A 114,656-nucleotide genomic window follows, 5' to 3' on the forward strand; every position below is an offset into this window, starting at 1 on the left:
CCTTGACCGTTGTTCTTGTACATCCAGCGTGGGGTGCGCATTCCCGGGCAGTCGTCGAGCCTTGTAGGTCGAGCCGTCGCGAGGCGTCAGTGGCTGGCGGCAGTCGCGCCCATCTCGTTGACCTGACGGAAGCGTGCGAAGCGTTCCAGCGCGAAGGGGGCGATGAGGTCAGGGGTCTTGCCGCCGGAGGCGACCAGCTCGGCCATGGTCTTGCCGCAGATCGGCGTTGCCTTGAAGCCCCAGGTGCCCCAGCCGGCATCCAGGTAGTAATTCTCGACGGGGCTCTCGCCCATGATCGGGCTGTAGTCCGGCGTCATGTCGGTCGTGCCCGCCCATTGGCGCATCAGGCGGGCCTGGGACAGGAAGGGGAACATCTCCAGCGCCGCCGCGATCAGGCTTTCCTTGAGGTCCAGCGTCGAGCGGGTGTTGTAGAGCGGATAGGGGTCGGAGCCACCGCCGAACACCACCTCGCCACGGCTGGTCTGCTGCACGTAGCAGTGCATGGCCGAGGAGCTGACCAGCGGATCGAGAAACGGCTTGAACGGCTGGGTGACCATCGCCTGCAGCGGATAGCTGATGATGGGCATGGTGAAGCCGGCCTTGCTGGCGAGCACTGAGCTGTGCCCGGCCACCGCCTGCACCACGCAGCCGCACTGCACGGTGCCGCGATTGGTCTTCACCGCGCGGATCTTGCCGCCTTCGACCACGAGGTCCTGCACCTCGGTGAGCTGGTGGATCTCGACGCCGCGCTTGGCGGCCTCCTTCGCATAGCCCCAGGCGACGGCATCGTGCCGCGCGGTGGCGCCATCGATATGCCACAGGCCCGCCATGACCGGCAGGTGGCCGGGGTCCAGGTTCAGGCTCGGTACCAGCTCGCGGATCTGCTGGCGATCCAGCATCTCGGTGCGCCCACCGAAGTGGGTGTTGACCTCGGCCCGCTGGCGGAAGGCCCGCACAGTGGAGTCGGTATGCGCGAGGGTCAGTTGGCCGCGTTCCGAGTACATGATGTTGTAGTCGAACTCGTTGGACAGTCCCTGGAACATGCGCACCGATTCGCTGTAGAAGCGCACGCCTTCCGGCGTCAGGTAGTTGGAGCGAATCACCGCGGTGTTGCGCGCGGTGTTGCCACTGCCCAGGTAGGCCTTTTCCAGCACGGCGATATTGGTGATGCCGTGATACTTGGCCAGATAGTAGGCGGTGGCCAGGCCGTGCCCGCCGCCGCCGATGATGACCACGTCGTAGCGGGACTTCAGCTCCGTTGGCGGGGGGAGGTCGACTTCGGCCGGATACTCGGAGGACAGGCCGTACTTGAGCAGGGAAAAGGGCATCATTCACTCCCGGTACGCGCAGGCGTACCTCTAGTGGTTCAGGCCGACTGGCGACGCGCGGCAGTCAGGGTGTTGGCAAGCAGGCAGGCGATGGTCATCGGGCCGACGCCCCCGGGGACAGGCGTGATGGCGCCCGCGATCTTGCTGACCGCAGCGAAGTCCACATCCCCGACCAGTCGCGTGCGCGCCTTGCCGGTAGGGCTTTGCTCGGCGGACTGCGCGATGCGATTGATGCCCACATCGATGACCACGGCGCCGGGCTTGATCCAGTCAGCGCCGATCATGTTCGGGCGACCGACGGCAGCCACCACGATATCGGCCTGGCGGCAGAGTTCGGCGGGATTCTGGCTGCGTGAGTGCAGCTGGGTGACGCTGCAGTTGGCGGCCAGCAGCAGGCTGGCCATCGGCTTGCCGACGATGTTGGAGCGCCCGATGATCACCGCATGCAGCCCGGAGAGATCCCCACCGCGCTCGGCAAAGGTGTCACGCAGCAGGCGCATGCAGCCGGTGGGCGTGCAGGGCGCCAGGGCATCGGCGCCCTGGACCAGCGCCCCGACGTTCATGCGATGGAAGCCGTCGACGTCCTTGGCGGGGTCGATGGCCTCCAGCACCGCGTCTTCCTGGATATGGGCCGGCAGCGGCAGCTGGACGAGGATGCCATGCACATCAGCGTCGGCATTGAGTCTGGCGACCAGCGCCAGCAGCTCGGCCTCGCGGGTCTCGCTGGGCAGGATGTGCTCGAAGGACTGCATGCCACACTCGACGGTACGCTTGAGCTTGTTGCGCACATACACCTGACTTGCCGGGTCCTCGCCGACCAGCACGACGGCAAGCCCCGGTATCACGCCTTGCTGCGCGAGGCTTGCGACCTCTGCCGTGACTTCCTCCAGCAGTCGCGTCGAGGCGGCCTTGCCATCGATCACGGCGGCGGTGGGCTGTGCGAGTGTCTCGTCCGCGCTCGCGGTGGGTGTCGCTTGGGTATTCATGACTGCGCTTCCTCCCTTGGGTGACGGCCGATGATTCACACGTGGTCTGTCTTGAAGACTTGCTTTAAGACTTGTTTGACGCCTTGTTTGAAGACTTATTTGACGCCTTGTTTGAAGACTTATTTGACGCCTTACTTGAAAATCACGGTGCGATCATTGGCGAGGAAGACGCGGTGTTCGATGTGATAGCGCACGGCATTGGTCAGCGCCTGGGTCTCGGTATTGCGGCCGGCGGCGACCAGGTCATCCGGGGCGAAGTTGTGCTCGACCCGCTGTACGGCCTGATCGATGATCGGCCCTTCGTCGAGGTCTGCCGTGACGTAGTGGGCGGTGGCACCGATCAGCTTGACCCCGCGGGCGTGTGCCTGGTGGTAGGGCTTGGCGCCCTTGAAGCCCGGCAGGAAGGAGTGGTGGATGTTGATGGCGCGCCCGGCCAGCTTCTGGCACAGCTCATCGGAGAGAATCTGCATGTAGCGCGCCAGTACCACCAGTTGAGTGCCGGTTTCCTCGACGATGTCCATCAAGGCCGCTTCCTGGCGCGCCTTGGTGTCCTTGGTGATCGGCAGGTAGACGAAGCGGATGCCTTCGCGCTCGACCATCGGGCGCAGGTCCAGGTGGTTGGAGACGACCGCGGTGATCTGCATGTCCAGCTCACCCTTGCGATAGTGGTAGAGCAGATCATCCAGGCAATGGTCGAACTTGGAGACCATGATCAGCACCGGCATCTTGTCCTTGCCACCGTGGATCTGCCACTGCATCTCGAAGGGCGCCGCCACATCTTCAAAGGCCTGACGCATACGCTCGATATCGCCTTCGATGCCCGTGTTGAAACGGAAGCGTGCGCGCAGGAAGAACTGCCCCTTGTCCTCATCATCGTACTGCGCCAGCTCACTGATGTAGCACTCGTGAGTGGTCAGGAAGGTGGTGATGGCCGCCACGATGCCGGACGTCGCCGGGCAGCTGATGGTGAGGATGAAGTGATCGTCTGAGGTGCAGGTCGCGTGAGGCATTCTGGGCTCCGATGTCGGCAGAAAGGCATTTTTGTTGTGATATGAAGAACCTCATTCACTGACGTGGTTTCAATTCGGTTATTTCCTGTCAGTGACTTAATTTTCTTCTCAAGTAAATAACAATGTTTTTCTGGCGCTGGGTCAAGCCTGATCGACACGTCGACCGGTGTTAGCGTCCATGAAATGAAGACAATGATTCACTGATGAATCTTTACCGCTTTGGGGGATCGCGGAGCAGGGTAAAGCCATGAGGCGGGCGAGGGTGGGACAGGTGCCTGATGAGACACGCTCGTCTCGAGTTGGCTACAGCCTGCGAGCAACGTGAAAGGTATCGTCATATCCCAGTTGGGCAATTGCTGGCTGCAATATCAACACGTTAGTGTGCACTCATTGTATGCCTTGAGGTGTGACCTCTTGAGCCGGTATTCCTGCAAGACAATGAGGTAGACACGATGCGCACATTGACGATCGCGGCACTGATGATGGCCACGCTGCCAAGTCCCAGTACACCCAGCACAAGGACAGCGTCAGGACCTCTGCCCAATCCCACAAGGCGGCCGCTTCCGGGCAGGTGGCTGACAAGTCCTCTCACGTTGCCAGCAAGGCCCACGATGCCAAGTCCAAGGCGAGCAATGCCAAGTCCAAGGTGAGCGATGCCAGGTCCAAGGCGAGCAACAAGGCGAGCGATACCAATTCCCGCTACCAGAAGAAGAACTATGCAGACGTGCTCAAGAACGAGCGCCACTGATGGCATGACGCTTTTGCTCGGCACGGTTTGAGTCGGGCAGTTGCCCGCTGTTGACAAGACCCCCTGAAGCCTCCGGTTGCAGGGGGTCTTTGCATGCCGGGCACGCTCCTTGAGATCCGCGCCCGTCTGGCGCGGCAGGCGATGTGCCTCTGGTGTGCGTCAACAGACGCTGACGTCGCGTGTTTCATACGCTCGCCTCGACAAGATGCAAGCATTCGTCAAGCGAGCCTGACTGGCTTGCGAACATAAATATCAAGGAGTTAGTGTGCCACCACCCTGTCTCCCTGGACCCTGGTCTTCAGGTCAGGAAGGGGACAATTCGCGAGTAGAGAGGAGTAGGTACGATGCGCAGGATGACGATTGCAGCACTCATGGTAATGGGCATGGCTGGCTCCTCAGTGGCAATGGCAAATTCCTACACTGATGCGGCGAAGGACAGTGCCAAGTCCCAGTACACCACAGCCAAGGACAACGCCAGTTCCAAGGTGACTTCCCGGACTGACAGTGCCTCTTCCAAGGTCAGCTCTGCCAAGCACAAGGCAAGTGACAAGGCCAGCTCTGCCAAGACCAAGGCAAGTGACAAGGTCAGCTCTGCCAAGTCCACCAAGTCCAGCTACGAAGACAAGTTCAAGTGATCTGATCCCCCTGGATTCGGGGGAGTCATGTGACACCCAGCCCCCGTCAGCCTCAGGCTGACGGGGGCTTTTTCGTGGGGGGATCCCCAAGGCCGCGCAGGAGTCGTCTCTCGCCGAGAGGTGCGTTCTGCCCGGCACGTCATGAGGAGAATGGGCGAGCCGGACGGGCATTGACAGATCAGTGGTCCGAAAAGGACTCGACCAGATGCTGGGCGAAGGCCTGCACGCGGCGTGGCTGAGCGCGGGCGGGCGGGAACAGCAGCTGAAGCGGTGAGGGCGGAGCAGCGTGCTCCGGCAGCAGCTCCACGAGGCGACCCTCGCGCAAGTCGTCCGCCACGTCGACTTCCGATTTCAGGGCGATACCAAACCCTTCCAGACACCATTGGCGCACCAGTTCCCCATCATTGGCGATGCGATTGCCGCTGACGGTGACGATCTGCGGCACCTTGTGGTTGCCGAAGTGCCATTCATTGTCGAGGCTCTTGCCAAAGCGCATCACCAGACAGTTGTGGTGCTTGAGATCGGCCGGCGTCAGCGGTGCGGGGTGCTGCGCCAGATAGGCGGGAGAGGCACACAGCAGGCGACGTTTCTGGCCCAGATGCCGCACGCGCAGCGTGCTGTCCATGATGGTGCCGAAACGCAGCGCAAGATCGATCCCCTGACTGACGATATCGATGTAACTGTCCGACAGCAGCAGCTCTATCTCGATGGTGGGGTGCTGACGCTGAAATTCGGTGATGGCGCGTGACAGGGCGTTGCGACCCAGATCGCTCGGTGCGCTGATGCGAATTCGACCGGTGAGTGTCTGGGCACCCAGGCGGATGCGGGTCTCAAGCTCCGAGACACTGTCGAGCAGACCACGGGCTTCTTCCATCAGCGTGCGGCCCTCTTCGGTCAGGCTGATGGCACGTGTGGTGCGGTTGAGCAGCACCACCCCGTAGTGCGCCTCCAGTGAAGCCAGACGCTCCGATACCGTCGTCGGCGACAGTCCCGTCTCGCGCCCCGCGGCGGTCAGGCTGCCTTTCTCGACGATGGTCAGAAACAGCGCGATGTTGTCCAGTAGCATTGTGCGGTTTTTCCGAATTATCTTTGCGAAAAGGGGATGTTTATACGGATAAGGCTTGTGACTAGGATGATCACATCGCTTGAGCAACTCAAGCCTTCCTGAGACATCACGGAGTTCCTTCCATGTCCCAGTTGACCATCATCGCCAATATCCACGCCAAGCCGGACCAGATCGAGAAGGTCAAGGCGGCGCTTCTCAAGCTGGTGCCGATCACCCGCGCTGAAGAAGGCTGCCTCACTTACACCCTGCATCAGAACAACGAGAATCCGGCACATTTCACCTTTCACGAGAACTGGGTCTCGCGTGAGCTGTGGCAGCAGCACATGCAGGCACCGCATCTGGAAGAGTACGTGGCAGCGACAGAAGGCGCGGTCACTGAGTTCACCTTGCAAGAGATGACGGCTTTCGCCTGAGGTGTGGCCTTCGGGTGATAGGTGGTCCTGATATTCCACGCAGGCAATACAGGCTTGCTCGCCAGCTCATCGGCGCCGCGGCGCTCAAGGATCTCTCCCAGCTCTACATCGGCAATCCGCGTCTCAGTGAACTGGAAGATGAACTGCGCCGTCGCGCCTGATTCTTTGCGCCTGATTCGTCGCACCTGAATCTCTACAACCCCCGGGCGATGACTACGTCATCGTCCAGTCTCTCTACCTCATCTTCATCGATCCTGCCGGCCCGGCGCACAGCGCCAACCGGCGGGCAAGGAGTCCCCATGCCGTTTTTTCGCCTCAAGACTGCCATCTTCATCGCCTCGCTGGGCGTCAGCGCTGCCTCTGCCGTGCAGGCTGATGCCACAACGGCTGAAGCCTCCGCCGACAACCACCAGAGCGCCGCAGCCAGTGCCTGGAGCCACGCGACCCTCAGTACCTTTGCCGAGTATTCGGACACCCGCCCCGGCAACATCACCTTCACGCCGGAAGGCCGCTTGATCATGTCCCAGCAGCCACTCGATGCTCCGGCGCTGCGCGTGGTCGAGATCACTCAGGACGGCAAGCGTGTGCCATTCCCGACCCTGGATTGGGCCGATGGTCCGGAAGAGGGCGAGGTGGGCATCGCGTCAATCATCGGCGTACATTCCGACCGTCAGGGCGTGGTGTGGATGCTCGACATGGGCAGTCAGGACAGTGCGCCCAAGCTGGTGGGCTGGGATACCCGCAGTGATTCGCTCAAGAAGGTGATCCCGCTTGGGGGAGACAGCGTGCTGCCGATCTCCTTCCTGCAGGATTTCGTCATCGATGAAAGGCGCGGCAAGATCTATATCGCGGACATGACCTTCACTGCCCCCGCCTCCCACATGAAACCGGCCTTCGTGGTGGTGGATATCGCCAGTGGCAAGACGCGCCGTGTGCTGCAGAGCGATGAAAGGCTGATGCCGGTGGCGCATGACATGGTCATCAATGGGCGTCTGATGGCGGCCAAGGGCGATGGTGATGGCGAGGGAGAGCAGAGTGGCGGGCCGAAGCCCTGGTACCTGGGATTGAACGCCATCGCCTTCGACCCGGCAGATGACGTCGTCTATTTCGGTGGCGTGAATGGCAGTGATATCTATCGTCTGCCGGCGGCTGAGCTGGCCGATGACACCGCCACACAGGCGGAGCTGTCGCGCGCCATCACGCATTACGCCACCAAGCGTCCCAATGATGGCTTCATCTTCGATGCCAGTCGTGGCGGCATCATCGCCGGTGACGCGGAGCACAATGCACTGACCTTCTCATCGCCGGAGGGCATGTCGGTGATCGCCCAGGATGACGAGCGTCTGCGCTGGCCGGATGGCTTCGCCTTCGCGCCCGATGGCAGCCTCTACCTCACCACCAATCAGCTGAATGCTCACCCGGCGCTCAATCAGGGTGTCGATGGCAGCGACAAGCCTTACTACCTGCTCAAGCTGACACCCGCCAACTGACAGGCTCTGCTTGCGGCAGGCGAAGGGCTTGTCTGGCCAGTCCTTCGCCCTGTCTTGCCTGTCAGCGTATTTCCCCAACGCAGGACGTGTCTGATGACCGTCCTGCGTTGTCGTCTCTTGCCTCTCGCCTCTGTAGCCGACGACCCGCTGGCGTCTCCCTGGAGGCAACCCGCAAACTCGCTGCTCATTATCCGCTTTATCCGGATTAACTTTGCGGATATGGGTCGTTTTTACGCTCAGTCCATGGAGTTAGCATGGTGTCATCGCTTCACGGCAAAGCCATTTAGCGCTGCCGTGACTGACATGATCTCAGGAGAGACTTTGATGAAAGCCATTGGTTACTACGCTGCCGGTTCCATCGATCGTGATGATGCCCTGGTCGATATCGAATTGGACACACCGGTCGCCACCGGTCACGACCTGCTGGTCAAGGTTGCCGCTGTCTCGGTCAACCCGGTGGACTACAAGATCCGCGAAAGCCGCGAGCCGGCCGCAGGCGAAGCTGCCGTCATCGGGTGGGACGCCGTAGGGGAAGTCGTCGCCGTCGGTGACAAGGTCACTTCCTTCGCCGCAGGTGACAAGGTCTGGTATGCCGGCGATATCACCCGCGCCGGTACCAACAGCGAATTCCATCTGGTGGATGAGCGCATCGTCGGCCATGCGCCCAGGTCCGTTGAGGTCCATGAGGCGGCTGCGCTGCCGCTGACCACGCTGACCGGCTTCGAGATGCTCTTCGATCGCCTGCGTGTCACCGAGCCGGTACCCGGCGCTGCACGTGCCATCCTGATCATCGGCGGGGCCGGTGGCGTGGGCTCCATCACCATCCAGCTGCTGTGCGCACTGACGGATCTGACCATCATTGCCACCGCGTCACGTCCAGAAACCCAAGCGTGGGTCATGTCGCTGGGCGCGCATCACGTCATCGACCACAGCCAGCCGTTGCCGGCGCAGATCGAGGCATTGGGCATCGGTGCACCGGCCTTCGTGTTCTCGACCAATTTCTCCGAGCACTACGCACCGCAAGTGGCTGAGTTGATCGCGCCGCAGGGGCGTTTCGGCATGATCGATGATCCGCAGACCCTCGATGTGGTGCCGTTCAAGGGCAAGGCCGTGTCCATCCACTGGGAGCTGATGTTCACTCGCTCACTGTTCACTACCGCTGATATCGCGCGTCAGGGCGAGATCCTCACCAAGGTGGCGGGTCTGCTGGACACTGGCAAGATCACCTCCACGGCAACGGAGACCTTCGGCACCATCAATGCCGAAAATCTCAAGCGCGCACATGCCTTGCTGGAAAGCGGCAAGGCCAGGGGCAAGATCGTGCTTGAAGGCTTCTGATCGAACCCACTGCTGAGGCGGTGAAGTGAAAGGCGTGCGGCCGGGCAACCGGTCGCACGCCTGTGTCCGGGAGAGGGGCTGCCAATATCCTGGTCAGCGACGAGCGACGAGCGACGAGCGACGAGCGCCGGGCATCGCTGGCGCATGAAGGCGCGCAGGCCATCGTACACGGCAACCCTTGGCTCCCTGACCGCCTCACGGGGTGAGTCGAGACAGTGGCGGCAGTACGTTGCCGAGATCCCGGGGATCACCTCTCATCTGGGTCAGGTGGGCGATATCTGGCGTCAAGTGCTTGTCAGGCATATAAAAGATCGTTCCGATGAGAGTTATCCGACCGCACATTGCGCTGCTGACGCGTTATGCTGAGAGGGGAGAACAGGGGGCCTGACACATCGCTTCCCGGGACCACTCATGGTTGTCTGAGCCGGGCTCAGGGCGCCAGAGGCATACAGCCTGACGAGGAGACAAGACATGAACAGGTGGTCATTGACGGGGCTGACTCTGGCGTTGGCGTTGTTGGGTGCCTCGGTGGTGCAGGCCGAGGCCGCGGATGACGGCAAGAGTCATGAAGAGCAGCTCAAGAAGAAGCACGAAGCGCTAGAAGGGCAGGCCAAGGCTGAACGCGTTCAGGCCGAGCAGATGCATGAGCTGAAGCAGATTCAGAAACAACGCCAGGCTGCAGAAGCGCAGGCGGACAAGGCGGTTGCGGACAAGGCTGTCCCGACCAAGGCCGTTGCGGACAAGGCCGCCCCGGAGACTCCTCCGGCAGGAAAGTCCGATGCGAAGGCAGCGTCACCTGGGCCTCTGCTCAGACGTGGCGGTCAGTTGCCCGATGCCTTGGCGTCTGACAAGGCGCTCTGGGTGGAGGACTGGCAGCGACATCAGCTACCCGAACCTAGCGCAGGTCAGCGCTGGCTCCAGCTTCGCAGCGGATTCGTCCTGACGGATATTCAGAGCGGCACCATTGAAGAGATACTGCTTGGGCCGTGAACCGCACTTCTGACATGGCACCCGTAACAGGATCTCGTCGTGTTGCGTGGTACCTCTGTCGGTAAGTCGCGACATCTGTGGGTATCTTGGCGACAACTTCGGTCACATTTTCGGGAAACGTGAAGAAATCTGCGCAGACTTGCAGAGTGCAGCGTAAGTCATCAGAATTAGAGAACAGTGTTTTCTAATTCCCGGTGTTGAACGTGCCCGGGCATGACGAGGAGATCGAAGATGCGCAACCGCACCCTGACAGTCTGCAGCATGGTGATTGCCCTAATGAGCGCCTCCGTCGCGCAGGCGGCTCCTGATGATCGTGATGATCGTGGGCAAGGCCAGCATCAGCAGCAACGCAAGCACTCTCAAGGCAATCAGCAAGTTCAGAAGCACCAGGCCAAGCAGCAACATGCAGCGCAAGGACACGGTAAGGCCCGTGCGGGGCATCATTCCGCTGGGCCCCAGCACTGGAAGCGGGGCGACCACGTCTCGCGCGATTATTACGGCAACAAGCGTTACTGGGTAAGTGACTGGAAGGCACACCACCTGTCCCGGCCGCCGGAAGGGCATCGCTGGTTGAATGTGGATGGCCGCTACGTTCTGACGGCCGTCGCGACCGGTGTGATCACGGCGATCATTCTCAATCAGTGATGCCGCCTGGACTGACAGTCCACTGACCACGCCATGGCATCGCACAATGAAAACCGTGTCATCAGAACCGTGTCATGGAAAAGGGGCCTCCAGATGGAGGCCCCTTTTTTCGTCTTGCGGTCAGCCGGGACAGCATCATCAGGCCAGCAGTGTCTCCAGCGCCTGGGCGACGCGCAGCAGCGCCACATCCTGGCCCTGGGGGCGTGACAGCATCAGGCCCAGCGGTTCCTCGTTCTGTGGTGCCGGCGCGGGAATCGAGATCGAGCTGGCATCCAGATAGTTGAAGACGCTGGTGTTGCGCAGCGCACGCTTGTTGAGCTGGGTAAATAGCGCGCCATCCTGCTCCAGCAGGTCACGACGCGGGGCACGCATGGCCACGGTCGGCATCAGCACCGCATCGACATCCTGCACCTGCTGGGCGAAGCGTTGCTGGATGGCGGTGCGCGGCCACAGGCGCGCCAGATACTCGCTGGCCGTGATGTCACGCCCGCCATTCAGGCGTTCGGCGATCAGCGGATCATACTGATCTTCATGGGCAGCCAGCAGTTCGTGATGCACGGCGGCCGCTTCCGGAATGACCAGGCCGCCGCGCTGATTGATGGCGTAAGCGGCCTCGATGGCCTCGACCGGCGCACGCTGGAGGCGAACACCCAGCCCCTCGAGTCGTTCCAGCAGGGCGGCGAAGTCGGCGGCTACATCGGCGTCCACTTCACTGACCAGCTCGCTCTCCGGCACCAGCAGTGTCAGCGGGCGAGTGAGGGGCGTCGGGTCAGCAACCTCACCGCTCAGGACTTCCCACAGCGTGCGACAGCAGGCGACGCTGGGCGCGATGGGGCCGATACAGTCCAGGCTCGGTGACAGCGGAAAGGCGCCATCTCCCGGCACGCTGGCCTGTGACGGCTTGAAGCCCGTCAGCCCACAGAAGGCCGCCGGAATCCGCAGCGAGCCGCCGGTATCGCTGCCCAGGGTCGCCGCGGCCAGCCCGAAGGCGACGGAGGCCGCCCCGCCGGAGGTCGAACCGCCGGTGATGCGCTCGCCATCGAAGGGGTTGGGCGGCGTGCCGACGTGCGGGTTGAGGCCAAGGCCAGAAAACGCGAACTCGCTCATGCTGGTGCGACCGGCGTGCAGAATGCCGGCGGCTTTCAGGCGGCTCAGCGCCGGAGCGTCCTGGTCGGCTGGGTGACTCTCTGCCAGTGCGCGCGAGCCTGCCAGCGTCGTCATGCCGGCCTCATCGAAGAGATCCTTGATCGAGACAGGGACCCCTCCCAGCGGCAACGACGTCGCAGCCGCCTTGAGTTGCTGCTGGGCCGCTGCCTGCGCGCTCATGACCGCGTCATCGCGGCTGATGATGCTGTGGCTGGCGGTCTCGCCCAGGGCCTGATGGCGCTCGGCAAGCACCGTGGCAGTCTGCTCGGGACCGAAACTGCCTGCCTGATAGGCGGCCAGCAGCTGCGTCAACGTACGCTGGCGGGGCGAGCGCGCCCAGAATTCACGGGCGTTGTCCATCTTCACGCGCTCAGCGCTCATGCCTTCATCACTCATGCCACCACCTCAAGTTCTTCCACCTCGTAACGGTGCTCGATGCGACGACCCGTCTGCGGGTCGATCAGGCGCATGGTAAAGCTCGGGCTGGGGCGGATGCCACCGATCGCCGGCACGGTACCGCACAGCAGCACGCTATTGGGGGCCAGGCTGCCATCCTTGGCGATGGCGGCGGGCAGGCGCTCCATCAGAGTGGCGACCGGCAGCAGCTCGGCGAGGGTGCCCTGCTGGTAGCGCACGGTCTTGCCGGCGTCCTCGATCTCGCTCTCGATCTCGAGGCTGTCCCAGTGATCGATGACCTCACTAAGCTTCCAGGCGTGGCGGGCAATCGGCTTGGCGCACAGCTGCTTGGATTCGGCGACGCCGACGGCTTCGAGCTTGCGGTCGGTGTGATCCGAGGCAATCGTCACCCAAAGGGTGCCCTCGGCGTCGCTGACCAGACAGGTCTCGACCTCACCGGAGCCTTCGCCGCCGAGCATCGCGACCTGAGAGGCCTGGGTCAGGGTCTCGCGGCTCACGCGGTAGAACAGCGGAGTCTGGGAGGGCGGTGCCACACCCAGCAGCTTGAGCTCGTCGATATGGTGCTGCACGCCCGCCTGGTCGCGTCCGGCCCAGCCGGCAATCGCGACGCGCTGGATATCAAGGGTGAATTCGCCGTTGTCATGGGTAAAGGTCAGCATGGTTTATCGCTCCGTTATCGGGGTTGTCGTTGTTCTTTGAAAAATTCTTGAATGAACGGTGGGGCGCCAATGACACCTGCCGGCTTGCCAGCAGGTGCCAGGCTAGAGCAGGTTTACAGTGCCGAAGGCAGCCACAGCGCGATCTGCGGGAAGGCCACCAGCAGCGCTGCCATCACCAGCATCGCGCCCAGATACGGCAGGGTGCCGATGATGACGTCGGCGAAGGCTTCGCCACGCCGTGAGGCCTGCACGATGTAGAGATTCAAGCCGACTGGCGGGGTGATCAGCGCCAGCTCGACGAACAGGATCATCACGATGCCGAACCACACCTTGTCGTAACCGGCCGCGACGATCAGCGGGGTGACGATGGGAATGGTGATGACCATCAGCGACAGGGTCTCGATGAAGAAGCCGAGCACGATGAACAGCGCGATCACCGCCATCAGCAGCGCGAAGGGACCCAGGTCATAGGCTTCGAGCAGGCCGGTGACCTGCTGGACCATGCCGGAGGAGGCCAGCGCGAAGTTGAGGAAGGAGGCCGCCATGATGATGAACAGGATCATCGAGGTGGTCTTGACGGTGCCGTCCAGCGCGCGGCTGATCATCGACAGGTTCAGCGAGCGGTTGATGGCGGCGAGGCCCAGTGAGGCCAGCACGCCGATGGCGGCGGCTTCGGTGGGCGTCGCCCAGCCCAGATAGATGGAGCCGACGATGACGATGAACAGCACCAGCAGCGGCAGCAGGAACGACAGGCTCTTGAGGCGGGTGCTCCAGCTCGCGCTCTTGCGCGGGCCCCCCAGCGATGGCTTCCAGACACACAGCAGCAGCGAGGCCAGCATGAACAGCGCTGCCAGGCCGAGGCCCGGTACCAGACCGGCCATGAACAGCTTCGGGATAGAGGTCTCGGTCAGGAAGCCATAGACGATCAGGTTGATCGACGGCGGGATCAGGATGCCGAGGGTGCCGCCCGCGGCGATGCTGCCGCAGAACAGCTTGGGGTCGTAGCCGAGCTTCTTGCCCTGAGGGAGTGCCACGGTCGAGACCGTCGCCGCTGTCGCGACCGAGGAACCCGAGGTCGCCGAGAACAGCGCCGAGGTAGTGATGTTGGCATGCAGAAGACCGCCCGGCAGCCACGACAGCCAGTGGTCCATCGCGCGGTAGGCCTTCTCGGCGATGCCGGCGCGCACGATGATCTCGCCCATCAGCACGAAGAGCGGAATCGCGATCAGCAGGAAGGAGTCCGCAGCAGACCACAGGTTCTGGCCCAGTGCCTTGGTCAGCGGGAAGAAGGAATAGAACTGGTCGATCCCGAAGGCGAGCAGGAAGAGGGTGACCGCAACGGGAATGCCGGCCAGCAGCAGGGTGAGGATACCTACCGAAAGAAAGCCCAACATCAGCGTGTCTCCTTGGTCGTGGAGGCCGCTTGGGCCAGAGCCCCTTCGCTTTCTCCGTGATCGGGGCCGGCCAGTGTCTCCAGCGTGGTGGTATCACGCAGACAGGCGGCAACGAGAACGCGCAGTCCCAGCACGCTGGTGGTGATCGCGAACCAGGCATAACCGGACAGCCACAGCAGCTGCGGAATCCACAGCGGTGTCGCCAACGGGGTATTGGCGGTGGAGCCGTTGCTCAGCGACTTGCCGAGCACCGGCCAGGCATTGATCAGGATCACCCAGGCCACCAGGTTCAGCGCCAGCATCGCGAGGATATCCAGAGTGTGGCGCGAGAAGGCCGGCAGCTTGCCATGCACGACATCGATACGGATGTGGGCACGCTCCATCAGGGTGTGGGATAGACCCCACGCCGAGAGCATCGCCAGCACATAGCCGGCATATTCGTGCACGCCGGGCAGCGGATGATTGAACAGTTGGCGCATGAGGATTTCCGCGCCGATGAAGACCACGACGGCCAGCAACAGCAGGCCCATCAGGCGTGCGGCGTGGCGCGATATCGCGCGTGTCAGGGACACGAGGACATCGAGTGCGTGAAGGAAGGAGTTCATGAGTCGGGTCCTGCTGGGGCGGTGAACGACGCTGATCCGTGCCAATCAGGCGAGGTGCGGGCGTTCAGCGCCGTGTCTCTGGGGAGCATGTCTGCCGTATCCGGGCAGGGCGGGGCTATCGGCCCCTGCCCACGAACAGCCCTTCGCGAGCAGGGGCCGGTGGATCACTCCGCGGTGGCGGTCAGGCCGACGACCTTGCCGACACTCTCGTTCCAGTCCGTGCGCGTCTCGGCATCGACACGTGCCGCCCAAGCAGGCAGGACGGTGTCTTCGAGCGCCGCACGTGCGCGTTTGGCATCGTCATCGCTGAAGTCGACCAGCGTCATGTCGGCGCTCTTGCCCAGCGGGCAATCGCCTTCACCGGTCAGGCAGGCCACGCCACGCGCGGTCTCGCCACGCGCGTTTTCCCACACCGGCGCGGTGAACTCGCTGTCCACCTGTTGCTGGATCAGCGTTTGGCTATCAGCGCTCAGGCTCTGCCACTTGTCCTGGTTGATGGCGGTGATCACGTAATCCCAGCCGCCCAGCGGCAGCGGCATCAGGTGGCTGGAGACTTCGTGCCAGCCGGCGCTGTAGCCGGAGAGCGAGCCGGTGACGGCGCAGTCGATCACGCCACGTTCCAGGGAGCCCGGCACCTCGTTGAAGGCGATGTTGAGGCTCTGCGCGCCCAGCGCCTCGATGAACTCACCGGTGGAGCGGCCGCTGGCACGTACCTTCTTGTCCTTCAGACCATCGAGCCCTTCGATCGGGGTATTGCAGAACAGCACCTGGGCCGGATACGGCACGATCGCCAGCACATGGCTGTTGAAGCGCTTGTTCATGGCGGTTTCAGCCAGTGGGCGGAAGGCTTCGGCCACCTTCTGGGCCTCCTCGGCCGTCGGAGCCATCATCGGCAGATCCAGGCCTTCGAGTTCCGGCGCGTCCGACACGGTGTAATCCGCCACGGTCATGCCGACATCGAAGACGCCATCGCCCAGGTAGCGATAGACGTCAGAGCCGGGGATGCCCATCTGGTCGAAGGTGGTCACCTGGGTGCTGAGTTCACCGCTGCTGGCCGCTGGCAGCGTCTCGCTCCAGAAGGGCTTCTCGAACTGACGGTTGAGCTCCAGGCTGCTCCAGCTGCCTACCACGTTGAGGGTGTCGGCAGCATTGGCGCTACCGGCAGCGGCGAGCGCGAGACCCAGGGCGGAGAGGGCAAAACGTGTCTTCATGGGAGTCACCATTGTTGTTGTGCATCTGGTGTTATCGAAAGAATCTGACGGTCTTGTCTGTTGCGGAGCAGGTCCGTGGCTCCCACAAGCGGTCATCCGTATTTGAGGCGATGATTGGGGATATCGGTGATCAGCATGTGGCCCGGGCTGTGTGCGATGGCCAACGGCAGGCGCGCATTCTCCAGCGCCAGTTGCGGCGTGACGCCACAGGCCCAGAACACCGGCAGGTCGCCTGTCTCAAGCGTAGGTGCATCGCCGAAATCAGGGGTGTTGATATCGGAAATGCCAATCAAGGCGGGGTCACCCAGATGGACGGGCGCGCCGTGGACGCGGGGCATGTCGGTGGTGATCTGGATGGCGCGAATGGCATGCGCCGCCGACATCGGACGCAGGGACACCACCAGGTTGCCGTGGAAACGACCGGCACTGATCAGCGGAATGTTGGTGCGATACATCGGCACGTTGCGCTTCAGGCGCGCATGGCGAACCTCGACGCCTTCGTTGAGCAGCGCCTCTTCAAACGAGAACGAGCAACCGATGGAAAACGCCACGAAATCGTCCTGCCACAGGGCGGCGATATCCGTGCGCGTTTCTTCAAGCTTGCCGTGACGGTAGATGTGATAGGCGGGCAGGTCGTGGCGCAGGTCGATGTTCTCACCGAGCCCTGTCGGGGCGGGAGAACCGACGGCCGTGACATCCAGCAACGGGCAGGCCTTGGGATTGGCCTGGCAGAACTGCAGGAATTCGCCGGCAGCCTCGGCTGGCAGGATGATCAGGTTCGTCTGGGCAAAGCCTGCAGCGATACCGCTGGTGTGGCTGGCCCAATGACCGCTACGGATCTGTTCGCGCGCCTCGCGGGGGGACGACGCGGCACTGAGAAGTGTCTGGGGCATCGTGGGGGCTTCTTGTGAAGTTGTTGTTGTCTGTCTTCACCATAAGAAGCACGCCCAGATAAATCCAATCGATTTTTATCGAGTCAAGCCATCGGAAATTCCTTTCATGTGGTGTGTGAAATGGCCCGTCGCAGGCCCGTGAGACGTGAGCGAGACAGGAAGCGTGGGAGCAGGAACATGGGGAATGCGAGAGCGTCGTTGGCAGACAGCGATGCTCAGGACAGGCGTAAATGCGCCTCCTGATCCTGGCGGGCGATCTCGATGGCCAGTTCACACACGCCTTCGGCGAGAGCGCTTTCCATATGGGTCGGCCAGGAGGCGGTGAAGGTCAGCTCGGGCAGGTCGCAGGGCAGGCTGAGCAGGGTGCCCTGGCGGATTTCCTCGGCGACGATGCGCGGCGGGATGGCGCCGACGCCCAGGCCATCCAGGGTCATGCGCACGATGGTCCACAAGGAGCTTGAGCAATGCAGCTTCACGTCATCGAGTCCCATCTGATGCAGCATGGAGCCAAGTTCATGGTGCGGCCGGCTGTTGCGGGCAAACGAGATCAGCGGCAGAGCATTCAGGCGTCGCAAGGAGAAGTTGTCTTCGGTGAAGCCAAGAGACGGGCTGGTCACGAAGCCCATCGTGTAGTTGCACAGAAAGCGGTTGAGCACGTTCTCCGCCGTGACCGGCCCCATCAGGAAGGCGAGATCGATATCGCCGGCGGTGAGCATGGCGGCAAGCCCCGGGGAGCTGTCGACTTCCAGTTCCAGGGTGAGATCCGGGTAACGGCGCGCCAGTTCGGCCAGAAAGCCGGGCAGCCAGCTGTGCGCCACGGTCTCCACGACGCCCAGTCGCAACACGCCCTGGAAGGGCGTGCTCAACGCCATCATGGATAGCGCTTTCTGGCGCGCTTCCAGCAGCGCCTCGGCGTGACGATAGAATTCGCGCCCCTTGAGAGTGGGCTGTACCGGTCGGCGAGTGCGCTCCAGCAGGCGGGTTTCCAGGGTGGTTTCCAGCTTGTTGATACGTTCGGAGATCGACGGCTGGGTCAGATGCAAATGCTGGGCAGCCAGTCGGAACGATCCCAGGCGGGTGATCCACACGAAGGCTTCCACTTCCTTGAAATCGAACATGGCCAGATCCTGTCTCAATGGATGATGCAACCCTGGGCCCACACTATCATTCGTTGAGAAATTGCGTTCTCTGCTGCTTGTGTTCCGGTACGATGTGAGGCATCAAGAGATGGTTGATTTTCATGAAAAGGAATGATGATGAAGACTAGTATGCGACTTGTCAGCCTGGTGATGCTGAGCACCTTTTTCATGGCGGGGTGCAGTTATACGCCGGCGCGAATCGATGCCGAGCCTATCATCGAAATCGGTGATGGACATCATGATCACAAGCGTGGAGGTGGCAGCTTCTGTCCGCCGGGGCAGGCCAAGAAAGGCAACTGCTGATCACATCGAATCACAAGGAGCCGCTCATGCGGCTCCTTTTCGTTGCTGAGCGCTTGTCGTGTGTCGTGACACGCCACTTCTCGAGTCGCTCGACTTGCCAGGACGTCTGAGGTGTCCTGAATCTGGCCTCATTCCCATCGCTGCCGGCAGGTACCGTATTCCATGCTCAATCCCAAGGCGCTGACGGCGCTGAATGAAATCATCCGCCGGGGTTCACTGCGCCGCGCGGCCAGACACTTGAATCTCGACCCTTCCGCCGTCAGCCGCCAGATCAAGCAGCTGGAAGAAGAGGTGGGTGTCGCGCTGTGCGAGCGCAGCGAGACGGGCATGCGTGCAACCCAGGCCGGCGTATTGCTGCTGGATCATTTCCATCGTCAGCAGGCGGCGGAGGCCGCAGCGCTCTCGCAGCTGAGTGCCCTGCAGGGGCTGCGTAGCGGTGAGGTGAGAATCGCGGTGGGCGAGGGCTTCATCGCCGATCTGATCTCGCTGCCCTTGCAGAGCTTCATGGCGCGTCATCCCGGTATCGAAGTCGTGGTGCGCATGGCGGGGGTGAATGAGGCGACCGAGCTGTTGCGCGACTTCGAGGTGGATATCGCGCTGCTCTACGCCCCGCCGGTAGACCCGATTCTCTGCTGTCATGTGGAGACCTGCCAGCCGTTGGACCTGATCGTGCCGGCGGCACATCCGCTGCTCGAGATCGGCAAGCCATTGACGCTTGCACAGGTGGCGGATTGGCCACTGGCATTGATCGACGAGTGCACCGGCATGCGCCAGATGGTGAATCAGGCGGCGCAGCAGGAGCGGGTCTCGCTGCGCGCGCAATTGCGCACCAATTCCGTCTCGGTGCTCAAGAACTTCGTGAGATCAGGGATCGGTGTCACCTTCATGCCCGAGCTCAGCGTGGTGGAGGAGTTGCGGCGTGGCGATATCTGCCTGCTGCCGATGCAGCATCCGGCCCTGGCACAGACCCGCGCGCAGATATGTACGCGGCGCGGGCGTGAGATGACGGTGGCCGTCGAGGCCTGCCTTACCCACCTGCAGCAGGGATTGCGGTTCTTCACCGCAGACGCGCCGCGCCTGCTTGGCAAGTGACACCCGCTGGACAGCGCCGCGAGTGGGTCAATCCTCGGCGCATCCAGTCTTGACGGCTTCTCGTATCAGAGTCTGGGCATAGTGATATCTCACGACAACAACACCTGATGCGAGGATTTCCTCCGATGCTGAGCCCCCTCAAGACACTACTGGCGCTGGCAGCGCTTCCTTTCAGTCTGCAGGCCCAGGCCTATGAGATAGAACCTCTCGGAGAGGGGCTCTATCGATTCATCGATGATCGCCATCGCTCCGTGTTCATGATCACCGATCAGGGCGCGCTGGTGACGGACCCGATGAATCATGCTGCGGCGAGCTGGTTGAACAACGAGATCAAGCAGCGCTTCGATACTCCGGTTCGCTATGTGGTGTATAGCCACAACCACAGTGATCACATCTATGGCGGCGAGGTCTTCGACACGCCTGATACCACCTTCATCGCGCACCGGCTGGCAGCTCAGGATATCGCCAACACCCGGGCGAAGGCCGTACCGCCGGATCTCGTCTTCGAGGATGAAATGACCTTGCGACTGGGCGGCAAGGAAGTCCAGCTGCGCTATCACGGCCCGAATGACGGGCGCGGGTCGATCAGCATGTACTTCAAGGACCACACCACGATGTACGTGGTGGACTGGATCGTCATCGGGCGCATGCCGTGGCAGAAGCTCTGGAGCTATGACATCCAGGGCATGATCAATTCGACGCGTGAAGTGCTGGAATATGACTTCGACACCTTCGTTGGCGGGCATGCCGAGATCGGTGATCACGCCGATGTCGAACGCTACCTGACCTATCTGGAGTCACTGTATTCCCAGGTGACGGAGGGCATTCTTGCCGGCAAGTCACTGGAGCAGATCCAGCAGGAGGTCGATCTCTCCGAGTACAGGGATCTGGCTCAGTATGAGGAGTGGGTCGGTCTCAATATCGAGGGCGTACATGAACGCCTGATGGAAGAGTCCGGCATGGGCTGGCGCAGTGATCTCAAGGGTGAGCATACCCACTGACGATGTAGCGCCTCGTTCAGCCCTGCTTCGCTCAACACGGCCTAGTTCAGCACGGCCTCGCCGTGTCGTCGAAATGGCCCCGAAAGCTCCGGTTTTCGGGGCCATCCTGGTCTTTGGGTACGTCAGGTCTTTGGATATGTCAGGTCTGTGGGAACGCCAAGTCAGAGATGAGCTTGTCAGGTCCAATGGGTGTGGACGAAAAAACAACACTCGCACGATTGATTAGTCTACAGCGACAACGCTACTTTCGACGTGTGAGGGTAACGCCCATCACCTGGCCGGCCACAGTGCCATACCCCCGGGACGGCGTTTCTCCCGCTGCATACCACCGATATCTACAAAAACAAAAGGGAATCCACATGTCCTTGTCCAAGACATCTCTGCTGCGCAAGACGCTTACCGGTTCCACTCTGGCGCTCAGCCTGCTGGCGGCCAGCGTGCAGGCCCAGACCATCAATCTCAGCTACAACGGCGCACCGGATGCCGACAAGAATGCCGTGCACGTCTTTGCCAGCAACCTGAAGACGCTGGTGGAAGAGAAGACCGATGGTGAGCTGGAGCTCAAGCTCTACCCCAACAGCATGTTGGGAGAGGAGCAGGAACGCATGGAGCAGGTCATCAGCGCACCGAGCCTGAACATCGCCTCCTTCGCGGGCATGGCCCCCATCGTGCCGGAAGTCTATGTCAGCGCCACGCCGTTCATGTTCGACGGCTTTGATGAGGCGCGTCGTTTCTTCGATGAAGGTCAGTACTGGCAGCAGGTGCAGCAACTGTTCAGTGAGCGCACCAATGGCGCCGAAATTCTGGCCGTCGTGGAGGAAGGGGGCTTTCTGGCCTTTACCAATGACAAGCGTCCGATCACCAGCCCGGATGACTTCGAGGGGCTTCGCTTCCGCGCGATGGACCCGAGTCAGGTAGCGCTCTACGAGGCCTTCGGCGCCTCGGGCACGCCGATTCCGTGGACGGAAGTCTACATGGCGCTGCGCACCGGGGTGGCGGATGGTCAGATGAACCCGCCGATGTACATCCTGCTGGGCAGTCTGCAGGAAGTGCAGAAGTACCTGACGCTGGCCAACATCCAGTACTCGGATCAATTCCTGGTCGCCAATGGTCAGCTGCTCGAGAGCCTGTCTGATGAAGAGCGCACGGCACTGCTCGAGTCAGTCAAGGAAGCCAATGCCCAGGCCCGTCAGGACAACCAGAGCCAGGTCGAGTCACGCATCGCCTTGCTTGAAGAGCAGGGCATGCAAGTGATCCGCCCGAGCGAGGCAGACCTCGAGGCATTTCGCAGCAAGGGCCAGCCGGCCTACCTCGAGTGGCTCAAGAGTCAGGACATCGCACCAGAGCTGATCGATACCGCGATGAAGGATGCCGGTCTCTCTTCATGAGGGGCATGTGAGGCGCGCGGTTTCCACAGTGCTCAAGTGCCCGGGCGCCTCTCGACGTGAGAGCGCCCTGGGCCTGATGAGCTGATGGTGCAGTTCCCCCGTTGCCCGGGCAATGTCGTCCGGGCATCGGGGCTCTGATTCTCCCTCCTTTCTGGTGGATTGCGGTAAATGACTTCCATGACTCCTTCACGACTGTCTTCCTTCAGGGAAGGCCTGCTGCATGCCTGTGGCCGCGTGACGCTGGCGCTCGCGGCGATGCTGCTGGCTTCCACGGTGCTGATCATGCTCTACGGCGTGGTGATGCGCTATGTACTGGGCGGCGCGCCCATCTGGGTCGATGAGCTGACCCGCTATCTCATCATCGCCAGTGTCATGCTGGCGATCGGCGTCGTCTGGGCAGAAGGGGCACACATGCGCGTGGCGCTGCTGGAACGGCGTCTGCCTCCGCGCCTGGCCAGGGGGCTGATCCATTACCAATGGTGGCTGACGCTCGTATTGATGACGGGCGCGACCTGGATGACCTGGCACTACGCCATGTCGGCGAGCATGTTCCGCACCATGGGGCTGGGCATCAGCCGCAGCGTGCCGATGCTGTCGATGCCGATCGGTTTCGCGTTGATCACGGCCCAGGTGCTGCTGCATGGCCCACGGCCGCTGAGATCCCAGACACTGGAGATCGCACCGGACGAGGAGGCCGCCGACCTTCCGGCGCATGATGACAGGACAGGAGGGCCGCGCACATGATCTGGGCAATGCTGGCCATCTTCGTTGTGCACGTCCTGCTGGGCCTGCCGCTGTTTCTCTCCCTGCTCGCCACCGCCGTGACCGGCTTTCTGTTCATCGATATCTCGATGCTGGAACGTCTCGGACCACAGCAGTTCTTCGGTGGCATCAATGCCTTCTCGCTGATGGCGATTCCGCTGTTCATCCTTGCCGGCAACCTGATGAACATCAGTGGCCTGACCGAACGCCTGATGCGCCTGGCGCGGCTGATGGTCGGGCATCTGCGCGGTGGCATGGGCCACGTGAACGTCGTCTCCAGCGTCTTCTTCGCCGGCGTCAATGGCTCGGCGGTCGCCGATACCTCCGCGCTCGGCTCGTTGCTGGTGCCCGCCATGCGCAAGGAAGGCTATTCGACGTCCTTCGCCGCAGGCCTGACCGCAGGCAGCTCGTTGATCGGGCCGATCATACCGCCCAGCATCTTCATGATCCTCTACGCCTCGCTGACCAATACCTCCGTGGGCAGCCTGTTCCTGGCCGGGGTCGTGCCCGGACTGGTATTGGCGGTGGCGTTCATGGCGATGAATGCCTGGTATGCCCGTCGCCATGGCCTGCAGGCGCGCGGTCAGGCACCGGCACGCAGTGAAGTGATCTCGGCAATCATCGGCGCGCTGCCGGCACTGGTCGCGCCGGTGATCATCGTCTCCGGTATCGTGCTGGGCATCGTGACCCCGACGGAATCCGGCGCCTTGATCGTCGCTTACGTGCTGCTCTGCGGGTTGTGTCAGGGGCCGCTCAAGCTTGTCGAGGTATGGGGTGCCATCAAGGATACGGCGCGTCTGACCAGTGCCATCTTCGTGATCATGGCGGTGTCGTCCATCGTCAGCTGGCTGCTGTCCTATGCCCAGGTGCCCAATCAGTTCGTGGCCCTGCTGACGCCCTACATCGACAGCCCGATCTTGATCCTGTTGCTGCTCAGTGCCATCACCTTCGTCACCGGCATGTTCATGGAAGAGGTCTCGGCGCTGATGCTGCTGACACCGATCTTCGTGCCCGTGGCCATGGCCGCCGGCATCGACCCCGTGCATCTGGGTGTCATCATCACGCTCAATATCACCATCGCGCTGATCACGCCGCCGATGGGGGCCTGCGTCTTCGTGGCCGCCGCGGTCAGCAAGCTCGAGATCACCTCACTGTTTCGCACCATCTGGCCCTTCGTGCTGGTGGCAGTCGCGGTACTGCTGATGCTGATCGTCTTCCCGCCCTTAACTCTGTGGTTGCCGACCCTGTCTGGATAACACCTCATGACGTCATCACTGACTTTTACGCCTCCTGCCATCCCGAGTCATGACGAGCCGGATTGGTCGCAGGTGACCTGCATTCCCGTGAAGGGCTGTGACAGTCCTCTGGTGCCGACCAGCCTCGGGCCGTCATGCCTGAAGGTCTATCCCGCCTACGCACGCCTCGGCATTCCCGGGGCGGTCAATGAATGTCTGGTGCGGCGTGCGGTGTATCAGCGTCTGCTGCAGGCTGCACGCGCCTTGCCGGAAGGGCTGTCGCTGGTGGTGATGGATGGCTGGCGACCCTGGCGGGTACAGCAGTATCTGTTCGAGACGCTGTATCAGTCGCTCAAGACGCATGACCCCTCGCTTTGCGAGGCCCAGCTGCTGGCGCGTACGCGGGAATTCGTCTCCTTGCCCAGCCGTGATCCTGACGCGCCGAGCCCGCACCTCACCGGCGGTGCCGTGGATGTCACGATCTGCGATGCCGATGGCTTGCTGCTCGAGATGGGGACGCTGTTCGATGAGGCGACACCTGAGTCCCACGCGGACTATTTCGAACGTCATCCGCCTGGCGCAGACACGCCCCAGGCTGAGGCACGCTACAACCGGCGGCTGCTCTATCACGTCATGACCCAGGCCGGTTTCACCAACCTGCCCAGCGAATGGTGGCACTTCGACTTCGGGGATCAGCTCTGGGCCTGGTACCGGGGCGAGCCCGAGGCACTCTTCGGTCCGGCGGAGATGGACAGTATCGAGAGTCTCTGGAAGCGGTCTCTGCAATAGCGACTCATGGCGGGTCGCACGGATTGGCCATGCACAGCGCCAGACACAAGACGCCCCGCTCGATGACCTCTCGAGCGGGGCGTCTTGTCATCCTGTGCAAGGGAAATCACGCCTCAGCTGACGATCTCGGCCTGATCGAGCATGGCGTGGAAGAGCACGTTGCAGCCGGCGTGCAGGTCCTTGGGGGCGGCGTTCTCGATCTCGTTGTGGCTGATGCCGCCTTCGCAGGGGACGAAGATCATGCCGGCGGGGGCGATACGGCCCATGAAGATGGCGTCGTGTCCGGCCCCGCTGACGATGTCGAGATGCGAGTAGCCGAGCTGGCTGGCGGCATTGCGCACCGCGTTCACGCAGTTGTCGGCGAAGTGCTCGGGGACGAAGTCGGCGGTAGGGGTGAGCTCGAAGGCCAGACGGTGACGTTGGCTGACGGCTTCGACCACCTCTTTCAGCTCCGCGACCATCGCGGTGAGGGAGTCGGGCTCCAGCGAGCGCAGGTCGATGGTCATGTTGACCTGACCCGGGATGACGTTGCGAGAGCCCGGATGGACCTGCATCACGCCCACGGTGCCGCGACCGTGCGGTGCATGCTCGATGGCGATGCGGTTGACGGCGACGGTGATCTCGGCCGCCCCGAGCATGGCGTCCTGGCGCAGCGACATGGGTGTGGGGCCCGCATGGGCTTCCTGGCCGGTCAGCGACAGATCGAACCAGCGCTGGCCCAGCGCGCCCATCACCACGCCGATGGTGGTCTCTTCATCTTCCAGGATCGGGCCCTGCTCGATATGGCTCTCGAAGAAGGCGCGCACGTTCTCGCGGGGGATCTCATCGCTGCCCCGATAGCCGATGGCATCCAGCGCTTCGCCGGCGGTCACGCCATCCGTGTCCTTCTGGGCCAGCATCTCGTGCAATGACAGTTGGCCGGTATGCACGCCGGACCCCATCATGCAGGGCGCGAAGCGACAGCCTTCCTCGTTGGTCCAGACCACCACCTCCACCGGGCAGCGGGTCTTGATGTCGTGCTGATTGAGGCTGCGCAGCACTTCCAGTCCCGCCATCACCCCGAAGCAGCCATCGAACTTGCCGCCCGTGGGCTGGGTATCGATGTGGCTGCCGGTCATTACCGCCGGGGCGTCCGGATCGGTGCCGGCGCGGCGCGCGAAGATGTTGCCGATGGCATCGATACGGATCGTGCAGCCTTCGGCCTTGCACCATTGAATGAAGAGGTCGCGCGCCTGGCGGTCCAGTTCGGTCAGCGCCTGGCGGTTGACGCCGCCCTTGGGCGTGGCGCCCAGCTCGGCCAGGGTCATCAGGGATTGCCACAGGCGATCACTGTCGGTGCGCAGCTCGCTCAGGGTGCTGACGGGGGAGGTATCCATCTGGGCAGTGGTCATCGATTTCCTTCCTCTCGTGAATATTGTTCTTGTGATGTGTCGTGCGGTTTCAGGCTCTGCTGTCGGCCATCAGCTGCGCCGGAGTGACGAGCAGCTGGTCGGCCATTTCCACCTCGAGGGCCGTCATATGGTGCTCGGCATCCTGCATGTGCTCCGTCATGAGCTGACGGACCTGTTCGTGATCCTGCTGGCGGAACGCCGTGATCAGGCCGGTGTGGTAATGCTGATTGGCGGCATCGAACTGCTTGCGCTCCGGGAGATAGGCCTTCTTGATGACGACAAGCTCGTGCAGCATGTCGTTGAGGAACTGGCACATGAAGCTGAGCAGCGGGTTGGGACAGGCGCGCGCCAGTACCTGATGGAACTCGATTTCCAGAAAACGCTGGCGACGCTGGTCCTCGTCCTGTGGCTGATGGCAACTGCAGTCACTGACATTGTGCTCGAGCGCCACCAGGTCTTCTTCGCTGAGCAGGCCCACCACCGATACCGCCATCTCGACTTCCAGCAGCCGACGCAGCTGATAGACCTGGGCGCCATTGAGCGTCTTGAAGTGCAGGAAGCTTCTCAGCATGCGACTGGCGGGCTCCATGCTCGGCGCATTCAGCACGGCGCCGCCATTGGGGCCCGTCTTCAGCGTGATCAAGCCTTCGACTTCCAGAATCTTGAGGGCTTCACGCAGCGTGCCCTTGGCGCAGCCGTATTGCGCCATCAGCGCCTTCTCGTTGGGTAGCCGGTCACCTTCACGCAACCCGTCACGCACGATGCTGCGCCTCAGATCATCGCTGATCAGCTCGGCCAGTTTCTGGCGTTTGGGAGCGCCAGAGCCATTGCTGGTGCGTGACGTGATCAGTGGTGGAGGCGATGTCGGCATGCGATGTCCTGAGCGGAGGCGAGTCATTCATATTTATTCGTATAAATAAGCTTTAGTCGCGGACTCGAGCGCTGTCAAACCCGCAATGCGAACGTGAGCGTCGCGAATTCGATCAAGGACATGACGCGTCGCATCAAAGGCTGCGCATTGGCGAAGTTCCGGGTGGCAGTCTTGAAAAGCGCCTGGTCTGACATAAGGTTTCTCTCTTCGACCCCGCGAAAGGAGGCCCTATGGAAACGCATGACTCTCAGCGAACGCGTGACGCCGATATCGTCATCGTCGGTGGCGGTGCCGGCGGACTGGAACTGGCGGTCCGCCTGGCCAAGGCAGGCCACAAGGACGTGTTGCTGATCGATCGCGACACCAGTCACGTGTGGAAGCCGCGCCTGCATGAGATCGCGGCGGGCCTCGGACGGCGCCAGGTCGATGAGTTGGGGTATGCCGGTCTGGCGGAGCAGTGGGGATTTCGCTTCGAGTGCGGCACCCTCGAAGGCGTGGACCCTGAACAACGCCAGATCACCCTTGCGGCGATACCGGGCAGGGAAGATGACGCGACCGCCGAGGTGCCGGTCCGCGTCAGAGGTTATCGCCAGCTGGTACTGGCCCTGGGAGGGGTGACACCTGACATGGGCGTCGAGGGCGTGCTGGAGCATGCCTGTCTGCTTGATTCGCCCGAAGACGCCGAACGTATTGCCGAGCGCTTCTCGCGTGGCTTGCTGGCCAATCATGTGGCGATGGAAACAGCACCGACAGGGGATTCAGGCGCGTCAGCCACCCAGGACGGCGCTCAGGATGGCGCCAAGGGTGGCGCTCAAGAGTCTCCGGGGCGGCCGTATCAGGTGGTGATCGTCGGCTCCGGTGCCACCGGTGTCGAGCTCGCGGCGTATCTGCATGAGGCACGTGGCAGACATGATGCGCCTGCGCCGAAGGACTCGCGGGTCGAGATCACGATCCTTGAGGCCACCGAGACCTTCATGCCGGGGGTCTCCGAGGAACTGCGCGAGGCGATCCATCAGCGACTCGAGGCACAGGGCATCAATATCGAACTGTCTCGTCAGGTCGCCAAGGTGTCACCCGGCAGCGTCGAGATCAGCGAAGGTGACGAGTCCGTGACACGCGAGGCAGACCTGGTGGTCTGGGCGGCGGGTCGTGTGGGGCCTGCCATCGTCGAGGAGATCGAAGGTCTGGCCAGCAACAAGAAGCGTCAATGGAAGGTGACGCCCGGACTGCAATGCCTTGAGCAGGAAGCCATCTTTGCGCTGGGCGACTGTGCCTGCATCGATGAGGCACCCCTGCCACCCACGGCACAGGTGGCCAGCGAACAGGCCGAGTTCCTGGCGGAAGAACTGCCGCGTCGCCAGCAGGCCGAGGCGGCTCAGGCCTTCGAGTTCAAGGATCGCGGCACGCTGTTGTCGCTGGCCAGGGCGGGCAGCGTCGGCGAGCTCGGTGGCAAGCTCAGCGCCAAGCTGAGTAACGCACAAGGCAACGATGGGCATGAGGATCTGCAGGTGAGAGGGCGCTTTGCACGCGCGGCCTATCAAGGACTGCAGCGTCAGCATCAGTTTTTGCTGCTGGGGCCGCTCAAGGGCTCAGCCGAGGTGGTCAGTGACGTTCTGCGCCATGCCATGGGGCCGCGACTCAAGGTGCATTGAGGCAAGCCCATGCAAGCCGGTGCGCTGGCCCGAGAGGGCAGCGTGCAAAGGAGGACAGGCCGACATGTGCCGTGGTGGATTCCATCGGCGCATGTCGGCCGTCGTCATCAAAGGCTTGTGTTTCTCACGAGCTTCTGGTCTGTGAACTGGCCACCGGATAGGTGCCGGGCCTGAGAATTCGCGTGTCCACGTCATGGATATCCCGCAGTCCGCACAGGGCCAGCGTCGTGTCGAGCTCCTTGTGGATGATCTCCAGGGTCTTCGTCACGCCTTGCTCGCCCATGGCGCCGAGTCCATACAGGAAGGCGCGTCCCAGATAGACGCCCTTGGCGCCCATCGCCACCGCCTTGAGCACATCCTGGCCAGAGCGAATCCCGCCATCCATGTGGACCTCTGTCCTGTCGCCGACCGCCGCGAGAATGTCCGGCAGAGCGGAGATGGAGGAGGCCGCACCATCGAGCTGACGTCCACCGTGGTTGGAGACGATCACGGCATCGGCGCCTGCCTGAACGGCCATCTCGGCATCCTCCGGCTCCATGATGCCCTTGATGATCAACTTGCCGCCCCAGCGATCCTTGATCCATTTGATGTCATCCCAGCTCAGGCTGGGGTCGAACTGACTGGCGGTCCATTTCGACAGGGAGCTGAGGTTGTCGGCGTCCTTCACGTGACCGGCGATGTTGCCGAAGCTGTGGCGCTTCGTCTTCAGCATGCCGGCGCACCAGCGCCACTTGGTCGCCAGGTTTAGCGCGGTGGCCACGGTGGGGCGAGGAGGGACGCTCAGGCCATTGATCAGGTCCTTGTGGCGCTGGCCGATGATCTGCAGGTCAGCGGTGAGCACCAGCGCGGAACATTCCGCCGCCTTGGCGCGATCGATCAGCCGCCCGATGTAATCCTTGTCGCGCATCACGTAGAGCTGGAACCAGAAGGGGCGTGTGCTGACGGATGCGACATCCTCGATGGAGCAGATGCTCATGGTCGAGAGCGTGAAGGGCACGCCGAAGTCACTCGCCGCCCGCGCGGCCAGCATCTCGCCATCGGCATGCTGCATGCCGGTGAGGCCAGTGGGCGCGATCGCCACCGGCATGGCCACATCCTCCCCCAGCATCTGCGTGCGCAGGGTGCGATTGTCCATGTCGACCATCACCCGTTGACGCAGTCCGATGGCGGCAAAATCAGCCTCGTTGGCGCGATAGGTGGTTTCCGTCCATGAGCCGGAGTCGGCATAGTCGTAGAACATCTTCGGCACACGGCGTTTCGCCAGGCGTTGCAGATCATTGATGCAGGTGATGGTCATGCAGAACTCCATCCAAGGAGAGAAGGCGGATCGTTCGAGGTCCAGGGGCATCGCCAAGGGGATGCTGGGCTTACTGTCTCCGATGGATGGAGGGTTCACCATTGGCGATACGTCTATCTGTCGAGGACGCCTGTGCCATAGCATCATGGCAATGATGCAACCAACCTGCTGCACGACGTCTGCAGACGGACACGTTGACTGCGCGACCTGAGGTGTCAGGTAGCGCCCCCATGAAAGGTGATGGACCCATGAGATTTGCCTGTAGCGCCTCAGCCGATGGTCGGCGCCCGACAACGCCGCGCGATCCGGCCAGGCCCCAAGGCGCGGCAAGGGCAAGAGTCCTGCGTCGTGGGCGTGACGCGATGCTGGCGTCCTGTCTGTCATGGCTGATGATCAGTCCGGCTCACGCAGCGTCCGTGGTCGCTTCCGAGGCGGAGCGTGAGGGACTTGTGGTCGCCAATCTGCAGGAAATAGAGCAGCGGGTCGGCGCGCGCCTTGGTGTGACGGTACTGGATACTGCCGATGGCAGACGTGTCAGCTGGCGGGGTGATGAGCGTTTCCCCATGAGCAGCACCTTCAAGGTGCTGGCATGCGGCAATCTGCTCTCGCGGGTGGATGCCCGCCAGGAGTCGCTGTCACGCAAGGTGGAGATTCGCCCGGCGGATCTCGTGTCCTATTCCCCCGTCACCGAACGTCAGGTGGAGGGCGATGGCATGACACTGGCGGCGTTGTGCCGCGCCACCATCACCACCAGCGACAATACCGCCGGCAATCTGATTCTCGATGCCATCGGTGGGCCTGTCGGGCTGACGAATTATCTGCGGACTCTGAAGGATGACATCACACGTCTGGATCGTCGTGAAACGGCGCTCAATGAGGCCACTCCGGGAGATCCCCGTGATACCACCACTCCCGACGCGATGGCGTCCACCCTTCAGCGGCTGCTGCTGGGGGAGGCGCTGAGCGAGGCGTCGCGTCTCACGTTGCAGGGCTGGATGCTGGCCAATACCACGGGAAGTGACAAGCTGCGTGCCGCCTTGCCGGATGACTGGCAGATCGCTGACAAGACCGGGGGCGGGGGGCATGGCACCAACAATGACATCGCCATCATCTGGCCGCCGAATCACGCCCCGTTGATCGTGGCGGTCTATCTGACCGAGAGCGAGGCCGAGCGTGCGGTGCGTGACGCCGCGATTGCTGATGTCGGGCGTCTGCTGGTCTCCGAGGTACTGACCATCGAGAGACTGGCCATCGAGGGACTGGCCACCGAGGGGGTGGTCACGCACGCTGACAATTGATCGCGTGATGTATGAGAGAACGTGCGTAAGGAGCGTGCCTGAGAAAGCCTGCGTGAAGCCTGGGCAACTCAGCGTTGCCGGCCCTGATGCCATCCTTTGCTTGTGACTCCTGCCTCTCGCCCGCATTGTGCCTGAACTGTATCCGCAATGGTTTGCCGGAGGAGATGGTACCCGCTCCCCCTGTCATGTCCGCTCATGAGCCTTGCCCAACCTGTTCCTGCACGTGTCTGGAGGATATCCATGTCCACACTGTTTTCCCCGCTGAAGCTCGGCCCGCTCACGCTGGACAATCGCATCATCATTGCACCGATGTGCCAGTACTCCGCCCAGGATGGCCGGATGCAAGCCTGGCATGACCAGCATCTCGGCAATCTGGCCCAGTCAGGTGCCGGCCTGCTGATCTTCGAGGCCAGTGCCGTCTCCCCCGAAGGGCGTATCACCCATGGCGATGTGGGGCTCTTTGACGAGGCAACGCGTGACGCGATGCAAGGTGTCGTCGAGCATATCCGTCGTTATTCGCCGATGCCGTTGGCCGTGCAGATCGGTCACGCGGGCCGCAAGGCCTCATGCGAGAAGCCCTGGGAGGGCGGAACTGCCATTGCTCCGGGACAACCCAACGGCTGGCAGACTCTGGCACCCAGCGCGATTCCCTTCAGTGAAGGGGGGCCGCTTCCCGAGGCGATGAGCGCCGAGCAGATCGCCCAGACCATCGACGCCTTCGTGGAAGCGGCCCGGCGTGCCGTCGAGATCGGTCTCGACGGGATCGAGCTGCACGCGGCGCATGGTTATCTGCTGCATCAATTCCTGTCACCGTTGAGCAATCAGCGCGAGGACGACTATGGCGGTTCACTGGAGAATCGCATGCGGCTGACGCTTGAGGTGTTCGACGCCGTTCGCGCCGCGATTCCTGACGAGGTCATGCTGGGCATCCGGATCAGCGCGACGGACTGGGTCGAGGGCGGCTGGGATCTCGCACAGAGCATCGAACTCGCCAAGGCGCTTGACCGCCGTGGCTGCCACTATCTGCATGTCTCAAGCGGCGGGCTCAGCGAGCAGCAGCAGATTCCGGTGGAACCCAACTATCAAGTCCCGCACGCCGAGGCCTTGAAGGCTCAGGTGGTCATGCCCGTCATCGCGGTGGGCTTGATCACCGAGCCACAGCAGGCGGAAGACCTGCTGGTGACAGAGCGTGCCGATGCCATCGCCCTGGCGCGCGGCATTCTCTATGACCCGCGCTGGCCCTGGCATGCGGCCGCCGCGCTGGGAGATACCGTCAAGGTCTCGCCCCAGTATCTGCGTTGCCAGCCGCATGGTCTGAAGTCATTGCTGGAGAATCAGCAGGACTGAAGTCCGTGAAAGGACATCGATGATTGACGTCCGCGTTCATGAGCCCTTGCTCGATGATCGCGGGCGTTATTGTTTGCTCAATCCCCCTGGCGGCGCGAAGCCTCGATTTTAGGGTGGAGAGTGGAGAGGCGTTTGCGCCTCTCCTTGTGGCTCAAGGCGGCGCTGCGCCAGCAGGGCGATGAAGGCTCGGGGGAGTACAGGACGGCTGGCAGTAATTATACGAGTGTGCAATAGTGGCGGAAGATCCACCGCAATCCACTCGCTGCCAGTCGTGACACAAGGAGAGCCAATGCCAAGCCAAGCCCCGATTCTGGGTGTCTACCTGAGTGAATCCCTGGACCTGGACAGCCTCTACGGTGAGGCGCTGCGCCAGCTGGGCGAGGATGTCGTGCTGCAGAACCCGCAGGAGATCGAAGACCCCACGGAGGTCGCGTTCGCCATCTGCTGGCAGCCGGGAGAAGACGCCTTCGCGCCGTACCCCAATCTCATGCTTGCCATGTCGATCGCGGCGGGGGTGGATGCTCTGCTCAGTCATCCGGGGCTGTCAGATGAGGTTCAGGTCGCACGGGTGCGAGATCCGCATCAGGCATTTCTGATGGCCGGGTTTGCCGCGCATGAAGTGCTGCATCAAGAGCGCGAGTTTGCCGTCATGGCAGACAATGCCACGCGCCGTGAGTGGCAGCCCTTGCCGATGCGTGCGCCCGAGAAGGCGCAGGTGGCGGTGCTGGGCCACGGCAGCATGGGGCGCGCGGTGGTCACTTCGCTGTCGGCACTGGGATTCACGGTGACGGTCGCCTGTCGCAGCGAACCCGTCGCACCAGTGCAAGGCGTGCGCTATCTGACGGGCGACAATGCGGTGATGGCCGCGGCTCAGGGAGCGGATTACCTGATCAACATCCTGCCGCTGACTCCGGTCACCGAGAATGTGCTGAATGCGACCCTGTTCGCCCAGCTGCGGCCGGGGGCATGGCTTGTACAGATCGGCCGCGGCGAGCACCTGGTGGAAGCCGATCTCGATGCGGCACTGGCGTCCGGTCAGCTGGCGGGCGCGACGCTGGACGTCTTCCGCGAGGAGCCATTGGCGCCCAATCATCGCTGGTGGCAGGACGCGCGCCTGCGCATCACGCCGCATGTCGCCAGTGACTCGCTCCCCGAGGTGGTCGCCGAGCAGGTGGTGGCCACGGCGCGCGAGTTGCGCGATGGCCTGCCGCTCACGTTGGGCGTGGATCGCCAGCGCGGCTATTGAGGCCCTGGTCTATTGAGGCCCTGGTCTATTGAGGACCGGAAGGTGGAGGCGTCAAGGCTTTTCAGGGCTCTGCGGAGCCTTTCTCGACCCCAGACAGCGACATCTTGATCACAGGAGACAGCGACATGCAGGCATCAACCATGAGTGACGCGGAATGGCAGGCACGCCTTGATCTGGCAGCCTGCTATCGGTTGGCGGCGCACTACCGCATGACCGACCTGATCTATACCCACATCACGGCGCGAGTGCCGGGTGAGAAAGGGCACTTCCTGATCAATCCCTATGGTTGGCGCTGGGAGGAGATCACCGCATCCTCGCTGGTCAAGATCGACGTCAACGGCGAGAAGGTCGATGACAGCGCCGCGCGGGTCAATCCAGCCGGCTTCACCATTCACTCGGCGATTCATGCGGCAAGCCACTCTGCCAGCTGGATCATGCATACCCATACGCGCGCCGGCGTCGCGGTATCGAGCCTGGAAGAAGGACTGCTGCCGCTGAATCAGATCGCCCTGCAGTTCCATGGTCGCGTCTCCTACCACGACTACGAAGGCATCGCGCTGGATCTGGATGAGCGCGAACGCATCGTGGCAAGCCTTGGCGACAATCCGGCGTTGATCCTGCGCAATCATGGCCTGCTGACCACCGGTGCCTCTGCTGCCGAGATGTTCAACAACATGTTCTACCTCGAGCGCAGCTGCGAGATTCAGGTCGCGACCCTCTCCATGGGCCAGCCGGTGCGCCGTCTCTCGACCGAGATCTGTGCGCATGTGGTCGACCAGTACGACATGGCCATCCATGAGGATGGCGATCTGGCACTGGAATGGGATTCCCACCTGCGTCTGCTGGAGAGCCTTGGCAGTGACTATCGTCGATAAGCCTTCCCTCGATGCGTGGCCGCTGTCACGTGAGAGTGAGGCAAGTGCGGCAATCCCGGCGTTGAGTGAAGGAGAGGGGCCCAGATGAGTCGCAAGGTGTTCCAGCGCCTTTCCCAGGATCAGCGTCAGCGCGACCTGCTGGAAGCCACGCTGAGCTGTGTCGCGCAGCATGGTCTGGCCGGCGCCAGCGTGCGCCGCGTGGCGGAGGCGGCCGGTGTCTCACCCGGGCTGATTCGCCACCACTTCGGCACCAAGGATGACATGGTGCGGGCCGCCTATGCCTACATGATGGGCCAGCTGACCTCCGATATCGCCGATGCCAGCCCGGTCAGTGATGAATCCTCGGCGTGTCGTCTGGCACGCTTCATCGCGGCGAGTCTCACTCAGCCCAATCTGGCCGCCCACAAGGTCTCCCTGTGGGCGACCTTCATTGGTCGGGTACGTCACGATGCCACCTATTCGGCGGTGCACCAGGAAACCTATCGCGAGTTTCTCGACCTGCTCGCACAGCTGGTCCAGCCGGTACTGAATGCCCACGCGCTGCCCGCCACCGAGAGCGATTGTCAGGAGCTGGCGATCGCCCTCAATGGCTTGATCGATGGCCTGTGGCTGGAAGGCGGGCTGGAACACGGCCTCTATCCGGTCGAGTGGCTGCCCGCGATCGCCATGCGGGCGGCAGAGGGCATTCTGCGGCTGCCACAGGGCACCTTGCTTGAGCACGTCGCCGTCACGACATTACCCCCACCTCACAGGAGTTGAGCATGCGCTACGCCACCATTACCGAACGATTGAGTGATCTGGGCGGTGACAAATGGGCCGTCCACAGCGCTGCCCGCCAGCGTATCCAGGCCGGCGAGCCGATCATCGAGCTGACCATCGGGGAGCCGGATATCGCCACGCATCCGGCCCTGGTCGAGCACTGTGTCGAGGCGCTGCGCGCTGGCCGTACCCGCTACTCCGATGGCCGTGGTGAGCCGGGGCTGGTCGCGGCACTGGCCGAGCGCTACGCAGCACGCATGCCCGAGATCAGCGCAGATAACGTGCTGTGTTTCCCCGGTACGCAGACGGCGCTGTTCGCGGTGATGCTGGCGCTGGTGGAGGAGGGGGCCGGCGTGCTGACCGGCGACCCCTACTACGCCACCTATGAGGGCGTGATCCGCGGCGCTGGCGGTGATCTGCAGCCGGTACCGCTGCGCATGGAGCATGGCTTCGTGTTGCAGCCGGAAGATCTGGCCGCGGCCATCACGCCGCAGAGCCGTGTGTTGCTGCTCAATACCCCGCACAACCCCACCGGTGCGGTGATGGACCGGGCGACCCTCGAGCACATCGGGGCATTATGTCGCGAGCATGATCTGTGGATCGTCTGTGATGAGGTCTATGAAGCGCTGATCTTCACGGGCGAATTCGTATCGCCGCTGGAAATTGAGGCACTGCGTGAGCGCACCGTGGTGGTGTCCTCCATCTCCAAGAGCCACGCCGCCACCGGCTTTCGCAGTGGCTGGGCCATCGGCTCAGCGGAATTCTGTCGTCGGCTGTTGCCGGTCTCGGAAACCATGCTGTTCGGCAACCAGCCCTTCATCGCCGACATGACAGAGGCCGCGCTGCGCGGAGATTTCGATACTACCGAGCGTCTTCGCGAATCACTCGGGCGCCGCGCGCGTCTGGTCCATGAGGCGCTGGCGGCCATCCCGCAGCTGTCTTCCAGCCTGCCCCAGGGCGGCATGTTCCTGATGGTTGATGTCTCACGCACCGGCCTGGATGGTGAACAGTTCGCCTGGCGGCTGCTGGAACGGCAGCAGGTCGCGGTGATGCCGGGCAGTGTCTTCGGCGACTGCGGAAGGCCACTGGTACGTGTTGCCCTCACCGTGCCGGATGACACCCTGCTGGAAGCCGTGCAGCGCATGGCGACACTGTGTGATCAGCTGGAAGGGGAAGTCATCGTCTGAGGCGCGACTTCGGCCATGCACAGTCTTTCGCTCAATTTCGTGCAGGTTCACGCACAAACGCCGCTCATGAGCGGCGTTTGTGCGTTCAGCGATGCTCATTTCAGGAAATCATTTCCAGCCCATCTGCCAGACATCGTCCTGTTTCAGCTCACGCCAGCCCAGCACGTGATCGCGATGTGTCAGCACCGCCTGCAACACGACCTCGACCACATGCTCATCCTGATCATCACGAATCACGCGCGTGACGATGAAATGTCGCTCACGATTCCTGGGTGTCACGGCGGTCCATTTGCTCTGCAACAGCTTTTCGGGGTTGATGCGGTTCATGTCGGGCTCTTGGGAGTGAAAAGTGATGAAGGTCTCACGACGTCATACGGCAGGCGGGCTCTCATTGAGCAGTTGCCAGAGCGCATCAGTCGCTGTGCTGTTGTTGTCATTGCGACAATAGCAGGCTACCTCAAGGGTCGGCCCACCCAGATCACCCAGCAGCGAGATCAGCCTGCCGCTCTCCAGATCATCCTCGATCAGGCCATGGGGCAGCCAACCGACCCCCAGTCCGGCCATCACCAGCTCACGAATGCCCAGCGTGAAGGACGTCTCGCAGATGATGTCAATGTCCTGGGCGCGCTGCAGGTCCATCAGGTAGGGCGAGGCCAAAATCTGGCCCAGAAAGCTCTCCGGGTCATAGGCGATCAAGGGCAGGCGCTGGTCACTGCGTGGCAGGTGCAGCGGGCGCCCCTGGGCGTCCGGGGCACACACCGGCAGCAGCCGCTCCAGCCCTAGCGAGATGCGCTGGGTGTCGCCGTTGTCATCGAAGATCGGCGCCCCCTGCAGTTCGGAACACAGCAGCAGGTCCGCCTGGTCATGCTCGAACAGTTGCAGGCATTCGCTGCGATCCAGTGATTTCACCTGCAGTCCGGCGTCGGGGGAGTTGTGCCGGAAATAGCGTAGCAACCGTGGCAGGTAGCTGACGGTGAGGGTGTGCTGAGTGGTGATGATCGCCTTCGGCCCCTGGCGGGCCTCGCTGCGTAGCCGGCTGCGCAGCGTATAGAGCCGCGCCAGCCATTCCCGCATTTCCTGCTCATATTCCAGCGCGTGCTCGGTGAGGATCATGCGCTGCGACTGACGATAGACCAGCTCGACCCCCAGCCACTCCTCGAGCTGCCGTATTCGGCGCGAGAAGGCGGGTTGCGTCACGTTGCGTCGCTCGGCTGCCAGCGAGAAGGTCCCGGCCTCGATCAATGCGAGAAAGTCTTCGATCCATTCGATCTTCATGCGTCGCCTGAGGAGATGTCGGTTGTTGTTGGAGGTTGGCCATCATGCACCGCTTTCCCATTGTGGTGAAGCCTGCAGCGACACCTGCGGACATGGCACGACGCTGACCGGATGTCCCATGAGAACGGGGCTTTTGGGCAATTGATATGACTGCCAGTCGGCGTTGCGGACATGTCGATCTTCTGGATATCTGAGTCGGATCAGAGGATGGGACTGGTCATGCAGAAAAGTAACAAACTTTGAGAAACATGGCATTGGGACTGTCGAGAATCGCGGCTTACTGTTGTGAAGACCGCTCGGCGGCGTGCCGGAGTGATGTCACACATTCGACGAACGTCGTTATGAGAGTAATCCCTATGACAACAATGACTCGCCTGGAGGCTCGTATGCATCTGTCCCGTTTTCCCCGTGTTCGCCTTGGTCACCTCTCGACTCCGCTGGAGCCGATGGACAATCTGAGCAAGCTGCTGGGTGGGCCGCGTCTCTGGATCAAACGTGATGACTGCACCGGGCTTTCCACCGGTGGCAACAAGACCCGCAAGCTGGAATTCCTGATGGCGGACGCGCTGGAGCAGGGCGCCGATACCATCATCACCCAGGGGGCTACCCAGTCCAACCACGCGCGTCAGACCGCTGCCGCTGCCTGCAAGCTGGGCCTTGAGTGCCACATCCTGCTGGAAGACCGTACCGGCAGCGACGACCGCAGCTACAACTACAACGGCAACGTCTTCCTCGACCAGCTGCATGGCGCGACGGTTGCCAAGCGTGCCGGTGGTGCCGACATGGCCGCCGAGATGGAAGCGCTGGCCGACAAGCTGATCGGCAAGGGCAAGAAGCCCTACATCATCCCGGGGGGGGGCTCCAACGAGATCGGCGCACTCGGTTACGTGAATGCCGCCCTCGAGCTGCTGTCCCAGGCCAACGACATGGGCCTCAAGATCGATCACCTCGTTCACGCCACCGGCAGCGCCGGCACCCAGGCGGGACTGGTGACGGGCCTGACCGCCTGCAACTCCGGCATTCCGGTACTCGGCATCGGTGTGCGGGCACCGAAGGACAAGCAAGAAGGCAATGTCTTCGCGCTGGCGCAGAAGACCGAAGCCAAGCTGGGCCTGTCGGATGTGGTCAAGCGTGAAGATGTCGTCGCCAACTGCGATTACGTCGGTGAAGGCTACGGCATTCCGACCGAAAGCATGGTCGAGGCCGTCACGCTGCTGGCCCAGCAGGAAGGCATCCTGCTGGATCCGGTCTACTCCGGCAAGGGCATGGCCGGTCTGATCGATCTGGTGCGCAAGGGGCATTTCAAGGAAGGCGAGAACGTGGTCTTCCTGCACACCGGTGGTGCCGTGGCCCTGTTCGGCTACCCCGATGCCTTCAACTTCGCGGATTACCAGGCCTGATAGCGTTTGCGGCCAGTGATGCGTCCCGCCTGAAGGTCACGATGTGACTGACGCATCCCGTAACGACACGCTCCCGGCCCGGGTGGCAGGGGAGCGTGATGATCACAGCAGTTTTCGGGGAATCACAATGACAATCAGACACCTCAAGCTGGCTGAAGCAGCCGACGGCGTGGCAGAGGAAGATCAGCGCACCACGGCCATCGTCCAGGACATGCTGCAGGACATTCGCTCGCGTGGTGAAGATGCCGTGCGCATGTATGCCGAGAAGTTCGACAACTGGAGCGGCGATTTCGTCCTCAGTGAAGAAAAGCTGGCCACGCTGATCGAGAGCGTGCCGCAGAGCGTCAAGGACGATATCGATTTCGCCCATCGCCAGATCCGTCGTTTCGCCGAAGCGCAGCGCGACAGCCTGACGTCCTTCGAGATCGAGACCGAGCCGGGTGTCGTGCTGGGTCAGCGCGTGCTGCCCATCGATGCCGCGGGTTGCTACGTCCCGGGTGGACGCTACGCGCATGCCGCATCGGCGCTGATGAGTGTCGCCACGGCCAAGGCCGCCGGCGTCAAGCACATCACGGCCTGTTCGCCGCCGCGCGGTGACAGCATCAATCCGGCGGTGGCCTACGCCATGCACGTGGCTGGCGCCGACCGCATCCTGGAAATGGGTGGCGTTCACGCGGTCGCCAGCATGGCCTTCGGCCTGTTCGGCGGCCGCGAAGCCGACATCCTCGTCGGTCCGGGCAATGCCTTCGTTGCCGAAGCCAAACGTCTGTTGTTCGGGCAGGTCGGTATCGACGTCTTCGCCGGCCCCACCGAATCGGCGGTGATCGCCGATCACACCGCAGACCCGATGACCATCGCGGTGGATCTCGTCTCCCAGGCGGAGCACGGCCCGAACTCGCCGGTCTGGCTGTTCACCACCAGTGAAGAGGTCGCGCGCCGCGTCATCGAGCTGGTGCCGCTGGTAGGCAACGACATGCCCAACGCCGAGGTCATCCACGCCGCCTGGCGCGACTACGGCGAAGTCATCCTTTGCGACACCCGCGAAGAAGTGGTCCAGATCAGTGATCAGTACGCCTGCGAACACCTGCAGGTGCTGTGTGAGGACCTGGAGTGGTGGAAGCAGAATCTCGGCAACTACGGCTCTCTGTTCCTGGGCGAAGGCAGCACCGTCACCCACGGTGACAAGTGTTCCGGCACCAACCATATCCTGCCGACCAAGCGGGCCGGTCGCTACTCCGGAGGCCTGAATGTCCACAAGTTCATGAAGGTACTGACTACCCAGCAGCTCAGTGCCGAAGCCAACCTCAAGTTCAGTGCCATCGGTTCGCGCATCTCGCGCACCGAAGGGATGGAAGGCCATGCGCGTGCCTGTGACTGGCGCCTCACCAAATACTTCCCCGAGCAGGATTGGGACTTCCCCGTCTATGCCCAGAAGCGTTACTGAGGAGGCCACATGCGTCGTTTTGCCAAGTCATTCACCCAGCAGGAAGCCATCTCCGACACCGCCATCGAGGCTGCCGTCGCCGTGATGCGCAGTGGTCGCCTGCATCGCTACAACCTGGCGGAAGGCGAGCAGGGCGAAACGGCGCTGCTGGAACAGGAATTCGCGGCGAGTCTGGGCATTCCCCATGCGCTGGCCTGTGCCTCCGGCGGCTATGCCCTGCAGCTGGCGCTGCGCGCCTGTGGACTCGAGGCCGGTGACAAGGTGCTGTGCAACGCCTTCACCCTGTCCCCGGTGCCCGGCAGCATCGTCGCCGCCGGTGGCGAGCCGGTGCTGGTGGACATCCTCGAGGACACCACCGTCGATCCGGAGGATCTGGCGCGTGCGGCCGATCAGAGCGGGGCCCGCTTCTTCATGCTCTCGCACATGCGCGGGCATATCGGCGACATGCACGCGATCATGCAGATCTGCGACAGCCGCGGCATCACGGTGATCGAGGATTGCGCGCATACCATGGGCGCCAGTTACGACGGCAAGCCCAGCGGCACTTTCGGCAAGGTCGGCTGCTACAGCACCCAGACCTACAAGCACGTCAATTCCGGTGAGGGTGGCCTGCTGGCGACTGCGGATGATGAGGTGATGCGACGCGCCATCATTCTCTCGGGCTCCTACATGCTGTACGACCGTCACCTGGCGGCGCCGGCCGCGGAGAGCTTCGCTGAGACGCGCCTGCAGACCCCCAACATGAGTGGTCGCATGGACAATCTGCGTGCCGCCATCCTGCGTCCGCAACTGGGAGAGCTGGCTGAGCGTCGCGAGCGCTGGAATGCCCTCTATGCCCGCATGCAGGACCGACTCGCGGCCATGGAGGGCGTCACGCCCATCCTGCGTGGCCCGCTGGAAGGCTACGTCGGAAGCTCCATCCAGTTCACGCTGGCGCAGTGCACCCACGAGCAGATTGCAGCCTTCATCGCAGGCTGTGAAGCGCGTGGGCTACCGGTGAAATGGTACGGCAAGCCGCTGCCGGAGGATTACACCAGTCGCTACGACAGCTGGGCCTATCTGGGCAGCCACCGTGCGGTGCCCAATGCCGACCGGGTGCTGGCGACACTGTGTGATCTGCGTCTTCCGCTGACCTTCGACGTCCAGGACTGTGAGGTGATCGCTGATTTGATTCAGGACGCTCTGCACAGCGCACGACCTGTCTCGACCGTCGCATGACGCCGCCTGGCGGCAGCGTATGACAGTGGTGAACCCATAACGATAACGCTTTGAAAGCCACATGATCTTCAATCCGCATGTTCTGGTGACAGGGCATGTGGACCCGCAACCAGTGGAGTAATAACAATGTTCAATAAAGCTCTCTTGGCAACCGCAGTGATGTTGGTGATGTCAGCGACCGCTCAGGCCAAGACCTTCAAGGTCGGCATGGGCGATCCGATGGATTCGGATCAGGGCGCGCTTGCACAGCGCTTCGAGGAACTGGTCGAGCAACTCTCCGATGGCGAGATGCAGGTGGAGTTGTTCCCGGGCGGTCAGCTGGGCTCCGAGACCGGCATGATCCAGGACACGCGCATCGGCAAGCTGGACTTCGCGCTGATCGGCGTCGGCAACCTGACGCCCTATGCGCCGCGCCTCGGCGCGCTCACCATGCCCTATGCACTGCGTAGCCATGCGGATGCCGTCAAGGCCACCACCGGCCCGCTGGCAGATGAATGGAACCAGATCGCCGAGAAGCAGGCCGGCGTCCACATCGTCAGCTGGCTGTATTCCAACTTCCGTTATCTGACCAACTCCAAGCGTCCGGTGACGTCTTTGGAAGACCTTGAGGGCCTGAAGATCCGTGTGCCGCAGAACAAGATCATGCTCGCTACCTATCAGGCCTGGGGGGCCAGCCCGATCAGCATGTCGTGGCCGGAAGTCTTCACCGGTCTGCAGCAGGGCGTGATCGATGGTCAGGACAACCCGGACATCGTCAACTACACGATGAAGTTCCAGGAAGTGCAGAAGTATCTGACCGAGGTCCACTACCAGTACTCCCTGCAGCCGATCGTCATGGGGGTGCGTACCTACAGCAAGCTGTCTGACGAGGAGCGCGAGATCATCGATCGCGCCGGTCTGGAAGCCCAGCTCTATGCGCTTCAATTCCAGCTGACCGAGGCCTCTCAGGCGCGTGCCGGCATGGAAGCGGAAGGGGTGCAGTCCGCCCAGCTGACCGACGAGGACAAGTGGATCAGCATCGCCAAGGAAAAGGTCTGGCCGCAGTTCTATGAGGAGATCGGCGGCAAGGAATCCTTCGACGAACTGCAGAAAGCATTGGGCCACTGAGATCGAGTGGTCGGGGGGCGCTTGCGTCGGCAGCGTGAATGACGCCTGAGCGCCCCTCGCTGCGTTCAATGCTCTCGAGCAGGGATACTCGCCAGTGCGGGTATCCCTCTCACAGTTCATCGTGAAGGAGGCTCGCATGTTGGCCAGATTGAACAATATCGAGGATTACGCCTGTCGTTTCCTGCTGGCGGTCTTCGTACTCCTGCTGTTTTCCCAAGTGGTATTGCGTGTCGTGTTCGGTATCGGCATGGCATGGATGGAGGAGCTGGCACGCTACGCCTTCGTCTGGTTCGTCTTCCTGGGGGCTGCACACGCGGCTCACCTGAGTGCCCACAATCGGCTGCAGACCCATATCAATCTGCTGCCGCGCAAGGTGGCCAACGCCATCCTGCTGTTCGTCGACCTCATCTGGGCGCTCTTCAGCCTGATCATCGCCTACAAGAGCCTGGATCTGATCGGGCTTCTCACCGAGTTTCCCTATGAGTCACCGGCGCTCGGCTGGTCGCTCGCCTACGTCTATTACATCTTCCCCGTGGCCTTCACCTTGATGGCCTTTCGCGTATTGCAGGTGCAGTTCCTCAAGCTGGTCAGAGGCATCGAGCCCGGCAACGTGGACGACGAGGAAGTGAAGCGCATCACGGAAGCGGCCCCGGATGCCGCCGATGACACCCGCACCGCCAAGATGGGAGGCTGATGCCATGGCCGCGACTATTCTGTTCTCTCTGTTCGGTGCACTGCTGTTTCTGGGCTCACCCATCGTCGTTGCCCTTGGGGTGGCGTCCATGGCGGTCTATGTCGTCAGTGGCGATGACATCACCTCACTGGTGGAGCTGGCGTTCTCGGCGATCAACTCCTTCCCGCTGATGGCGCTGCCGTCCTTCATCCTGGCGGGCGCCTTGATGGGCGATGCCGGTATCGCGCGGCGCCTGATTCGCATCGCCGAGGAGCTGGCGGGCCCGGCCGCAGGTGGCCTGGGGGCGGCGGCGGTGATGGCCTGCATGTTCTTCGGCGCCATTTCCGGCTCTGGCCCGGCGACCACGGCGGCCGTGGGCATGCTGGTGATTCCGGCGATGATCGAGCGTGGCTACGGCCGAAGCTATCCGGCGGCGATCACCGCCACGGCGGGTGGTCTGGGCGTCGTGATTCCGCCCAGCATGCCGCTGGTCATCTATGGCGTGACGGCCAATGAGTCGATTTCCGCGCTGTTCATGGCGGGCGTGATTCCGGGCATCCTGCTGGGCGCGGCGCTGATGATCGCCAACTACATCACCGCCAAGCGCAACGGCTATCAGGCCCAGGGCGAGCCGTATGACAAGGCGCGTGTCTTCAAGGTGCTCAAGGAAGGATTCTGGTCACTGATGGCACCGGTAGTCATCCTCGGCGGCATCTACAGCGGTCTCTTCACGCCGACCGAAGCCGCCGTCGTCTCGATTTTCTATGCACTGTTCGTCGGTGTCTTCATTCACAAGGAGTCCTCGCTGCTGGGCTTGAATGAAGCCTTCCAGAACACGACCTGGCTAACCGGCCGCGTGCTGATCATCATGTTCACCGCCACCGCCTTCGGTCGTATCCTGGTGGAGCATCACATTCCGGCCATGATCGCCCAAGGCATCCTCAACATCACCGACAGTCTGTGGCTGGTGTGGATTCTGGTGATCGCCTTCCTGTTGATCGTCGGCATGTTCATCGAAATCCTGGCGACCATCATGATCGTCACGCCGGTGCTGCTGCCGGTGATGGTGGAGCTGGGCGTGGACCCGGTGCACTTCGGGATCGTGCTGGTGGTCAGTCTGGGGATCGGCTTCTCGACCCCGCCGCTGGGCGAGAACATGTTCATCAGTTCCAGCATCGCCAACGTGTCCATCGAGAAGATTTCGGTGCGTGCGCTGCCGCTGGTCGGCACCATGGTGCTGATCGCCTTGCTGTTGGCCTTCGTGCCGCAGCTGACGATGTGGCTGCCGGACATGATGGGCTTCTAGCGGCGCAGCGGAGGGCAGTGGCTCGTCATCACGGTTCCTCGAGAGGATGCCGGCCACGTCGCCATCCTCTCGAACCTTGACCTTCAGTGAGAGTTTTGTCGGAGAACGACCAATGAGAAGCTCGCATGACGCCTCGGGCGCAGAACATATCGTCGTGGGCGTGTTGGGCGGCATGGGGCCGGATGCCACGGTGGCCTTCATGCAGCAGGTGATCCAGGCCACACCGGCCGAGGATGACATCGATCATGTGCACATGGTGGTCGACAACAATCCCAAGGTGCCGTCGCGCATCAAGGCTCTGCTGGAAGGGGGAGATGTCTCTCCGGGGCCTGCCATCGCGGAAATGGCCCAGCGACTGGAGGAGTCAGGGTGTGATTTTCTGGTCATGCCCTGCAACACCGCCCACTACTACTGGCAGGATGCGCAGGATGCCGTCTCGATTCCGGTGTGGCATATCGTCGAGCGCACTTTGGACCGGGTGGCGGCGCAGTGGCCGGGCGCACGTGTCGGCATGCTGTGTTCGCCGGCGCTGCGCAAGATAGGTCTTTACGAAGGCTTCATCGCGGCGCGTGGTCTATCGCTGGCCTATCCCCAGGATGAGGACGCGATGCTGGAGGTGATTCGCAGCGTCAAGAAAGGGCAGGTGAGTGATGACGCCGTCGGGGGAGCCTTCCGTCAGGCAGCCTCTGACCTGGTGGCGCAGGAAGCGGATGTGCTGGTACTGGCCTGCACGGAGCTCTCCCTCATCAGCCATCTCCTGGATGACCGGCTGCCGATCGTGGATTCCGTCGAAGCGCTGGCCGTGAGTGTCGCGCAGGCTGCCACCCAGTAAGCGTCGAGCACAGCGGTGGCTGTGTCCTCATTTGGTAGAGGGCGTTTCCAAGCGCTTGCCCATGCTCAAGTGGCGCCACGCTCAGGTAGCATCATGCAAAGACCCCGCGGCATCGTCATGGCGATGCGCGGGGTCTTCGCCCATGGGGGGGCGTAGTCACGCGTCGCCAATATCACTGCCCGAGCGGCGTTGCTCGCGCTCCTGCAGGTAGCGGGCAGGCGTGGTGCCGAGCAGCTTCTTGAACATGCTGATGAAGGCGTTGACGGACTGATAACCGACGTCTTCCGAGACGCGCTGCACGCTCATGCCCTCGGCCAGCAGGCGGATCGCCACCACCAGGTGGAGTTGCTGGCGCCAGCGGCTGAAGCTCAGGCCGGTGTCGCGCTGGATCAGGCGGGCGAGGGTGCGTTCGCTCATCGCCAGTTCGCTCGCCCACTCGGCCAGGGTGCGCCGATCATCCGGTGTCTTGATCAAGGCATCGCTGATGCGGGTCAGCCGCGGGTCTTCAGGCAAGGGCAGATGCAGACGTTCGCTGGGCATGCAGGCCAGTTCTTCCAGCAGGACATCGACCAGCCGCGCTGTCGGCCCCTGTTCAGGATATGGCTGGGGCAGCTCCGCCAGACGCAGCACCAGCTCACGCAACAGGGGCGAGATCGACAGCGTACAGCTGTGGCTCGGCATCTCGAGCGCTCCGGGCTCGATGAACAGGTGGCACACGCGGCCGCCACGGGTCAGGTGGTTGCTGTGGGGCAGGTTGCCGGGAATCCAGACGCCGCTGTGCGGCGGCACCATCCACAGCCCTTCCGGCACGCGGCTGGTCACGACGCCATGCAGGGCGATGACCAGCTGTCCCTTGCGATGCTGATGGATCGGGACTTCCATCACCTGTTGTCCGGTATCCACATGCAGGGCGCTGGCCGGAATCTCGTAGATGTCCGGGTCATGTTCGCAGACGCTGCTGGAGAAGGGCACGGAGGAGTGACCGCTGGCGACTCCCGACGATGAGGTTGCGTCTCGCGTGGCAAGGGAAATCGGCGTCGCGGACGTCTTTGAGGAGGTGGCTGACATGTCGGCTCGCAGATTGTCTGATTTCAGGTATCTGATGTCATGATGGCTCAATTCTGCAGCGATATTGGCGATTACGCTATCGTTAATCTGCGCGGGAATTCACCTCTGATGTGTCGTCCCGCTATCTGTCCGTTCCAAGTTCGCTGCGAGCGTCTCATGACTGAACTCTGCCACTCTTCTCCTGTTCGGCGATTGAGCCATCCTGCCGTGTTGATCGCCGGCATCCTGATGATTGCCATGAATCTGCGTGCGCCCTTTACCAGTATCGCGCCGTTGCTTGAGCGTCTGCAGGCAGCGCTGGGCTTCAATGCCACGGCGGCAGGGTTGCTGATGATTCTGCCGCTGTTGGCGTTCGTCGTGGTGTCCCCCTGGGTACCCCGTCTTGCACGGCATGTGGGGCTTGAGCGCAGTGTCTTCCTTGCCTTGCTGGCGATCGCCGCCGGCATCGTGCTGCGGGTGCAGGGCAACACGCTGGCGCTCTATGTGGGGATCGCCTTGATCGGGGCGGGCATCGCGGTGGGCAATGTGCTGTTGCCCAGTCTGGTCAAACGCAGCTTTCCCCGACACATCGCGCTGCTGACCTCTTGCTATGTGCTGACCATGGGCATCATGGCCGCCATCGCCTCGGCGGTGATGGTGCCGCTGGCGCAGGATAGTGCGGATGGCTGGCAGTTCGCGATGCTCATCGTGGTCATCCTGCCAGTGGTGACGATGGTGGTGTGGTGGCCACAGTTGTCGCATCGCTCCCTACCGACGGCGGCGAAGGAAGCCGAGAAGGTAGCCGAGAAGGGTGCCGCCCGGCCGGTGCGTCAGGCAGCCGTGTGGCACTCGCCACTGGCCTGGCAGGTGACGCTTTTCATGGGGATCAATTCGCTGCTGTTCTATACCGTCAACAGCTGGCTGCCGAGCATGCTGGCGGACAATGGCTTCTCGCCGGAAAAGGCGGGCTCGCTGCATGGTCTGCTGCAGCTGGCTTCGGCCTTGCCGGGATTGATTCTGGTGCCCCTGATGCCGCGCCTGAAGGATCAACGCCTGATCGCCTTCGCGACGCCTTGCATGTCGCTGGCAGGGTTCATCGGGCTGTGGCTGATGCCGGGGTGGGCGCTGGTGTGGGTCTTGCTGCTCGGTGCGGGGTCCGGGGCCAGCTTCATTCTCGCCCTGTCGTTCATGGGGCTCAGGGCGCGCGATGCCATGCAATCGGCGTCGCTGTCGAGCATGGCGCAGACCCTGGGCTACCTGCTCGCGGCCATGGGGCCGCCGTTGATCGGGGCGCTCTACGATCGGCAGGGTGACTGGCAGTTGGCATTGATGGTGTGTGCCTCCCTCAGTGTGCTGATGGCGGGAATCGGCTGGTTGGCGGGCAGGGACCGCCAGTTGCCTGAGGCGTCGGCATCTGAATAATGGAGCGTTGCCCTGAAGGGCCACAGGAACATCCCCCCATGACAAGGAAGTGAGAGATGGCGAATGCATCATCCGGAAGGAAAGGTCAGCCGGCCTCTGATACCAAAGAGGCTGCGGGGAACACCCGGCGTCCGCGTGCAATGCGTCGCCTGCGGGCAGCCATCCTCGGTCTGGCCAGCATTGGGGGTGTCGTGATGATCGCTCAGCCAGCCAATGCCGCGACGCTGTCACTGCGCGTGATCGAGACCACCGACATCCACGCCAACGTGATGGATTACGACTATTACAAGGACCGTCCCAGCGTGCGCATCGGCCTGGTGCGCGCGGCGAGCCTGATCCAGCAGGCGCGTTCCGAGGTGGTCAACAGCGTGCTGCTGGACAACGGAGACCTCATTCAGGGCAGCCCGATGGGCGATTACATGGCGGCGGAAGGTCTTGAGGAGGGTGATGTCTTCCCGGCCTACAAGGTCATGAATCAGCTAGATTACGATGTCGGCAACATCGGCAATCATGAGTTCAATTACGGGCTCGAGTATCTCGAACGGGCGCTTTCCGGCGCGCAGTTCCCTTATGTGAATGCCAACCTGCTGGACGCCACGACTGGCGAGCCGTACTTCACGCCTTATCAGATCACCCCCCATGCCTTCACCGACAGTGAAGGCAACGCTCAGACAGTGAAGGTCGGCTATATCGGCTTCGCGCCGCCGCAGGTGATGACCTGGGATCGCAAGCACCTCAAGGGGCGCCTGACGGCCGAGGACATCACCGAGAGCGCCAGGCGCTGGGTACCCGAGATGCGCCGGGCGGGCGCGGATGTGGTGATCGCCATCCCGCACTCCGGCATCTCGACCGACCCTTACCGGGTGATGGCCGAGAATTCGGTGTATTACCTTTCGCAGGTGGAAGGCATCGATGGCATTGCCTTCGGGCATGCCCATGCGGTCTTCCCCAGCGAGGAATTTGCCAAGGTGCCGGGGGCTGACATCGCCAGGGGCACCCTCAACGGGGTGCCGGCGATGATGCCGGGGCATTGGGGCAGCCATGTGGGCGTGATGGATCTTGAACTGAGCAATGACTCGGGCCAGTGGCGGGTGGTAAGTGGCCAGACAGAGGCACGCCCGATTCAGGTGGGTGGCGAGGCGCAGGTGGGGGAAGATGCCGAACTGGCGGCGTTGGTCGAGCATGAGCACGACGCCACGCGGGAGTACGTCAATCGCAGCATCGGCCGCGCCAGTGCGGCGATGAAGAGCTATCTGGCGCTGGTGCAGGACGACCCGACGATCCAGATCGTCAATCGTGCCCAGGCCGATTACGTCAAACGCTTCGTCGAAGGCGATCCGGACCTGGAAGGCTTGCCGATTCTTTCGGCAGCCGCGCCGTTCAAGGTCGGTGGCCGTCACAATGACCCGACCCAGTTCACCGAGATGGAGGCCGGCGAGCTGAGCTTCCGCAATGCCGCCGACCTCTATCTCTATCCGAATACGCTGGTGGCGCTCAAGGTTACCGGCAAGGAAGTGCGGGAATGGCTCGAGTGCAGTGCCGGGCAGTTCCATCGCATTGACCCGAATCTCGCCACGCCCCAGCCCCTGATCAACTGGGAAGGTTTCCGCAGCTACAACTTCGATGTGATCGACGGCGTCGAGTATCAGGTGGATGTCACGCAGCCGGCGCGTTATGACGGCAATTGCGCGCTGATCGACGCCGATGCCCATCGTATCCAGGGGCTTGCCTACGAGGGCGAGCCGGTCAAGGACGACGATGTCTTCCTGCTCGCGACCAACAACTATCGCGCCTACGGCGAGGACTTCCCCGGCACCGGAGAGTCGCATGTCGCCTTCGCGTCACCGGACGAGAATCGCAGCATTCTGGCCCAGTACATCTCGCGACAGACGCAGCAGCAGGGCGCGGTGGACCCTGCGGCGGATCACAACTGGCGTCTGGCCGCGATCGACACCGACACCCCGCTGGACATTCGCTTCACCACCGCCCCCGGCGAGGATGCGCAGCAGTTCATCGATGCCCAGGCGGTCTATCCGATGACGCTGGTGGATCAGGACGAGATGGGCTTTGCCCGCTATCGCGTCGGGCTGGACCGGATGCGATAGCCGAGGCAGCTCATTGTTGAGCACGTAGTTATTGGCCTGGATTCAGGTGGGAAAAAACGCCAGTCAGCGATTGCTGACTGGCGTTTTTTGTCGCCAGGCGCTACCCGCCATCTGTTTCACTATCCGCTTTCACTTCAATACTCTCGAGCGCAGTCTCACTGCGGATCACCGCCAAGGCGCGTGCAAGGCGATGCTCAGCAGCACACGTTTGCCGCGCTCGATGCGGCTGACGCTGTGTTCGTGAAGGTCGGGGCGGAAGAACACCACGCGGTCCGTGAGGCAAAAAATGCTGCCATCGGTCTCGAAGACACCGCCCTGGCGGGGCTTCTTGAGCACGATATTGAGCTTGTAGTAGCTGCCGCTACCCATCGGGTCGTTATGGCGCATCACGCTGTGGCCCTCGGGGTAGGTCACCAGATTGATGGTCAGGCGGCGAAGATCGAGCAGACTACGGTTGATGACACGGGCCATTGGGCTTTCCCTTTGAAGATTGCGGCTATTGAAACGTATTTTGAGTGATTGATCAAAAAAGAGGTTGAGTGATTGCTCAAAAATACGTACGGTGGCTCCACGTTCACGGCGCACAAGGTTCGGCAATCGAGATCGCCGAGGCCGTGATTGAGAATCGAGCAAGCAAGGAGGTCAGCAATGAGCCACGACAACGTGACAATGGAAGCCCTGGAAACCCGTTATGCGATGATCGAAGGTCACCGCATTGCCTATAAGGAAATGGGGGAAGGTCAGCCGCTGTTGTTGATTCACGGCATTCCGACCAACAAGCTGATGTGGCGCGATGTGATGCCGGAATTGGCCAGACATTACCGGGTCATCGCACCGGACATGCTCAACTATGGCGAGTCGGACATGCCGGTGGATGCTGATGTTTCCATCAATGCCCAGACACGCATCTTCATCAAGCTGATGGATGCGCTGGGTGTGGCAAGTGCGGATGTCGTCTCGCATGATATCGGTGGGGGTATCGGTCAGCTGATGGCGGTCAACCACCCCGAGCGCGTTCGTCGCCAGGTGCTGATCGACAGCGTGTGCTTCGATTCCTGGCCGATTCCGGAGTTCAAGCAGCTGCTGGAGCCGGGCGTCGAGGAAGCCACCAGCGTCGAGGAATTCATCAGCACCATGCGCGGCTTCATGCCCAGTGGTGTGCATGATCCGGCGGTGGCGACCGAAGAGATGGTCGAGCGCTACGTGTCCCAGTGGAACAGCGAGCAAGGCAAGGCAGCCTTCTTCCGCAACATGCGTCGTCTCAACAAGGAATACACCCAGGCCATTGCGGGCGAACTCAAGAATATCGAGATCGACACCCTGGTACTGTGGGGCGACAAGGACAACTTCCAGAAGCCGGATTACGCCCCGATGCTCACAGATGCCATCCCGGGTGCCGAGCTGATCTGGGTGAAGGACGCCGGTCACTGGGTGACGGATGAAAAGCCGCAGGATACCGTGCGCTATATCCTGGACTTCCTCGCCCGCTGAGGAGGAGCCCATCAGCCATCAGCGCAGTAAAATCTCACCCCATGATGGTGAATGAGCCCTGAACGACAATGCCCGGTCATATGGCCGGGCATTGTCGTTTCTACAGGTTGTTAAGCGCCGAAAAGTCCTGGTGTGGCCGAATGATATGGCGGTTAGTCGGATAGTCATGTGTGAGATGTTTCAACAACAGGTCTTGTGTCAGATGACATGGCTAGAAACTACCGGTTGCTTAGCCTCCATTGCTCTCTCTCGATCTGTTCGTGGGTCCTTCCCAATGTTCCAAGAGTGAGGTCATGAGGGTGTCTCGCCATTAACTAAATGAGCGTGATCCTATATGCTGTGCAACCTGATGGGAGCCAAGGACGGGCCTGTGCCATCAGCTCCTCGTCCATGAGAAAACTGCCAGGGATGCAGAACATGTCGGATTCATGGGGACTCGACGCTTTATTGTCGTCGTTTGATATCTCGCTGAGCCAGAACGAGCGCCTGCTCACGCTTGAGATGAGCGGCGCGGACTTCATTCCGCATCGCCTGGTGGGGGAAGAGCGCATGTCGCGTCCCTTCGCCTATACCCTCGACTGCATCTCCCAGAACGGTGATATCGAGCTCAAGACCCTGATGGCACAGCCGGCAGCGCTCTCGGTGCGTCAGGCCGATGGCAGTTACCGCAAGCTCTCGGGGCTGGTCGAGTCCGCCGCGCTGCTCGGCGAGGACGGCGGCGTCTTCTATTACCAGCTGACGCTAGTGCCGTGGATGGCGATGCTCAAGCTCGGTCGCGACAGCCGCATCTTCCAGGATCTCACCGCAGTTGAGGTCATCGAGTCGGTGTTCTCGAATCACGCCATCGCGCAAGGTGAAGCCCAGGGCGGCTGGCGGCTGGACCTGCGTCGCGAGTATCCGCCGCGCAGCTACTGCGTGCAGTACCGCGAGAGCGACTTCCAGTTCGTCAATCGCCTGATGGAGCAGGAAGGGCTGTTCTACTACTTCGAGCATGCCGCTGACGACAGCGACTTTAATGGTCATCGCCTTGTCATCACCGATGATGTCGCGACCTGCGCGCCGGTCGAGCCACAAGTCATCCGCTTCCACCGTCAGGATGCCACCGAACTGGAAGACTCCATCACCCAGTGGAGCGGCCGCCGTCAGCAGCAGCCGACTCGCGTTAGCCTCGGGACGTTTGATTACAAGCAACCGGGCCTGGAGAAGCGCTCCGGTCAGGACACGCGCAGCGATCAGGGCAACCTCAGCGAGCAGGAAGTCTACGACTACCCCGGCGAGTACTATTTTGATGATTACTCGCGCGGCGAGCGCCTGACCGTCAATCGCCTCGAGGCGCATGAATCCCGCGCCAAGCGCTTTTATGGTGCCGGCGGTGTCCGACAGTTGATGGTCGGCCGCTGGTTCGAACTCAGCCAGAACGCTCGCCATGAAGACGGCGATTCCAGTGAGCGTGAATTCCTCGTACTGAGCCTGACCATCTGCGCCGAGAACGCACTGCCGGTCTCCGCGCACCTCAAGGCGTTGCCGGGCAGCCTGCAGACACGCATGGCCGAGGCGCGCAAGGCGCATGGTCTTGAGAGTGATGCACAGGACGATTACGCCGATGTCGGCACCGGCCAGTACCTGATCGACTTCGAATCTCAGCGTCTCAGTCAGCCGTATCGTCCGTCGCTCGATCATCCGCGCCCGAACCTCGGTGGCCCGCAGACCGCAATCGTCGTCGGCCCCGAGAACGAAGAGATCCACACCGATTCACTCAACCGCGTGCGCGTCCAGTTCCACTGGGACCGCAGCGAGAAGGGGGCGGCCGATGCCAGCTGCTGGCTACGTGTCGCCCAGCCCAACGCCGGCGCTGGCTGGGGCAGCGTGTTCGTGCCGCGTATCGGCCAGGAAGTCATCGTCGACTTCCTCGAGGGTGACGCCGACCGTCCGCTGATCACTGGACGCGTCTACAACGGCGATCAGACGCCTGAGTGGCACTCCAACGGTCTGCTCTCCGGCCTCAAGAGCAAGACCTACCGCGGCAACAAGTACAACGAGCTGGTGTTCGACGATGCGACGGATCAGGAGCGCGTGCGCCTGAATTCGGAGCACGAGAAGTCTCAGCTCAACCTCGGCTATCTGATCCATCAGCAAGGCAATACGCGCGGCAGCTTCCGTGGTACCGGCTTCGAATTGCGCTCGGACGCCTATGGGGCAATCCGTGCCAATGGTGGCTTGCTATTGACCAGTTGGGGGCAGATCGCCGCCAGTGGTGAACAGCTCGACCTCACTCCAGAGCAGCAGCAGTTGGCCAGCGCGCATCAGCTCTCCAACACACTCAGTGACAGCGCTACCAGCCACAATGCGGAAGCACTCGAGTCGCGTGACAACCTCAAGCAGGCCAGTGAGGATACTCAAGGGACTGGTGGCGCGGCAGACAGCGGCAGCAATTTCGATGGCAGCTCCGCCTCCAGCGCCAGCGCAGGTGGGCGTGGGGAAGCTACCCGTCTCGATGCCCCCTGGCTGCATGTCAGCTCGCCGGCGGGTATCGCACTGAGTACGCCGGAATCGACCCATCTGGCGCAGGGCAAGTCACTCAGCATCACCAGCGGTGAAGACATCAATCTAGCCACCGGCCGCAGCCTGATCGCCTCGCTCTCCGAGAAGTTCTCGCTGTTCGTGCAGCGCGCCGGCATCAAGCTGTTCGCCGCCAAGGGCAAGGTGGAAGTGCAGGCGCAGAGTGATGCGATGGACCTGACGGCGGAAAAGGACGTCACCATCACGTCGGTGGATGATGTGGTCACCATCGCGGCGGCCCAGGAGATAGCCGTGGTCTGCCAGGGCGCTTACGTGCGGATCAAGGATGGCAATATCGAATTGCATGCGCCCGGCAAGGTGGAGTTGAAGGGGGCACAGCACAGCTTTGGTGGGCCCGCGAGCCAGTCGTACTCCTTGGCGAACCTGCCAGAAACCTCGCCGTCGAACATGGACCTTCTGCATACCTACGCCAATGATGAGCCAGTGCCCGGTGCAGCCTATCGTGCCACCTTCGCCGATGGCACCGTACGCTCTGGCGTATTGGATTCACAAGGACGCGCTTCATTGACGGATGTGCCATCACCGAGTGCGCAGGTCGAGTACTTCAACGACCCGCACGATATCGGGCTGGAATCTCAAAAGTGGAGCAAGAAGCGCGCTCAGGGGCCGGATATTTCGGCACTGGCGGGACGCCAGGCGTCAACGGATACTCCGACCAACCAAGGGTGACAGGGATAGCACCATGAGCGAGTTCGACAATGACCAGCAGCAACTCCCGGTGGAGCTTGTGGATCGCGCCACCGCGATGCGGGTGGTGACCTCCGATCCTTCTGCCGAGCCTGTATCCCCCGCCGTGGATATCCAGACGGAGCCGGAAGACAGCACGATGCTGGATATCGTGATTCAAGCGGCTTACATGGTGCCGGTACTGGGCAACGTGATGGCGGTGGGCGATGTCGCGCGCGATATCGTGGAGCTGTGTGACGACAGTTCCGAGGGTGAGCCGAATCATGTCAACCCTTGGCTGTGGGCCATTCTGGTCATCGATGCCATCGGGATCATCCCGGCGGCAGGGAACGCTTCGCGCCCTGTCCGAGTTGCCTCGCGGGAAGCGATTCTGGCCTTCATTCGCGGCGAAGGCATTGCCATCGTGGCGCAACTGCTCTGGAACAATGCCGGTGGTGACGCCATCGAATTTGTCTCGAAGATGCAGGGTTGGCTGAAAGAGCAGCAGCCACTGTTGCGTCGCTTTGCCTCCAGTATCATCGGCGGTATCGAAAAGTTGGTGGCTGACCCGGTAGACGGTGCTGAACAGCTGAAACTCATCGAGGAGAATCCGTCCTGGTGGGAAGTAGACGAGCATGGCAAGCGTATAGTCCTGCAAACATTTGATGCACTGGTACATCGGTTTGGTGAAGACCAGCGGCAACAATTGCTGGGGTCTCTTCGTCAATTGAAGGGCGTGACGGACAAGATGATCGTGGTGGCGATCGATAACCTGATGCCGGTGCTTATCGCACTAGGTAGTGCTCTGATCGCCAGGCGCAACAAGTCAGGTCGTGTGGATCATCAAGGTCACGCTGTGGCAGGTGCAAGCAACCACAGTCAGCGTGGCGCTCAGAAACGACAATCCACCACTGATGAACGCCAACCCAGTGATACGCCTGCCGGCTGTGCCTGTGGCTTGGCCACCAGTGCAAGGCAAAGTCCAAACCCCATCGATTACGCCATGGGTGATGAGAATCTGTGGCAGACCGACTTCCGCGTAGCGGGTCTGATCGATGTCGAATGGACACGCTACTATCGCTCCAGCATTGACGCACTGGATGACAGTGAGCTCGGCGCCCGCTGGAGTTCGCCCTATCACATGCGCTTCGAGCAGCGCGCGACAGGGCTGGTATTTGTCGATGGCTTGAATCGCGCGTTGGCGCTTGAACCGATTGCCATCGGTGAGCAACGCTTTCTGACACGCGAAAGCATGACGCTGGCGCATCCTGAGTCTGATAGTTACACCCTGACGTATCTGGATGGCAGCGTGGAGCGCTATCAGCGCATCGGTGATGCCAGCGATTCTGGCGCGACTCACTATCGCCTCGTCGAACAGCGTGAGCGTGATGGCCGTGCGTTGACGCTTTCCTATCAGCAGGGTCGTCTTGCCTCCATCACGGATGGTGCCGAGCTCGAACTGCGTTTTCTCTATTCCCATGCGGGACTGCTCGAGTGCATCCTGCGTCACTATCCCTCCCTCGAGAGTGGCGCTACTCGACATGAGCCGGAAGTGCTCGCGCGATATGCGCACGATGACGCAGGCAATCTGGTATCCCATCGCAATGCGCGGGATTATCAACGTGAATATCAGTACACGCATCATCTTCTGACGCGCTATACCAATCTCAATGGTGTCGGGGTCAACCTGACCTGGGACTGGCCGGGCAAGGCAGAGGGCGCGTTGCCTATCGCTCGCGAGGCACGTTGCGTACGCAACACGCTGGACGATGGCAGCGAAGACACACGCTTCGAATATCACCGTGAGCTCTGGTACACCAAGGTGACCGATGCTCAGGGTGTCGTCTCGATCTATCGCTACAACTTTGATAACTACATCGAGTCGATCACACGCCCCCATCATCCTGAACTGGGTAGTGAATACTGGCAGTGGGATGCAGAGATGCGCCTTGTCGCGCATACCGATGGCGAAGGGCGCATGACGCGCTACCGCTATGACGCCCAGGGCCGGATGACAGCGGTGACTGACCCGCTGGGCCTGACCACCTTGGTGGAATACAACCGTCAGGGGCTGCCCACCAAGGTGACGGACCCTGAGGGGCGTGTTCGCGAAACACGTTTTGATCCACGCGGGCTGCCCGTGGAAGAGGTTGCCCCGACAGGGCGCAAGACCACCTTCAAGCACAATGCCCAAGGGCTGCTCGAGGCCATGACGGACGCCGCGGGCAATACCTATCGTTATGAATGGAATTCCCAGGGCCTGTTGCTCAGCGCCAGCGACTGCTCGAACAAGACGACCCACTATCACTATGATCATCGTGGGCATATCAGTGAGGTCGTCGACGCGGCGGATCAGCGAACTCGCTATCAACTGGATATCGCTGGCCTGCCAGCCTCCATTCGTCACGCAGATGGGGCGACCGAGACCTTTACCCACGATGGTGAAGGCAACCTGACGCGCCATGTTGATCCCGCAGGGCACCAGACGCGCTATCGCTATAACGCCAAGCATCAACCGATCGAGCGGCGTGATCCTTTGGGGCAGACGCTCAGCTATCACTATGATCCGCTGCTGCGGCTCAAGCAGCTGGTCAATCAGAACGGTGATTACTGGGACTTCCACTATGACGGTGGCAGTCGATTGATTCGTGAGCGTGGCTTTGATGGCCGCACCAAGCAGTATCGCTATGATGGCGCAGGCAGCCTGGAATCCTTGAAGGAAGGTGAGCAGATCACTCAGTTTGCGCGTGATCCGCTGGGACGTCTGTTATCTCGACAGACAGAATTACCGGGGCAGCTACCGCTCAAGACGACTTTCGGGTATGACCCGCTGGGCAGGCTGATACGTGCAGCCAATGATGCCAGCGAGACACGCTTCTACTTTGACGATGCCGATAACCTGATCGCGGAATCCCAGCAGCATCATCTGCCCAACGGCCATCAGATGAGTGCGGTGACGCGCCATACCCACGATGCGCTGGGCAATCGCGAGACCACCACGCTACCGGATGGTCAGCAGATCAGCTGGCTGCGTTATGGCTCCGGTCATGTGCTGTCGATGGCGTTGGACAATGAAGAATTGCTCGGCTTCGAACGGGATGACCTGCACCGTGAAGTGCGTCGTCATCAGCGTGGGCGTGAGACGACGTCGCAGTATGATCCGGTCGGGCGTCTGATTGCCCAGCACAGTCAACTGCAGCAGCGTTCCCCGCAGGGGGCGCTGATACAGGGGACGGCGGCGCAGAGCGCTCGATCAGCCATCAAACGCCGCTGGCAGTACGCGGATAATGGCTTGCTGACGGCGACCGATGACAGCCTGCGCGGCACTACGCGTTATGGTTATGATGCCTTGGGTCGTTTGCGCCAAGCCGTTTCGCCGCTGCGCGAAGAGCACTTCGCGTTTGATCCGGCGGGGAATCTGGTTGAATCGGATCGTCAAGGTGCTGATGCCAGTGACAGTACGCAAGCGACTCGCTGGACGCAGGAGCGCCCGCGTGACGGCCTGGATCACACGCCTGAATCGCGCGTACGTGTCGATTTCCCCAATGCGCCCAAGCTCTATTCCGCGATGGGCAATCTGCTCAAACGCCATGCTGGCACCCACTATCACTACGACACTTATGGCAATCTGACGCGCCGCATCGAGCCCAATGGCCAGACATGGCATTATCAGTACGACGCTGAACACCGCATGGTCGAAGCCAGCCGCTACGCCCAGGCGCCCGCGGCAGGGGATAACGCAACCCCTCTAACTCACGCGCGCTATGCCTACGACAGCATGGGCCGACGCATCTGGAAGCAGGTGACGCAGCAGGGCAACGCCCCAGAGCTGACCGTCTTCACCTGGGATGGCGATCTTTTACAAAGCGAAGAGAGATACCAAGGCCATCTGCCTGGCATGGCCCATGCGCCGTTGCTGGAATTGGAGGTTGAAGATCCGAGCCGCTCCTACTCGACGCCCATCGCACAGCGCCAGCACACGCTTGGCCATCTAGCGAATGTCGTGCCGCAGCGCCGCGTGAGCTACCTGTTTGAAGCCAATAGCTTCATCCCCGCCGCGAAGCTGGAAATGCGCTTTGAGGCGATGGAACAACAGACGGGCACTGGCCAGTCTCACCATACTGGTTATCAGCCTTTAACGGCTGAGCTTTATTACTTCCAGACCGACCACCTCGGCACACCGCTGGAAGTCGCCGACAGCGAAGGCAACCTCGTCTGGGTAGGCCAATACCGTGCCTGGGGCCAGCTCGAACGCGCGAAAGATGGCAACGGCGAACTCGCCAGCACTGACAATCCGCTGCGCTTCCAGGGCCAATACCACGATGAAGAAACCGGCCTTCACTACAACCGCTTCCGTTACTATGATCCCGCAGTAGGGCGCTTCACGACTCAAGACCCCATCGGTTTGATGGGCGGCGAGAACCTGTATCAATACGCGCCCAATCCGACAGGATGGGTGGATCCGCTGGGGCTGAGTAATGAAGTCGTAAGTACCTCAAATCGATCACAAGCTCTACGTAAAGCTCAGCAACATGCTCAAGTGCCTAGAGTATCCAAGGGAGGTGAGGAGATTGACTTACAAGAGTTGAATCCAAATAGTCGTGGAAAGAATTGCGCATGTTTACAAACTAATGGTGTTAAATCTTTAGGTAGACGTGACCCTAGAGAGTCAAGTAATCAGAGAGAGTTCTTTGATCATCCAGATGGACATCCAGATCTGACCGGTCCGGATCAACCTGATCATCATGATTCTCCCCATGTACATGCTGTAAATAATCAAGGTCAGTCTAAGATTTTTACATATCCGAGGTGATAAAGTGGATAAAGTTTTTGTTTACAAAGAGCGTTTTGATGAGCTTTCAAAGCACTCTCATGATGCTATTTCTATGCTGCCGGCTTTGAAGGACGATCAGTTTGCGTTTATCGTTGCGCAAAATAGTCAAGGGGATTTTGGGTTTAATAAATCTGAAGATTTACTAGCAGTATCATCATCACTCCTCAATCGAGCACGTAGAGTCGATATTGACGATCGAAATCTCATAAAGTTCAATTTTTTTCCAGGCAGTATATATATAAAATCCAAAAAAAACGATAACTATCTTATCGAAGAACTCGATAGTTATAAAAAGGTAAAAGAAAAAAGAAAAAAGAATAAGTTGTACAGTAAATACGGAAAACCTTTGATTGAAATCGAAGAAAATGAAATTACTAGTTTTTTCGATGGTGATTTGATCACTAAATCAATTTTTTCTAATTTAATGAGCCATGCGGAGTATATATTTTTCTTGTATACTTCTACGGAGTATGGGCGAGATACATTTTATGTATGTGCTCGAGATCTTGATTTTTTTTGGAAGGATTTTGAAAATAGTACAAAGGAAGTAGAAGTAAAATTGGTCAATAAGTATACAGACGTACCATATACATAATTTAACGCCTGCAGCAATAGCATATATGTATCCATCTAGCGAATGTCGTGTCGCAGCGCCGCGTGAGCTATCTGTTTGAAGCCAACAGCTTCATCCCCGCCGCGAAGCTGGAAGCGCGCTTTGAGGCAATTGAACAACAGACCGGCACTGGCCAGTCTGGCGATACCCGCTATCAGCCCTCAGCGGCTGAGCTTTATTACTTCCAGACAGACCATCTCGGCACACCACTGGAAGTCGCCGATAGCGATGGCAACCTCGTCTGGGTGGGGCAATACCGTGCCTGGGGCCAGCTCGAACGCGCGAAAGACGGCAACGGCGAGCGTGCCAGCACTGACAATCCGCTGCGCTTCCAGGGCCAGTACCACGATGAAGAAACCGGCCTTCACTACAACCGATTCCGCTACTATGATCCCGCAGTAGGGCGCTTCACGACTCAAGATCCCATCGGCTTGATGGGTGGAGAGAACCTGTATCAGTACGCGCCCAACCCGACAGAGTGGGTGGATCCGCTGGGGTTGTCTCCGGGGCGGAGTGGGAAACAAGCTAGATTGCGAGAAATAGGCTTAGATCCTAAGCAGCCTTCCCATGTGCGCGGTTGGATTGAGCAAGAGCAGAATTCTATTGTAAATGGAACGCGTAGGAATATTCGTAATCCTCCTGGTTATCAGTTAGCCCACAGGAGAGGATATGAAGCTAAAAAAGGTTTTGGGTATGAATACGCTGAACCACAACACACTGATTTACATAGATTGTAGCATCGATATGATGATCGTGGACGAGCAAATAGTAAGTATGCATGTGGTCGATGTTTTTTAATTGAAAAAGATTGAGGTTGTTATGAGTATTCAATCCAAAGAGCTAGATTTTCTCTCAAAAAAAACTTCAACAGATCGTTATATATATACGGTCAAGAAAATCGCAGATTTTGAAGAAGGTTGGGGTCTTTATTGCAACGGATGGGCGCTCACAGGAGCTGATGGCAATGAGTACTTTCCTATATGGCCATCTAAAGAAGCAGCTATGAACTGTGCTGTAGAGCATTGGTCTGAATATAAGCCGAAATCTATTTCTGTAGACTATTTGATGGAAGAACTACTGCCAATGCTTACGGAAGACAATGTTAAAATTGCTATTTTTATGCTTGAAAATACACCAGACACTGCTACAAAAAAGTCTTGCGAATTCCAGATAGATCTCAGTGCTGAACTGGAAAAATATGAGTAATTACTCAATTACATTGCCTTCGATAAAATAGATACTGCTATTATGTTCGGCGCTATGGCTATGATGCCTTGGGTCGTTTGCGCCAAGCTGTTTCGCCGCTGCGGGAAGAGCACTTCGCGTTTGATCCGGCCGGTAATCTGGTCGAATCGGATCGTCAGGGTGCTGATAACAGTGACGGCACGCAAGCGACTCGCTGGACGCAGGAGCGTCCGCGTGACGACCTGGATCACACGCCTGAATCGCGGGTACGTGTCGACTTCCCCAATGCGCCCAAGCTCTCTTCCGCGATGGGCAACCTGCTCAAACGCTATGCTGGCACGCACTATCACTACGATACCTATGGCAATCTGACACGCCGCATCGAGCCCAATGGCCAGACATGGCATTATCAGTACGATGCCGAGCACCGTATGGTCGAGGCCAGCCATTACGCCCAGGCGCCAGCAGCAGGCGACAACGCGGTAGCTTTGACCCACGCGTGCTATGCCTACGACAGCATGGGCCGGCGTATCTGGAAGCAGGTAACACAGCAGGGCAATGCCCCAGAGCTGACCGTCTTCACCTGGGATGGCGATCTTTTACAAAGCGAAGAGAAATACCAGGGCTATCTGCCTGGCATGGCCCATACGCCATTGCTGACATTGGATGTCGAAGACCCGTCTCGCTCCTACTCGACGCCTATCGCGCAGCGCCAGCACACGCTTGGCCATCTAGCGAATGTTATCCCGCTGCGCCGCGTGAGCTATCTGTTCGAAGCCAACGGCTTCATCCCCGCCGCGAAGCTGGACACACGCTTTGAGGCAATCGAACAGCAGACGGGCACTGGCCAGTCTGGCTATACCCGCTATCAGCCCTTGGCAGCCGAGCTTTACTACTTCCAGACCGATCACCTTGGCACACCACTGGAAGTCGCTGATAGCGATGGCAACCTCGTCTGGGTTGGACAATACCGTGCCTGGGGCCAGCTCGAACGCGCAAAAGACGGAAACGGCGAACTCGCCAGTACCGACAATCCGCTGCGCTTCCAGGGCCAGTACCACGATGAAGAAACCGGCCTTCACTACAACCGGTTCCGCTACTATGATCCTGCAGTAGGGCGCTTCACGACTCAAGACCCTATCGGTTTGATGGGTGGAGAGAACCTGTATCAGTACGCGCCCAATCCGACAGGATGGGTGGATCCGCTGGGGTTGAGTAAATGCTGTAATGATAAGAATAAAAAAACAAGCTATGAAGGAGTAAGCAGGAGAGATGCATTAAGGCAAGCCAAACGGGATGCTGGGATTCCAAATTCTCAAGATCCTTCTGTCGAGTATGCCTATCTAAAAGATGGAAGCGGAAGCAAAATTCTGAATGATGATGGCTCTCCTGTTATGACAAGAGAATACCATTACAATACTAATAATGGTGATCCTGTGATTATTCAAGAACATAGTTTAGGACACGAGAAGGCTGTGCCTTTGCGTGGCGCAGAGCCACATTTTAACTTGAGGCCAAGCGATAACCCTACTACTGGAAGTGTTATGAATTATCATGGGCACTACAAATTCTAGGAGTACTTATGGATTTGTTGGATTTGGTGGAAAAGAATATTTTCCTTAATAAATTGTTTAAAGATGGTATTACTAAGTCGGTGAAAATTGCCAAGCTAGATTTAGCAAAAGACGGACGATCTGAAATGAACGTGCATATTACTCAAGAGCCCTCAATTGAAGTGAAAAAGTGGGGTGTGTGGGGTAAGCATTACAATACGATTAATCTAGTTCTATCTGGAGGTTCTGTAGTTGATGTGGAAGTAAAGAATTGGGATAAATTAGTTTTTTGTGATTTAATGATTAAAAAAGAAGGCAATCTCTTTTATCTTTCACAAGAGGACGAAAATAGTCATATCAGGCTATCATGCGATGGCTTTCTTTTCAAAGAGATCAGAGTTCATTGGAATGATGAAGCTTAATCTGGTGTTTCTTGTATCTAAAAATTTTGTATGCAGAAAAATTAGCATGATCGAATGCAATGGCTGAGTGAAACACTTTTACTCAGTCCTGCTCTTTTTAGTAGTTCAGTACAATGCTTATCTCATGAAAAGATACTGGCAAATCAGGCCAATGAGAACAGCGAAACACGCTTCTACTTTGACGATACCGATAACCTGATAGCGGAATCCCAGCAGCATCATCTGCCCAACGGCCATCAGGTGAGTGCGGTGATGCGCCATATTCACGATGCGCTGGGTAATCGCGAGACTACCACGCTACCGGATGGTCAGCAGATCAGCTGGCTACGCTATGGCTCCGGTCATGTGCTCTCGATGGCGTTGGATAATGAGGAATTGCTCGGCTTCGATCGGGATGACCTGCACCGTGAAGTGCGCCGCCATCAGCGCGGGCGTGAGACGACACCGCAGTATGATCCGGTCGGGCGTCTTATCGCCCAGCACAGTCAACTGCAGCAGCGTTCCCCGCAAGGTGCGCTGATACAGGAGACGGCGGCGCAGAGCGCTCGATCAGCCATCAAACGCCGCTGGCAGTACGCGGACAATGGCTTGCTGACAGCCACGGACGACAGTCTGCGCGGCACTACACGCTACGGCTATGATGCTCTGGGTCGTCTGCGTCAGGCTGTCTCGCCGCTGCGGGAAGAGCACTTCGCGTTTGATCCGGCCGGTAATCTGGTCGAATCGGTTCGCCAGGGGAGTGATGCCAGTGACAGTACGCAAGCGACCCGTTGGATGCAGGAGCGCCCGCGCGACGACCTGGACCATACGCCTGAATCGCGCGTACGCATCGACTTCCCCAATGCGCCCAAGCTCTCTTCTGCGATGGGCGACCTGCTCAAACGCTATGCTGGTATGCACTATCACTACGACACCTATGGTTGGCATTATCAGTACGACGCCGAGCATCGTATGGTCGAGGTTAGCTGTAGGGGGCCGGACGATCGAATACGGCAATCAATCGCTGTTGAATATTGAAAAGGGAATCCAGGGAACAGGAGCAAGTGCTATCCATGGGAAGTGAAGCTTCCGCCAGATACGACAATGCCCGGTCATAGGACCGGGCATTGTCGTATCTGGCGGAAATCGCGCACGGGAAATCGCCTAATGATGCGCGATGTTCCGCGCGGCCGGAGGGGACTGTCGCTTGCGCTTGGGGGTGATCGTCAAGGCGTCTTCCTCGGTAAGGTCGTCGATGATTTTGTCGAGAGGCGCATTGCCCGACAGGGGCGTGGGCGCATGATCATCCCGCGGGGAGAGCATCGGCGCTGTCTGGAAGGAGAGAGGTCTTTCCAGCGCCATGATGCTGCCACTGCGCGTCGGAGTGCACTGCTCATTGACCAGGGTGAAGCCGTGGCGCTGGTAGAGCGCCAATGCCGGGCTGTCGGAGAAGACTCTCAGGCGCAGCGCGCGCGGGCAGGGCTGGGCGCCCGGGGATAGCTCGGAGGCGCGGTCTTTCATCAGCGACTGGCCGTACTCCTGTTCGGTTGCCAGCTGGATCAACCAGTTCAGGCAGGCGGAGCCGACGCCGCGACCTTGCCAATGTGGCACCAGTTGCAGATCGCGAAGATACAGAATATCCGGCAGGGCCTTGAGGCTGATGAAGCCGACCCACTCGCCATTGATGCGTATCGCGTAGTTCTCGTTGTCTCGCCAGCGCTCGCTGAACAGCTCCTCGTCCCAGCTCATGCCATGCCGTTTGTAGGTCGCGAGCATGTTGCCGCAGCATAGTCGCCGTGCTGCGGCGCTCAGATAGCTGCTGCAAGCCGAATCGCTGATAGGGGTAATGCTGAGATCATCCATGATCCTGTCGCTTATTGTTGAGGGTAGGGGCACAGATGCGCGAACTGATGACTATGCGTCCCTGATAGCGGAGCAGTCGGTTAGCGCATACTAATGTAATTTGCCATCTATCATCGGATGTTGGATTGCCGCTGACAAGTGAATGCCTGTCCAGTACTTGTCCAGCGCTTCTCAAGTGCCTCTCAAGTACCTTTCAAGTATTTGTCCAGCTTTGCCCGGGCGCAGAAGGGAAGTCGAGAGTTGCCAAAACGTAATGGTTACACTATAACATTGCGTTTTTTTGTTGGCCGGCGCCGGTTGCGCGCCGGCATCCATGCTCTTGCTCGGGACGCGCGATATCGATGGTCAATTTGCTCTCAAGGCTTCGGCGGCAATACCGAACCTTCCTTCACGATCGCAGCCAGTTGGCCGTCGCCAGCGTCGCGCTGGGCATGGCCGTGGTGCAGTCCAGCCATGCGCAAGATGCCTCAGCGGCGCAGGCATCGGCGGCTGACACACGGCGTCTGGAGATCGTCGCACCCTTCGATATCAAGGGGGCGGACCCGCTGCTCAGCGGTATCCTTTTCCAGCGCATGCAGGTCGTCGAGACACTGGTCGAGGTGGACGCCACGGGGGAGCTGCAGCCGGGGTTGGCCACCGATTGGGAGGTCTCGGATGACGGCTTGAAGTGGCGCTTCACGCTCCGCTCCGGCGTGCAGTTCCATGATGGCAGCCGTCTGGATGCCGAAGTCGCGCGTCAGAGTCTCGAGATCGCACGTGCCAAGCCGGGCATCCTGAAGTCAGTGCCGATCGAGCGGATCGTCGCTGAGGATGACCAGACGCTGGTGATTGCCCTCGACGAGCCCTTCGCCGCGTTGCCCGCCTATCTGGCCGATTATCGCCAGCAGATTCTGGCACCCAAGTCCTTCGATGAGTCAGGTACTGCCCAGCAGGTCATCGGTACCGGCCCTTTTCGCATGCTGCGCATGAAGCCGCCGCTGAGCCTGGAAGTCGCCGCCTTCGAGGACTACTGGGGCCCGCAGCCAAAGGTGCGCCAGGCGCGCTATCAGGCGGTGAGCCGCGCCGAGGGCAGGGCATTGATCGCCGAGAGCGGAGATGCCGACTTCACCTATGGGCTGGACCCCGCCAGTCGTCAGCGTCTCTCCCAGTCACCGCGCGTGACATTGGCGGCGGCTGCGACGCCGCGCACGATGCTGCTTAAGGTCAACGCCAATCACCCGGCCTTCCAGGACCCGGATGTGCGGCGCGCATTGAGCCTGGCGATCGATCGCACCGCCATCGCGCAGGTGGTGCTGCGTTACCCGCGCGGGGCCAGTCAGCTATTCCCGCCGATGGTGGAAGGCTGGCATGACCCCGCGCTGCCCGAGCTGCATCAGGACGTCGCCGAAGCGCGCGCGCTGCTGGATGCCGCTGGCTGGAAGGTCGCGGAGGATGGCGTTCGTCAAAAGGACGGTCAGCGCCTCGCGATCAGCCTGATCACCTTCTCGGACCGACCGGAGCTGCCGCTGGTCGCCACGGTGCTGGAGCGCCAGTTCCACGCCATCGGCATCCAGACGCGTCTGGACATCACCAACTTCTCGGCGATTCCGGCCGGCCACCACGACGGCAGCCTCGACATGGCGCTGTTCGCGCGCAATCTTGCCATGGTGCCGGACCCCATCGGCAACGTGCTGAGCGATTACGCGGGAACGCCTGAATCCCCCGGTGGCGACTGGGGCGCGATGGGCTGGTTCGATGCGAACTTCACCGCAGAGCTTGAGCGCATGGCCCGCGAGGGCTATGGACCCACCCCCGAAGGTGACGACCCGCGTGCCCGGGCCAGCGGCGTGATCCAGCAGGCATTACCCGTGATCCCCATCGCCTGGTACTACCAGAATCTGGCGATCTCCAATCGACTGCAAAGCGCTCAGGTAGACCCCTGGGAGCGTAGTTTCGGCCTTTCAGAATTGCGGTGGGTACAATGAATATCCCTTCACGTCTGTTGCAGCTATTGATGGTGGTGCTGATGGTTGGCGGCGCCAGCTATCTGATGATGCAGAGTCTGCCCGGCGATGCCGCCTGGCGCATCGCGGCCGGTCGCTATGGTTATGACGCGTTGGATGCGGCCGCTGCGGCCTCAGTACGCGCCGAACTGGGCCTCGAGGCACAGGGCGGCATGCACTTCCTTTACTGGTTGGGCGACATCCTGCGCCTGGAGCTTGGCACCTCGCTGATTTCCGGGGAATCGGTATGGGTAGAGATTCGTCATCAGCTGGGCAACTCCCTGTCGCTCGCCGGCGCGGCGCTGGGTATCTCGCTGTTGATCGGCCCGCCGCTGGGGTTGCTGGCCGGTCTGCGTGCCGGTGGCTGGCTCGATCGCAGCTTGCTGGCCGTCTGCAGTCTGCTGCGCGCCACGCCGCAGTTCCTGCTGGCGTTGGTGCTGATCCTGCTGATCTCGGTGGAGATGGGCCTGCTGCCGGCCGCCGGTCACGGTGAGCCGCAGCACTTCATCCTGCCGGCGATGACGCTGGCGCTCGGGCTGGCAGCCGTATCGGCACGCCTGGCACGCGATGCCATGGCCGCCGTCACCCAGACGGCCTTTCATGATTTCGCGCGCTGGAAGGGCCTCAGCAATGCGCAGACCTTCTGGCGTCACGGTCTGCGCCATGTGGCCTTGCCGCTGGTGACCTATCTGGGACTGCAGTTCGTGACCCTGGTGGAAGGGGTGGTGGTGATCGAGAGCATCTTCGGCTGGCCGGGCATCGGCCATGCGCTGGTGCACGCCATCTTCTCGCGCGATGTGCCGATGGTGCAGGGCACCGCCCTGGTGCTGGGCGTCGGTTTTGTCGTGATCAATCTGCTGGTCGATCTGCTGGGTCGCCAACTGGACCCACGGGGTGTGAAATGAATCAGGTGGTGGAAGGGCTTGCGCCGCAGCGCGTGGACGCCGTGCGTCATCCACGTCTTGACTGGCCATTGCGTCGGGTGATCGGGGCCGCAATTGTCGCGAGTCTCGTGCTGCTGGCTCTGCTGGGCAATTTGGTGATACCGGGGGACCCGCTGGAACAGCATCTCTATCGTGCGCTGCAGGGCGCGGACGCCGTCGGTGTCTCTGATGCCGGTGAGGTGATCACCAGCGCCCCGCTGGGCTATGACCATCTGGGGCGCTCCCTGTATCACCGTCTGGTGGCGGCGCTCGGGCTGTCGCTGTCCATCGCTGCGGGGGCGGTGATTCTGGCGGCGTTTTCAGGCATCTCGCTGGGCCTGCTGGCCGCGGGACGCGGTGGCTGGGCCGAGCGTCTGTTGAGCCTGGTGTCTGACAGCCTGCTGGCATTGCCGGGGCTGCTGCTGGTGCTGATGGTCAGCGTCATCCTGCCGTCGACGCCGCTGGCATTGTGGTTGGGCCTGTCGCTGGTGCTGTGGGTGGAATTCTTCCGCCTGGCACGTGCCACCGGTCGCAGCGTGCTGGCGAGTCCCGGCGTCGAGGCCAGCCGTCTGCTGGGCTTCGGGGCCTGGTACCGTTTTCGTCATCACCTGTGGCCGGAAATGGCCCCCGTGATGATGACAGCGATGGCCTTCGGCATGGCCAACGCCCTGATGGCGATTGCCGCGCTGGGCTTCGTGCACGTCGGCATTCCGGAGCCCACGCCGGAGCTGGGCACCATGATGGTCGAGCTGTTGCCGTACTGGCGTGAGGCGCCGTTCGCACTGCTGACGCCGGTGCTGGTCACCTTCCTGCTGTTGCTGGGGCTGTTGCTGATGTCCGGCAGCAAGGCCAGAACGTCAACCGCCGCAGACACCCTCGAAGGAGCGCGCCCATGAATGTCGCGACAATGACCACGCCTGCCTCTCACACGCGGCTTGGGGCAACGGCGGATGATGTGGTGCTGAGCGCCGAGGACGTGAGCGTGCGGGTCCAGGGTGCGCAGACGGCGCTGCTTGAGCCTGTCTCGCTTGCGCTCAAGGCGGGAGAGCCGCTGGTGGTGATCGGTGAGACGGGGTCCGGCAAGAGTCTGCTGGCTCAGGCTCTGCTGGGCACGCTGCCCTCGGAGCTTGTGGCCTCCGGCAGCCTGTGGCTGGACGGAGAGCAATATCCTCTGCATACACCGGAAAACCGTCGCCCTCTCTGGGGCCGCCGCCTGGCGGTATTGCCCCAGGAACCCTGGCTGGCGCTGGACCCGCTGATGAAGGTGATTCGTCAGGTCGGTGAAGCATATCGTCTGGTCGCGGGGCGTTCGGCGCAGGCCTCCCACGCGGCCGCGCGCATCGATCTGGAGCAGCTGGGTGTCGCCGCCGCCAGCGAGCAGCTGCCGGGCAAGCTGTCCGGCGGCATGGCGCAACGTGTGGCCTTTGCCGCCGCCCGCGCCGGCGGCGCGCCGCTGTTGATCGCCGATGAGCCGACCAAGGGGCTGGACGCCGCCCGCGTCAGCGAGATCGGCGAGCTGCTGCTCAAGTCACTGGCCGAGACACCGTGTGCCGGCTTGATGGTCATCACCCATGACATGGCACTGGCGCACCAGATCGGCGGCCGCCTGATGGTGATACGCAGGGGGCAGGTGATCGAGCAGGGCGCTACGCGTGACGTGCTGGCCGCGCCGACACATGCCTATACCCGACGCCTGGTGAATGCCGCGCCTCAGGCCTGGCCGGAGGCTCCCTTCAAGCCGACAGCCGACAGTGCGAGCCGTGATGGCAAGGTGGCAGGCGAGCCCATCATCCGCGCCGAGAATCTGACCATCGCGCGCGGGGACACCTCGCTGCTGCGTGACGTGGAACTCAGCGTGAAGGGCGGTGAGATCATCGGCATCCAAGGCGCTTCAGGCTGTGGCAAGTCATCGCTGGGCGATGCGCTGCTCGGCCTGTTGGCTCCGTATTCAGGGAAAGTGGTGCGCAGCGCCGAGATGCTTGAGTATCAGAAGCTCTATCAGGACCCCGTGGCGACCTTCCCGCCACGCCGGACACTGGGCCGCCTGCTGAAGGATCTCAGCGCACGCCATCGTCTCGATGACAGCCAGCTTGCGCAGCTGATGGCGCAACTGAGTCTGGCGCCGGAATTGCTCTCGCGTCTGCCGGGGCAGGTCTCGGGTGGCGAGCTGCAACGTTTTGCGCTGTTGCGCCTGATGCTGATCAAGCCGCGCTTCGTGTTCGCCGATGAGCCGACCTCACGTCTCGATCCGCTGGTCCAGCAGGAGGTGATCGCCTGCATGGTGAAGATGGTGCGGGAGCAGGGTACGGCGCTGGTGCTGGTCAGTCATGATGCGGCGCTGCTGCGCAAGGTCGCGGATCGCGTGCTGGTGGTGGAGGAAGGTCGCTTGAAGGCGCGTCAGCAGCTCTGATCACTCATCAGAGCCCATGGCGGCAGGGTCGCGACAGCAAGAGGACGATTCAAAAGACAGTGCTTCATATGCCAACGCCCGGCCGAGACTCCTGCAGAGTGTCGGCCGGGCGTTGGCGTATCTGGTGTGTTCGTCAGGGCGAGAGGCTCACGGTGCGCAGCGCTCAGCTCCCCAGCAAGGCGGGATTGGCTTGCCAGACGGACCAGGTCAGCGCACTGGCCAGCGTCACCCATGCCAGATAGGGCAGCATCAACAGCCCGGCGAAGCGATTGATGCGCCAGAAAGTGAACATGGTGATGGCGATCAGCGTCCACAGCACCAGCACATCGATGAAGGCCGCCTGACCGAGATGCCAGGCAAAGAACAGCCAGCTCCACAGGGCATTGACGATCAGTTGCACCACGAAGAGTCCGAGCGCCAGACGATGGCGCGAGCGGAAACCGTTGCTGGCATGCAGACCGTCGCGCGCGACCCGCCAGGCGGCGAGTGCCATCATCACGAAGAGCGCCGTCCAGACTGGTCCGAAGGCGCCTGCCGGAGGTGCCCATGCGGGCTGGGTGAGGCTTGCGTAGAAGGCCTTGGCATCTACCGAAGCCAGTGCACCGATGGCGGCAGTGAGAAAGCTCAGCCCGAACCAGATTCCCATCTGCACGGTGGCGCGCAGGGCGGTGGGGGGTGAGGACGGTGAACGCTGCAAGGTCATCGGCTGCCTCCTGCTTTCATGGGACGTGATGAAGGAAAGAACGATATACCACGCTGGGCCATGAGAAACGACCATGTCTCACACGTTGTTCAGTCCGGTATCGGGGCGTCGAAGACGTCCGTGCGGCGACCGGTCAGCGTCGTGCCAACCGAGGCGGTGATCACCAGTCCAATGGCAAGCCATTGAAGTAGGCCCAGTGTCTGGCCGAGGAACAGTAGCCCGGACAGCGCCGCCACGGCCGGCTCCAGACTCATCAGGGTGCCGAAGGTATGAGTGGGCAGGCGCGGTAGAGCGATCATCTCGAGCGTATAGGGCAGGGCGGTCGAGAGCACGGCGACGGCCAAGGCCAGCGGCAATATCTCGAGTGAGAACATGGCGCTGCCCGCCTCCATCACGCCGATGGGTGCGACCACCATCGCCGCGATCGTGATGCCCAACGCAGCACTCTGAGTACCGTTGCCTGCCCCGGCCTTCTGGCCGAACAGGATGTAGAGCGCCCAGCACACGCCGGCGCCGAGGGCGAAGGCGGCACCGACGGGGTCGATCGGCGCAGCGGTGTCCTCGCCCAGCAACAACAGCAGTACCAGTCCGATGATGGCCAGCGCGACCCAGCCCAGGTCGAGCCAACGACGCGAGCTCAATAATGCCACGGCCAGCGGGCCGGTGAATTCCAGTGCCACAGCGATGCCCAGCGGTACCGTCTTGAGAGCCTGGTAGAACAGCAGGTTCATCACGCCCAGTGCCACGCCGTAGATGGTGATGGACTTCCAGGCCTTGCGCGTCACCGGCTTGCGCCACGGGCGCAGAATGGCCAGCAGCAGACTCGAGGCGATGATCAGACGAATCGCCGTCGCGCCCGCCGCGCCGATCATCGGGAACAGGGAAGTGGCCAGCGAAGCACCGCTCTGGATCGAGCACATGGCGACCAGCAGCATGGCGACGGGCCACAGACGAGAAGAGGAGGCTGCGACAGCAACGGACATGGGGGTCTCCTTGAGTGATCCAGTGGGTGATGGGCATGGTCAGTCAGCAACACATGCGGCATGATTCGTGGACAATGAGGTAGCAAGGGAAGAGGCGGGCCGGGCGTTATGCCCCCACTTCCTCGTCGTCGGCAAGATTGTACGGATGCGCATTATATTGCACAACGAAAATCAGAGACCTGATGTACTGGTTCACGTCGCGGCCAACGTCCGCCGCCTGCGGCTGGCGGCCGAGCTGAGCCAGCAGGCACTCGCGGATCAGGCCGAGATCAGTCGGCGGATGCTGGTGAACATCGAGAAGGGTGACGTCAATGTGAGCCTCGGCACGCTCGACAAGCTCGCCGAGGCGCTCGGGGTGCTCTTCTACGCGCTGGTGCAGCCCCCGGAAAGCGAGGATTCGGCACGTATCAATGAGGTGGCCTGGGTCGGGAAGGCACCTGAGAGCCGAGCCGTACTGCTGGCCAGCAAGCCGGCCACACAGGAAGTCGAGTTATGGAGCTGGACTCTGGCCCCCGGCGAGCGTTACGACTCCGCCCCGGATGATGCCGGCTGGCACGAGATGCTGGTGGTCACCCAGGGAGAGCTGACATTGACGCTGGAACGCGAGGACATCGTCATTCGCGCCGGCGATTTTCATGTCTATCCCAGTGACCAGGCTTATGCCTACCGCAACACCGGCACTGACATGCTGCGCTTCATTCGCAATGTGATGCATTGATTGCCCGCTGACTCATCGGTTGATGAAGGCGGCGCAGAGGATTAAGGCGTGCCCCTTTATCGAGCACCTGCCGATCACACACGCTAGCGTTTTCGCGCGGCGCTGGCGTCAGTCCTGGCTTCACCCACGATCATCATCCCAGCGTTGCATTTGTCCGCATACGCCCCTGCAAGCCTTTGCAGGGGCAGGTATTTAGGCGCGTGTCGAGTTACATGTAGAGCCGTGTTCTGCCTCTAGGCCCCGGCCCGACGAGCTTTCGCAGCTGACACCTCTCGCCAAGACTGTCTCTCACCAAGACTCTTTCTCTCTAACACTTCCTTGTGGCAACGCTGATTGATGCGGCAGCACCCTGACAGATCACTGGTCTGTCATTGCTTTGGTATGTGAAATTACTGATTTTCTAATATTTGGCAGAGAGATTGCTTGGTCATGTGCAAAAGTAATCGTTTGCCACCGATTTTGGCATTGGTCGTCACGCAAGTGGTTCGCATAGCCTGTGGCTATCTGGCGGGGGCTTGGGCCGTCATGTGCAGGCCCGCCAGGTAGGGAGACTCCAATAACAAGACTCGAGTGTGAGGGACAGGAATATGCAGCAACAGGACACGAATGAATTGGTGTTTCGGGGTGGTGTGGTGGGCGCCCTGGTGCCGCTGATGGTGCTGGTGGCGGGGCTGATCTACCTCTCGGTATTCGAGCGTGCGGGCACCCAGCCTTTCTGGGCCTGCGCTTGGCTGGCGATGGGGGTCGGGCTCTTTCTGTGTCGTGATCGCTCGGCCTACTGCGAGAGCCTGCTGCGTGGCATGGGCAATCACACCGCGACCGCCATCATTGCCCTATGGCTGCTCGCCGGGGTATTCGGCAAGCTGATGATGGCAGGCGGGCTCATCGATGGCCTGCAATGGATTGGTGCCTCGATGGGCGCCACGGGTGGCGTCTTCGTGGTGCTCGCCTTCGCCATCTGCATGGTGTTCTCGCTGGGCACCGGTACCAGCGTGGGCACTGTCATCGGTCTTGGCCCCGTGCTGTATCCGGCCGGTGTGATGCTGGGCGCAGACCCGACGATGCTGGCAGTGGCGCTGCTCTCGGGTGCTGCCTTTGGTGACAATCTTTCGCCAGTCTCGGATACCACCATCGTGTCGTCCTTCACCCAAGGGGCGCAGGTCGCGGATGTCATTCGCACGCGTCTGCCGCTGGCACTGTCCGCGGCTGCCATTTGCGTGGTGATTTTCCTGGTGGCAGGTGGCAGCAAGGCGGCGCTGACCGAAGTGCCTGCGCTGGCATCAGGAAATGCGCTCGGCCTTGTCATGCTGTTGCCTCTGGCCGTGGTGGTCGGGCTGGCCCTCAAGCGCCGCCATATCATCGAGGCGATGTTCTTCGGCAATCTGGTCGCCATGCTCTGTGCTCTCGTGATCGGCGCCATCAGTCTGGGCGATATCTTTGCGCTGCCGGCACAGCGCGGTGAAAGCACCGGCTTGATCGAGAACGGCATCGCCTCGGTGACCGGCGCCGTGCTGTTCGCCCTGATGGTACTGGCACTGACGCAGGTGATTCTGGATGCTGGTCTGATGCGTCGTCTGCTCGACAAGGCCAATGACAGCTTGATCACGTCGCGTACGGGGGCCGAGACAGGCATCGTGGCGGTGACAGTCGCGGCGTCTATACCGCTGTCCGCCAATGCGCCGGCACTGTTGCTGGTCGGCCCCGGGCTGGTGCGCAAGCTGGCCGAGAAGTTCGGGATCGCGCCGGAACGCAGTGCCAACCTGATGGATTGCGCCGTCTGCACGGTCTTCTTCCTGCTGCCCTGGCATATCGCGGTGGCAGTCTGGCAGCAGGTGATCACTGCCAGTGCCACCGAGGCGGGCGTCGCGGCGCCGAGTGCCATGGCGTCCTTCTTCACCCCTTACCCCTGGGCGATGCTGGTGGTGCTGGCCATCTCCATTACCTGGCGTGCACGCAGCTCTCGCAAGCAGGGCGCAGCCGTTGGAGGCGGCAATCACGAGGCGGTGCTGGCGGCGCCGGCCAAGGAAGTGTGAGCCGTACACCGATGACATGCGCGTGGTTCAGCGTCATGAGGTGCGATGATTGATGCGAACCCAACGCCCCGCGAGATTCCTGCCTAATGGAGTCTCGCGGGGCGTTGTGGATTCTGGCAGATGCTTTTCTGCTTCTGTCTCAGTTTCAGGGTGCGTCCCTGAGGCTGTTTCTGGCCGTGGACTTGAGACAGCCTGTCACAAGGCGGCGTTCATTGCCCCGAACTCAATCCAGCCTGGCCTGTCCCATTGTCATGATGTTTCGTTTCGAGGAGCAACGAATGGCGAAGGTACGTATCACGCAACAGGGCACGATCCATTGTTTTCCGACAGGCTTGAAGGATGAGGATGGCAAGCTGGTGAATGCCGAGATTTCCGCCGTGGCCTATGACGGTGAGCGGTTGTTGATGGCGAGTGACAAACCGATTCCGGGCGAGGGGCGTTCAGCCGTCTTTTCATTGCCGTTGGATTCCAGCGGGCCGGATGATAGCCAGCTTGAGTATCTGACCACCCCGCTGATTCGTCAGGCGGTCAAGTATGAAGACTTCGCGCTGACCACCGATGGGCGTCACATGTTGGCGACTACCGGGTTTGATCGCATCGACAGCGAGAGCCATGCCCTGAATGCCTACAACCACCTGTTGATCTGGCCGCTGGGCGAACCCGACAAGGTACAGGTGGTCGACCCGGACCCACGTGATGGGGTCGAGGGCTCACTGGAGTTTCGTCAGAAGCTGGAAACGGCCATTGGCCAGCCGTACTACAAGATCGAAGGGCTGGCGGTCGTCCCGAGTGACAGGGGCGATGGTCTGATCCTGTTCGGGGTGCGGGAACAAGGCAATTCGCATGATGATTTCGCGTATGTGCGTCGGGTCATCGGGGCGCGTTATGCCATGACCGACAGCGACAACATCGAGTTCATTGAGGAGCTTCACGACGTCTATGCCTTCGACCCGGCCGAGTATGACGGCGTAGATCACGAGTGTGGTCTTTCTAGCCTGGAATATGACCCCTATCACGCACGCCTCTATCTGGTGACCAGCTTCGAGACCGAGCAGGGCAGTGAGGAGGTGATCGGGGGATATCTGTGGGTGCTGTCGCTGGCGGACTTCCACGCCGGGAAACCTCCGACGCTGGTGACGCATGAGGATGGCCGTGTGCTGGAGTTCGAGCACAAGGCAGAAGGGCTTGCGGTACTGGATCGCGAACGGCTCTTCGTGGTCTATGACAATGATCGCAACCACGAGCTGGGCAGTGTGGATGAACGCGACGAGCGGCATTCCTGTGAAGCGCCCTATACGATGCTGGCGCTGCTCTGACGGCAGCTCGCCGGCTCAGAAGCTTTCTCACTGCCCGGGAGAATCAGACTCACGGCTTTTGCACTTGAATGGCAGACTGTCTGTCTTCGCCATGGCGCCGTTGTCGCCAGACGGGACTGATCAAAAAATCCAGCCGGAATCATCCATCTCCTGTCGGGATTGATGGCGACAAAGCCCCGACATGCTTCTGCATGTCGGGGCTTTTCATGATCTCACCTTCCCTGTGTCAATGCGCTCTGTCACACGACATCGAGTGGTGAATCTTCTTTATCTCTGGCTCAAGATTACATGGCCTTGTAGAACAGATAATCGGCCTGGTACATCACGATTTCGACCTTGTCCTTGTGGGCATCATCACAGGCCATGTCAGGAGCGGCACCGCCCTGGGTATTGAGGCGCTGCACATAGGTGACGCCCTGCATATGCCCTTCACCTTCGGCCGGATTGGCCTCGACCAGCTGCAGCGGAATATTGCCCTTGCCGTTGGGCTCTACCGCCAGCTGTGTGCCGGTGATCTTGGAGCCATCCATGGATTCCCAGGTGGCGGGCGGACCATAGTATTTGCCGACCTGCTTGCCATCAGCATCATTCAGCGCAGCATCCGGCCCCTTGAAGACCCAGCCCATGGTGCCATCATCCTTTGCTTCACAGGCCCATTTGATCTTGCCGACGCCAACAGTTTCCATGGCGACGTCATTGCCTTTCGGCACCGTGACGCTTTCGGGAATTTCCATGGCTTGAGCCATCGGGCTCATTGCGAGGGCAGCGAAAATACCAGAGATACAGGCGATTGTTTTCATCTTGACGACTCCGTAGACAGATAAGGTTCAGCTAGCGGTTGCAGGTGTGTCGTTGTCTCCCTTGCACTGCTCATAACGCTGGCCTTTCCCGTCTGGATGTCACGGGATCAAGATTTTTTCGTGCTTTCTATTCGAGGTGCGTTTCTGGCTTGTCAGGCGGAGTGAGGCAAGGACAGATTGAGGTAAGAGCGGGATGATCAAAGAAGGGAGGGGGAAGGAGAGAGTGGCGAAAGGAAGCCGAAAGAAAGAGGAAAGAGTGATCAACGATACAGGGCAGGTTTGAAGGCCCTGATACAAAGCCGCCCCGCAGCACCAAGGCTGCGGGGCGGCTTTCCTGCGCGACCTGAACCCTGAAAGGTTCAGCCGTAATCGCGGGTGCCGCGAATCGGGTAGTGGTTGTCCGGCTTGCGGATGAACTCGATACCCCCGATGAGCGTGTCCAGGTCAGGACGTACGAAGGGCGCATTGGCGACTTCTTCGATCTGGACCTTGCCTTCGCCATTGACGATGAAGAAGGCCGGCTCCGGGAAATCGTGATCGGTTTCCTTCTCGCTGCGTGGCGTGGAGATGAACAGCCCCAGCGTTTCCATCTGCTCTACCGTCAGGCCACCAGCAATCGGGAAATTGAGATCCAGAGATTCGAGGTGCTCGTTCAGCTGCTGCTGGCTGTCGGCAGAGACGGCGACGAGATCCACGCCTTGTGCGCTGAAGCGCTCACGATATTCCGTCAGCTTGTTGAGGAACTTGGTGCAGATCGGGCAATGCTTGCCGCGATAGACGACCACCAGTTGCCAATCATGCTCGCCCTGGGGCTTGCCGAGCGTCAGGGTTTCGCCATCGTGGCGCTGGACCTGGATGGCCGGAAATTCACTACCTGGATGAAGCTTGCGTGTATACATGCAATCTGGCTCCCCTGTTGGATATCAAGATGTGCGATACGCCACATGTCCCTCTTGAATGACGCCATTGTCAGGGTTTTCAAGGGACCCTTGGCGGAACGCGGAGACGCATCCATCGCCAGGGGCAGGGACTGGTCGGGCCAGAGCCCCCTTGCTGGGGGCTCTGGCCTGCTGGGGAAAGCCTTAGCCAAGATAGCCGGTGTGTTCCAGCAGGATGGTCGTGCCGATGCCGATCAACACCAGGCCACCGATGATTTCCGCGCGCTTGCCGACCATCTTGCCCAATACGCCCCCGAGCATCACACCGGTGGTGGCCATCACGAAGGTGGCGGTGCCGATCGCCAGCGCAGTGGTGATGATATTCACGCCAGCAAAGGCAAGCCCGGCACCGACGGCCATGGCATCGATGCTGGTGGAAAGGCCAGTCAGCATCAGGCGGGGCAACGATTGCGGCGTGCTGCAATCCTCATCTTCCTCGTCCTTGGAGAGCCCCTCATGAATCATGTGGAGACCGAGCAGCAACAGCAGAGCGAAGGCGATCCAGTGGTCCCACTGTTCGACGTAGACGGCCAATGAGCGACCGATCAGCCACCCGATCATGGGGGTGATGGCTTCGATGACGCCAAAGATGAGGCCGATGCGCAGGGCATCTTTCAGGGACGGCCGTCGAATGGCCGCACCCTTGCACAAGGCAGCAGCGAAGGCGTCGCAGGACATGGAAAAGGCGAGCAGGAATGTCGATAGCAAAGGCATGTGTCAGGAAGTTCCAGGCCGGTTACGAGTCAATAACAGCGAGACACCACCGGCCGGAAGCGTCTGACTGTCATTGGTCTCGCCGAACCTTGTCCTGACCGATCATGGGCATGATCTGGATAGGTGGGTCCTCGGTGCCACGGCAATGCCTGCCGACCATGTTGACAACCGAGACTCTCGTTGGGTAACGAGAGCGGGCTACTCCCCAAAAACTGGTGGCATGTTAGCAACAAACTTTCGTCGTTTCATCCCCTTGTGTCACAAGCGTCTGACCGTCATAACTGGGCTACCGAGTCAGAGCGCCACAACACCGACGTTTCTGACGCCATCGAAGTCTTGAAGCTTCAACAGGATGCCAAGGAGTCAAGGGTATGAGCGACAGCTATCAGCCACCCAAGGTCTGGACATGGGAAAGTGAAAGTGGCGGCAAGTTTGCCAGCACCAATCGGCCGATCGCCGGACCGACGCATGACCAGGAGCTGCCGGTCGGGGAGCATCCCTTCCAGCTCTACTCCATGGCGACACCGAACGGTGTGAAGGCCACCATCATGTTCGAGGAGCTGCTGGCGCTCGGACACTCCGGTGCGGAATATGATGCCTGGCCGATCCGCATCGGTGACGGCGATCAGTTCGGCAGTGACTTCGTCGCGATCAATCCCAATTCCAAGATTCCTGCGCTGATGGATAGAAGTGGCGACACGCCTGTGCGTGTCTTCGAGTCCGGTTCCATCCTGCTGCATCTTGCGGACAAGTTCGGCGCGCTCATCCCCAAGGAGCCGGCCAAGCGGGTCGAGGTCATGAACTGGCTGTTCTGGCAGATGGGCTCTGCGCCGTATCTGGGTGGAGGCTTTGGCCACTTCTATGCCTATGCCCCGGAGAAGATGGAGTATCCGATCAACCGTTTCGCGATGGAGACCAAGCGTCAATTGGACGTGCTGGATCGTCAGCTGGCTGACAATGCCTACATCGCGGGTGATGAATACAGCATCGCGGACATCGCCATCTATGCCTGGTATGGCGCGCTTGCCGAGGGCAAGCTCTATGACGCTGCCGAGTTCCTTTCCGTGCAGGACTATCCCCATGTGCAGCGCTGGGCCAAGTCGATTGCCGAGCGTCCTGCGGTCAAGCGTGGTCGCATGGTCAATCGTTTCTGGGGGGAGCCGCATGAGCAACTGATCGAACGCCACTCGGCGAGTGACTTCGACACCAATACCGAAGACAAGCGCGCCGACTGACCCTCAAGACACAATGTCTAATGTCTTGTGAAGTTGCCGCTGTCTTGCAATCAAAAAGGGCTACCCATCGGGTAGCCCTTTGGCATTCTGGCCATCAGTCCCTGAGGAAACTGACTCAGTCCTGGCAAACCTTGAGCACGACCTTGCCCACATGACCTTTCTGCTGGAAGACGGCCTGGGCAGCGACTCTGCCTTGGCACCGCTGGTGATGGCGATCACATGAGCACCACGTGCCTTGGCGAGCTGAACGGCTGCAGAGCCGACCCCCCTGAGGCGCCGGTGATCAACACGCGTTCCCCCTTGGCAAGCTGCGTGCGTGTCAGCAGGTTCTCGGCGGTGGAGTAGGAACATGGGAATGAGGCCAGTTCCACATCGCTCAGTGCGCTCTTGATGGGGTGTGCATGGCGTGCTGCCACCTTGGTGTATTCGGCGAAGCCGCCATCGCCCTTGGAGTACCACGCCAGGCGTGTGTTGATGTCGGTGTTGTTGACGCCAGCAGCCCCGACGCGCACCAGTACGTCGCGCGGGCCGGGAACCGGACGGGGGATGTCGTCGCGCACTTCCAGCACCTCCGGGCCGCCGTGGCCGGTCAGTTAGATACCGTGCATGGTGTCATGGCGTGTGGATACAGCGCTCATTTGCGAGGTTCTCCCAGGAGGGTGAGGGTGGTGGAAAGTGCCGCTTCGATCGCTGTGTCGCCCAGTACCAGCCAGGCCGAGGATGCCCCTTCATGAATCAGGAACAATTCGTTGGCGAGATCTTTCCGCCGACTGCGCGTGCCAAGCCAAAGGAGGGTTTCCCGCTTGTGACGGGTGACGGCATCACTGACGTCACGGTTGTCAGGGAAGGCCGCCAACGCATTGATCGACATGCAGCCATTGGGGGCTTCGTGCTTCATCCAGTGGCCCAGTCGTCGGTAAAGATGACTGAGCGCAGCGGCGCCATCGCTGGGCACCTCGTCCTCAAGAAAGGCGAGGTAGCGCTCATGGCGATGCTGGAGGGCACCGATGACCATGCTTTCCTTGGAAGGAAAATGTCGGTAGAGGGTGCGTAGGCTCACGCCAGAGGCAGCCTTGAGCTCTGACACACTGGGTTCTGCGAAGCCACGCTGGCTGAAGAGGGCTTCCAGGCGAGCGGCGATGTCGTGCTGAATCATGGAAGGACCATCGTCGAAGATTTCAGGGAGAGCGTTTGTTCTATCTCTACAGGGTAGAGCGTTCATTCTCCCTGTGTCAATGTCCTGCAGCATTGTCCCGCTCGTCACCCCCCTTTGGTGGCTCGGCGTCCCATGAGCGGTCCTCAATGAGGAGCGTCATCTTGCCCCTTGAGCGCAAGCGACTGCTTTCATCACGACCAATGGCGATGACTTCGGCCACCTGCTGGCTGGATTCTCGAGATAACGTTGCGACACTTTATGGTAAAGATTATCATTCGCGTTCAATTTGCTGGCGCAGGGGGCGTCAGTCATGGCCATGCTCTGTCGAATACAGGGCGAGATGTTGATTCAGCAGGACGCTGGCACATCACATAGAAGGGTTCCAGGTGCCAAGTCATTCTCGCAACCACGTCGTCAACAAGAATACCGTCAGCAAGAGCAAGGGGCCATTTTCCTGTCTGGTCTTCAGCCTCATGGCATTGCCGAGTACCACACTGGCGGCAGGTGAGTCGGCGCAGGACGCCTCGGCAGTCGCAAGCTCGGTGATGGTGGTCACCGGCCAGCGGGAATCGGAAGTGGCGCCGGGCAGTTACCGTGCAGAGGCCTCAAGCCTTGCCAACAAGCAGTCGGTGGAGTTTCTCGAGCAGGCCCGCACCATCAATGTGGTGACCCGGCAGGTCATACACGACTTCAATCTCGATGACCTGGAAGAGTCGCTGCAGCCGGTGGCTGGCATTCAGCTGGGCAATACGCTGGGTGGCACCGAGGATGGCTTCGTCAAGCGAGGCTTCGGCAGCAACAGCGATGGCTCGATGCTGATCGATGGCATCCGTCAGCCGCGCCGTACCTACACCACGGCGACGGTGGACCGCGTCGAAGTCCTCAAGGGGCCGTCATCGCTCTTCCAGGGCCAGCAGAACCCCGGCGGCGTAATCAACATGGTCACCAAGCGTCCGCAGTACAAGACGCACACCGAGATCAGCGGTGAAGTCAGCTCCTTCGGCGGTGGTAATACCACCCTGGACACCACCGGTCCCATCGAGGATACCGGCCTGGCCTATCGCTTCATCCTCTCGCATGAGGATGAAGACTCCTGGCGCGAGTACGGCAATGACCGCCGCACCACCATCGCCCCGTCCTTGCGTTGGGAGGGCGAGCACAGCAGCGCCCAGATCAGCTACGAGTATCAGGACTACGAGCTGGATATCGATCGTGGCACCGTCTTCTACAACGGCAGCGCCGCCAACGTCACGCGTGGCACGCGTTTCGATGAATCCTGGAACCGCGTCTATGGCCATGACGAGTCCGTCAATGCCTGGTGGAAGCAGGAAGTCACCGACAACTGGGACATGAAGCTGACCTACGGCTGGACGCGTCGCCAGTACAGCGATGCGCGCGCCAACGTCACGAATGTCAGCGATAGCGGTGATGTGACCGTGCGCGCCGAAGAGAACCAGGGCTATGAACGCAGCGAGCACTACACGGCGCTGGACGCCATGGGTGATGTCGAGATTGCCGGGCAGCGTCACCAGCTGGTCATCGGTGCCGATTACGAGACCACCCGCGACTATCTGGATGAGCGCTATTTCGGCGACTCCGTCACGGTCTCCACCGTCACCGACGTGAATCACGGCCAGCTGGCCCAGGTGACCTCCGACGACATCAACACCTCGCGCAGCAATCGTCTCGACGAGAGTCAGGCCATCGGGGTCTATGTCAGCGACCGCTGGTATCTGAGTGACAAGTGGATTCTGGGCCTTGGCGGGCGCTACACCTGGTTTGATCAGCAGAGCGGGCAGGGCGAGGATTTCGTATCTGACCCCGATTACAGCGACGATCTGTTCCTGCCCTCCGCGAACCTGCTGTATCGCATCGACGATGCCAGCTCCGCGTACCTCAGCTACAGCGAATCCTTTGTGCCCAACGGCAGCGACAGCGACAGTGGCGAGAGCCTCGATCCTGAGCTCGGCAAGGGCTATGAGATCGGTTACAAGCGTCAGTGGAATCCGCGTCTGGCGACGTCTGTGGCGCTCTACCAGATCCGCAAGGAGAACGTCGCAGTCACTGACAATGGGGTGACTCGCACCATCGGTGAAGCCGGCTCGCAAGGCCTGGAATTCAGCCTCGAAGGCGCCCTGACGGATCGTACTTCCTTGCTGTTCAGCTATGCCTACACCGATACCGAAGTACTCGAGGATACCGAAGGCACCGAGGGCAATCGTCTGCCGAACGCGGCGCTCAACGCGGCTAGCCTCTATCTGGCACATGATCTGGCGATTGATCCATCCTACGGCGAGTGGCGTGTCGGCGGTGGCGTGCGCTACGTCGGTGAGCGTGAAGGTGACGACGACAATAGCTTCTCGATGGATGCCTACACCGTGGCGGATGCCTTCGTCGGCTGGCGTCATGACTTCTTCGGTCCGGACACCGAATTCAAGCTGAATGCGAAGAATCTGTTCGATACCGCCTATTACTACGGCAGTGGCGGTGACACGCGCGTACTGGTGGGCGATCCGATGGAAATTACCCTGTCGGCCAGCGTGGGCTGGTAACACCGCTGATTGCTCTTTATGAGCTGATTGCTCTTTATGAAGAGGGGACGACAGGCAACTGTCGTGGACCAGGGGCGCTCCAATGCGCCCCTGATGCGTTGCGACGACTCGACATCGGGGCCTGACGTATCGGGTCCTGCCGCTGATTCAATCGGATTGGCTGATAGACTGACGTCTCGAGGGTCTCTGCCTTCATTCGATGTCACTACTGTCCGGAGAGCTTCACATGCTCGACTCGCTTCCCCTTGCCGATATCCGTGCCTTTGTCATGACAGCGGATCACGGCAGTTTCACCCGGGCCGCCGAGACGTTGGGCGTATCGCGTTCACAGGTGTCCAAGCAGGTCACCGCGCTGGAGAAGCTGCTGGGCGTTACGTTGATGCAGCGTTCCACTCGCTCGTTGCGGCTCACCGAGAGTGGTCATCTTCTCCACGCGCAATGTCGTAGTGCGCTGGGCGACATGGCGCAGATCGTGACGCTGGTGCGTGAAGAGCGTAACGCCATGCGCGGCCGGATTCGGCTCAACAGTGTTGGGGGCCCCATCGGCGAGCGTCTGCTGGGGCCAGCCGTTCACGCCTTCATGCAGGCCTGGCCGGAGGTCGAGATCGAACTGGATTTCAGCAGTCATCGCGTGAATCTGATTCGCGATGACTTCGATATCGCCCTGCGCATGGGTGCACTCGAGGATGCCGATTTCATTGCCCGTCCGCTGGCGACTCTGTCCTATGTGGTCGTGGCGAGTCCTGACTATCTTTCGCGGCATGGCTCACCGCAAACTCCCGGTGGCCTGCAGGCTCACCGCTGCCTGGTGGGCTCGGTCGCGCGCTGGAGCTTTCGCGCCCGACATGACCCGAAAAGCGAGACACAGGTGGATATCAGTGCCCAGTTGCAGTGTCGCAACGGGCATGTGCTGGTCAGTGGTGCCCTGGCCGGCAACGGCATCATTCGCGTGCCCAGACTCTACTGTGATGACGCCATCGCAAGCGGTGAGCTCAAGGAAATCCTGCAGGATTGGCAGCCGGCGGATGTGCCGTTGTCATTGATCTACCATCGTGAGCGCCATCGTCCGCTGCGTACCATGCGTCTGATCGAACATCTGGTCACCTGGTTTGATGAGCGCAATGCCTGATTGTGTGCTTCTTTACCAAGTGAGTCATGCTGAGTTGATTAGGAGCACGATGCTCCTGTGAATGTCGACCTTCAGTGGGAAACCGCTGGGGATTCACGCATTGCGTGCGCGATGTGCTGGCGGCAAGTCACGGAGTTTCCAGTAGGGATCAATCTGACAGGGAGTCGCTCATGAACCTGATCGCTGCATTGGCCAGTGCGTTGTCAGTCTGAATGTGTCACTTGCCGAATTACCTTTATCAACCGCCCTACGGTGTGGCGACGCTCGCGCCGGAGGCGCTTGACCTGTTGGAACGGCTGTACCGACATGATGCTGACACCCTGGCGCATTCCTGGCGGGTGGCAGGGCTTTCGGTCTCGCTCTATGCCAGGCTGCTCGACCCGCAGGCGCGCTGGCTTTCCTTGCAGGCACTGCACCATGCGGCGCTGCTGCATGATATCGGCAAGCTCTCCATCCCTCGCGAGTTACTGCAGGAGCCCACGAGCGCTGATACCAGAGGAGCGCTGCCTGATGCAGCGCCATGCGAGTGAAGGTGGCCTGCTGCTCGACACGCTAGGGGAGCCGCTGCGTACGCTGAGTATCGAGATTGCGGTAGGGCATCACGAATGCTGGGATGGCTCTGGCTACCCTGGCCAGATCATGACGCAGGCACTGCCCTTGCATTGCCGAGTGGTCGGGCTCATGGATGTCTTTGATGCAGTGGCGTCTCCTCGGGCCTACAAGGCGGGATGGCCGCTGGACAGATTGATCGCCTTGTTCGTTGCCCAGGCCGGGCGTCAGTTCGATCCGCAGTTGATCGGTCGCCTCTCACCCCTCTGGAAGGAACTGCTCGCGGTGCATCATCAGTTGCTTGATCAGACACGAAGTGATTGAGAGTGGTGATGTCTCTCCGGGACATTCAAAGGCCCCTGTCATGAACATCGACAGGGGCCTTTGAAGTTAAGTGCCAAGCGAGCAATGCGTCATCAACAGCAGCGCTCACGCTTGATGGCGGCCCAATCGGTGGTGGGGTTCTGGCGGCCGTGGTTGCCGGCGTAAGCCGCGACCTTGGGCGACTCCCAGCCTGCGAGAACGTCGCCTTCCAGTTGGTAGATCTCGACACCGAGCGGGTTGCAGGTCTCGAGCGGGTCACGCGCATCAGGGCCCCACAGGTCCACAGACAGATCGCCACCCGGGCAGCAGGACATCGCGCACAGCAGGTCCGTCTCGGCAAAGAACTCCAGGTAATCGCCCTTGCGAGCCGGGCAGGCCTTCATGAAGTACTTGTCTTCGTTGTTGAGGCCGGTGCACTGGAAGATGTTGAGCACATCGTGGATATCGAATTCGGTCAGGCCCCAGGGCGCCACCGCGCGCACCAGGTTGGAGTGACAGTGGTGATCGAAGTCCTCGCCGGTCAGCAGGCGATTGACGTAGGGGTCGCAGCGCGTACCCAGCAGATCATGCACGCGACCGCCTTCTGCATCGACGCCATAGTCGGCGAGGGTGTCATCGATGATGGTCGCCATCGGGCGCAGGTAGGGCAATGTGGACCACAGGCGATCATAGGTGCTGACATGCGCGCGCTGCAGCTGGCGGGTGCGAGACGCCCACATGCGCTCACGCGGGTTGTGCAGGTTCCACATGTTGAAATCGCCGACTTGTGAACCCTCGGTGATCTTGATGCGCAGCACGTGGCCCGCCGGCACTTCCCATGCCAGTCCATCGCGCAGCGGCACGGTATGCGTCGCGACCAGCGTGCGCTTGGCCTTGCCTTCGGTGAGGCTGTCGTAGAAGTCGCGATCGATGTCCAGAATCGACCCCTTGCTGGCTTGATAGGCGGCAGGTACATCACTCATGACAGGACTCCTCGTAAATCGAAATTGGGTCTGATGACCAGGCCGGACTGCCTGGAATTCGCTGCCCGGTCGGGGCTTTCGTGCACTGCCGGCAAGTGTGATGGCCGGCAGTGGCGGTATCTGCAGGGCACAGGGAAGTTTCTCGGTCCCCCTGCGCGGGGTCAGGCCTGTTCGCGGCGCCAGTGCTTCATCAGACGGTCGAAGCAGGCGCTGGCGGCAGGTTCTGCGTTCATGCGGCTGACGATGCCGACGGCGATCAGGGCGAACAGGAAGCCGGGTACGACCTCGAACATGTCGAATATCTCCAGCGGGCCGCCGCTCAGCGGCTTCCAGATCGCGACGGTAAGGGCACCGACCAGCAGGCCGGCGATGGCGCCATTGCGGGTCATGCCACGCCAGAACAATGACAGCAGGATGACGGGACCGAAGGCGGCGCCGAAGCCACCCCAGGCGTAGGACACCAGGCCCAGGATGCTGCTGTCACGCTCGCTGCCCATCACGGTGGCGAGCAGTGCGATGCCGATCACGCTGGCACGGCTCAGCCAGACCAGCTCCTTCTGCGTCGCCTTGGGGCGAATCAAGCCACGGTAGATGTCTTCGGCGATGGCGCTGGAGCAGACCAGCAGCTGGGAATCGACGGTACTCATGATCGCGGCCAGGACGCCGGCCAGAATGAAGCCTGCCACCCAGGGGTTGAGCATGATCTGGCTCAGGGAGATGAAGACACGCTCGCTGTCCGTGAGACCGCCACCCAGCTCACCGCCGAACCAGTAGTAACCCAGCACGCCCACTGCTACCGCAGCTGCCATGGTGATGGCGGACCACAGCAGGGCGATATGACGTGACACCTTGATATCTTCACGCTTGCGCACGGCCATGAAACGCACCACGACGTGTGGCTGGCCACAGTAGCCGATCGCCCAGCCGGCCAGCGACAGCATGCCCAGGAAGGTCACGCCTTCCATTAGACCACCGATGGGGGCGACATCCTGCGCCGCTGCCGGGGCGGCTGCGCCATCGCCGAACAGCGCCACCGCCGTCATGGCAGCCACGGCACACAGCGAGGCGGCCATCATCAGGCCCTGGATGAGGTCGGTCCACGAAGCGGCGAGGAAGCCACCGAGGAAGGTATAGCCGACGATGACCAGCGCGCCCAACCACAGTGCGACGCGGTAATCGATGTCGAAGAGCCCTTCGAACAGCACGGCACCACCGACCAGGCCCGCCGAGACATAGAAGGTGAAGAACACCAGCATGACCACGGATGACAGAGTGCGCAGTACGCGCGAGCGGTCTTCGAAACGCGCTTCCAGATAATCCGGCACCGTCAGCGCATTGCCGGCCGCTTCGGTGAACACGCGCAGTCGCTCGGCGACCAGGGTCCAGTTCAGGTAGACGCCGACCAGGGTCCATACCGCGATCCAGGCTTGCGAGAGGCCACCACTGAAGATGGCGCCGGGCAGGCCCATCAGGGCCCAGCCGCTGAGATCGGAAGCGCCGGCACTCAAGGCCGCGACGCTTGGCGGCAAGCCGCGTCCCCCGAGGATGTAATCCGACAGATTGTGGGTGATGCGATAGAAGTAGATGCCGATGCCCAGCATCAGCAGCAGATAGAGCCCGAACGACAGCAGGACAGGTAAGTTCATCCTAGGAGACCTCATGGTGACGCCGAGGCGTCTTGTTATTGTTCACCAGTGATGTCGTGTTGCAGCAGGCTTGCACGGAACAAGCCGCGGGGAGCTGGCAATAGCACTGACACCGTCACCTTAACCATGAGGTGGATTGCAGAAAACTGATCATTTTTCGTTTAACATATGACTCAATATCATGGGTGGCCGTCATGTGCTGGTTGACGCCTTTCTTCTATCAGGGCGCTGCTCGCAAGTACTCGGCACAGCGCTTGGCACAGGCACTCGGCACCCAGTTCTGGCACCCGGCCAGGCCAGTCATCAAGGACAACCCATGCGACCCAGTCTGTCATCGCTCAATGCTTTCGAGGTCGTGTCACGCCTGGGAAGCATTACTGCGGCTGCGGATGAGCTCAACATCACCCAATCGGCGGTGAGTCACCAGATCCGCCGCCTGGAGGCCACGCTGGAGGTCAGTCTGTTGGAGCGGGCTGGACGCGGCGTGGTGCTGTCACATGCCGGGCGTCGACTGGCCGATGGCCTGCAGGCCGGCTTTGCCAGAATCGAGCAGTCGGTGGCCGAATTCGAGGTCGACCCACAAGGCGTGCATCAGCGGCGCCAGCTGCGCGTCAGCTGTCTTCCTTCAGTGGCGGTGCGCTGGCTGATCCCGCGGCTCAACAGCTTTCGCGAGCAATGCCCTGATATCGCGGTCAGCCTGCAATATGCCGGCGTCAGTGCGCGGGGACTGCTGCCGGAGGTCGATGTGATGATCACCTGGCAGGACGAACTCCCGGACAAGGCATCACAGGCGTTCCGCTTGTTCTCGGGGGCTACCCAGCCGGTGGCCAGTCCGCTGTATCTGGAGCATCACCGCCGCCCGTCCCAGCCGGCGGACCTGTTGAAGCTGGAGCTGATCCACGACCAGTCGCGCCAGCCCTGGCATGACTGGTTCAACAACTGCGGGCTGTATCCCTCCCAACTCGACAAGGGCGATCTCTATCAGGACTTCAGTCTGCTGAGTGCTGCGGTGGTCGCGGGGCAGGGGGTCGCGCTGTGTCCGCCACGCCTGATCCGCAAGGAGCTTGAGGACGGCACCCTGGAATGCCTGTTCGAGATGGCCGCCAACCGCCAGCGTGCCTACTGGCTGTTCCATCACCCGCAGCCTGCCAGACACGTGCAGCAATTCTGCGACTGGATGCGCGCGCAGATCGCCGCCGAGGGTGAAGCGGCCGACAGTGGAGTCATCGTCAGCCGCCGCCAGCTATGACGGCGGACATCTCTATCTCGGGCAATGACGCACGCAACGCAAAAGCCCCGCCGGGATGCGGCGGGGCTTTCTTGTGCAAGTGCCCATGTCATGACGGCATGGGTCGCGATCTAAGCCATGGCCCTTGGCCAGGAGATGGCGGGCCGTCAGCCATTGAGCACACCCAGCCAGGCCCACAGGCCGAGCAGGGTGGCGATCAGTACCGGCGGCGTCAGGATCAGGCCGACCTTCATGTATTGCCCCCAGCTGATGTGATGGCCCTTCTGATCGAGCACATGCAGCCACAGCAGTGTGGCGAGACTGCCGATCGGGGTGAACTTGGGCCCCAGGTCATTGCCGATCACGTTGGCGTAGACCATCAGCTCACGCGTCGCGTCATTGACCTGCTGCGCGGTGAGGTGGTCGATGGCCAGCGCGCCGATCAGCGTGGCCGGCATGTTGTTCATCACCGAGGCGGTGACGGCGGCCAGCACACCGGTGCCGAGGGTCGCGACCAGACTGCCTTGGCTGGCAAGCCAGGCGAGAATGTCACTGGCGTGGTCGGTCAGGCCGGCATTGCCCAGCCCGTAGACCACCAGATACATGCCCACCGAGAACAGCACGATCTGCCACGGCGCGCCGCGCAGCACCGGGCCGAGTTCGATCACGGCATCACCGCTGCCCAGCCAGCGGCCGGCAATGGCCAGCAGAACCAGCGCGGCGCTGCCGGTGACGACGGCGAGCGGAATGCCCAGCGGCGCGGTCACGAAGTAGGACACCAGTAGTACCCCCAGCAGCGGAAAGGCCGCGCGGAAGACCTGGGGGTCCTTGATGGCGCTCGACGGTGCCTCGAGTTTCTCCAGCGCATAGTGTGACGGTAGTTCCTTGCGGAACATCAGCCACAGCACGATTAGCGTGGAGGCCAGTGCGATCAGATCCACCGGTACCATCACCGCGGCGTAATGCGTGAAGGAGATGTCGAAGTAGTTGGCACTGACGATGTTGACCAGATTCGAGATCACCAGCGGCAGGCTGGTGGAATCCGCCACGAACCCGGTGGCGATGATGAAGGCCAGCGAGGCCGCCGCCGAGAATTCCAGGCGTACCAGAATCGCGATCACGATCGGTGTCAGCAAAAGGGCCGCGCCATCATTGGCGAAGAAGGCCGCGATCACCGCACCCAGCAGCACGATGAGTGGGAACAGCCTGCGCCCATTGCCGCCGCCCCAGCGTGCGACATGCAGTGCCGCCCAGCTGAAGAAGCCCGCTTCATCGAGAATCAGCGAGATGATGATCAGTGCCACGAAGGTGAAGGTGGCGTCCCAGACGATGTCCCACACCACCAGTACGTCCGGCAGCGTGACCACGCCGCAGACCAGTGCGATCACGGCGCCGCCCAGTGCACTGGTGCCGATGCCCAGACCGCGTGGTTGCCAGATCACCAGTGCCAGCGTGATGACGAAGATTGCCAAGGCAAGCATGACGTCTCCTTGTCGAGGGGGAAGAGCAAGAGAAGCACGACGTGTGCGAACACGGACAGCGTCAGATCGTGCTCTGATTGACGCGTTTCGAGACCTCTTCGGCACTCTCGACACGCTCGGAATAGCGCTCGGTCAGATAGTCACTGCGCTCGCGGTTCATCCAGGTGAACTTCATCAGCTCTTCACAGACATCGACGATGCGCAGATACAGCGGTGACATGCGCATGCGGCCGTTTTCATCGAATTCATTGAAGGCCTTGGGCACGGATGACTGGTTGGGGATGGTCAGCATGCGCATCCAGCGGCCCAGAATGCGCATCTGGTTGACGCTGTTGAAGCTCTGGCTGCCGCCGCTGACCTGAAGGATGGCCAGCGTCTTGCCCTGGGTAGGACGTACGCCGCCCAGTGACAGCGGAATCCAGTCGATCTGCGCCTTCATGATCGAGGTCATCGCGCCATGACGTTCAGGGCTGGCCCAGAGCATGCCCTCGGACCACTGGGCCAGCTCGCGCAGCTCCTGCACCTTGGGGTGATCGGCCTCGCAGTCATCCGGCAATGGCAGGCCGGCCGGCGAGTAAAGGCGCACCTCGGCACCGAAGGCACGCAGTAGGCGCGCCGCTTCCTCGGCGGCGAAGCGCGAGAAGGAACGCTCACGCAGGGAGCCGTACAGCACCAGAATGCGCGGCGCATGACGTGGTGCATCCGGGCCGGCCAGGCGGTCGATCTCCAGCGGTCGCCAGTGTTCGGCGTCGATATTGGGCAGGTCGGCCAATGCCGCTTTCATCGCGTCTGTCATGGTGTCGCCTGTCGACAGGTGAGAGTGGGTGGAAGTGTGTGCGTTCATGGGTCAAGTCCTTGGGGCGTGGACGACGTCGCCGTCCTCCTTGGTGTAGTGCGCGACCGGGTTGTCCAGAAGCTCCAGTACCGTCTCCGACGGGCGGCACAGGCGCTTGGCTGCGGGCGTCACCACAATGGGGCGATTGATCAGGATCGGGTGGGCCATCATGGCGTCGATCAGCTCGGCATCGCTCATGGACGGGTCATCCAGATTGAGCTGTTCATACGGCGTACCCTTGCGGCGCAGCAGCGGGCGCGGTCCACCGCCCATGGCGTCGATCAATGCTTCCAGCGTCTCACGTGTCGGGGGTGTGACCAGATACTCGATGACCTCCGGTGTCTCACCGGAAGCCTTGAGCATGGCCAGCACATTGCGTGACGTGCCGCAGGCCGGGTTGTGGTAGATCGTGATCGTGTGGGAAGAGCGAGTGGATTCAGTCATCGTTTCCGGGCTCCTGCGACGTACCGGGAGTGTGGGCGTCACCGCAGCTGGGCAGGGTGAGCGAGGCCAGCAACGGATCGCAGACCACCGAGGAGCCAGCGCAGCAGTCGCGTACCAGAAACTGCACGGTGGCGAGCATGTGCTCGAGGTTGGCGCGGTAGATCAACGAACGTCCCTCGCGCTGGGAGTGGATCAGCCCCGCGCGACTCAACACGCCAAGATGGGTCGAGAGCGTGTTGTGCGGCACCTCGAGACGACGGGCGATCTCGCCGGCCGGTAGTCCCTCTGGTTCATGGCGTACCAGAAGGCGAAACGTGTCCAGACGCGTGGCCTGGGATAGCGCCGCGAAGGTGTCCAGCGTGGCCTGCGGGCCGGGCAGGCTGTCAGTATCATTCATATCATCTTGTCCATATGTCGAGACTTGTCGAAATGACGATGGTGCGATGATAGATCAGCGTGCCGCATATGGGAAGATGCCCGGAGGAAAGAATGGGTACAGATAGCCCTTGGCCCTTCCCGAGGATTTGTGAGGGCGCGTATTCCGGTCAGGCAAAGCCCGCACAGTCTTGGTAGCATGTGCGCCATTGATTACCGGACAAGGGAAGATGGCACGATGATGATGGTATTGCAGATTCTGGGGGGCTTCGTGCTGGCGGCGGGTGTGCTGCTTGCGGCAGTGCCGGAGCTGGTCAATCGCTTCAAGGGCCCGGATGACACGCCGTTGACCGTGCCCAGACAAACGGGTGCGGCGATCTCTCGCCGGATCCGCTGGGGCTGGGTCATCGCGGTAGGGTACCTGCTGATGTATCCGCCGATCGGTCTGGGAGTGTTGCCGGTGCTGGTGACACTCGCCGTGGCGGGTATCGCCGGCATCATGACGGCACGCCTGATGGGGTTGATGCTGGATGGCATCGACATGCGTCATCTGTTCCGCTTTGCTGCCGAGTCGCTGATTCTCGGCGGCCTGTGGACCTGGTTCGTCAAGCTGTCCGCTTGAGAGGGGGCTCCCAGGCAGAGAGCGATTCCCGCTGTTTTTCCCTTCCCTGAGGCTTCTCCATGCCGCTCAATGACAATACGCTAGCCGCATTGGCTCATCTGGACAGGTCGCAACCCGTTCTGGTGACAGGAGCGACGGGGTATGTGGCGGGACAGCTGATCCGTCGCTTGCTGCAGGAGGATCTGACAGTGCATGCCGCCGTGCGGGATCCAGGTAACACCGAACGTCTGGCGGCACTCAAGGCACTGGAAGACAGCATGTCGGGCAAGCTGCGCGTCTTCGCCAGTGATCTGCTCGAGCAGGGCTCTTACGCCGAAGCGATGGCGGGATGTCGCGTGGTCTTTCATACCGCCTCGCCTTTTGTCGTCAGTGTCGAGGATCCCGAGCGCGATCTGGTGCGGCCAGCAGTGGAGGGCACGCGTAACGTGCTCCAGGAAGCCAATCGTCAGAGCAGTGTCGAACGCGTGGTGCTGACCAGCAGTTGTGCTGCCATCTACAGTGACAATGCCGATGCGTTGGACACCCCGCGTGGCTGTTTCGACGAGAGTGTCTGGAACACCACGGCGTCGCTGACACACCAGGCCTACTCCCACTCCAAGACGCTGGCGGAACAGGCCGCCTGGCAGATCGCCGAGCAGCAGTCGCGCTGGCGGCTGGTGGTGATCAATCCCTCGCTGGTGCTCGGCCCCGCGATCAGCGATGACACGCACGGCGAATCCTTCAGCCTGATGACGCAGCTCTGTGACGGCACGCTCAGGATAGGCGCGCCGGATTACGGCATGGGCGTGGTGGATGTGCGGGATGTCGCCGAGGCACATCTGGCGGCGGGGTTCCTGCCCACGGCCACCGGGCGTCATCTGGTCGCCGGGCACTCCTCAAGCTTCATTGCGCTGGGGCGCCTGTTGAGTCATCACGCCGGCCCGCAATATGCGATTCCCTCTCGCCAGCTGCCCAGATGGCTGGTGTGGCTGGCGGGTCCGCTGGCCAACAGGGCGGTGACCCGCAAGATCGTCTCACGCAACGTGGGGCATGCCTTCGTGTTCGACAATACCCGCAGCCGTGAGCAGCTGGGGCTGATCTACCGGCCCCTCGAGACGACGCTGCACGACATGTTCGATCAACTGGAGGCCAGCGGCCGCCTGTCGTGAACCTCATCTTCTGCATGTCAGCGACGTCTCAACGGCTCCAGCAGGGCATTCAACCCGTTGTGATCTATCTCGTGCATCAGTGCCAGCAAGCGACCTATCTCGCCTTGCGGGAATCCCTTGCGCGCAAACCAGCCCAGGTAATCGCCGGGCAGGTCGGCAATCAATCGTCCGGCGTACTTGCCATAGGGCATCTGGCGGGTCGTCAGTTTCTGCAGATCTTCGGGGCTCATCCAGTGACTCTCATTCCACTCGGTTAAGGACGGTCTGGTCAGTTGCAGGTGCCATTCTGGCACAGCTGTGATGCAACGGTTGGGTTTTGCTCCGGCACCGCCATGTCCTGATCATACTCATGACACGGAGTGACTCATGTCCTGCGACTATCAGAACCTCGAGCAGCTACCCCTCGCCGGAGAATGGCGTAACGGCCGAGCCGGCAGGACGCTTGAGGTGGTGGACCCCTTCGATCAGAGCTCGCTGCTCTCGATTCCCATGGCCAATGCCGAGGATCTCGATGCCAGCTATCGCAGGGCGCGTGATGTCCAGCCTGACTGGGCTCTGACACCGGCGAGCGAGCGCGCTGGCGTGATGCACAAGGTGGTGGAGCTGATGGACGAGCGACGCGAGGAGTTGCTCGGCTGGTTGATTCGTGAGTCGGGCAGTACCCGCCTCAAGGCTCAGGCGGAGCTGGCCGCGGCCCGTGCGATCACGCTGGAGTCCGCCGCGATGGCCAATCGCGTGGCCGGGATGGTGATGGAGGCTCAGGTACCGGGCAAGGAGAACCGTGTCTTCCGCAAGCCGCTGGGTGTCATCGGCATCATCAGCCCGTGGAATTTCCCGCTGCATCTGACCCAGCGTTCCCTGGCGCCGGCACTGGCACTTGGCAACAGCGTCGTCATCAAGCCGGCCAGTGATACTCCGCTGACCGGCGGCCTGCTGCTGGCCAGGCTCTTCGAGGAGGCGGGGCTGCCTGCCGGTGTCCTGAGCGTGGTGGTCGGTGCCGGCAGCGAGATCGGCGATGCCTTCGTGGATCACGAGGTACCGCGGCTGATCTCCTTCACCGGCTCCACCCAGGTGGGCAAGGGCATCGGCAGGCGCGCCGTCGGTGGCGATCACCTCAAGCAGGTTGCCCTGGAGCTGGGCGGCAACAGCCCCTTCGTGGTGCTTGACGATGCGGACATCGAGCAGGCGGTAGACGCCGCTCTGGTCGGCAAGTTCCTGCATCAAGGGCAGATCTGCATGGCCATCAACCGCATCATCGTCGATGCGTCGGTCCATGACGCCTTCGTCGATCGCTTCGTGGCGCGTGCCCGTGAGCTGAAGGTCGGCAACCCCGCACAGGACGATACCGTCATCGGGCCGATCATCAATGCCAAGCAGCGTGATGGTCTGCTCGAGATGATCGAGACGGCCAAGGGCGAGGGCGCCAAGGTAATGCTTGAGGGCGAGACTCAGGGTCAGCTGGTGCCGCCGCATGTGTTCACCGATGTCACCAATGACATGAGCCTGGCGCAGAACGAGATCTTCGGTCCGGTGGTCGGCATTCAGAAAGCCCGTGATGAAGCGCATGCGCTGGAACTTGCCAATGGCACCGAATATGGCCTCTCGGCCTCGGTCTTCACCGCGGATATCGCACGCGGCGAGCGCTTCGCGCGTCAGGTCGAGGCGGGCATGGTGCACGTCAATGACATGCCGGTGAATGATGATCCACGCGCGCCCTTCGGCGGCGAGAAGAATTCAGGCCTTGGGCGCTTCAATGGCGACTGGGTGCTGGAGGAATTCACCACCGATCAATGGGTCAGTCTGCAGGTCGAGCCACGTCAGTATCCGTTCTGATCCCTCTTATCTGTAGTTGATGCATGACAAGCAACGCCCCGCTCAGCCTGCTGGCTGAGCGGGGCGTTTTTGATGGTGAGTAATGCAGACACGTCATGGTGATGATGCAGGCAAGAAGGCCTAGGGATCTTGACAGCAAGGGCGGCGCTGTAGAGAGGACGGAGACGCAAGCTGCGATCATCAGTAGGGATCGAGGGCGGAAAGCGTCACGACCAGCCCCAGTACCAGCGCCGCCAACATCACTTCCAGTCGCGTCATCCACTCAAGGGCTCGTGTGGTGCCGCCCTGGCCGGAGAGCTTCGGCACAAGCCAATAGCGATTGAAGAGGGCGATACTGACCATGCTGAGCACCAGCCCGATCTTGATGGCCAGCAGTCCTTGATAAGGGTGTGACCAGTCCAGCGGGGGTGTCCCGAGAATCAGCCCGGTATTGAGGGCCCCCGTCACGACCACCAGAGCGACCGCGAGGTGGCCCATGCGGGAGAAGCGTATCAAGGCAGCTCTGGCGGCTTGGCACAAAGTTTCGGCATGCAATGCACGCAGGGTGGACACCACCGGGAACAACGCCCCGATCCAGAAGCCACCACTGAGTAGGTGCAGCCATTGATTGGCGCGGTGAATACCTCCCAGCCAGCCACCGTGCATGGCGGCGTGACCGGAGAACGCAAGGCTTGCCAACATTGCCATGCTCGCAAGCGCCAGGACCACCAGGCGATGTGCGGGAATTACCATCAGCGCCAGCAGTGCCATCGACAGGATGCCTGCCTTGCCTGCCCAGGCAAGCCCCGAGGTCGTCTGGGTCATGACGCTCCATGCCAGGGAGACATTGGAGAGATCTCCCCAGCCAGCCCCGATGATGGCAGTCTGGAGTGGCAGTTGGCAGGCAGTGGCGGTCACGGCCAATGCCAGTGCCAGGTGCAAGGCCCCCGACCAGCGCTCCTCAAGCCAGAGGCGCAGCTCGCGCGATGACGATGTCAGCAGGAATCCGCTGACGCCCCAAAGGAACACGACCGCTCCGTCAAGGACGAAGCGGCTCGCGGCAAGGGCGTTATCGGGGCCGATCACGGCGCGACGGTGAACTGATACTGGCCTTCGGTCTTGTGACCATCGGTGGAAAGCACATGCCATTTGACGGCATATTTTCCTGCCTCGAGCGTCTTGCTGACCGGAGCGTTCAACGTCTTGCCGCCATTGTCGAGAGTGGCATCCCCCAGGGAGACGGGGTTGCCATCGACTCTGCTGAGACCCAGGCCACTGAAGGGCAACTCCAGCCCTTCGCTGAAGGTGAGGCTGATGCTAGTCGGCGAGGCGATTCTGGCGCCGTCCGCGGGATTGGCACTGCTGACATGGGCGTGAGCGAATGCCTGGCCACTGAACAGCAGGCTGCCAGCGACGAGTGTGGTGAGCCAATGTCTTGCATGCGTCATCTTGATGTCCTCTGGGCTTCGGTCGCGTTGACTTGTGCATGGTCCAGCCATGGGGATTCACACCCTCTGGCCAGAGGTATGCACTTGCAGAAGGGGCACGTTACCTCAGCCAGCACTGTGGTGTCCCCCACAATAATGTCGCACCCCAAGCTCCGCCTGGTGGCTTATCAATGACTGATCAGAGAGACGCTACCCAGCCAGGCAAGCCTGAGCGCCAGCAACGACAGCGCCCATTTGAACAAACCATCGAAGTGCCGGTTGGAGACGCGATCCAGAAAGCGCAGTCCGAGGCGGGTACCGATCAGGCCCGCACCGATCATCAGCACGATCAGGGGCAACCACTCCCGGAAGAGAAACCCTGCCATGCCGAAGATGAAGGCCTTGGTGAGGTGCTGCGCGACCATGCAGGCCGCGAAGGTCGCCACCTTGGTGTGACGCTCGCCGCCGCCTTGCTTGATGAAGCTCGCGACTAGTGGGCCGCTGGCACCGATCAGACTCGAAAGGAACGTCGTGATGGCACCGGCGATCAAGGTGCCCGTGCGACTCAAAGCCCGCTTGGGCAGCGGCGGCCCCCAGCAGGTGAACAGCACGAACAGCGCGATGGAAAGCTCCAGCACCCCCTCAGGCAAGCGGATCAACACCCAGGCCGCGACCAGCGCACCCAGCGCCACACCCGGCAGAAAGGCCAGCAGCCGGCGCATGTCGATATGGCGCCAGGTCATCGCCATGCGCCCGCCGTTGGAACCCAGCTGCACCATGCCATGCACCGGAATCAAGGCGGTAGCAGGCATCAACTGCGCCATGATCATGATCAGCAACGTTCCACCGCCGACCCCGACAGCCGCAGACAGCGCGGAGGTGGCAGCAGCCAGCAGGATCAACGCGATGACGATGGGCAGCGAGAGCGGGAAATACTGCGCGAGGCCGTCAAGCAGGCTTGCGAGGTAGGGAATATCGGCGGAATTGGCGGGCATTGCGGGCATCCTGTGCAGATAGCCAATAAAGAGAGGGAATGGGGGCTCAGGCAAGACAGTCGACATGATGCATGACCTGCCTGACAGGCGTGCAAGGCTACCGTGACAGAGAGGCTCTGCCCAGTATCTCAGGTGTCACCTGAGGGTGTTGCAGGCCCCCCTGGAAGATTCATCCGCTGATGAGCTGGCAAGTGTCGGCTGACTTGGACATCAGAGAGGTGCTTTCCAAAGGCAATGGTGTAGTGTCCGGTGCCTGTCATTGCCGTGGCTGGCGCTTTTCAGCCAGCACTCAGCATATACCTGCAGGATGGGGGGCTTTTCTGCAGATGTTGCGCTTGCCATGGGAGCGGTGTTCAGTGAAGGTCAGTGGGATAAAGGAGGGTAGGCATGAAGCTGTTGTTGCTTGAGGATGATGACCTGCTGGCAGAAAGCCTCGCTGAACTGCTGGAAGATAATGGCTATCGACTGGATGTCTCCACGAGTCTGCATGAAGCACAGGCTTTCATGGCGACGGAACAGTATGCATTGGTCGTTCTGGATCTCGGGCTTCCGGATGGTTCGGGGTTGGAGTTGCTGAAACGCTGGCGACAGTCTCACGTGGATATTCCCGTGCTGATTCTTACGGCACGTGATACCTGGGAGGACAAGGTTGTGGGGTTGCGCAGCGGGGCAGATGATTATCTGACCAAGCCATTTCATGAAGCCGAGTTGCTGGCGCGACTTCATGCGCTGCTTCGGCGTCGCCAAGGGGGAGGCCATACGTATCTTGAGGTCAGCGGGATTCAGCTGGATGAGGAGTCGCAACGTGTCCGTTGCGACGGCGAGGATTGGTCGACCTTGACGGCTACCGAATTCCGTTTGCTGCGCTACCTCATGCATCATCCAGACAGAGTGCATTCCAAAGTGCAGTTGCTGGATCAGCTCTATGCACTGGAGCAGGATGCCGCTGCACCCAATCTGGTGGAAGTCTATATCGCTCGTCTTCGCCGCCGCGTGGGCAAGGACTTGATACAGACCCGTCGCGGACAGGGGTACCTGCTTGTTTCACATCGATCGTCGTAGCCTTCGTTTTCGTCTGCTGACACGCCTGGGAGGGGCATCCCTCGCTGTAGTGTTGTTTGCCTGGTATCTGCATGGGGTCTTTCTGCACGAGCTGGCGAAGGATTTTCTTGGTGAGCGTCTCAAGGATGAGGCATCTCACATCGTCACCTTGCTCAAGAAAGATGAGCGTCCTGTTGCCCAGCTCATGGTGGCGGCACGCGAGGAGTCTCTGAGCTTTCATCATTTCTATGTGTTGCGAGTCGGGAACGAGGTCAGTACTTCGCTTTCTGCCATGCCGACGGAGATGCTTCCCTTGCTTGAGGGCAAGGGGGATGCGTTGTTCATGCATCAGCTGCAGCAGCAGCCTATGTTGGCCTATCGGTATGGCTTTGATCTGCGCGGGCAACGGGTGCAATTGTTGATTGCCGAGAATTTCTCGCCAGTGGAGAAGGGCTTGACCCGAGTTCATTGGTGGATTGGTGCCAGCGCCTTGTTGTTGTGGGGAATTCTCGTGTCACTCAATCTGCTGGCGGTAAGACGGGGTCTCAAGCCCTTGAGTGGCTTGCGTCATCAGTTGAGTGAACTCCAAACCGGCCATCGAAAGCGGATTGCCCTCACGGTGCCGTCGGAGCTGGATACGCTGGTGTCGCAGCTCAATAAGCTACTGGATGAATTTGATCGCCGGCTGACTCGCTCACGAGAGTCCGTCGCCAACCTGTCCCATGCTCTAAAGACACCTCTGGCGGCATTGACGCAGGTGTTGCGGGGCACACGCCCGATCAATGAGGTACGTCGTGGCAAGATGCTGCAACGTGTCGAAGCGATACACTCCCAGCTGGAGGCCGAACTCAGGCGAGCCCGTATTGCTGGCCCACGTACGGGCCAGACCACGCGCCCTGCTGAAGAGGCCAGGCGATTGATCGAGATGTTCCAGGGACTCTATCCGCAGCGCACCTTCTTGCTGGAATGTCTGAACTTGCCTGTTGAGCATGCTGATGGCTGGGTGAGTGTCGAGACACAGGATTTCACCGAAATGCTCGGGATATTGCTGGATAATGCGGGCAAGTGGTCTGTCAATCAGGTGCAATGCCGAGTGACGATAGAGAGTGACCAGGTCGTACTCTGTATTGAGGATGATGGTCCTGGGGTGCCGCAGGAACAACTGGCCCATCTTGGCGAGCGTGGATGGCGACAGGACGAAACTTACCCAGGTTATGGGTTGGGGCTCTCCATTCTTTCGCATCTCGTCAAGCAATACGCGGGTTGCGTGAGCTACTCATCAGGAGCAGCAGGGGGATTGAGAGTCAACGTGCATCTGCCAACACGTAAATAGTCTCTTCATTCAGGTTCGTTTCAGCTTGCCGTGGCTTCATCCATGTCATGACTTATCATTCATGACCCGGGGGCAACAATGGCCATGGCATCAGGAACGTCTGATTTCTCTGTATCTCGTCGTCAATTGCTGAAGGGAGGTTCTGCCCTGGGGCTAGGTACAATGGCGCTGGGAATGGCACCTGCCTGGGCCAATCCCTGGGGGCGAACATCAACGTATTCTCAAGGGGTTGTGCATGGCCCCGAAGTCTCGCTTGTCATTCGTCGTGAAGATTTCGACATCGACGGGCAGTTCGCGCGTCCCATCACGATCAATGGCAGCAGCCCCGGCCCCATGGTGCGTTTGAAAGAGGGGCAGGATGCTGTCATCAAGGTGACGAACCTGATGGATGAGCCGACCTCCATCCATTGGCATGGCATCATACTTCCCCCGGAAATGGACGGCGTGCCGGGTATCAGCTTCGCGGGAATCGCACCAGGCGAGACCTTTACCTATCGGTTTCCTGTCACGCAGAGCGGTACCTACTGGTATCACAGCCATTCAGGCCTTCAGGAGCAGGAAGGCCATGCTGGGCCCCTGATCATCGATTCAGCGACTCCCGAAGCCTTCACATATGATCGTGAGCATGTCCTGCTGCTCACTGACTGGACGTTTGAAGATCCCAAGACAGTCTTTCGCAATCTCAAGACCATGGAGGGGTATTACAACTTCCAGGAGCGGACTGTCGCTGATTTCTTTGCGGATGCTCGGCGTAGAGGGCTGGTAGAGACGATCGAGGCACGCAGCATGTGGGCTGAGATGCGCATGAGTTCGCGGGATATCGCGGATGTCACCGGCAGTACCTATACGTATCTACTCAATGGTCAATCGCCTGAGGAAAATTGGACCGCGCTCTTCAAGCATGGAGAAACCGTGCGCCTGCGCATCGTCAATGGCTCGGCAATGAGTTACTTCGATTTACGTATTCCAGGTTTGAAGATGACCGTGGTCGCTGCAGATGGTCAGCCAGTGCAACCGGTAGAGGTGGATGAGTTCCGTATTGCCGTGGCGGAAGCCTACGACGTGCTGGTGACACCGGAAGACGACAAGGCGTACACCATCTTTGCCGAAGCCATGGACCGCAGTGGCTATGCGCGAGCCACGCTGGCACCTCGCCCCGGGATGGAGGCGCCCGTACCTGAACGACGACAGATCGCTGATCGCGGGATGGAGGCCATGGGCGCTCATGCGGGTATGGATCATTCGCAGATGGCCGGCATGGACCATTCGCAGATGGCAGGTATGGAACATTCGAAGATGGCCGGTATGGATCATTTGAAGATGGCAGGCATGGATCATTCGCAGATGGCTGGTATGGATCATTCGAAGATGGCTGGTATGGATCATTCGAAGATGGCAGGCATGGATCATTCGAAGATGGCAGGCATGGATCATTCGAAGATGACGGGCCTGCAAGCCGATGTAGCCAAGGATGGCATGCTGATGGCGGGTGCTGTTCAGCAGGGGGCTCGTTACGACCAGGCTGGCATCGGTCTGGATCAATCGCTGCGTCGTGTATTGGTCTATCAGGACCTCAAGGCCCATGCGCCCTGGCCGGACAGGCGTGGCCCCACGCGCGAGATGGAGCTGCATCTGACCGGCAACATGGAGCGCTATATGTGGTCCTTCGATGGCAAGAAGTTCAGTGAAGTTAATGGCCCGATTCACTTCAAGAAAGATGAGCGACTTCGGCTCATCCTGATCAATGACACCATGATGGAACATCCCATACACCTGCACGGCATGTGGATGGAGTTGGAGAATGGTCAAGGAGATCTGATTCCTCGCAAACATACCTTGAATGTCAAACCGGGTGAGCGAGTGTCAGCGTTGATCACTGCAGATGCAGAAGGTAGCTGGGCTTTCCATTGCCATCTTCTGTATCACATGGACGCAGGTATGTTCCGTGTCGTAAAGGTTTCTTGAGGAGTCATCATGTCAATCAGTCATCATTCATTTCGTCTTGCCAGCGTGACGGCGTTTCTGTTCTCCAGTGCTGGTGTCTCTCAAGCGTTCGCTCAGGATGGCTACGATGCCCCGCAGTCATGGCCATCACCCATGGCAGAACATCTCCAGTGGAGTGCCGCATTCGATCGCCTGGAATATAGCCTTCCGAATAAGGGCGAGGACTCACTGGTATGGGATTTTCAGGCCTGGTATGGCGGAGATACCCATCGTGTCTATCTCAAGTCAGAAGGGGAAAATACCCAGGGCGATGGCGAAGACGCCGAGTTTGAGTCACTTGAGCTTCTTTATAGTCGCCTGATTGCCGATTTCTGGGAGTTTCAGATTGGAGGTGGCTATCAGGGCGGCGTACTCAGTGATGATCATGATGAAAGCGTGTATGGGGTCTTCGGGCTTCAAGGGACTGCACCCTACAGAATCGAGACGGATGCAGCAGTCCAATATCGAGAGGGAGGCATCGTCACTGCCAGTCTGGAACTTGAACATGATATACGCCTGACGCAGCGCTGGTATCTACAGCCACGTAGTGAAATCGTCCTTGCTGCCAATGAATCCAGACAACAGGCTATCGGATCGGGTCTCAATTCTGTGCGAATCGGCTTGCGTGCTCGCTATGAGGTGACTCGTAGAGTAGCTCCTTATGTAGGTATGTATTGGCAGCGGGAGTATGGCGAAACTGCTGATATGCGGCGTGAGGAAAGCGAGACGGTAGAAGATACGGGTATCGTGATTGGGATCCGCATGATGTTCTGAAGCACGCTGGCGGCGGTGTTCAGTCATCAGGTTACGCCTCCGCGACGGTGACCAGCATTCGTGGCATTCGTGAAGACCTGCTCATGATTGGATACTGCGCCTTTCCTAAATTTCAGGAAGCATGACGAGGCAAGGCCCCATTGTCTGCATGGTGTCAGACGATCTGTTCATTGAATATGCTTGCTTGACCAAGGGATATGACATGAAAAAAATGCTATGGGGAATGTGGCTGACGTTGATGATGCTGGCAACTCTTGGTGCGGGGGCGATTTATTCCGGGGTCATCAGTGTGGCCGCGGATGACCCGCACTGGGGTTGGGTGTACGAAGTATTTGAAACGGCGCGTGATCGCTCCATCGAGTTCCATTCCAGTGCTATCCAGGCTCCCCTGCTTGATGATGAAGCCATGATTGTCGCCGGTGCAGGCAATTATGCCTCGATGTGCGCCTCCTGCCATCTGGCACCTGGTATGTCAGAGACAGAACTCAGTAGGGGGCTTTATCCCAGTCCCCCGAATTTCGCAGCATCTACCATGAGCGGTGAGCCTCATGAGCGTTTCTGGGTCATCAAGCATGGGATAAAAGCCAGCGGAATGCCGGCATGGGGTCAGAGCATGCAGGATGAGTACATCTGGCAGATGGTCGCTTTCATGGAAGAACTTCCTGACATGAGTGCTGCGCGTTATACGGCCCTTGTGGCAGCAAGTGATGGTCATCAACATGGCGGAGGTGAGACTACGCTATCGCAGTCATCGCACCATGCTGATGGGGTTGGAGAGTTACCCCATGATGATGGGCATCATGATGCTTTGCAGGAAAGCCCTGCTCAGGAAAGTCATGATCTGAAAAGCAACGGTGATGCAGATGGTCATTCTCACGCCGCGCATGATCAGGAGCATCAACATTGAAATCGCGTGCGATACTGGGCAGCCCCAGGCTTGTATGGAAACTTTCGGGGCTGCCATTTCTTTACGCCAACTTGATGTTCGAGTATCAGACCGTAGGCGTTGCCTCGACCCGCTCCGCGCGCTCGGCACGCTTGAGCATGCGGTAGCGAGAGCGCACCTCGTCACGCTCCAGGTAGCAGCCCTGCAGCCAGCGGCTGCCGCTGTCGCCTTCGAAGGCATCGCGGGCGTGCAGCAGACGGCGATTGTCGAAGATGACAAGGTCACCTGGCGCGTAGGTGAAGCGCAGGGCGAAGCGCGGCTCACGCAGCATGCGCTGCAGTGTCATCAGGGCATCGTAGGCGATTTCGGTCTGCTCGAACGGTGCCATCATCGGGCCACGCAAGAAGTCGGCGATCCGCACTTCCAGCAGCTCTCCCGCCTGGCCCAGCACGATCATTGGTGAATGCCAGACGTGATCGGTATTGCGCGAGGTATTGGCGTAACGCCAGTGCACCGTGGTGAGGGTCTCATAGGCCTCTGGATGTTCTTCCTTCAGTGCCGTGGCGATGGCGAAGCCATCCATCATCACCGCCATGCCGCCTTCCACGCTGTTCTCGATGCAATGCAGACACTGCAGGCCCGGCTGGTATTCCCGGGTCGGCAAGTCTACATGCGGTGGCAGCGCGATGGAGGTGTAGGCGTTGGAGTCAGGGTTCTGGATCGCGCGGACATTGAAGAGGTGACCGAAGTTGGTGGTGCGGATCGAGCCGATGCGCTCGGCGACCTTCTCCAGGGCGCCGGACTCCGCCGGCAGATTACGCAGACGCACCAGTCCCTTGCCGAGCAGCTCGTGCAGGGCCGGATTGAGGATCTCGGACTCCTGCTGGCTGCCATGCTCGGCACTGGCCAGGCGGGCGGCGTCGATGGTCGGGGGCTGTTCCAGCTGTTCACCATGCCAGAGAGCAAGCGGCGGCAGTTCTGGCGGCAAGACACTCTGGTTGTCGTAATCATTGGCACGCAGGAAGCCCGGGTGGAAGCTCAGGCGGCGGTCTTCCGGCGTGAACAGCACGCTGAGCGCACCATCCTCATCGATGCTGGCCTTGGCGATCTCCGGCCATGCTGGCAGCTGGGAGAGATCCAGTATGCGTTCGCGCGTCGCTGGATTGATGGTGGTGTCATCCGCGGCGTTCTCGCGCAACCAGACACTGTGGAAACGACTGACGCGCCCGTCGCTCCAGCTCACGCTGAGATAGCGCGCTTCGTGGGTGACCTTCACGAGAGTCTCGTCAATCGGCCAGCTGTCGTAGTCGGGTGTCATCGGGAGCGCCATGGAGAGTCCTTCCTTCTGTCGGTGATCAGTTCCCCGACAGAATGGCAGTCCATGCAGGTGTCTTCTGTGCCCAATTCGACGCCATCTGTGCCCAATTCGACATCTGGTGCGCGCGTGGCGTGTCAGCTCATGAGACGGGACGCGGTGGCTGGCGTCGTGCCTGTGTCGGGGTGATCCCGAAGCGGCGACGAAAGGCGCGGGTGAAGCTCGAGTGCGATGTGAATCCGCAGGCCAGGGCGATATCGGTGATGCCGTGGCGGGTGTCATGAAGCAGAGTGCGCGCATGCAGCAGGCGACGTTCTCCCTGATAGGCCTGAGGCGTGCATCCCAGCCCTTGCTGGAAGCGTCGCTCCAGCTGACGCCATGAGAGCCCGAGCTCCTCGGCCAGTGCCTCGATGCTGAGTGGCGCTTCCAGGGTGTTTTCCATGCGCGTGATGGCACGTCTGAGCAGCGGATCTGCCAGGTCTGCCGATTGTTGACTGAGGCCGCGCTGCCGGCTGGCGGGCAGTCGTCCCTGATCGAGAATCAACTGTTCGCGTACCGCCTGATAGAGCGTCTGGCCATGCTGGCGGCGGATCAGCTCCAGGCTCATGTCCAGCGGGGCGCTGCCTCCGGCGCAGAAGAAACCGTCATCACTGATTTCATAGAGAGACTCCACGGCATCCACCTCATCGAAGCGTTGGGTGAATTCCGGCAGGCTCTCCCAGTGCAATGTAACTGTCTTGCCGGTGAGCAGGCCGGCGCGCGCCAGTACGAAGCAGCCGGTATCCACGCCGCCGAGCTGGCAACCGCTATGAGAGCGCTCCTGTAGCCAGTGCAAGGTGCGGTCTTCCAGATAGGCTTCCGGGGCAAAGCTGGTGCACACCACCAGCTTGTCCACTGCGGCGAGCTCATCACGTGCGGTATCCACCGGCAGCACCATGCCGTTGGAGGCCTTGACCGACGCGCCATCCTGGCTTGCGAGTGTCCACTGATACAGGCGTGTTCCGCGCAGTCGATTGGCGATGCGCAGCGGCTCGATCATCGAGAAGAGCGCGACCATCGCGAAGCCCGGCAGCAGGAAGATACCGAGTTGGTGACGGTCAGTGGGGGCAGGCGAGGCAAGAGTGGCGGTCAATGGCGCAATGCTGGTGGGTTGGTCAGACAACCCGCCGTCTTCCGGTAGGCCGAAGGCGTAGGACACACTGGGTGGGACAGCGCTGGAATCGTGTGAAGACATGAGGATAGGCAACGACGGTGTCGGATGGATCGACGGAAGGGGTTGGGCCTGACCTTAGCGTGTTCGCTAACTGAACGCGAGGAGGCGATGGCGTGAGGCGAGGGCCTCGGCAGGAATGTCCGTCCTGCTTGGCGATCCTGATCAGGGCAGACAGGACGGACGATGCAAGGTCCATTCGGTAAGTTACAGCATCTTGAGGCAGTTTCTCCCCGCCTTCTTGGCCGCGTACATGGCTTCATCGGCGCGGGCGACCAACTGCTCACGCGTGGCGCTGTCATCGGGTTCCAGGCAGGTCATCCCGATGCTCAACGACAGGGGCAGACGTTGGCCCTCGTACTCCACGACACTGTCCTTCATACGTTGTCGAAGGAGGTTGATGCGGGTGGCTGAGTCGCAGAGCAGCGAGTCAGGCAGAATCGCCAGGAATTCCTCGCCACCCCATCTGGCAATGGTGTCGCCGGGCAGCAGGATCTCATCGGCGAGAACGCTCAATTGCTGCAATGCAAGATCACCGGCGTCATGGCCATGATTGTCATTGATCTTCTTGAAATGGTCGAAATCCAGCAGTGCCACGCATAGGGGGTGATCAACCTCGGCGGTGGCCAGAGCTGCGATGCGCTCATCCAGTATCTGCTGGACATGACGCCGGTTGTAGAGGCCGGTCAATGGATCAGTGATCGCGATCTTCTCGAGTGCCTGATGCGCTTCTTGCAAGGCTGTGAAGTCATTGGCGCGTGCGACCTCATGTCCTGCCCAGAGCGCAATCAGGCGCACCAGCTCGATATCCTGTGGGGTAAAGGGGGCGACCGGGTCCGGGCTCGAGAAATTGAAGGTGCCATAACGTTCGCCATCCACGATCACTGGCGCCCCGATATAGGCTTTAAGATTGAAATTGGCGTAGCAGGGATGATTGCGTATCTCGCTGCTGGCGACATGGTGAAACGCCTTGACGCTGTCGGCCTTGTAGACGTGATCGCAATAGGTATCGCTGAGCGAGAAGCTCAGCCCCGGTTCCAGCAGGTCTTCCGGGTGGCAGGCGCGCTGGACGACGTATTCGCCGCCCTGGATGCGGCTGAAGATACCGATTGGCAGGCCGAAATGGGCGCAACCCAGTTTCAGCAGCTCATCGATGCGCGCATTGAAGTTGAGTTCACGTGATGAGGTGATGGCATGCAGGCTGTGCAGGGTGTGTTCCGCCGTCACGCGCCGTGAGACATCGCGGATCAGCCCGAACATGAAGATGTTGTCGCTGGTGGGGGCCTTGATGGGGCCGCCGAGCGTCTCTCCGTAGAATTAGGTGCCATCCTGGCGTCGGTTGCGGATGACCCGGCCTTCCTGGGCGGGCTGGGCATCGACACGAAAGCGTCTCTTCCCTTGGCGCTCGAACTCATCACTGGAGGTATACAGCACACGTGTCTGCTTGCCGATTAACGCTTCACGCGGGTAGCCGAATGCCTTCACCGCACTGTCATTCAGGTAGGTGATGTGGCGCTGATCATCTGCAAGCAAGATGATGTCGTCGATCTGGCCCAGCATCTGGCCCAGCATCTGGCCCAGCAGGGTTTGAATCATCTCAAAGCGTTGCATGACGCAGGCTCCTTATGGGTGCCGCTATCTCGGGAGAGGCATTCCTTGCCGCAGACATCCATCCTGTCGCCGGGAAGGCTCGGTATTTCCGTCGTCAAGCTCAGGCTTCACGCCGGATGTTGTACGATACAGAATTCATATTATCGTATGAGGATGCAGACGCGTCTTGCTCTCATCCTGCCCGGCATTCGTATATTCAACGTAAAGGTAATGCAGTGCCAGAGGCCGCATCCCAAGATTCCCGCCACGCTCCTGTTGAACTTCATGGCTTCGTGCTGACACGTCATTGGCGGGACACGACCGAGGGGGTGGTGATCAGCTTCTGGATCCGCAGCGACGAAGGCGCCGTGCGTGTCGAATGTGCGCCGCAGGAAGTCGTCGCTTTCCTGCCCGCCGAACAGCAGGTGCTGGCTCAGACACTGGTGAATTTTGAGGCCGGCGCCGAGCTGCGTCCGCTGGCATTGGAAGACTTCCACCATCGCCCGGTAGTGGGGCTCTACTGCCGTGAATATCGCACCCTGGGTCAGCTGGCGCGTCGTTTGAAGGCGATTGGTGTGGATGTCTACGAAGCAGATATTCGTCCGACGGACCGCTACCTGATGGAGCGTTTCATCACGGCAGGCGTCACGGCACGCGGCGAGCGCCAGCCTGATGGCAGCGTGAGGAATGCACGGCTGGCTCCGCTGGAGGGCTATCGGCCACCACTGCGATGGGCATCGCTGGATATCGAGACCGATGCGCGGGGCAATCTGTATTCCATCGCGCTCGAGGGTTGCGGTCAGCGTCAGGTGTACATGCTGGCCCCCCCCAATGGCGAGGAGAGCGCCAGCCGCGATTTCTCGCTGGAGTACCGCGTCAGCCGGCGTGAGTTGCTGCAATGCCTGCTGGACTGGGTCGCAAGGCATGATCCTGATGTCATCATCGGCTGGAACGTCATCCAGTTCGATCTGCGCATGCTGGTGCGGCTGTCAGAGGCCGAAGGCCTGCCGCTGCGACTGGGGCGTGACGCCAGCGTGATGCAGTGGCGCTCTCATCCTCGCCAGGCCGAGCACTTCTTTGCCGGGATCGCCGGGCGCTGGGTGGTGGATGGCATCGAGGCGCTCAAGTCAGCCTTCTGGCATTTCGAGTCGTTCAGCCTCGAGAATGTCTCGCGTGAGCTGTTGCAGGAAGGCAAGGCCATCGACGACCCCTATGGTCGGCTGGACGAGATACTGCGCATGTTCGCCGAGGATAAACCGTCTCTGGCGCGCTACAACCTCAAGGATTGCGAGCTGGTCACGCGCATCTTCGCGAAGACGCGGCTGATGGAATTTCTGCTGGCGCGGGCCAGTGTCACCGGACTTGAAGCCGACCGCAGCGGTGGCTCGGTGGCGGCCTTCACCCACCTTTATCTGCCGCGCCTGCATCGTCTCGGCAAGGTCGCGCCCAATCTGGGAGATGTGGTGGGGGAGGACAGTCCCGGCGGTTTCGTGATGGACTCCCAGCCCGGACTCTACGACTCGGTGCTGGTGCTGGATTTCAAGAGTCTGTATCCCTCGATCATCCGGACCTTCCTGATCGACCCGCTGGGGCTCATCGAAGGGTTGCGTGAGTCGAATGATGTGTCGTTAGGCCAAAGCGTCCCGGGGTTTCTCGGTGCGCGGTTCTCGCGTGACAAGCATTGTCTGCCCGCTATCGTTGCGGAAATATGGCAGGCGCGGGACGCCGCCCGGGCGGCAGGCGATGTGCCGCTGACGCAAGCGCTCAAGATCATCATGAACGCCTTCTATGGCGTGCTGGGCTCACGCGGTTGCCGATTCTTCGACCCGCGTCTGGCCTCCTCGATCACACGGCGTGGCCATCAGATCATCCAGCAGACGGTGGCGTTGATCGAAGCACGCGGCTACACCGTGATCTACGGTGACACTGACTCCACCTTCGTCTGGCTTGGCGAGGCGCACACGGAGGAGGAGGCCGATGAGATCGGCCGTGAACTGGCCGCCCATGTCACCGCCTGGTGGCAGCGACATCTCAAGGACAGTCTGGGGCTCGACAGTGCTCTGGAGCTCCAGTTCGAGACCCATTATCAGCGTTTTCTGATGCCCACCATCCGGGGAGCAGAGGAGGGCAGCAAGAAGCGCTATGCAGGCCTCCGGCAGACGGGTGAGGGAGGTGAGAGCGAGCTGGTGTTCAAGGGGCTCGAGTCCGTGCGCTCCGACTGGACGCCGCTGGCCAAGCGTTTCCAGCAAGGCCTGTACCGGCGCATCTTCGAGGGAAGCCCCTACCAGGAGTATCTCAAGCGCTACGTGCAGGAGTCTCTGCAGCGCCATGCTCAAGGGACTGACAGCCACTCTGACGTGGATGCGCTGATCTATCGCAAGCGCCTGCGGCGACGTCTGGATGACTATCAGCGCAACGTGCCCCCGCATGTGCGGGCAGCGCGACTGGCGGATGACGAGAATCGCAGGCGCGGCCTGCCGTTGCGTTACCAGCGTGGCGGCTGGATTCGCTACGTGATGACCACTGCCGGGCCGGAGCCTGTCGAATACCTGCGCTCTCCCATCGATGTGGAGCATTATCTGAGTCGTCAGCTCAAGCCCGTTGCCGATGGCATTCTTCCGTTCGTGAAGGATGATTTCGATCGTCTGCTGGATCGCCAGATGACGCTATGGTGAGACTCACGGCCACATGAGTGGCCCGTGACTGCCGAGCGCCATGAGCGAAGGGAGGCCCTCGCGGGGGCAGGTGCAGAGAGCCGGATCGCACGACGGCAGTTACCGCTTTCATTTCGTAGTGATAATATTTCTCATTATTTCTTGCATTAAAGTATGCGCACCGTAAGATTCCTGTCGGCGCAGTCACATGAGCTGCGTCGCCGCCTTCTGGTGGCGGTCTGATTGCCATAGTGCCCGGGAGCAGGTGTGACGTTACTGAAAGTGGTTCTTGCCCATCATCGCTGGTCCTTTCTTGGTGTGATCTTTCTGAGCCTTGTCAGTGCAGGGCTGGGAATCGGTGTCATTGCCTATATCAACCAGCGACTCATCGCGCATTCTGCCACCGTCCCCCTGGACGAGGGGCTTGCGGCCCATGTCGGGGTGCTTCCGGAGTTTCTCGGGCTGATATTGCTGTTGCTGGCGATCACCCTGGGGGCACAACTGGCGTTGACGACGCTGGGGCATCATTTCGTGCACGGACTGCGCGGGCGTCTGGTCAAGCAGATCCTCGATACTGATATCGAGCGGCTCGAGCAGCTCGGCAGCGCCAACCTGCTGGCGAGTCTGTCGAGTGACATCCGCAACATCACCCTGGCGTTCGTGCGCCTGCCGGAACTGGTGCAGGGCATCGTGCTGACTCTGGGGGCCGTGTTCTATCTTGGCTGGCTATCCCCCGGCATGATGCTGGTCACCGCCATCTGGGTGACCTTGACCATCATGGGGGGCAGCTGGCTGGTCACGCGAGTCTATCGCCACCTGGCCGAGGTGCGTGAAGCGGAGAGTCGCCTTTACGCCGACTATGAGGCGGTCATCGATGGGCGCAAGGAGCTGGCGCTCAATCGACCCCGTGCGCGTGACTATTTCGACACCCGCTATAGCGTCAATGCCCGTGAGTATCGCCATCACGTCGTGCGCGCGGATACCTACCACCTGAGCGCCGTCAACTTCTCCAACATCATGATGCTGGGCGCCATCGGCATCGTCTTCTATCTGGCCAATGGCCTGGGCTGGGCCAGTGGTGAAGTCGCCGCGACCTTTTCCCTGACGCTGCTGTTTCTGCGCACGCCCTTGATCCAGGCCGTGGGGGCATTGCCGACTCTGCTGGGGGCGGATGTGGCCTTTGCCAAGCTGCGCAAGCTGGCATTGGCACCGGCCAACGCCGATTTCGCGTCTCCCCAAGATGCACCGCCGCAGGGACATGCGTCAGCCGCAGACACGTCGGCCGGGTCTGACTGGCAGACCTTGAGTTTGCAGGGTGTCTGTTTCCGCTACGCTGGCCGCGAGACCCTGGGACAGGACATTGCGCACAACGACGCGCAGGCCTTCTGCGTCGGCCCGCTGGATCTTACCCTCAGGCGCGGAGAGCTGGTCTTCCTGATCGGTGGCAATGGCAGCGGCAAGTCGACCCTGGCCAAGCTCTTGACCGGCCTCTATCGGCCGACATCAGGCTCACTTCTGCGGGACGGGCACCCGATAGGAGAAGACGAGCGGGAAGCCTGGCGTCAGCAGTTCTCGGCGGTCTTCACTGATTTCCATCAGTTCGATCGCCTGCTGGGGCCGACCGGTGAGCCGGCAGATCCGGCATTGATCGCGCAGTGGATCGACTACCTGCAGATGCGCGAGAAGCTGGTGCTCGAGGAGAACCGTGTGATCAACACCGAGCTGTCTCAAGGGCAGCGCAAGCGACTGGCGCTGTTGATGGCCGTGGCAGAGCGTCGCGACATCGTGTTGTTGGATGAATGGGCGGCAGATCAGGACCCGCAGTTCCGCCGTATCTTCTATCGCGATCTGTTGCCACGTCTGCGCGAGATGGGCAAGACGGTCTTCGCCATCAGTCACGATGATCATTATTTCGCGCAGGCGGACAGGTTGTTCGAGATGCGCGCCGGCACGTTACAGGAGTTGTCGGGTGCCCAGCGTGATCGCATCAGCCAGGATGCCGTCGCGCGTCTGGATGAGGCCTGAAACAACCCGTTCGGGCTGGCGGCGGGGGCGGCCGCGGGATGCCGCGGTCGCTCATTTCCTCCGACATCACCAGACAGGCAGTGACAGGACGTGAGCCCCGGAGGCGGTCTCATGTGATGTATCAGGGATGATGCCCGGCTGCAGCGTGAATCGCCCTCGGGGTGCTGCAGTCGGTCAGACGCGCCATTTTCGGGATTGCATGCTGGTGCATGCAGAACGGTGTGTCACCACGGTTCACATTAGATGAATACGAATCATCCTGATTCCATTCCGTATTCGCTATGAGCGTGCCAGTGAGAGACGCCACGAGACGGAAGGGGAGATTGACCACACAACGATCGTTGCAAGGGAACACGACATGTCCAGACATCCAACATCACGGCAGACACCTGTCCGGCCGGCACTCGCCCCTCTGTCGCATGCCATTCGGCTCTGTATCGCGGCGGGACTCCTGTCACAGTCGGCCAGCGCGCTGGCCGCCGAGACCGATGACACCATGGTCGTGGTCGGCACGGCACTGAAAGTCGATGCGCCACTGGTGGAGACGCCGCGTCCGGTCTCGACGGTCAATCGCGAAGAGCTCGACACGCGCAACGTCCAGCAGCTCGATGAAACCTTCCGTTACCGTGCCGGCGTCCTGTCTGGCCATTATGGGTCCGACAACAATACCGACTGGTTCAAGGTGCGTGGCTTTGATCAATCCACCTATCAGGATGGCCTGCGCATCTACCGTGAAGGCTTCTATCAGTGGTTGCCGGAGACCTGGGGCCTGGAGCGGGTCGAT

General features: G+C 61.0%; 104 protein-coding genes (1 of these 104 running past the window's edge). 64 read left to right on the forward strand and 40 right to left on the reverse strand.

The window, feature by feature from the left end; translation table 11 throughout:
• Positions 1-86 precede the first annotated feature (86 nt).
• The 3 genes from BOH68_RS06885 to purU all read right to left on the reverse strand — a co-directional run bounded on the left by BOH68_RS06885 (position 87) and on the right by purU (position 3,324).
• A complete protein-coding gene (locus tag BOH68_RS06885; protein ID WP_077377063.1) occupies positions 87-1,328 on the reverse strand; it encodes an FAD-dependent oxidoreductase in 1,242 nt (413 codons plus the stop codon).
• A gap of 38 nt (positions 1,329-1,366) precedes the next feature.
• Entirely contained in the window at positions 1,367-2,314 is a 948-nt protein-coding gene (gene folD, locus BOH68_RS06890; RefSeq protein ID WP_077377061.1) for a bifunctional methylenetetrahydrofolate dehydrogenase/methenyltetrahydrofolate cyclohydrolase FolD, read from the reverse strand.
• Positions 2,315-2,445: 131 nt separating this feature from the next.
• The gene (purU, locus tag BOH68_RS06895) at positions 2,446-3,324 is read right to left on the reverse strand and encodes a formyltetrahydrofolate deformylase (RefSeq protein ID WP_077377058.1); all 879 of its coding nucleotides are present in this window, start codon (positions 3,322-3,324) and stop codon (positions 2,446-2,448) included.
• A 571-nt stretch (positions 3,325-3,895) separates the two neighbouring features.
• Between purU and BOH68_RS06900 the strand changes: the two genes are divergently transcribed.
• Complete coding sequence (locus tag BOH68_RS06900; RefSeq protein ID WP_170877441.1) at positions 3,896-4,072, forward strand: hypothetical protein; 177 nt, start codon at positions 3,896-3,898, stop codon at positions 4,070-4,072.
• Between the two features lie 383 nt (positions 4,073-4,455).
• A complete protein-coding gene (locus tag BOH68_RS06905; protein ID WP_139345466.1) occupies positions 4,456-4,707 on the forward strand; it encodes a hypothetical protein in 252 nt (83 codons plus the stop codon).
• A 178-nt stretch (positions 4,708-4,885) separates the two neighbouring features.
• Here BOH68_RS06905 and BOH68_RS06910 read toward each other — a convergent pair whose 3' ends face one another.
• On the reverse strand, positions 4,886-5,773 hold the full coding sequence (locus BOH68_RS06910) for a LysR family transcriptional regulator (protein ID WP_077377052.1): 888 nt from the start codon (positions 5,771-5,773) through the stop codon (positions 4,886-4,888).
• Positions 5,774-5,895: 122 nt separating this feature from the next.
• Between BOH68_RS06910 and BOH68_RS06915 the strand changes: the two genes are divergently transcribed.
• From BOH68_RS06915 to BOH68_RS06940, 6 genes are all read left to right on the forward strand, one after another.
• Positions 5,896-6,186, forward strand: a complete 291-nt coding sequence (locus BOH68_RS06915) for a putative quinol monooxygenase (RefSeq protein ID WP_024952318.1) — start codon at positions 5,896-5,898, stop codon at positions 6,184-6,186.
• Positions 6,187-6,200: 14 nt separating this feature from the next.
• Complete coding sequence (locus BOH68_RS06920) at positions 6,201-6,347, forward strand: hypothetical protein (protein ID WP_181013924.1); 147 nt, start codon at positions 6,201-6,203, stop codon at positions 6,345-6,347.
• A gap of 138 nt (positions 6,348-6,485) precedes the next feature.
• Entirely contained in the window at positions 6,486-7,676 is a 1,191-nt protein-coding gene (locus BOH68_RS06925) for an L-dopachrome tautomerase-related protein (RefSeq protein ID WP_170877440.1), read from the forward strand.
• A 324-nt stretch (positions 7,677-8,000) separates the two neighbouring features.
• Positions 8,001-9,014 carry a zinc-binding alcohol dehydrogenase family protein gene (locus BOH68_RS06930; protein ID WP_077377046.1) on the forward strand — a complete coding sequence of 338 codons (1,014 nt, stop codon included), beginning with the start codon at positions 8,001-8,003 and terminating at the stop codon, positions 9,012-9,014.
• A gap of 471 nt (positions 9,015-9,485) precedes the next feature.
• Positions 9,486-10,004, forward strand: a complete 519-nt coding sequence (locus BOH68_RS06935; protein ID WP_077377043.1) for an RcnB family protein — start codon at positions 9,486-9,488, stop codon at positions 10,002-10,004.
• 231 nt (positions 10,005-10,235) lie between these two features.
• On the forward strand, positions 10,236-10,649 hold the full coding sequence (locus BOH68_RS06940; RefSeq protein WP_170877439.1) for an RcnB family protein: 414 nt from the start codon (positions 10,236-10,238) through the stop codon (positions 10,647-10,649).
• A 138-nt stretch (positions 10,650-10,787) separates the two neighbouring features.
• Here the strand turns inward: BOH68_RS06940 and BOH68_RS06945 are convergent, their stop codons facing one another.
• The 7 genes from BOH68_RS06945 to BOH68_RS06975 all read right to left on the reverse strand — a co-directional run bounded on the left by BOH68_RS06945 (position 10,788) and on the right by BOH68_RS06975 (position 18,092).
• Positions 10,788-12,191, reverse strand: a complete 1,404-nt coding sequence (locus tag BOH68_RS06945) for an amidase (RefSeq protein WP_077377037.1) — start codon at positions 12,189-12,191, stop codon at positions 10,788-10,790.
• A complete protein-coding gene (locus BOH68_RS06950) occupies positions 12,188-12,871 on the reverse strand; it encodes a DUF2848 domain-containing protein (protein WP_077377034.1) in 684 nt (227 codons plus the stop codon). The genes BOH68_RS06945 and BOH68_RS06950 overlap by 4 nt, the downstream gene beginning before the upstream one ends.
• A 113-nt stretch (positions 12,872-12,984) precedes the next feature.
• Positions 12,985-14,265, reverse strand: a complete 1,281-nt coding sequence (locus BOH68_RS06955; protein WP_077377031.1) for a TRAP transporter large permease — start codon at positions 14,263-14,265, stop codon at positions 12,985-12,987.
• Positions 14,265-14,870: a TRAP transporter small permease subunit gene (locus BOH68_RS06960; protein WP_054555982.1), complete on the reverse strand. Its 606-nt coding sequence runs from the start codon at positions 14,868-14,870 to the stop codon at positions 14,265-14,267. Before BOH68_RS06960 ends, BOH68_RS06955 begins: the two co-directional genes overlap by 1 nt.
• Before the next feature lie 164 nt (positions 14,871-15,034).
• The gene (locus BOH68_RS06965) at positions 15,035-16,081 is read right to left on the reverse strand and encodes a TRAP transporter substrate-binding protein (protein WP_258038283.1); all 1,047 of its coding nucleotides are present in this window, start codon (positions 16,079-16,081) and stop codon (positions 15,035-15,037) included.
• 92 nt (positions 16,082-16,173) lie between these two features.
• Positions 16,174-16,974: a putative hydro-lyase gene (locus tag BOH68_RS06970; RefSeq protein WP_077377024.1), complete on the reverse strand. Its 801-nt coding sequence runs from the start codon at positions 16,972-16,974 to the stop codon at positions 16,174-16,176.
• A 215-nt stretch (positions 16,975-17,189) separates the two neighbouring features.
• Positions 17,190-18,092 (reverse strand): LysR family transcriptional regulator, encoded by a 903-nt coding sequence (locus tag BOH68_RS06975; RefSeq protein ID WP_077377021.1) that lies wholly within the window; start codon positions 18,090-18,092, stop codon positions 17,190-17,192.
• Positions 18,093-18,230: 138 nt separating this feature from the next.
• Here BOH68_RS06975 and BOH68_RS06980 point away from each other — a divergent pair, with 138 nt between their 5' ends.
• The 7 genes from BOH68_RS06980 to BOH68_RS07010 all read left to right on the forward strand — a co-directional run bounded on the left by BOH68_RS06980 (position 18,231) and on the right by BOH68_RS07010 (position 24,683).
• Positions 18,231-18,416, forward strand: coding sequence for a hypothetical protein (locus BOH68_RS06980; RefSeq protein ID WP_077377452.1), 186 nt, complete (start codon positions 18,231-18,233; stop codon positions 18,414-18,416).
• A gap of 162 nt (positions 18,417-18,578) precedes the next feature.
• On the forward strand, positions 18,579-19,508 hold the full coding sequence (locus tag BOH68_RS06985; protein WP_077377018.1) for a LysR family transcriptional regulator: 930 nt from the start codon (positions 18,579-18,581) through the stop codon (positions 19,506-19,508).
• A 125-nt stretch (positions 19,509-19,633) separates the two neighbouring features.
• Complete coding sequence (locus tag BOH68_RS06990) at positions 19,634-20,509, forward strand: MBL fold metallo-hydrolase (RefSeq protein WP_077377015.1); 876 nt, start codon at positions 19,634-19,636, stop codon at positions 20,507-20,509.
• A gap of 359 nt (positions 20,510-20,868) precedes the next feature.
• On the forward strand, positions 20,869-21,897 hold the full coding sequence (dctP, locus tag BOH68_RS06995) for a TRAP transporter substrate-binding protein DctP (protein WP_077377013.1): 1,029 nt from the start codon (positions 20,869-20,871) through the stop codon (positions 21,895-21,897).
• A gap of 168 nt (positions 21,898-22,065) precedes the next feature.
• Entirely contained in the window at positions 22,066-22,641 is a 576-nt protein-coding gene (locus tag BOH68_RS07000) for a TRAP transporter small permease (RefSeq protein ID WP_258038282.1), read from the forward strand.
• Positions 22,638-23,915, forward strand: a complete 1,278-nt coding sequence (locus tag BOH68_RS07005) for a TRAP transporter large permease (RefSeq protein WP_077377007.1) — start codon at positions 22,638-22,640, stop codon at positions 23,913-23,915. The genes BOH68_RS07000 and BOH68_RS07005 overlap by 4 nt, the downstream gene beginning before the upstream one ends.
• A gap of 6 nt (positions 23,916-23,921) precedes the next feature.
• Positions 23,922-24,683 (forward strand): M15 family metallopeptidase, encoded by a 762-nt coding sequence (locus BOH68_RS07010; RefSeq protein ID WP_077377004.1) that lies wholly within the window; start codon positions 23,922-23,924, stop codon positions 24,681-24,683.
• A 113-nt stretch (positions 24,684-24,796) separates the two neighbouring features.
• Here BOH68_RS07010 and BOH68_RS07015 read toward each other — a convergent pair whose 3' ends face one another.
• Both BOH68_RS07015 and BOH68_RS07020 read right to left on the reverse strand, forming a co-directional pair.
• On the reverse strand, positions 24,797-26,074 hold the full coding sequence (locus tag BOH68_RS07015; RefSeq protein ID WP_254627160.1) for a Zn-dependent hydrolase: 1,278 nt from the start codon (positions 26,072-26,074) through the stop codon (positions 24,797-24,799).
• A gap of 49 nt (positions 26,075-26,123) precedes the next feature.
• The gene (locus BOH68_RS07020) at positions 26,124-26,945 is read right to left on the reverse strand and encodes a FadR/GntR family transcriptional regulator (protein WP_077377000.1); all 822 of its coding nucleotides are present in this window, start codon (positions 26,943-26,945) and stop codon (positions 26,124-26,126) included.
• A gap of 230 nt (positions 26,946-27,175) precedes the next feature.
• On the opposite strand from BOH68_RS07020, the gene BOH68_RS07025 reads away from it, so the two are divergent.
• The gene (locus tag BOH68_RS07025) at positions 27,176-28,597 is read left to right on the forward strand and encodes an NAD(P)/FAD-dependent oxidoreductase (RefSeq protein WP_077376997.1); all 1,422 of its coding nucleotides are present in this window, start codon (positions 27,176-27,178) and stop codon (positions 28,595-28,597) included.
• Positions 28,598-28,721: 124 nt separating this feature from the next.
• Here BOH68_RS07025 and BOH68_RS07030 read toward each other — a convergent pair whose 3' ends face one another.
• Positions 28,722-29,894 (reverse strand): alpha-hydroxy acid oxidase, encoded by a 1,173-nt coding sequence (locus tag BOH68_RS07030; RefSeq protein ID WP_077376993.1) that lies wholly within the window; start codon positions 29,892-29,894, stop codon positions 28,722-28,724.
• Between the two features lie 248 nt (positions 29,895-30,142).
• Here BOH68_RS07030 and bla point away from each other — a divergent pair, with 248 nt between their 5' ends.
• From bla to BOH68_RS07060, 6 genes are all read left to right on the forward strand, one after another.
• Complete coding sequence (gene bla / locus BOH68_RS07035; RefSeq protein ID WP_258038281.1) at positions 30,143-31,192, forward strand: class A beta-lactamase; 1,050 nt, start codon at positions 30,143-30,145, stop codon at positions 31,190-31,192.
• A gap of 240 nt (positions 31,193-31,432) precedes the next feature.
• Positions 31,433-32,539, forward strand: coding sequence for an NADH:flavin oxidoreductase/NADH oxidase (locus tag BOH68_RS07040; protein ID WP_077376984.1), 1,107 nt, complete (start codon positions 31,433-31,435; stop codon positions 32,537-32,539).
• A 289-nt stretch (positions 32,540-32,828) separates the two neighbouring features.
• The gene (locus tag BOH68_RS07045) at positions 32,829-33,785 is read left to right on the forward strand and encodes an NAD(P)-dependent oxidoreductase (RefSeq protein WP_077376981.1); all 957 of its coding nucleotides are present in this window, start codon (positions 32,829-32,831) and stop codon (positions 33,783-33,785) included.
• A 125-nt stretch (positions 33,786-33,910) separates the two neighbouring features.
• The gene (locus BOH68_RS07050; protein ID WP_219815821.1) at positions 33,911-34,660 is read left to right on the forward strand and encodes a class II aldolase/adducin family protein; all 750 of its coding nucleotides are present in this window, start codon (positions 33,911-33,913) and stop codon (positions 34,658-34,660) included.
• 84 nt (positions 34,661-34,744) lie between these two features.
• On the forward strand, positions 34,745-35,419 hold the full coding sequence (locus BOH68_RS07055; RefSeq protein ID WP_077376978.1) for a TetR/AcrR family transcriptional regulator: 675 nt from the start codon (positions 34,745-34,747) through the stop codon (positions 35,417-35,419).
• A gap of 2 nt (positions 35,420-35,421) precedes the next feature.
• On the forward strand, positions 35,422-36,606 hold the full coding sequence (locus BOH68_RS07060; protein ID WP_077376976.1) for a pyridoxal phosphate-dependent aminotransferase: 1,185 nt from the start codon (positions 35,422-35,424) through the stop codon (positions 36,604-36,606).
• Between the two features lie 108 nt (positions 36,607-36,714).
• Here the strand turns inward: BOH68_RS07060 and BOH68_RS07065 are convergent, their stop codons facing one another.
• Entirely contained in the window at positions 36,715-36,933 is a 219-nt protein-coding gene (locus BOH68_RS07065) for a TIGR02450 family Trp-rich protein (RefSeq protein ID WP_077376973.1), read from the reverse strand.
• Positions 36,934-36,975: 42 nt separating this feature from the next.
• Positions 36,976-37,881, reverse strand: a complete 906-nt coding sequence (locus BOH68_RS07070) for a LysR family transcriptional regulator (RefSeq protein WP_077376970.1) — start codon at positions 37,879-37,881, stop codon at positions 36,976-36,978.
• A gap of 386 nt (positions 37,882-38,267) precedes the next feature.
• Between BOH68_RS07070 and cuyA the strand changes: the two genes are divergently transcribed.
• The 7 genes from cuyA to cuyB all read left to right on the forward strand — a co-directional run bounded on the left by cuyA (position 38,268) and on the right by cuyB (position 45,861).
• On the forward strand, positions 38,268-39,281 hold the full coding sequence (gene cuyA / locus BOH68_RS07075; RefSeq protein ID WP_077376967.1) for a D-cysteate sulfo-lyase: 1,014 nt from the start codon (positions 38,268-38,270) through the stop codon (positions 39,279-39,281).
• A 127-nt stretch (positions 39,282-39,408) separates the two neighbouring features.
• Positions 39,409-40,725, forward strand: coding sequence for a histidinol dehydrogenase (gene hisD / locus BOH68_RS07080; RefSeq protein ID WP_103751434.1), 1,317 nt, complete (start codon positions 39,409-39,411; stop codon positions 40,723-40,725).
• Between the two features lie 9 nt (positions 40,726-40,734).
• Entirely contained in the window at positions 40,735-41,943 is a 1,209-nt protein-coding gene (locus BOH68_RS07085) for a DegT/DnrJ/EryC1/StrS family aminotransferase (protein ID WP_077376964.1), read from the forward strand.
• A 168-nt stretch (positions 41,944-42,111) separates the two neighbouring features.
• On the forward strand, positions 42,112-43,050 hold the full coding sequence (locus tag BOH68_RS07090; RefSeq protein WP_200019655.1) for a TRAP transporter substrate-binding protein: 939 nt from the start codon (positions 42,112-42,114) through the stop codon (positions 43,048-43,050).
• Between the two features lie 136 nt (positions 43,051-43,186).
• Positions 43,187-43,744 carry a TRAP transporter small permease gene (locus BOH68_RS07095; protein ID WP_077376958.1) on the forward strand — a complete coding sequence of 186 codons (558 nt, stop codon included), beginning with the start codon at positions 43,187-43,189 and terminating at the stop codon, positions 43,742-43,744.
• Positions 43,745-43,748: 4 nt separating this feature from the next.
• Entirely contained in the window at positions 43,749-45,029 is a 1,281-nt protein-coding gene (locus tag BOH68_RS07100) for a TRAP transporter large permease (protein WP_077376955.1), read from the forward strand.
• Positions 45,030-45,141: 112 nt separating this feature from the next.
• Positions 45,142-45,861 carry a cysteate racemase gene (gene cuyB, locus BOH68_RS07105; RefSeq protein WP_077376953.1) on the forward strand — a complete coding sequence of 240 codons (720 nt, stop codon included), beginning with the start codon at positions 45,142-45,144 and terminating at the stop codon, positions 45,859-45,861.
• A gap of 156 nt (positions 45,862-46,017) precedes the next feature.
• On the opposite strand, the gene BOH68_RS07110 is transcribed toward cuyB, so the two are convergent.
• Positions 46,018-46,929 (reverse strand): helix-turn-helix domain-containing protein, encoded by a 912-nt coding sequence (locus tag BOH68_RS07110; RefSeq protein ID WP_077377442.1) that lies wholly within the window; start codon positions 46,927-46,929, stop codon positions 46,018-46,020.
• Positions 46,930-47,085: 156 nt separating this feature from the next.
• On the opposite strand from BOH68_RS07110, the gene BOH68_RS07115 reads away from it, so the two are divergent.
• Positions 47,086-48,330, forward strand: coding sequence for an MFS transporter (locus BOH68_RS07115; protein ID WP_077376950.1), 1,245 nt, complete (start codon positions 47,086-47,088; stop codon positions 48,328-48,330).
• Between the two features lie 140 nt (positions 48,331-48,470).
• A complete protein-coding gene (locus BOH68_RS07120) occupies positions 48,471-50,435 on the forward strand; it encodes a bifunctional 2',3'-cyclic-nucleotide 2'-phosphodiesterase/3'-nucleotidase (RefSeq protein ID WP_077376947.1) in 1,965 nt (654 codons plus the stop codon).
• Between the two features lie 165 nt (positions 50,436-50,600).
• On the opposite strand, the gene BOH68_RS07125 is transcribed toward BOH68_RS07120, so the two are convergent.
• The gene (locus BOH68_RS07125) at positions 50,601-50,906 is read right to left on the reverse strand and encodes a hypothetical protein (RefSeq protein WP_077376944.1); all 306 of its coding nucleotides are present in this window, start codon (positions 50,904-50,906) and stop codon (positions 50,601-50,603) included.
• Positions 50,907-51,083: 177 nt separating this feature from the next.
• Here BOH68_RS07125 and BOH68_RS07130 point away from each other — a divergent pair, with 177 nt between their 5' ends.
• From BOH68_RS07130 to BOH68_RS07170, 9 genes are all read left to right on the forward strand, one after another.
• Complete coding sequence (locus BOH68_RS07130; RefSeq protein WP_240704136.1) at positions 51,084-51,926, forward strand: alpha/beta fold hydrolase; 843 nt, start codon at positions 51,084-51,086, stop codon at positions 51,924-51,926.
• A 417-nt stretch (positions 51,927-52,343) separates the two neighbouring features.
• Positions 52,344-55,175: a type VI secretion system Vgr family protein gene (locus tag BOH68_RS07135; RefSeq protein ID WP_077377436.1), complete on the forward strand. Its 2,832-nt coding sequence runs from the start codon at positions 52,344-52,346 to the stop codon at positions 55,173-55,175.
• 421 nt (positions 55,176-55,596) lie between these two features.
• The gene (locus tag BOH68_RS07140; RefSeq protein WP_456821158.1) at positions 55,597-59,985 is read left to right on the forward strand and encodes an RHS repeat-associated core domain-containing protein; all 4,389 of its coding nucleotides are present in this window, start codon (positions 55,597-55,599) and stop codon (positions 59,983-59,985) included.
• A gap of 4 nt (positions 59,986-59,989) precedes the next feature.
• Entirely contained in the window at positions 59,990-60,601 is a 612-nt protein-coding gene (locus BOH68_RS07145) for a hypothetical protein (protein ID WP_139345465.1), read from the forward strand.
• Positions 60,602-60,648: 47 nt separating this feature from the next.
• Positions 60,649-61,356 (forward strand): RHS repeat-associated core domain-containing protein, encoded by a 708-nt coding sequence (locus BOH68_RS07150; RefSeq protein WP_077376938.1) that lies wholly within the window; start codon positions 60,649-60,651, stop codon positions 61,354-61,356.
• Positions 61,357-61,438: 82 nt separating this feature from the next.
• Positions 61,439-61,825, forward strand: coding sequence for a DUF2750 domain-containing protein (locus tag BOH68_RS07155; RefSeq protein ID WP_077376935.1), 387 nt, complete (start codon positions 61,439-61,441; stop codon positions 61,823-61,825).
• Positions 61,826-61,893: 68 nt separating this feature from the next.
• Positions 61,894-63,378: an RHS repeat-associated core domain-containing protein gene (locus BOH68_RS07160; RefSeq protein WP_170877437.1), complete on the forward strand. Its 1,485-nt coding sequence runs from the start codon at positions 61,894-61,896 to the stop codon at positions 63,376-63,378.
• Positions 63,379-63,386: 8 nt separating this feature from the next.
• Positions 63,387-63,779, forward strand: a complete 393-nt coding sequence (locus tag BOH68_RS07165) for a hypothetical protein (protein WP_077376930.1) — start codon at positions 63,387-63,389, stop codon at positions 63,777-63,779.
• Between the two features lie 54 nt (positions 63,780-63,833).
• On the forward strand, positions 63,834-64,796 hold the full coding sequence (locus BOH68_RS07170) for an RHS repeat protein (protein ID WP_077376927.1): 963 nt from the start codon (positions 63,834-63,836) through the stop codon (positions 64,794-64,796).
• A 126-nt stretch (positions 64,797-64,922) separates the two neighbouring features.
• Here BOH68_RS07170 and BOH68_RS07175 read toward each other — a convergent pair whose 3' ends face one another.
• The gene (locus tag BOH68_RS07175; RefSeq protein WP_077376924.1) at positions 64,923-65,621 is read right to left on the reverse strand and encodes a GNAT family N-acetyltransferase; all 699 of its coding nucleotides are present in this window, start codon (positions 65,619-65,621) and stop codon (positions 64,923-64,925) included.
• A gap of 404 nt (positions 65,622-66,025) precedes the next feature.
• Between BOH68_RS07175 and BOH68_RS07180 the strand changes: the two genes are divergently transcribed.
• Genes BOH68_RS07180 through BOH68_RS07195 form a run of 4 tightly spaced genes read left to right on the forward strand, consistent with a single transcriptional unit; the run spans position 66,026 to position 70,936 of the window.
• Positions 66,026-67,585 carry an ABC transporter substrate-binding protein gene (locus tag BOH68_RS07180; protein WP_219815819.1) on the forward strand — a complete coding sequence of 520 codons (1,560 nt, stop codon included), beginning with the start codon at positions 66,026-66,028 and terminating at the stop codon, positions 67,583-67,585.
• Positions 67,582-68,508 carry an ABC transporter permease gene (locus BOH68_RS07185; RefSeq protein ID WP_077376918.1) on the forward strand — a complete coding sequence of 309 codons (927 nt, stop codon included), beginning with the start codon at positions 67,582-67,584 and terminating at the stop codon, positions 68,506-68,508. Before BOH68_RS07180 ends, BOH68_RS07185 begins: the two co-directional genes overlap by 4 nt.
• Positions 68,505-69,422, forward strand: a complete 918-nt coding sequence (locus tag BOH68_RS07190; RefSeq protein WP_077376915.1) for an ABC transporter permease — start codon at positions 68,505-68,507, stop codon at positions 69,420-69,422. The genes BOH68_RS07185 and BOH68_RS07190 overlap by 4 nt, the downstream gene beginning before the upstream one ends.
• Complete coding sequence (locus BOH68_RS07195) at positions 69,419-70,936, forward strand: ABC transporter ATP-binding protein (protein WP_258038280.1); 1,518 nt, start codon at positions 69,419-69,421, stop codon at positions 70,934-70,936. Before BOH68_RS07190 ends, BOH68_RS07195 begins: the two co-directional genes overlap by 4 nt.
• Before the next feature lie 163 nt (positions 70,937-71,099).
• Here BOH68_RS07195 and BOH68_RS07200 read toward each other — a convergent pair whose 3' ends face one another.
• A complete protein-coding gene (locus BOH68_RS07200; RefSeq protein ID WP_077376912.1) occupies positions 71,100-71,639 on the reverse strand; it encodes a TspO/MBR family protein in 540 nt (179 codons plus the stop codon).
• A gap of 89 nt (positions 71,640-71,728) precedes the next feature.
• Positions 71,729-72,622 (reverse strand): threonine/homoserine exporter RhtA, encoded by an 894-nt coding sequence (gene rhtA, locus BOH68_RS07205; protein WP_077376909.1) that lies wholly within the window; start codon positions 72,620-72,622, stop codon positions 71,729-71,731.
• 145 nt (positions 72,623-72,767) lie between these two features.
• Here rhtA and BOH68_RS07210 point away from each other — a divergent pair, with 145 nt between their 5' ends.
• From BOH68_RS07210 to BOH68_RS07220, 3 genes are all read left to right on the forward strand, one after another.
• The gene (locus BOH68_RS07210) at positions 72,768-73,340 is read left to right on the forward strand and encodes a helix-turn-helix domain-containing protein (RefSeq protein WP_077376906.1); all 573 of its coding nucleotides are present in this window, start codon (positions 72,768-72,770) and stop codon (positions 73,338-73,340) included.
• Positions 73,341-73,927: 587 nt separating this feature from the next.
• The gene (locus tag BOH68_RS07215) at positions 73,928-75,373 is read left to right on the forward strand and encodes a Na+/H+ antiporter NhaC family protein (RefSeq protein WP_077376903.1); all 1,446 of its coding nucleotides are present in this window, start codon (positions 73,928-73,930) and stop codon (positions 75,371-75,373) included.
• 278 nt (positions 75,374-75,651) lie between these two features.
• A complete protein-coding gene (locus tag BOH68_RS07220) occupies positions 75,652-76,689 on the forward strand; it encodes a hypothetical protein (protein WP_077376900.1) in 1,038 nt (345 codons plus the stop codon).
• 284 nt (positions 76,690-76,973) lie between these two features.
• Here BOH68_RS07220 and BOH68_RS07225 read toward each other — a convergent pair whose 3' ends face one another.
• The 3 genes from BOH68_RS07225 to BOH68_RS07235 all read right to left on the reverse strand — a co-directional run bounded on the left by BOH68_RS07225 (position 76,974) and on the right by BOH68_RS07235 (position 79,141).
• Entirely contained in the window at positions 76,974-77,423 is a 450-nt protein-coding gene (locus BOH68_RS07225; protein WP_255303242.1) for a DUF3455 domain-containing protein, read from the reverse strand.
• 425 nt (positions 77,424-77,848) lie between these two features.
• Positions 77,849-78,388, reverse strand: a complete 540-nt coding sequence (locus tag BOH68_RS07230) for a redoxin domain-containing protein (RefSeq protein ID WP_077376894.1) — start codon at positions 78,386-78,388, stop codon at positions 77,849-77,851.
• Between the two features lie 183 nt (positions 78,389-78,571).
• A complete protein-coding gene (locus tag BOH68_RS07235) occupies positions 78,572-79,141 on the reverse strand; it encodes a manganese efflux pump MntP (RefSeq protein WP_077376891.1) in 570 nt (189 codons plus the stop codon).
• A 371-nt stretch (positions 79,142-79,512) separates the two neighbouring features.
• On the opposite strand from BOH68_RS07235, the gene yghU reads away from it, so the two are divergent.
• Entirely contained in the window at positions 79,513-80,376 is an 864-nt protein-coding gene (gene yghU / locus BOH68_RS07240) for a glutathione-dependent disulfide-bond oxidoreductase (protein WP_077376888.1), read from the forward strand.
• Positions 80,377-80,591: 215 nt separating this feature from the next.
• Here the strand turns inward: yghU and BOH68_RS07245 are convergent, their stop codons facing one another.
• Entirely contained in the window at positions 80,592-80,936 is a 345-nt protein-coding gene (locus tag BOH68_RS07245) for an MDR/zinc-dependent alcohol dehydrogenase-like family protein (protein ID WP_219815818.1), read from the reverse strand.
• 74 nt (positions 80,937-81,010) lie between these two features.
• Positions 81,011-81,532: a TetR/AcrR family transcriptional regulator gene (locus BOH68_RS07250; RefSeq protein ID WP_077376884.1), complete on the reverse strand. Its 522-nt coding sequence runs from the start codon at positions 81,530-81,532 to the stop codon at positions 81,011-81,013.
• Between the two features lie 386 nt (positions 81,533-81,918).
• Here BOH68_RS07250 and BOH68_RS07255 point away from each other — a divergent pair, with 386 nt between their 5' ends.
• From BOH68_RS07255 to BOH68_RS07270, 4 genes are all read left to right on the forward strand, one after another.
• Positions 81,919-84,084 carry a TonB-dependent siderophore receptor gene (locus BOH68_RS07255; RefSeq protein ID WP_258038278.1) on the forward strand — a complete coding sequence of 722 codons (2,166 nt, stop codon included), beginning with the start codon at positions 81,919-81,921 and terminating at the stop codon, positions 84,082-84,084.
• A gap of 226 nt (positions 84,085-84,310) precedes the next feature.
• Positions 84,311-85,213, forward strand: coding sequence for a LysR family transcriptional regulator (locus tag BOH68_RS07260; protein ID WP_077376882.1), 903 nt, complete (start codon positions 84,311-84,313; stop codon positions 85,211-85,213).
• Between the two features lie 221 nt (positions 85,214-85,434).
• Positions 85,435-85,743, forward strand: coding sequence for an HD domain-containing protein (locus tag BOH68_RS07265; RefSeq protein ID WP_170877436.1), 309 nt, complete (start codon positions 85,435-85,437; stop codon positions 85,741-85,743).
• On the forward strand, positions 85,724-86,086 hold the full coding sequence (locus tag BOH68_RS07270) for an HD-GYP domain-containing protein (protein ID WP_170877435.1): 363 nt from the start codon (positions 85,724-85,726) through the stop codon (positions 86,084-86,086). The genes BOH68_RS07265 and BOH68_RS07270 overlap by 20 nt, the downstream gene beginning before the upstream one ends.
• Before the next feature lie 92 nt (positions 86,087-86,178).
• Here the strand turns inward: BOH68_RS07270 and BOH68_RS07275 are convergent, their stop codons facing one another.
• A complete protein-coding gene (locus tag BOH68_RS07275; RefSeq protein WP_077376874.1) occupies positions 86,179-87,048 on the reverse strand; it encodes an urea carboxylase-associated family protein in 870 nt (289 codons plus the stop codon).
• Between the two features lie 161 nt (positions 87,049-87,209).
• Positions 87,210-88,694 (reverse strand): sodium/proline symporter PutP, encoded by a 1,485-nt coding sequence (gene putP / locus BOH68_RS07280; RefSeq protein WP_077376871.1) that lies wholly within the window; start codon positions 88,692-88,694, stop codon positions 87,210-87,212.
• A gap of 316 nt (positions 88,695-89,010) precedes the next feature.
• On the opposite strand from putP, the gene BOH68_RS07285 reads away from it, so the two are divergent.
• The gene (locus BOH68_RS07285; RefSeq protein WP_170877434.1) at positions 89,011-89,943 is read left to right on the forward strand and encodes a LysR substrate-binding domain-containing protein; all 933 of its coding nucleotides are present in this window, start codon (positions 89,011-89,013) and stop codon (positions 89,941-89,943) included.
• Positions 89,944-90,089: 146 nt separating this feature from the next.
• On the opposite strand, the gene BOH68_RS07290 is transcribed toward BOH68_RS07285, so the two are convergent.
• The 4 genes from BOH68_RS07290 to BOH68_RS07305 all read right to left on the reverse strand — a co-directional run bounded on the left by BOH68_RS07290 (position 90,090) and on the right by BOH68_RS07305 (position 93,079).
• A complete protein-coding gene (locus tag BOH68_RS07290) occupies positions 90,090-91,403 on the reverse strand; it encodes an arsenic transporter (RefSeq protein WP_077376865.1) in 1,314 nt (437 codons plus the stop codon).
• 61 nt (positions 91,404-91,464) lie between these two features.
• On the reverse strand, positions 91,465-92,187 hold the full coding sequence (gene arsH / locus BOH68_RS07295) for an arsenical resistance protein ArsH (RefSeq protein WP_077377424.1): 723 nt from the start codon (positions 92,185-92,187) through the stop codon (positions 91,465-91,467).
• Positions 92,188-92,250: 63 nt separating this feature from the next.
• A complete protein-coding gene (arsC, locus tag BOH68_RS07300) occupies positions 92,251-92,682 on the reverse strand; it encodes an arsenate reductase (glutaredoxin) (protein WP_077376862.1) in 432 nt (143 codons plus the stop codon).
• Positions 92,675-93,079 carry an ArsR/SmtB family transcription factor gene (locus BOH68_RS07305; RefSeq protein WP_077376859.1) on the reverse strand — a complete coding sequence of 135 codons (405 nt, stop codon included), beginning with the start codon at positions 93,077-93,079 and terminating at the stop codon, positions 92,675-92,677. Before BOH68_RS07305 ends, arsC begins: the two co-directional genes overlap by 8 nt.
• A gap of 216 nt (positions 93,080-93,295) precedes the next feature.
• On the opposite strand from BOH68_RS07305, the gene BOH68_RS07310 reads away from it, so the two are divergent.
• Together BOH68_RS07310 and BOH68_RS07315 are read left to right on the forward strand one after the other, a co-directional pair.
• Positions 93,296-93,679, forward strand: coding sequence for a hypothetical protein (locus tag BOH68_RS07310; protein ID WP_077376856.1), 384 nt, complete (start codon positions 93,296-93,298; stop codon positions 93,677-93,679).
• A gap of 59 nt (positions 93,680-93,738) precedes the next feature.
• Complete coding sequence (locus BOH68_RS07315; RefSeq protein ID WP_077376853.1) at positions 93,739-94,827, forward strand: NAD-dependent epimerase/dehydratase family protein; 1,089 nt, start codon at positions 93,739-93,741, stop codon at positions 94,825-94,827.
• Between the two features lie 17 nt (positions 94,828-94,844).
• Here BOH68_RS07315 and BOH68_RS07320 read toward each other — a convergent pair whose 3' ends face one another.
• Positions 94,845-95,057: a DUF3820 family protein gene (locus BOH68_RS07320; RefSeq protein WP_052384432.1), complete on the reverse strand. Its 213-nt coding sequence runs from the start codon at positions 95,055-95,057 to the stop codon at positions 94,845-94,847.
• Positions 95,058-95,193: 136 nt separating this feature from the next.
• Here BOH68_RS07320 and BOH68_RS07325 point away from each other — a divergent pair, with 136 nt between their 5' ends.
• The gene (locus BOH68_RS07325; RefSeq protein WP_077376850.1) at positions 95,194-96,660 is read left to right on the forward strand and encodes an aldehyde dehydrogenase family protein; all 1,467 of its coding nucleotides are present in this window, start codon (positions 95,194-95,196) and stop codon (positions 96,658-96,660) included.
• A 180-nt stretch (positions 96,661-96,840) separates the two neighbouring features.
• On the opposite strand, the gene copD is transcribed toward BOH68_RS07325, so the two are convergent.
• The 3 genes from copD to BOH68_RS07340 all read right to left on the reverse strand — a co-directional run bounded on the left by copD (position 96,841) and on the right by BOH68_RS07340 (position 99,061).
• Entirely contained in the window at positions 96,841-97,788 is a 948-nt protein-coding gene (copD, locus tag BOH68_RS07330; RefSeq protein WP_077376848.1) for a copper homeostasis membrane protein CopD, read from the reverse strand.
• Positions 97,722-98,087 carry a copper homeostasis periplasmic binding protein CopC gene (gene copC, locus BOH68_RS07335; protein ID WP_077376845.1) on the reverse strand — a complete coding sequence of 122 codons (366 nt, stop codon included), beginning with the start codon at positions 98,085-98,087 and terminating at the stop codon, positions 97,722-97,724. The genes copD and copC overlap by 67 nt, the downstream gene beginning before the upstream one ends.
• A gap of 167 nt (positions 98,088-98,254) precedes the next feature.
• On the reverse strand, positions 98,255-99,061 hold the full coding sequence (locus tag BOH68_RS07340; RefSeq protein WP_077376842.1) for a sulfite exporter TauE/SafE family protein: 807 nt from the start codon (positions 99,059-99,061) through the stop codon (positions 98,255-98,257).
• A gap of 387 nt (positions 99,062-99,448) precedes the next feature.
• On the opposite strand from BOH68_RS07340, the gene BOH68_RS07345 reads away from it, so the two are divergent.
• The 5 genes from BOH68_RS07345 (at position 99,449) to BOH68_RS07365 (ending at position 105,099) form a co-directional block, all read left to right on the forward strand.
• Positions 99,449-100,123 carry a response regulator gene (locus BOH68_RS07345; RefSeq protein WP_077376839.1) on the forward strand — a complete coding sequence of 225 codons (675 nt, stop codon included), beginning with the start codon at positions 99,449-99,451 and terminating at the stop codon, positions 100,121-100,123.
• Positions 100,101-101,435, forward strand: a complete 1,335-nt coding sequence (locus BOH68_RS07350; RefSeq protein WP_077376835.1) for an ATP-binding protein — start codon at positions 100,101-100,103, stop codon at positions 101,433-101,435. Before BOH68_RS07345 ends, BOH68_RS07350 begins: the two co-directional genes overlap by 23 nt.
• A gap of 84 nt (positions 101,436-101,519) precedes the next feature.
• Positions 101,520-103,400: a copper resistance system multicopper oxidase gene (locus BOH68_RS07355; protein WP_103751445.1), complete on the forward strand. Its 1,881-nt coding sequence runs from the start codon at positions 101,520-101,522 to the stop codon at positions 103,398-103,400.
• 9 nt (positions 103,401-103,409) lie between these two features.
• Positions 103,410-104,192, forward strand: coding sequence for a copper resistance protein B (locus BOH68_RS07360; protein WP_077376829.1), 783 nt, complete (start codon positions 103,410-103,412; stop codon positions 104,190-104,192).
• A gap of 202 nt (positions 104,193-104,394) precedes the next feature.
• Positions 104,395-105,099, forward strand: coding sequence for a c-type cytochrome (locus BOH68_RS07365; RefSeq protein WP_077377422.1), 705 nt, complete (start codon positions 104,395-104,397; stop codon positions 105,097-105,099).
• A gap of 85 nt (positions 105,100-105,184) precedes the next feature.
• Here the strand turns inward: BOH68_RS07365 and BOH68_RS07370 are convergent, their stop codons facing one another.
• The 4 genes from BOH68_RS07370 to BOH68_RS07385 form a co-directional block, all read right to left on the reverse strand.
• A complete protein-coding gene (locus BOH68_RS07370) occupies positions 105,185-106,408 on the reverse strand; it encodes a TauD/TfdA family dioxygenase (RefSeq protein WP_077376826.1) in 1,224 nt (407 codons plus the stop codon).
• A gap of 127 nt (positions 106,409-106,535) precedes the next feature.
• Positions 106,536-107,555 carry a GlxA family transcriptional regulator gene (locus BOH68_RS07375; RefSeq protein WP_258038276.1) on the reverse strand — a complete coding sequence of 340 codons (1,020 nt, stop codon included), beginning with the start codon at positions 107,553-107,555 and terminating at the stop codon, positions 106,536-106,538.
• Positions 107,556-107,810: 255 nt separating this feature from the next.
• On the reverse strand, positions 107,811-108,863 hold the full coding sequence (locus BOH68_RS07380) for a sensor domain-containing diguanylate cyclase (RefSeq protein ID WP_077376823.1): 1,053 nt from the start codon (positions 108,861-108,863) through the stop codon (positions 107,811-107,813).
• A 57-nt stretch (positions 108,864-108,920) separates the two neighbouring features.
• The gene (locus BOH68_RS07385) at positions 108,921-109,214 is read right to left on the reverse strand and encodes a PAS domain-containing protein (protein ID WP_077376820.1); all 294 of its coding nucleotides are present in this window, start codon (positions 109,212-109,214) and stop codon (positions 108,921-108,923) included.
• A gap of 215 nt (positions 109,215-109,429) precedes the next feature.
• Here BOH68_RS07385 and BOH68_RS07390 point away from each other — a divergent pair, with 215 nt between their 5' ends.
• From BOH68_RS07390 to BOH68_RS07400, 3 genes are all read left to right on the forward strand, one after another.
• Positions 109,430-111,868: a DNA polymerase II gene (locus BOH68_RS07390; RefSeq protein ID WP_258038275.1), complete on the forward strand. Its 2,439-nt coding sequence runs from the start codon at positions 109,430-109,432 to the stop codon at positions 111,866-111,868.
• 246 nt (positions 111,869-112,114) lie between these two features.
• Complete coding sequence (locus BOH68_RS07395) at positions 112,115-113,872, forward strand: multidrug ABC transporter permease/ATP-binding protein (RefSeq protein WP_077376814.1); 1,758 nt, start codon at positions 112,115-112,117, stop codon at positions 113,870-113,872.
• Positions 113,873-114,230: 358 nt separating this feature from the next.
• Positions 114,231-114,656 carry the beginning of a TonB-dependent siderophore receptor gene (locus BOH68_RS07400; RefSeq protein ID WP_077376811.1) on the forward strand. Its footprint extends 1,638 nt past the window's final position, so 426 of the gene's 2,064 nt are visible here — the first part of the coding sequence; its start codon is at positions 114,231-114,233; its stop codon lies off the right edge, out of view.

The organism is Cobetia sp. MM1IDA2H-1, assembly GCF_002916775.2.
In the GTDB taxonomy this organism is placed as follows: Bacteria; Pseudomonadota; Gammaproteobacteria; order Pseudomonadales; family Halomonadaceae; genus Cobetia; species Cobetia marina.

Excerpts from the sequence above, each read along its gene's own strand:
- BOH68_RS06990 (WP_077377015.1), top strand. The coding sequence starts at position 19,634 with ATGCTGAGCCCCCTCAAGACACTACTGGCGCTGGCAGCGCTTCCTTTC.
- BOH68_RS07215 (WP_077376903.1), top strand. The coding sequence starts at position 73,928 with ATGCAGCAACAGGACACGAATGAATTGGTGTTTCGGGGTGGTGTGGTG.
- BOH68_RS07225 (WP_255303242.1), bottom strand. The coding sequence starts at position 77,423 with ATGGAAATTCCCGAAAGCGTCACGGTGCCGAAAGGCAATGACGTCGCC.
- BOH68_RS06945 (WP_077377037.1), bottom strand. The coding sequence starts at position 12,191 with ATGAGTGATGAAGGCATGAGCGCTGAGCGCGTGAAGATGGACAACGCC.
- BOH68_RS07290 (WP_077376865.1), bottom strand. The coding sequence starts at position 91,403 with ATGCTTGCCTTGGCAATCTTCGTCATCACGCTGGCACTGGTGATCTGG.
- BOH68_RS07050 (WP_219815821.1), top strand. The coding sequence starts at position 33,911 with ATGCAGGCATCAACCATGAGTGACGCGGAATGGCAGGCACGCCTTGAT.
- BOH68_RS06925 (WP_170877440.1), top strand. The coding sequence starts at position 6,486 with ATGCCGTTTTTTCGCCTCAAGACTGCCATCTTCATCGCCTCGCTGGGC.
- yghU (WP_077376888.1), top strand. The coding sequence starts at position 79,513 with ATGAGCGACAGCTATCAGCCACCCAAGGTCTGGACATGGGAAAGTGAA.
- putP (WP_077376871.1), bottom strand. The coding sequence starts at position 88,694 with ATGAACTTACCTGTCCTGCTGTCGTTCGGGCTCTATCTGCTGCTGATG.
- BOH68_RS07005 (WP_077377007.1), top strand. The coding sequence starts at position 22,638 with ATGATCTGGGCAATGCTGGCCATCTTCGTTGTGCACGTCCTGCTGGGC.
- BOH68_RS07090 (WP_200019655.1), top strand. The coding sequence starts at position 42,112 with ATGTCAGCGACCGCTCAGGCCAAGACCTTCAAGGTCGGCATGGGCGAT.
- BOH68_RS07195 (WP_258038280.1), top strand. The coding sequence starts at position 69,419 with ATGAATGTCGCGACAATGACCACGCCTGCCTCTCACACGCGGCTTGGG.
- BOH68_RS07380 (WP_077376823.1), bottom strand. The coding sequence starts at position 108,863 with ATGTTCGGGCTGATCCGCGATGTCTCACGGCGCGTGACGGCGGAACAC.
- BOH68_RS07340 (WP_077376842.1), bottom strand. The coding sequence starts at position 99,061 with ATGCCCGCCAATTCCGCCGATATTCCCTACCTCGCAAGCCTGCTTGAC.
- rhtA (WP_077376909.1), bottom strand. The coding sequence starts at position 72,622 with ATGTCCGTTGCTGTCGCAGCCTCCTCTTCTCGTCTGTGGCCCGTCGCC.
- BOH68_RS06935 (WP_077377043.1), top strand. The coding sequence starts at position 9,486 with ATGAACAGGTGGTCATTGACGGGGCTGACTCTGGCGTTGGCGTTGTTG.
- BOH68_RS07170 (WP_077376927.1), top strand. The coding sequence starts at position 63,834 with ATGCAATGGCTGAGTGAAACACTTTTACTCAGTCCTGCTCTTTTTAGT.
- BOH68_RS07230 (WP_077376894.1), bottom strand. The coding sequence starts at position 78,388 with ATGTATACACGCAAGCTTCATCCAGGTAGTGAATTTCCGGCCATCCAG.
- BOH68_RS07260 (WP_077376882.1), top strand. The coding sequence starts at position 84,311 with ATGCTCGACTCGCTTCCCCTTGCCGATATCCGTGCCTTTGTCATGACA.
- BOH68_RS07210 (WP_077376906.1), top strand. The coding sequence starts at position 72,768 with ATGCGCATTATATTGCACAACGAAAATCAGAGACCTGATGTACTGGTT.
- BOH68_RS06970 (WP_077377024.1), bottom strand. The coding sequence starts at position 16,974 with ATGCCCCAGACACTTCTCAGTGCCGCGTCGTCCCCCCGCGAGGCGCGC.
- BOH68_RS07025 (WP_077376997.1), top strand. The coding sequence starts at position 27,176 with ATGGAAACGCATGACTCTCAGCGAACGCGTGACGCCGATATCGTCATC.
- BOH68_RS06885 (WP_077377063.1), bottom strand. The coding sequence starts at position 1,328 with ATGCCCTTTTCCCTGCTCAAGTACGGCCTGTCCTCCGAGTATCCGGCC.
- BOH68_RS07270 (WP_170877435.1), top strand. The coding sequence starts at position 85,724 with ATGCAGCGCCATGCGAGTGAAGGTGGCCTGCTGCTCGACACGCTAGGG.
- BOH68_RS07020 (WP_077377000.1), bottom strand. The coding sequence starts at position 26,945 with ATGCCGACATCGCCTCCACCACTGATCACGTCACGCACCAGCAATGGC.
- BOH68_RS07275 (WP_077376874.1), bottom strand. The coding sequence starts at position 87,048 with ATGAGTGATGTACCTGCCGCCTATCAAGCCAGCAAGGGGTCGATTCTG.
- BOH68_RS07345 (WP_077376839.1), top strand. The coding sequence starts at position 99,449 with ATGAAGCTGTTGTTGCTTGAGGATGATGACCTGCTGGCAGAAAGCCTC.
- BOH68_RS06930 (WP_077377046.1), top strand. The coding sequence starts at position 8,001 with ATGAAAGCCATTGGTTACTACGCTGCCGGTTCCATCGATCGTGATGAT.
- BOH68_RS07065 (WP_077376973.1), bottom strand. The coding sequence starts at position 36,933 with ATGAACCGCATCAACCCCGAAAAGCTGTTGCAGAGCAAATGGACCGCC.
- BOH68_RS07250 (WP_077376884.1), bottom strand. The coding sequence starts at position 81,532 with ATGATTCAGCACGACATCGCCGCTCGCCTGGAAGCCCTCTTCAGCCAG.
- BOH68_RS07095 (WP_077376958.1), top strand. The coding sequence starts at position 43,187 with ATGTTGGCCAGATTGAACAATATCGAGGATTACGCCTGTCGTTTCCTG.
- copD (WP_077376848.1), bottom strand. The coding sequence starts at position 97,788 with ATGGCATGTGCTTTCCACCGATGGTCACAAGACCGAAGGCCAGTATCA.
- BOH68_RS06905 (WP_139345466.1), top strand. The coding sequence starts at position 4,456 with ATGGCTGGCTCCTCAGTGGCAATGGCAAATTCCTACACTGATGCGGCG.
- BOH68_RS06940 (WP_170877439.1), top strand. The coding sequence starts at position 10,236 with ATGCGCAACCGCACCCTGACAGTCTGCAGCATGGTGATTGCCCTAATG.
- BOH68_RS06955 (WP_077377031.1), bottom strand. The coding sequence starts at position 14,265 with ATGTTGGGCTTTCTTTCGGTAGGTATCCTCACCCTGCTGCTGGCCGGC.
- BOH68_RS07165 (WP_077376930.1), top strand. The coding sequence starts at position 63,387 with ATGGATTTGTTGGATTTGGTGGAAAAGAATATTTTCCTTAATAAATTG.
- BOH68_RS07130 (WP_240704136.1), top strand. The coding sequence starts at position 51,084 with ATGAGCCACGACAACGTGACAATGGAAGCCCTGGAAACCCGTTATGCG.
- BOH68_RS07320 (WP_052384432.1), bottom strand. The coding sequence starts at position 95,057 with ATGAGCCCCGAAGATCTGCAGAAACTGACGACCCGCCAGATGCCCTAT.
- BOH68_RS07030 (WP_077376993.1), bottom strand. The coding sequence starts at position 29,894 with ATGACCATCACCTGCATCAATGATCTGCAACGCCTGGCGAAACGCCGT.
- BOH68_RS07310 (WP_077376856.1), top strand. The coding sequence starts at position 93,296 with ATGATGATGGTATTGCAGATTCTGGGGGGCTTCGTGCTGGCGGCGGGT.
- BOH68_RS07325 (WP_077376850.1), top strand. The coding sequence starts at position 95,194 with ATGTCCTGCGACTATCAGAACCTCGAGCAGCTACCCCTCGCCGGAGAA.
- BOH68_RS07110 (WP_077377442.1), bottom strand. The coding sequence starts at position 46,929 with ATGTCAGCCACCTCCTCAAAGACGTCCGCGACGCCGATTTCCCTTGCC.
- BOH68_RS07125 (WP_077376944.1), bottom strand. The coding sequence starts at position 50,906 with ATGGCCCGTGTCATCAACCGTAGTCTGCTCGATCTTCGCCGCCTGACC.
- folD (WP_077377061.1), bottom strand. The coding sequence starts at position 2,314 with ATGAATACCCAAGCGACACCCACCGCGAGCGCGGACGAGACACTCGCA.
- BOH68_RS07190 (WP_077376915.1), top strand. The coding sequence starts at position 68,505 with ATGAATCAGGTGGTGGAAGGGCTTGCGCCGCAGCGCGTGGACGCCGTG.
- BOH68_RS07045 (WP_077376981.1), top strand. The coding sequence starts at position 32,829 with ATGCCAAGCCAAGCCCCGATTCTGGGTGTCTACCTGAGTGAATCCCTG.
- BOH68_RS07175 (WP_077376924.1), bottom strand. The coding sequence starts at position 65,621 with ATGGATGATCTCAGCATTACCCCTATCAGCGATTCGGCTTGCAGCAGC.
- purU (WP_077377058.1), bottom strand. The coding sequence starts at position 3,324 with ATGCCTCACGCGACCTGCACCTCAGACGATCACTTCATCCTCACCATC.
- BOH68_RS07370 (WP_077376826.1), bottom strand. The coding sequence starts at position 106,408 with ATGGCGCTCCCGATGACACCCGACTACGACAGCTGGCCGATTGACGAG.
- BOH68_RS07365 (WP_077377422.1), top strand. The coding sequence starts at position 104,395 with ATGAAAAAAATGCTATGGGGAATGTGGCTGACGTTGATGATGCTGGCA.
- BOH68_RS07120 (WP_077376947.1), top strand. The coding sequence starts at position 48,471 with ATGCGTCGCCTGCGGGCAGCCATCCTCGGTCTGGCCAGCATTGGGGGT.
- cuyB (WP_077376953.1), top strand. The coding sequence starts at position 45,142 with ATGAGAAGCTCGCATGACGCCTCGGGCGCAGAACATATCGTCGTGGGC.
- BOH68_RS07115 (WP_077376950.1), top strand. The coding sequence starts at position 47,086 with ATGACTGAACTCTGCCACTCTTCTCCTGTTCGGCGATTGAGCCATCCT.
- BOH68_RS07235 (WP_077376891.1), bottom strand. The coding sequence starts at position 79,141 with ATGCCTTTGCTATCGACATTCCTGCTCGCCTTTTCCATGTCCTGCGAC.
- BOH68_RS07155 (WP_077376935.1), top strand. The coding sequence starts at position 61,439 with ATGAGTATTCAATCCAAAGAGCTAGATTTTCTCTCAAAAAAAACTTCA.
- BOH68_RS07100 (WP_077376955.1), top strand. The coding sequence starts at position 43,749 with ATGGCCGCGACTATTCTGTTCTCTCTGTTCGGTGCACTGCTGTTTCTG.
- BOH68_RS07060 (WP_077376976.1), top strand. The coding sequence starts at position 35,422 with ATGCGCTACGCCACCATTACCGAACGATTGAGTGATCTGGGCGGTGAC.
- BOH68_RS07305 (WP_077376859.1), bottom strand. The coding sequence starts at position 93,079 with ATGAATGATACTGACAGCCTGCCCGGCCCGCAGGCCACGCTGGACACC.
- BOH68_RS06910 (WP_077377052.1), bottom strand. The coding sequence starts at position 5,773 with ATGCTACTGGACAACATCGCGCTGTTTCTGACCATCGTCGAGAAAGGC.
- BOH68_RS06980 (WP_077377452.1), top strand. The coding sequence starts at position 18,231 with ATGAAGACTAGTATGCGACTTGTCAGCCTGGTGATGCTGAGCACCTTT.
- bla (WP_258038281.1), top strand. The coding sequence starts at position 30,143 with ATGAGATTTGCCTGTAGCGCCTCAGCCGATGGTCGGCGCCCGACAACG.
- BOH68_RS06975 (WP_077377021.1), bottom strand. The coding sequence starts at position 18,092 with ATGTTCGATTTCAAGGAAGTGGAAGCCTTCGTGTGGATCACCCGCCTG.
- BOH68_RS07315 (WP_077376853.1), top strand. The coding sequence starts at position 93,739 with ATGCCGCTCAATGACAATACGCTAGCCGCATTGGCTCATCTGGACAGG.
- BOH68_RS06950 (WP_077377034.1), bottom strand. The coding sequence starts at position 12,871 with ATGCTGACCTTTACCCATGACAACGGCGAATTCACCCTTGATATCCAG.
- BOH68_RS07000 (WP_258038282.1), top strand. The coding sequence starts at position 22,066 with ATGACTTCCATGACTCCTTCACGACTGTCTTCCTTCAGGGAAGGCCTG.
- BOH68_RS07220 (WP_077376900.1), top strand. The coding sequence starts at position 75,652 with ATGGCGAAGGTACGTATCACGCAACAGGGCACGATCCATTGTTTTCCG.
- hisD (WP_103751434.1), top strand. The coding sequence starts at position 39,409 with ATGACAATCAGACACCTCAAGCTGGCTGAAGCAGCCGACGGCGTGGCA.
- BOH68_RS07015 (WP_254627160.1), bottom strand. The coding sequence starts at position 26,074 with ATGACCACTGCCCAGATGGATACCTCCCCCGTCAGCACCCTGAGCGAG.
- dctP (WP_077377013.1), top strand. The coding sequence starts at position 20,869 with ATGTCCTTGTCCAAGACATCTCTGCTGCGCAAGACGCTTACCGGTTCC.
- BOH68_RS07040 (WP_077376984.1), top strand. The coding sequence starts at position 31,433 with ATGTCCACACTGTTTTCCCCGCTGAAGCTCGGCCCGCTCACGCTGGAC.
- BOH68_RS06965 (WP_258038283.1), bottom strand. The coding sequence starts at position 16,081 with ATGAAGACACGTTTTGCCCTCTCCGCCCTGGGTCTCGCGCTCGCCGCT.
- BOH68_RS07085 (WP_077376964.1), top strand. The coding sequence starts at position 40,735 with ATGCGTCGTTTTGCCAAGTCATTCACCCAGCAGGAAGCCATCTCCGAC.
- BOH68_RS07135 (WP_077377436.1), top strand. The coding sequence starts at position 52,344 with ATGTCGGATTCATGGGGACTCGACGCTTTATTGTCGTCGTTTGATATC.
- copC (WP_077376845.1), bottom strand. The coding sequence starts at position 98,087 with ATGACGCATGCAAGACATTGGCTCACCACACTCGTCGCTGGCAGCCTG.
- BOH68_RS07070 (WP_077376970.1), bottom strand. The coding sequence starts at position 37,881 with ATGAAGATCGAATGGATCGAAGACTTTCTCGCATTGATCGAGGCCGGG.
- cuyA (WP_077376967.1), top strand. The coding sequence starts at position 38,268 with ATGCATCTGTCCCGTTTTCCCCGTGTTCGCCTTGGTCACCTCTCGACT.
- BOH68_RS07385 (WP_077376820.1), bottom strand. The coding sequence starts at position 109,214 with ATGCAACGCTTTGAGATGATTCAAACCCTGCTGGGCCAGATGCTGGGC.
- BOH68_RS07355 (WP_103751445.1), top strand. The coding sequence starts at position 101,520 with ATGGCATCAGGAACGTCTGATTTCTCTGTATCTCGTCGTCAATTGCTG.
- BOH68_RS07010 (WP_077377004.1), top strand. The coding sequence starts at position 23,922 with ATGACGTCATCACTGACTTTTACGCCTCCTGCCATCCCGAGTCATGAC.
- BOH68_RS07285 (WP_170877434.1), top strand. The coding sequence starts at position 89,011 with ATGCGACCCAGTCTGTCATCGCTCAATGCTTTCGAGGTCGTGTCACGC.
- BOH68_RS07360 (WP_077376829.1), top strand. The coding sequence starts at position 103,410 with ATGTCAATCAGTCATCATTCATTTCGTCTTGCCAGCGTGACGGCGTTT.
- BOH68_RS07200 (WP_077376912.1), bottom strand. The coding sequence starts at position 71,639 with ATGACCTTGCAGCGTTCACCGTCCTCACCCCCCACCGCCCTGCGCGCC.
- BOH68_RS06960 (WP_054555982.1), bottom strand. The coding sequence starts at position 14,870 with ATGAACTCCTTCCTTCACGCACTCGATGTCCTCGTGTCCCTGACACGC.
- BOH68_RS06985 (WP_077377018.1), top strand. The coding sequence starts at position 18,579 with ATGCTCAATCCCAAGGCGCTGACGGCGCTGAATGAAATCATCCGCCGG.
- arsH (WP_077377424.1), bottom strand. The coding sequence starts at position 92,187 with ATGAAAGCGGCATTGGCCGACCTGCCCAATATCGACGCCGAACACTGG.
- BOH68_RS07185 (WP_077376918.1), top strand. The coding sequence starts at position 67,582 with ATGAATATCCCTTCACGTCTGTTGCAGCTATTGATGGTGGTGCTGATG.
- BOH68_RS07055 (WP_077376978.1), top strand. The coding sequence starts at position 34,745 with ATGAGTCGCAAGGTGTTCCAGCGCCTTTCCCAGGATCAGCGTCAGCGC.
- arsC (WP_077376862.1), bottom strand. The coding sequence starts at position 92,682 with ATGACTGAATCCACTCGCTCTTCCCACACGATCACGATCTACCACAAC.
- BOH68_RS06915 (WP_024952318.1), top strand. The coding sequence starts at position 5,896 with ATGTCCCAGTTGACCATCATCGCCAATATCCACGCCAAGCCGGACCAG.